This window comes from Gammaproteobacteria bacterium (assembly GCA_016712635.1).
Classification (GTDB): Bacteria; Pseudomonadota; Gammaproteobacteria; order SZUA-140; family SZUA-140; genus JADJWH01.
Genome location: JADJQS010000015.1, coordinates 113,208 through 228,550, shown reverse-complemented (window position 1 = coordinate 228,550; position 115,343 = coordinate 113,208). Strand labels below are relative to the sequence as shown.

Genomic DNA, 115,343 nt, shown 5'->3' with positions numbered 1-115,343 from the left:
GGAGTCCGTTGCTGTCGTACGTGAAGGCTGTCGTCCTACCCGACTGTGTGATCAGCGTCGGCAGCGCTAAAGTCGAGTGCCAAGTCGTCGTAATAATACGTGGCTGACTAGTACCGTAACCCTCAGTAGTGTTGGTTACTAAGCCTCGACTATCATAACTATTTCGGTGCTGGATTCCATTCCAATCATACCTCTTCCATAGGGTACCATTCGAATTATAGGTCATTGATTGACCATTACCACACCCGCAATTTACACAGGGACTCCCTGAGATCGATGTCAATAACTTGCGATGGCTTTGTGCGAGGTAGTTATAGGTATTTACGCCACCCAGAGCATTCGTGATCTGGACTGAGCCATTGGAATTGTATTGCAGGTCAAAGCGGTCAGCGTTATTCGCATGGGTCGTTACTGAGGGCCGACCTTCTGTATCATATTCCCAAGTGGCAAACCGGTCACCATTCTCGTCAATAATTCCGGTTAGCGGGCGTTGCTTATTTTCGCCCAGCAATGCGGTGTAATTGACCAATGGAATCGTGGTTATTTCCATGTCTGCTTCGTCGGCCACCCCATTAATATATCCCGCAAGGGCGTTGAGCTCTGCAGAACTCAGTCCCGGAGGCGGATTCTCTTCTACATAGTTGGCAAGGGGGCCAAGATTGTTTTCATACTTATACTGACGTGTCGTGCTGTCCGGATATTCCACGGATACCAGATAGTCCTCTGGGACTTCATCCCCATCACCGTAGCTATAAGAATAAGTTTGGCTGGCAGGGTCTTGCATCTCGATTAAACGGCCCTGAGCATTGTATGAAAGATGGATCTCGGCGCCGCTGCTTGCTTCAATCTCAATCAGTAGCCCAGGATAAGGAGCGATGCCACTGGGTGTATTGCTATCGCTGTATTGAAGGATATATTCGTCCCCATTTAGCTGTTGTACACGCAATAGGAGTCCATTCGAATCATAAAACTCATAGGCCTGACGTTCGGCATCGTAATAACGCCATGCGCTGCCATTGCCATCATTGAATACTACTAGGCTGTCCGGCGTTGGGCTGCGAGCCACCCAGTTTCCCGAAGACAAATCAAATGCCTTGGTATCCCCTACAGCACGAACCACAACGATAAAACTGGAATCGAGCATCAAATATCGCCCGAATACATGAATTGTCCACTGATTACCGATTGAACTGCTATAAGGTGTAAAGTGCCATGAGGCATATTGGCGCGCAAAAAACAACGGACTACGACCCGCTGTGCTTCGATAGTCGTATTCAATTTCAGACTTGACGCCACGCCCCGGATAAACAGGATTTCCTATCGAGCAACTGCTTTCCTGAACATGTCGGATTCGCCGACACTGGTCTGTTCGGAATTATAGTTAAAGCCTAGCGCACAGACTCGATACTTCGAAATCCAGTGCTGTTTATATGAAGGATCAATGATTTGAAGTATCTGCCCCGTTGACACATTGGAATCAACAACCCGATATGTGCATCCCAAACCGTAACTTGAGTCATATGCTGGATTCGGATCAGAATGAGTAATCAGGGTATTACCACCTGAGACATATGGCGCCGGCATACGCGCGACGCAAGCTCCATAGGCTGTAGGGTAGAACATAGATTGATTGCTGGGTTTATAGTAGTAAGTTGGTGGCTCTATCTCATACAGCCAATCCTCTGCCATAGTGGCATAAGAATTAAATGGTATGCAAAACAGAATTATGTAAAGAGAGTAGACAGAAAGAATCTTATTATTCTTACCCATGATTGATACTCTCCATAGTTTTTTATTACATGCTATAGCGTCGTTATACAAACCTAGATTTTTACACCAGTGGAACACCATACGACATATATCCAATTGAGATATGTCTCACCTTCTACTTGAATCGAGCGACTCAAGCAGCACTTAGCATTGCTCTATATCGTGAAGATTATGTGACCGCGGTTGAATGAATTTACCTCACTCAAATTACTGCAAACAGTAGTAACAAATAACCGATTATGCGCATAGTTCTCAACTGGACGAATTGTCTAGTTAGAATTAGCTACAAGACGGCTAAAATTATTTCCTATAAAAACTCATTAAGAATTAATCTAGCCAGACCACAAGCGCCCGTAAACTTTATCTTCAGTGGTTGAAATGCGTTCTCTAAAGATTCAGCTCAGCCAGTAGAGCCTCTACCTTCGCCCGATACCGCTTCCACATGATCGAACCCGTGTACTCCCAGGTTTGCCAAGTGCATGGATCTACTCCAAGGGCCTGAGCAGCCTCTTTCATGGTCCACCCTCTTATCCGCCGGGCGGCCAGCATCCGTTCAGACAGTGTGGTTGGGACAGGAAACAGGTTGTATCCTAGGAATGCCAGGATGGCCGGGATAACCTTGATGGGAGGCTCGGCAATCAGACCCTTTTCCCAGTTCAATATGGTATTCGGATCGACCCCGAGACGTTCCGCCAGCTCCCTTTGGTAGAGCTTCAAACTCAAGCGTCGTTTCTTGATATGCTCCCCGAGTGTCCGGGGCTCAAAATCGGTTTCTTTAGATTTCAATACCTTAAGAGAGAGCGGCACGAATTGCAAAAAGGCAACGCGGAGATGGACCTTTACCTCTTCCGTAAACTGGTCAGGTGCGGGAAATCACATGTCGCTAGCTCATCATGTACAACAAACAGAAGCCTCACGATTCCCTTGGCGGATAACTACCTACTGTTTATGCCAACATCATTGTCAGCAGAGTCAACACGCAGCACAGTTTACATTTATAAGAGTACATCTAAAGATTCTGAAGGGAAGATAATATTTTCTATTACCCTAACTCCTTAATCGACAACTAAAGTCGAGATGACAATACTATAGTCCGGTAAGTAATTAACAGCAGTTCCGCACTAAAAAGCACATATCCTATCTGACGAATCAGAAGTCTCTTTTTGTCTTGTTGGTTATTGATTTGAAATAATGATCCCTTTGACAACCATTTCTCTGGGCATGCAATCATATAAAGTGGAAACCACGCCATAAGCACTAATCCCCCTACCATTAACGGCCAAGTAAAATGTGCTTGGTACCTTGGTCCACCTTGTCCGGGGGGGAATTTACTTTCGATATACAATTCTATTAGCCCTAACAGCACCACACTACAAAATAGTAGTATCGCTGGATGCCTCCATGACATGCCGTAAATTAGCGGCATATCGCTCTATGGCTATACATTTGTTTTTCCAGCTCCTCTGCCTGAGCGGATGAAATTATCCCTGCTACATCGTACCCGTGGAAACCAATATTAATACCTAATTCACCAAACAATCCGAGGAACGATCTAAACCCGCCAACCACCAGCGATCTCGCCTTAACTCCACCAACCACACTAGTCAGACTTGCTGGTCCAGCCACTGCAACCGCTGTAGCACCCCCAAAACCTGCCACTAAAAAATCACCAAATGAAAATTCACCATCACCGATTATAGTTCCACCTAGATATGAAACTGCCCCCACACCGAAACCTGCAAGAAGGCATTGTGGGCATTTACCAGTAGAATCTACATTATTTATTGGATCGGCATTGATATATAGATAAAGATTTGAGTCTCCGCCATCAAATAATATTGGATCCTTCGCCGTCCACCTACCCGTATGAGGATTATAATCCCTTGCCCCGAATCGCACGAAATTGGTGTGCGGATCATAGATCCCCCCGGCAAAACCAAACGGCTGGAACCCTGGATTGGTGTCGTTGACTACCCTACCCCAGACGTCATAATCGATACGCTGAGCGATCGAGCCATCCTCCGTATTTACGACCAGTCGTGGGCTTCCTAGGTGGTCAGAAAGAACACGGTAGGTACTTCCGTCCTTGATCATATAGCCTGGTATGTTCGCCTTTTCGGCGTAGACAAATCGCGCCGTCACGTTACCGAATTCATCAAGTTCGGCAATAGGGTTGAGCTGGTCCTGATAGAGGAAGCCTTGTACCAGATCACCATTTACCTTCTTGCCGATGCGGCGATTCTGTCCGTCGATGAGATATTCGATCTCAGTGGTATCCGGCAATACCACCTGCCTAAGATTACCAAACACATCGTAGCTGTACGTAGTAATCCCAGATGCATTTGTTTTGGTTAGTAATTCGCCGTTAGCGGTGTAGGTGTAGGTATTCGTTCCATCGCTCAGCAAACGGTCCTGCGCATCGTAAGTTCCGCCGTTTCGGTTACCGTTAGTATCATACCCGTACGTTGCCACAACCTGGCCACTCTGACTCACTTGGCTCAGGCGACCCGCCAGATCGTAGGAATAGTCATAGACGGTGGTGGACCCCGCTACGGTTTCACTCTGTTGCGTGACCCGACCCAAGGCGTCACGGACATAGGCCACGTTAAAGAGAGCGCCACCCAGCGTACCTGTGATCTGTAATTCGCCTTCCGTGGATTCTGTAATGACATCGATTAGAGGCGTTATAACGCTTGCCAACCATTGGTTGATATTGCTACCAGCATCATCAAAGTAGATCGATCCGTCTCCACCCATTGTCAGTGTAAGTGCCGTGAACGACATGGCCTGGGTTGTGCCATTCGCCTGACGACAATTCACCGGAGAATTAATAACGCTCCAACAGATCGTTCCCGCGTCATCCACTCCTAAACCGGGCACCGGACGCCCGTTCAGACTGGCCTGGAATATGGTAGCCGATGACCCATCGGAGAATACGTGGTCGATGTAGCCGCGTCCTGTCCCCACGATCAGACCCCAGGCAGACCGGCTCAATATAGCGGCACTGGCTTCGGCGTCATTCTCGTCGGGCAGTGGTATTTCGGACAATGTCGTACTGCTAATCACCTTAAATAGGTCAGCCGGGCCCGGGCCTGTAAGACCTGCGACGTACACCTCACCGTCAGGTCCGACCTCTATATCGTTGACAGACTGCAATCCACCGGCATCAAGGTCGGCGAACGGTATCTCGCCCGTCCCGTCATAGACCGAAATTTCCATATCCTTAAGCAGGTAGAGTTGGCCACCACTGCCAACAGCCACATCGCTTGCATCTGCCAGCCAGGCCGGCTGCTGTACCACGCCACTACCCATCAAGGGGTCAGAGTTGTTGATATTATCACTTCTCATATATACCTTCTCGCTCTCGGAAGGCCTCGCTTTTGCGGTCTCCACCCTGCGGCTTCCGGTCGACCCGTCGATGCAACATTCGCTCGACCTGTCCACGAAAACGCTCATCGCCTAAAACAATACCGGTCTTGGTCGCGCCTCGGATAGCGTCAAGTATCCCATCATCCATGTGGCAGGAAAACAAGGCGCGGTAGGCCGCGCATCGCGACGCAGTGGTCGTGCCGAGTCTTTCGTAGAGGTGATGCGGCGTTACCAGAATATCGGTGAGACCGTCAGCATTGCAGCGGAAACTCGACCACTGATAGGCATCCGGACGCTCAACCATCCCTGCACGAACCGGGTTGAGTTCGATATAGCGGCTGCACGTGAGAAGATAGCGCTCGGAATCAATAAGGGTCGATTTGTAGCGCCCCTCCCACAATGTCCCGGTGCGGCGATACACCTTGTTGATGTAACGCACATAGCGCCGCCCGACCGATTGCAAGGTCAGCGATGGCGCCTCGATGCGATCGGGAGTCAGCAACAGATGGACATGGTTCGTCATCAGCACGTAGGCGTGGATGTGGCAGCCATTCTGCCTTGCCGCGTCCCGAAGACTGTCGAGATAGTGACGATAGTCGTCATCGGCGAAGAAGCACGCCTGGCGGTTGTTGCCGCGCTGGACCAGGTGCAATGCCTGCCCGGGCACGACGATCCTTGGCAATCGGGCCAAAACGCAACTCCGTTTGCGTTCGAGGAATGTAGTGGCAGATTAACGAGAGAGAATTATGTTTTCAAGTACTCTGACCCCTTGATGCCTTGATGAGTACTCTGACCTCCCGACGGACCATGCAGCGGGCGCCCCGGCGTTGACATGGCGGGGCGCGCACCGGGCGGCCCGGGGCCGTCGTCCTGTGGGGCTGACACAAACTTGCAGGAACTTTCCCGCATTTACGCCCTGATCACGGTGACGCTCGCCGGTGAAGGGGCCATAGGGACATTCGCCGTCCTGCCGCTGCTCGCCATCTATCCCGGCGTCACCGGGTTCCTCGGCTGGGATCCGCTCACATCGATGATAGGACGGTACGCCCGCCGCCGCCGTTCAATCCCGAGCTTCGCCGCGACCGCCGCGCGTACAAGCTGACCCCGCAGGAGAACTACCGGATCGTCTTCCGGTCTGATTGCCAGACCGGAAGCCTCCATCCCGCAGTCGTATACTCCTGAGCTCCGGGTCCGATGCGGCCCGTCACTCCCTTTTAATCAGGCGCCTAATCGCAACAGACTGACACATGCCCGAAGCCGTTCTGTTAGACGGATAGAGTATGGGCCCCGGGCGACTCCTGCTGCGAAGCACTTCGAAGGATTGGCGCCGGAATCCAGGCTGCCTCGGAGCGAGTCCAGTCTCCATCGTCATTCCGGCCAGCAATCGTGCCCGGCCCGAAGCAAACCCGCGTGGCCTGCGATGGTTCCGGTCGATCAAGTATCACGGCCTCGCCTGAACGAATGACACCACAAAGATCAAGGGCATAAAAACCCGCGCTGCTGTTGCGGAGTCGTGTGCTGGCGCGCGCAGGGAACATGGCTGATATACTGTCATTCCCGCGTCCGCGCGCATTTCCGTCCAGCGTCCGGTCACGGCCACAGATGGTCTGAATCAAGATTACTATCCCGGAGCAGCTCATGAGCACTTTCCTCCCGTCCAAGGAATTGCGGTCATTACTCGCACTCGTCTCCGCCGCCGTGATGCTCGCCGCCTGCGGCCAGGGCCAGCAGGCGCAGCAGCAGGCGGGCGGACCGCCGCCGCCCGCCGTCAGTGTCGCCAGGGTGGAGGTGCGCGACGTCGCGCAATGGGATGAATTCACCGGACGCATCGAGGCGACCGACATCGTGGAGATCCGCCCGCGCGTGAGCGGCATCATCGAGGCGGTGCGCTACCGGGAAGGCGGCGAGGTTCGCAAGGGTGACGTCATGTTCGTCATCGACCAGCGTCCGTTCCGCGCCGCGCTTGACCGCGCCGAGGCGGAGCTGGCGCAGGCACGCGCGCAGGCTGCGCTCGCCGGGTCGGAGGCCGCGCGCGCGCAGAAGCTGCTCGAGACGAACGTCTTCTCGCAGGAGGCGCATGACCAGCGCCGCGCAGCGGAGCAGCAGGCAAACGCCGCCGTGCAGGCGGCCCAGGCCGCCGTCGAGACGGCGCGCCTGAACCTCGATTTCACCGAGGTGCGCTCGCCCATCAACGGCCGCGCCGGGCAGGCGCTGGTCACGGCGGGCAACCTGGTACAGACCGACCCCAGCCCGAGCACGCTCACCACCGTGGTGTCGATCGACCCGGTCTACGTGTATTTCGAGGGCGATGAACAGACCTACCTGCGCTATGGCGAGATGGCGCGCAGCGGCGAGCGTCCCAGCGCGCGCGAGAAGCGTGTACCCGTCAAGGTGGGCCTGAGCGACGAGGCCGGTTTTCCGCACGATGGTTACGTCGACTTCGTCGACAACCAGCTGAACCCGGCGACCGGCACCATACTCGTGCGGGCCGTACTCGACAACAAGGACCGCATCTTCACCCCCGGGCTGTTTGCGCGCGTGCAGCTGCTCGGCAGCGGCGAGTTCCCCGCCGCGCTGGTGGATGACAAGGCAATCCTCACCGACCAGGACCGCAAATATGTTTACGTACTCGGCCCGGATAACGTCGCGCTGCGTCGCGACGTCAAGCTCGGGCGCAGCGCGGAGGGCCTGCGCATCGTGGCGGAGGGCCTCGGATCGGAGGATCAGGTCATCGTCCACGGCGTACAGAAGATCTTCTTCCCCGGCATGCCGGTCATGCCGCAGACCATCCGCATGGGCGATCCGCCGCCCGCGCCGGGTCCGGACATGGCGGGCGGTCATTAATCCACCGAGACAGCGAGCACAGCCGTGAAAGACTTTTCGCGCTTTTTCGTCGACCGTCCGATCTTCGCCGCGGTCATCTCCATCCTGATCCTGACCGCCGGCCTGATCGCCCTCCCGCTGCTGCCGATCACCGAATATCCTGACGTGGTACCCCCCACCGTGCAGGTGCGCGCGGTCTACCCCGGCGCCAATCCCAAGGTGATCGCCGAGACCGTCGCCACCCCGCTCGAGGAGGCGATCAATGGCGTCGAGAACATGATGTACATGAAATCGGTCGCCGGTTCCGACGGCGTCATGTACCTGACCGTTACCTTCAAGCCCGGCACCGATATCGATCTTGCCCAGGTACAGGTGCAGAACCGCGTCAACCAGGCCAGCGCACGCCTGCCGGAGGACGTGCGCCGCCTCGGCGTGACCACGGAGAAGCAGTCTCCGAACCTGACCATGGTCGTGCACCTGCTCTCGCCCGAGAAGACCTACGACGCGCTCTACCTGCGCAATTACGCGACGCTGCACGTGAAGGACGAGCTCGCGCGCATCCCCGGCGTCGGCATGGCGATGATCTTCGGCGGCGGCGACTACTCCATGCGCGTCTGGCTCGATCCGGACAAGGTCGCGGCGCGCGGCCTCACCGCCGGCGACGTGGTGAACGCGATCCGCGAGCAGAACGTGCAGGTGTCGGCCGGCCAGATCGGCGCGCCGCCGCAGCCGCGGACCAGCGACTTCACGCTCTCCATCAACGCCCAGGGCCGGCTCGTCACCGAGGAGGAATTCGCCGACATCGTCGTCAAGACCGGCGCCAGCGGCGAGCTCACCCGCCTGCGCGACGTGGCGCGGCTCGAACTCGGCGCCGCAGACTACGCCCTGCGCTCGCTGCTCAACAACGGACAGGCGGTGGCGGTCGTCATCTTCCAGGCCCCCGGCTCAAACGCGATCGAGCTGTCGGACCAGGTGCGCGCACGCATGACCGAGCTCGACGACCTGTTCCCCGCCGACATCAAATGGGATGTGGTGTACGACCCGACCGTGTTCGTGCGTGGTTCGATCGAGGCCGTGGTAACCACGCTGCTCGAGGCGGTGCTGCTGGTGGTGCTGGTGGTAATCCTGTTCCTGCAGACCTGGCGCGCCTCGATCATCCCCCTGATCGCCGTGCCGGTCTCCATCATCGGCACCTTCGCCGTGCTGCTCGCGCTCGGATTCTCGATCAACACGCTGACCTTGTTCGGGCTCGTGCTCGCCATCGGCATCGTGGTCGACGATGCCATCGTGGTGGTGGAAAACGTCGAGCGCAATATCGAGAACGGCCTCACGCCGCTCGCCGCCGCGCACCAGGCGATGCGCGAGGTGAGCGGACCGATCATCGCCATCGCGCTGGTTCTCGTCGCGGTGTTCGTGCCGATCTCCTTCCTGTCCGGCATCACCGGCCAGTTCTACCGCCAGTTCGCCGTCACCATCGCGATCTCCACCGTGATCTCGGCGATCAACTCGCTGACCCTGTCACCGGCGCTGGCCGCGGTGCTGCTGAAGCCGCACGGCGCGCCGCCCGACCTGCCGACGCGCATCATCGACCGTCTGTTCGGCTGGGTGTTCCGCCCGTTCAACCGCGCGTTCCGCGGCGCCGCCCATGTCTATGCCGAGAGCGGCCGGCCCGCACTGAAGCGCGCGCCGCTCATGCTGGTGGTGTATCTGATCCTGATCGGGGCGACGGTGGTGATGTTCCGCACCGTACCCGGCGGCTTCATCCCGACGCAGGACAAACTCTACCTGATCGGCGGCGTGAAGCTGCCCGAGGGCTCGTCCCTCGACCGCACCGAGGAAGTGGTGCGCAAGATGAGCGAACTGGCGCTGTCCACCGAGGGTGTGCGCGATGCCGTCGCCTTCCCCGGCCTGAACGCGCTGCAATTCAACAACACTCCGAACGCCGGCACGGTGTTCTTCGGCCTCGACGGCTTCGACGAGCGCGCGCGTCCGGCGCAGGACATCGTGGCTGAGCTGGGAGGCAAGTTCGCCACCATTCAGGAGGCCTTTGCCTTCGCCATCATGCCGCCGCCCATCCTCGGCATCGGCACCGGCTCCGGCTATTCGCTCTATGTGCAGGATCGCGCGGGCCTCGGCTACGGCGAGCTGCAGAATGCGGTCAACGGCTTCGCCGGCGCGCTGTCGCAGGTCCCCGGCATGGGCTTTCCGTTCAGCTCGTACCAGTCCAACGTGCCGCAGCTCACCGCAGAGATCGACCGCGTCAAGGCGAAGGCCCAGGGCGTGGCGCTGACCGACGTGTTCGAAACGCTGCAGATCTACCTCGGCTCGGTGTACGTGAACGACTTCAACCGCTTCGGCCGCACCTACCAGGTGTACGCGCAGGCGGACGCGCCCTTCCGCGACGCCGCGGAGGACATCACGGCGCTGCGCACGCGCAACCAGAACGGGGAGATGGTACCGATCGGCAGCGTGGTGACGGTCGGCCAGACCTACGGCCCGGACCCGGTGATCCGCTATAACGGCTACCCGGCGGCGGACCTGTTCGGCGAATCCGATCCGCGCGTGATGTCCTCGCAGCAGGCCATCGGCGTGATCTCCGCCATGGCGCCCCAGGCGCTGCCTCCCGGCATGAGCTTTGAATGGACCGACCTCAGCTTCCAGCAGGTGACCCAGGGCAACGCCGCGCTGGTGGTGTTCCCGCTCTCCGTGCTGCTGGTGTTCCTGGTGCTCGCCTCGTTGTACGAGAGCTGGACGTTGCCGCTCGCCGTGATCCTGATCGTGCCGATGTGCCTGCTGTTCGCGCTGTGCGGCATCTGGCTCACCGGCGGCGACAACAACATCTTCGTGCAGATCGGACTCGCCGTGCTGATGGGACTGGCGTGCAAGAACGCCATCCTGATCGTCGAGTTCGCGCGCGAGAAGGAGCTCGAGGGGATGGGTCCCGTCGAGGCGGCGATCGAGGCGTGCCGCCTGCGTATGCGTCCGATCGTGATGACCTCCATGGCCTTCATCGCCGGCGTCACCCCCATGGTGTTCTCCAGCGGCGCCGGCGCCGAGGTGCGCCAGGTGATGGGCGTCACCGTGTTCTCCGGCATGATCGGGGTGACGCTGTTCGGCCTGTTCCTGACGCCGGTGTTCTATGTCACCCTGCGGAAGCTGGTGCTGCGGAGGCAGATGAGAAGGGAGACAGGGGCTTAAGCGGGGACACTGCAGGCTGTCCTTGAATTCTGCCCCCGTTTTTCAGACACGCCCCGATGTACGCGGGTCAGCCCTCGCTCCGGCGCTTCTTTCCGGTGATCATGGCCTTCACGAGATTCTCGCGGTGCAATCTGCCGGAAACGATGACACCGGCGATGTGCAGGGCGATCAGCAGCAGCGTGACATTGGTCGATATCTCGTGCAATTCCTCCCAGAATTCTTCGCCCGGCTTCTCGCCGTCATCATGGCGGCCTTCGCCGCGTTCGCCGGCCCCCGAATCCTCATCCTCTTCGCCCTCATCGGCCTGCGCGTAGCTGATGAGTGAGGAATCCCCGGCCAGCGGACCCTTGCCTTCCTCGATGGCGTAGAGCTTGAGACCGCTGATCGAGATGACGAACAGGCCGGCCAGCAAGGCCATGATCATCCATCCGCCGGCGGGATTGTGGCCAAGGTAGTGCCTGGGATGTCTGCTTATCACACTGTTGAGATAGGCGTAGACCGTCGAGGGTGAATACAGGAAATCGCTGAAGCGCGCATGGCGGGTGCCGACGAAGCCCCAGATCACCCGAAACGCGATCAGCCCGAGAACCACATACCCGGAGTAGATATGCCAGGGATTTTCCTCCTCGCTGGTCAGGTAGGCCACGATAAATAAGGTCACCAATGACCAATGGAACACGCGGACGAGGATGTCCCAGACCTTCACTTTATTGTTATTGTTCACCTTGATGGATCTCCTGCGCCTAAGCGGCGTCCCTTATAAATGCCGACTCCGGCGGTGGCACGGTTGAATTGGTGCGTGCGTGTAATCTTAGCTGTCAGGGTAAGGCCCGGCAGCACGGCGCCGCCGGACCGCCGTGTTCCTACTTGCCGGCCCGCTCCAGCTGCACCGCATGGATTTTCATGGCGCCGCCCTCTTTGACGAACTTCGAACTGTAGAGCGTGACCGTCATATCGTGCAGATAGGCTTCGCGCAGCGTTTCCGCGATCTCCGTGTTGACGACCGGGTCTTCGTGCAGCGACAGGGTAAACACCTTGTCGCCCGTGGTATCCAGGGTGATGAATACCGTGTTGTTGGTGATGTCGTCGTTCTTGCCGAATTTGTAGTCCTTGATCTGGTTGCGATAGAGAGAGATCTTGCCCATGTTCTTGTCCGAATGCGTATCGGGCAAGTGCAGGGAACTCGGCGCATCGGCCTGCGCGGCTAGCGTAAAGGCGAGTCCGGCGGTCAGCAGGCTGCTTTTTACGATGACATTCATGACTGTGATCCTCCTTATCAGGGTTGTTCCTTATAGAAGGATTACAGGATGACAAATGAAGCTTAAAGACGCCTTAACGCCCGCAGAGGTTGATCGCGGCGCGCTCGCCATGCGCGCGGGGAGGAAATATCGAACGGGAGGGGGTATATCCGGCGTATACGCCGATACGTTGTGAAGATCAGTCGGCGTCGATCTGGTGGGATACGATGCTGAGCGAATCGTTGGCGCTGACCCAGGTCTTGAGCGTCAACAGCTCCGAGGCATGACCGCGTTCATAGCTGGTATCCACCGTGTAGATGTAGAACTTTCCGCTGTATACAGTGTTCTGCTCCTCGGCGCTGATCTGGAAGGATTGCAGCACACCCAGCTTTTCCAGATGCTGCCGCAGGGTGTCCTCCGCCAGGGCGCGATCCTTTTCCGGATGGAAGCGCGCCGCCTCGGCGAACTGCCCCTGCTGGATGAGCTGATAATAGCGCTCGGTCATGCCGCGCGCCTTCATGTCGCTTTCCGACGGGCCGCAGGCCGCGAGCACGAGCACGCATGCGATCACTGCTGTCGCGCCAATAGCCCTCATGGTATGCCTCCCTGTGTTCCGGACCGACGTGCGCATTATAGCGCGAAACGCTGCCGGTTCAGACGGTGAATCCGCGCGTGCGCAGGTACTGCCTAGCCTCGAGCGCGGTGAGCGCGAGATCAAGCTCCTGTTCCCAGTCGTAGGGATCGACAGCCTCCATCTCGTGCTCCACGTGGATGGCGCGGTATGGCTCGTCGGCGAAGATCCTGACGTGGCGCGTCTCCTCAATGCTCGGCGTGAGGTCCGGCCACACCTCGTGCAGCAGATCCTTCGGCCGCACGATCGTCCATTCAGCGATCTGCCGGTAGCGCGCCGGCAGCTGTGTGTAGGCCTCGGCGGTGCCGGTCTGGCGCCGGCCGCTGGAGGCGTCGGCGTGATCGGTGTGGATGAAGACGATCAACCGTGGCGCATGCGCCAGGATGGCGGGCGTGCGGTTGACGTCCGCGGGCATCCAGGCCGAGAACGCGACATCGATCGGACGCGTCAGCGTCTCAAGCGTGTCGCTGCTCGGCTCATAACAAGAGGAGTCATAGAATTCGGCGATCTGGTTCGGCTTGTCGGCCGGGTCGGTCAGGCCGAGCACGCGCACACCTTCGCGCGCGAGCAGGCTCCCGAGGAAGCCGTTGCGTCCGTGGACGTCGCATATCAGCGGGTCGTCCGCCACCTGGCGCGCGCACTGCGCGATCTGACGCAGCTCGGCGCGCAGCGGATAAAACGGCGCGACGGTATGGGCATGCTGCGCCGGATCGCGGTCCGGATTGCTGAATACCAGCGCATGCAGCGGCAGCTCCCGGATGCGCTCGGCGAAGGACAGCGCCGGATTCCAGGCCGGATGCAGCCGCTCCTGAAACGAGATGATGCGGTTGAACATCTCCTCGGAAAAACCCGCGAGCCGGCGCAGTTTCTCGAACTCGGGCGGAAGGTCCTGCGCTTGTTCTGGTCCGTTCATGGTGCGATCGCCGCCGGAGGTTACGCGTGGAAGCGCGCGCTGAGCTCGTGCACGGCCTCGATGAAGACGCGCACGCAGGTGGGATCCACATGCGGGTGGATGCCGTGGCCGAGGTTGAAGACATGGCCGTTGCCCGCGCCGTAGCTGGCGAGGATGCTGTCGACTTCGGCGCGGATGCGATCCCGCTGGGCGTAGAGTGCGCACGGGTCCATGTTGCCCTGCAGCGCGACGCGGCTGCCGACCCGGCGGCGCACCGTGCCGATGTCCACGGTCCAGTCGACGCCGAGAGCATCCGCGCCGCTTTCCGCCATCGCCTCGAACCACTGCGCGCCGCCCTTGCTGAACAGGATGACAGGCACGCGCCTGCCCTCATGCTCGCGCATCAGCCCCGTGATGATGCGCGTCATGTAGGCGAGGGAGAATTCGAGATAGTCGCGCGTGGTCAGTACGCCGCCCCAGGTGTCGAACAGCATCAGCGCCTGCGCGCCGGCGCGGACCTGGGCGTTGAGGTATGCGGTGACAGCCGCGGCGAGCTTGCCCAGCAGGCGGTGCATCAGCGCAGGCTGCGCATACATCATGCCTTTCACCCGGGCGAATTCCTTGCTGGTGCCGCCCTCCACCATGTAGGTGGCGAGCGTCCACGGGCTGCCCGAGAATCCGATCAGCGGTACGCGCCCCGCAAGCTCGCGCCGGATCAGGCGCACCGCATCCATGACGTAGCCCAATTCATCCTCCGGATCGGGCACGGGGAGCGCGTCGATGTCGGCCGCGCTTTGCACCGGGCGCTCGAAGCGCGGACCCTCACCCTGGGTGAAGTGCAGGCCGAGTCCCATCGCATCGGGCACGGTCAGGATGTCGGAAAACAGAATGGCGGCGTCGAGCGGGTAGCGCTCGAGCGGCTGCAGCGTCACCTCGCAGGCGAGCTCCGGCGTGCGGCACAGGGTCATGAAATCGCCGGCGCGCTCGCGCGTGGAACGGTACTCGGGCAGATAGCGCCCGGCCTGCCGCATCATCCACACCGGTGTGACGTCCACCGGCTCGCGCAGCAGGGCGCGTAGAAATCGGTCGTTCTTCAGTTCCTGCAAGACGTACATCCTCCCCGCGCGCATGCGGCAACGGTTGCTGCCGCGGTCTGTTTCCGTATGGAGCCGCGGCTCAGCGCGGCAGTTCGGTGCGCCCCATCAGGAACTTGTCGACGGCATGGGCGGCCTGACGCCCCTCGCGGATCGCCCATACCACGAGCGATTGTCCGCGCCGCATGTCGCCGGCGGCGAATACCCTGGGGATCGATGTCTGGTATTGTTCCGTGTCAGCCATCACGTTGCCGCGCGCATCACGCGTCACGCCGAGCTCCTCCAGCAGGCCGGCGTGCACGGGATGGACGAAACCCATCGCGAGCAGCACCAGATCCGCCTTCATCTCCAGCGTCTGCTCCGGCAATTCCTTCATCTGCCAGCGACCCTGCGCGTCCTGCTGCCAGTCGACGCGGATCGCGAGCAGTGTCTTCACCTTGCCGCCCACGCCACGCAGTTCCCTGGTCGCCACGCACCAGTCGCGCGCGACGCCCTCCGCCTGCGAGCTCGAGGTGCGCAGCCGGTTCGGCCAGTACGGCCAGATCGTGCCCTTGTCCGGCGTCTCCGGCGGCTTCGGCAGTATCTCGATCTGTGTCACCGAGCGTGCGCCCTGGCGGATCGAGGTGCCGATGCAGTCGGAGCCGGTATCGCCGCCGCCGATGACGATGACGTGCTTGTCCCTGGCGCTGATCGCCTGCCCGGCCGGGATCGCATCGCCCGCGTTGCGCCGGTTCTGCTGCTCGAGGAAGTGCATGGCGAAGTGCACGCCGTCGAGTTCGCGCCCCGGCACCGGCAGGTCGCGCGGCTGCTCGGCGCCGCCGGTCAGCATCACGGCATCGAACTCGTCGAGCAGGCGGGCAGCGGGCAGGTCACGCCCGACGTGGACGCCGGTGCGGAAGATCACGCCCTCCTGCCGCATCTGCTCGGCGCGGCGGTCGATCAGGTTCTTTTCCATCTTGAAATCCGGGATGCCATAGCGCAGCAGGCCGCCGACGCGGTCCTGTTTCTCGAATACGGTGACGGAATGGCCGGCGCGCGCCAGCTGCTGCGCGCCGGCGAGACCGGCGGGACCGGAGCCGACCACCGCCACCTTTTTGCCTGTCGGGCGCGCGGCAGGCTGCGGTCGGATCCAGCCCTGCTCCCAGCCCTTGTCGACGATGGCGCACTCGATGGTCTTGATCGTCACCGGGTTGTCGTTGATGTTGAGCGTGCACGCCTCTTCGCACGGCGCCGGGCAGATCCGCCCGGTGAATTCAGGGAAGTTGTTGGTCGAGTGCAGCACCTCGAGCGCCTCGCGCCACTCGGCGCGGTAGACGAGATCGTTCCAGTCCGGAATGATGTTGTTGACCGGGCAGCCCTGATGACAGAACGGGATGCCGCAATCCATGCAACGCGCGCCTTGCTGGGCAAGGTCCGGTTCGGTGAGCGGAACGAAGAACTCCGAATAGTGCTTGATGCGCTGCTCTACCGGCGCATACTTGCGATCCTTGCGCTCGTAATCGAGGAATCCGGTCGGCTTGCCCATGACTCAGCGACCTCCCCTGGCCATCGGGGCGGCCACACCGGCCGCGGCCAACTGTTCCGCCTTCATCTGCTCGAGCGCCTTGCGATAATCGACCGGCATAACCTTGACGAAACGCGGCAGGTAATCGCTCCAGCGCTCCAGGATGCGGCGCGCGCGTTCGCTTCCGGTGTAGTGCAGATGCTGCTCGATGAGGCCGCGCAGGCGCCTGGCGTCGAAACGCGACATGTCGTGGAAAATCTCGACCCGGCCGTGGGTCTCGAGGTCGCCGCCCTGATGTTCGGTCTGCTCCAGCGCATCGTCCTCTTCCTTGACGGGCTCGAGTTCCACCATCATCAGGTTGCAGCGGCTCTCGAAATCACCCGTCTCGTCGAACACATAGGCGATGCCCCCGCTCATGCCGGCGGCGAAATTGCGGCCGGTCTGACCCAGCACCGCCACGATGCCGCCGGTCATGTATTCGCAGCCGTGGTCGCCCACGCCCTCGACTACCGCCACGGCGCCGGAATTGCGCACCGCGAAGCGCTCGCCGGCGACGCCGCGGAAATAGCACTCGCCGCTGATCGCGCCATACAGCACCGTATTGCCGATGATGATGTTCTCCTCGGGTACGATCGGGCAGTCCGCGGCCGGCCGCACGACGATGCGTCCGCCCGACAACCCCTTGCCGACGTAGTCGTTCGCCTCGCCGATCAGGTCGATGCTGACGCCGCGCGCGAGCCAGGCGCCGAAGCTCTGTCCGGCCGTTCCGCGCGCGGTGATGCTGATGGTGTCGTCGGGCAGGCCCGTGTGGCCGTAGCGCTCGGCGACGCGGCCGGACAGCATGGCGCCGAAGGTGCGGTTGGTGTTCCCTATCGCCGTCTCGATGCGGACCGGCTTCCCATGCTCGAGCGCCGGTTTCGCCTGCGCGATCAGCATGTGGTCGAGCGCATTCTCGAGACCGTGCTGCTGGGTCTCGCAGTTGTAGATCGCCACGCCGGCCGGGGCCTCGGGCCGGTGGAGGACGCGCGAGAAATCCAGACCGCGCGCCTTCCAGTGCGTGACTGCCTTGCGCGTGTCGAGGCGGTCGGAGCGGCCGATCATCTCGTCTACGCGGCGGAAGCCGAGCTGCGCCATCAGCGTGCGCATCTCCTCGGCGACCATGAAGAAGTAATTCACCACATGCTCGGGCTTGCCGGTGAAACGCTTGCGCAGCACCGGATCCTGCGTCGCGACGCCGACCGGGCAGGTGTTGAGGTGGCATTTGCGCATCATGATGCAGCCTTCGACGATGAGCGGCGCGGTGGCGAAGCCGAATTCGTCGGCGCCGAGCAGCGCGCCGATCACCACGTCGCGGCCGGTGCGTATGCCGCCGTCGACCTGCACCGCGATGCGGCCGCGCAGGCGGTTCAACACCAGGGTCTGGTGCGTCTCGGCGAGCCCGATCTCCCACGGCAGGCCGGCGTGCTTGATCGAGGTGAGCGGGCTCGCACCGGTGCCGCCGTCGTGGCCGGCGATGGTGACGTGGTCGGCATGCGCCTTGGAGACGCCCGCCGCCACCGTGCCGACACCAACTTCGGACACCAGCTTGACGCTGATGCGCGCCCGCGGGTTGACGTTCTTGAGATCGTGGATCAGCTGCGCCAGGTCCTCGATCGAATAGATGTCGTGGTGCGGCGGAGGTGAGATGAGACCGACACCCGGCGTCGAGTGGCGCACGCGTGCGATCACCTTGTCCACCTTGTGGCCGGGCAGCTGGCCGCCCTCGCCGGGCTTGGCGCCCTGCGAGATCTTGATCTGCAGGTCATCGGCGTTGACCAGGTACTCGGTGGTGACGCCGAAACGGCCGGAGGCCACCTGCTTGATCGCCGAGCGCATGGAATCGCCGTTCGGCAGCGGCTTGAAGCGCTCGGACTCCTCGCCGCCCTCGCCGGTGTTCGACTTGCCGCCGATGCGGTTCATCGCGATGGCGAGCGTGGTGTGCGCTTCGCGCGAAATTGAGCCGAATGACATGGCGCCGGTGGCGAAGCGCTTGACGATCTCCTTCGCCGGCTCGACTTCCTCAATCGGAACGGGCTGGGCGTCGAACTTGAAGTCGAACAGGCCGCGCAGCGTCAGCAGGCGCTCTTCCTGCCTGTTGATCTGCTGGGCGAACTCCTGGTAGGTCTGGTAGCTGTTGGCGCGCGCCGCGTGCTGAAGCTTGGCGATCGAGTCGGGCGTCCAGGCATGATCCTCGCCGCGGATGCGGTAGGCGTAGTCCCCTCCGACATCGAGCGCGTTGCGGTAGACGGGGGCGTCGCCGTAGGCATCGCGGTGCCAGCGCACCGATTCCTCTGCCACTTCGCGCAACCCGATCCCCTCGATCATGGATGCGGTGCCGGTGAAATATTTGTCGACGAAACCGCTCGCGAGCCCCACCGCATCGAAGATCTGCGCGCCACAGTAGGACTGATACGTGGAGATGCCCATCTTCGACATCACCTTGAGCAGCCCTTTCCCGATCGCCTTGATGAAATGCGCGTGCGCGTCGTCCGGCGTCTCCCTGATCGAGGGATGCTCGCACATCGCGGTGAGCGTCTCGAAGGCGAGATAGGGGTTGATGGCCTCGGCACCGTAGCCGGCGAGCAGCGCGAAGTGATGCACCTCGCGCGCGGCACCGGTCTCGACCACCAGGCCGCATTCCGTGCGCAGCCCGGCCCGCACCAGGTGATGGTGCGCCGCCGAGACGGCGAGCAGGGCCGGGATGGCGATATGATCACAGTCAACCGCGCGGTCGGACAGGATCAGGATGTTGTGCCTGTCCTCCACAGCCTGCCTCGCCTCGTCGCACAGGCGCGCCAGAGCGGACTCCATGCCCTCCGCACCCTGCGCGGCGTCATAGCAGATATCCAGCGTGCGCGTACGGAACACGCCGTTCGTGTGCTCGTGGATGGCGCGGATGCGTTCGAGATCCTCATTGGTGAGCACCGGTTGATGCACCTCGAGCCGCATGTGCGTGCCGGCGGTGTCGAGTGCGAGCAGGTTGGGCCGCGGCCCGATCAGCGAGACCAGCGACATGACCAGCTCCTCGCGGATGGAGTCGATCGGCGGATTCGTCACCTGGGCGAAATTCTGCTTGAAGTAGTTGAACAGAGGTTTCGGCTTGCGCGACAGCACCGCGATCGGATTGTCCGCGCCCATCGATCCCACGGCCTCCTGTCCGGTCACCGCCATGGGCGCCATGAGGAACTTGACGTCCTCCTGCGTGTAGCCAAAAGCCTGCTGGCGGTCGAGCAGGGTATCGCGCTCCGGCGTGCGCATCGCATGCGCGTGCAGCGGGAGATTGTTGAGCATTACCTGGGTGCGGTCGAGCCACTGCTGGTAGGGATGCGCGTCGGCGAGCGCGGTCTTGAGCTCGGCGTCGTCGATGATGCGCCCCTGTTCCATGTCGATGAGGAACATCTTGCCTGGCTGCAGGCGCCACTTCTTCACGATCTTCGCCTGCGGTATATGCAGCACGCCCATCTCCGATGCCATGACCACCAGGTCGTCATCGGTGATCAGGTAACGCGCCGGACGCAGGCCGTTGCGGTCGAGCGTCGCGCCGATCTGGCGGCCGTCGGTGAACGCCAGTGCGGCGGGGCCGTCCCACGGCTCCATCAGGGCGGCGTGGTATTCATAGAAGGCGCGGCGCTTCTCCTCCATCAGCGGGTTGCCGACCCACGCCTCGGGCACCAGCATCATCATGGCGTGGGCGATGGGGTAGCCTCCGGCGACGAGAAGCTCCAGCGCGTTGTCGAAGCAGGCGGAATCGGATTGACCCTCGACGATCAGCGGCCACAGCTTCCTGAGATCATCTCCCAGGAGCTCCGATGACATCGAATGCCGGCGCGCCGCCATCCAGTTGATGTTTCCGCGCAGCGTGTTGATCTCGCCGTTGTGAGCGATCATGCGGAATGGATGCGCGAGGTCCCACGACGGAAAGGTGTTGGTGGAGAAGCGCTGATGCACCAGGGCCAGCGCCGAGACCAGGCGGTCATCGCCGAGATCCTTGTAATAGGCATCCACCTGGTTCGCCAGCAGCATGCCCTTGTAGACCAGGGTGCGGCAGGAAAGTGACGGGATATAGAAGCGGCCACAGTCGCTCCAGCCCGAGGTGCGTACGGCATTCTCCACCACCTTGCGGATGACGAACAGCTTGCGCTCGAACACCGTATTGTCGGAGGTGGCGTGGCCGCGTCCGACGAAGACCTGGCGCACATACGGCTCGACCGCGCGCACGCTGGCTCCGAAGCAGCTGTTGTCGGTGGGAACATCGCGCCAGCCGAGCACACGCTGCCCTTCCGCGGCGACCGTTTGTTCGATCAGCGCCTCGCAGGCGGCTCGCGTCTTCGCGTCGCGCGGCAGGAAGATCATGCCGACGCCGTAGTTGCCCGCCGGCGGAAGGGTGACGCCGCGCGCGGCGCACTCGGCGCGCAGGAATGCGTCCGGTATCTGGATCAGGATGCCGGCGCCGTCGCCAGCCAGAGGATCGGCGCCGACGGCGCCGCGGTGGGTCAGATTCTCCAGGATCTGCAGACCCTGACGCACGATGGCGTGGCTCTTGCGTCCCTTGATATGGGCGATGAAGCCGACGCCGCACGCGTCATGCTCGTTGCGCGGATCGTACAGGCCCTGCTTCTGCGGCCTACTGTGTTGCATACTCTCGTTGTGCATGTTCTTCCAGACTCGACTGTTGTGTGTCTCGCTCACCCGCCGACGCGCCTGCCGTGCGGTCGGCCCGCCCGGCATTGAACGGAACCACCACACCCCGAGCACCCAGTCACACCGAGGATCCCGACTCCGCCCGCGACCGGGCGGCAGAAACCGGCGCGGCCAAGGCCGCACCGCTCGCCGGCAAGGATTGACCGTGTCCCGTTCACCAGCGCATTTCCACTCACGAGACACATGAGCATGACGCAAGGGAGAAAATTATACTCGTCCACCCCCGGCCCTTCAATAAACCGATACCTCGGCGGACTGCCGCCGGGGCGGATAAGCCACTGATTATCTGAGGTGAAAGGCTTATGGTGCGGGTACGGCCGCGGGTCCGCTGCGGGAAATGACGGCGTGGACCTCACTCAGCGGCCGGATCCACGGCTTGAGATCGGGCAACCGGGTGGCGAGCTCCTCCGCCGCCTGCGTGGCCTCGGTACGGTTTGTATAAACCCCGTAGGTGACGGTGAGCCGGCCGGGACCGTCCGGCGGCTGATACAAGGCCACCTTGTCCTGCAATCCATGGCGCTTGATATATGCCATGACATTCGCCTCCTTGCCGGAGACAAGCTGCAGCGTATACAACCCGGGCGGCTGTCCCAGCAGCCAGTCCTCGCGCGGGATCTCGCCAGGGGCGGTCATTCCTTTAATAAGTGCGGGCGCCGCGGGGACGGGCGCAGGTGCCGTGGTGGCGTGAAAGGCGCGTATCCTGTCCTGTATCACCCCCAGCTTACGCACCCAAGGAGTAACTTTAACATCTTGTTCTGAAATGGCTTTTCCTGCATCAACCGCATCCACCTCGGTGGGGAAGACGCCATACACCAGGGATGACCAGACCTGACCTGATGAGCGTGCCGGGTATATGGCGGCGGCGTCGCTCAGGCCGAAGCGTTTCACATACGCGAGGCATTGTTCGCGAGTTGCGACCAGCAGCTGGAGGGTGTATGCGGCGGGGTCCTGCTCCAGAAGCCAGGCCTCGTCTCGGGGCCCCGCGACCTGGGACTCAGCGGCGGGGGAAGGTTCATCTGCCGCGCCTGAAGCCTCCACCGCAATCGTCTCCTCCACAGGCGACCGTTCCTCCACACCCGGCTCCTCAACAGGCGCTCCTGGCGCCGGTGTTGCGGCCGCATCGGAAACCGGTGCCTCGGCCGCCTCCCCTCCGGACACCTGCCCTGACACAGCCGCGGCGATCGAGGGTCCTTCTGTCGCCGGGGCAATGCCGCTGACTGTGGTCTCGGATGACGCCGGTGCAGACTCTCCGCCACCAGAATCCGGGAGTCCCGCTACGGCCGTCGGTGACCCGGCCGCGGGCGGCGGCGCCATCACATCCTGCGGACTCACGACCGGGGAGGATGCAACACCCGGCGCATCCCTGTGTTCAGGCGGCAGTGATTCCGTATCCTGGAATACTCGCGACAGCACCGCCAGGCGGTCCTGATACAACAGGCCGATCACGGCGAGTGATACCAGCACGGCTGCGGCCCCGTACTTCAGATAGATGCCGCGGCGCGAGCCCGAAGATGAGGGAAAATCCGCGCGCGTCATCTTCGCTTCGTTGTTCTGCAGCACCACGCGCGCGAATTCATTGATGCGCCCTGGAAGCCCGCGCGACGCCACATGGATGAACCTGACCACGGAATCCGTGAACGGCCCCTCCCCCTTGATCCCGGCGGCGCGCAGACGGTGGAGAATGTACCTGCCGGTGTCCTCCTCGCTCAGCGGCGGAATATCGAAGGAATGTCCGACGCGCGCGCGCAGCTCCTCGAGCCCTGGGGCGACCAGGCGCTTGCTGATCTCCGGTTCGCCGAACAACACCACGCTGAGCAGCCTGTCTGTCGACTGCCACGGTTCGGTCAGGGTGGCCAGCATGGTGAGCGCCGACTGGGTCAGCTGATGTGCGTCGTCGATGACGAGCACCGGGATCAGGGCGCTGTGGCGCAAGGAGTAGAGACTTTCCCGCAGCAAACGCAACCGCTGCCCGTCGTCACCGCTGCCGTCCGGACGGAGCGAAAATTCCTTGTGAAGGATACCGAGAAGGCGTGCCCCGTCGATCTCGGCGGAGGCCTGGAAATGGCAGATACGCCAGTTGTCGTTGGCGCCCAGGAGCAGGCGCTGCAGGATACTTGTTTTGCCGCTGCCCGGCTCCCCGGTAACGAGCAGAACATCGCTGTACGGAACGAGGTGGAACAGCAGGTTGAGGCGCTTCGCCCGCACCGCCTCGTCGAAATACGCGTGATCGTCGTATCGGGCCTCGAACGCATCGCGCTCCAGCCCCCCATCGTCCACGGCCTCAAGAGGATCGCCCAGGTCCGCGTGGACATTCATGTCCGCTGCCGTTCACCTTCAATGAACACCACGCGGTAGCCGCGCCGGAGCTGGTCGTCGCGCGCGGTCATCAACGCCGCCTCGGCCTGTTCACGCGTTGCGTGATGGTCGCGTTTCACCCGACCGGAGGATCCCTGATAGCCCCATTCCCTGATCAATGACCAGCCCCCCAGTAAATCCTGCTGCAAGAGAAGGTGATAGTAGCGCGGCGGTTTATCCTCTTCCTGAGGTTTCTGCAGGTATATATGCATGAATGCGCTGTACCATACCCTCGAGACTCGACCGCGGCCGGCGTGCCCCGCCGGACCCGACTAGGTCAAATGCGCGGGGTCGAACAGCCGCTCGTATTCCCCAATCGCGTACCGATCGGTCATGCCGGCGATGTAGTCTGCCACCACCCGCGCCCTGCCCGCAACACCCGCCGCCCGCTCGGATTCGCCCGCCTTCTGCTGATATTCAGGGGGTAGCACCTGGATATCGTCCATGAACGCGCCGAACAAGGCCTTCATTATACGGTCGGCCTTGCTGCTCATGCGCCTGACACGGTAGTGGCGGTAGAGCTGGAGGCGCAGGAACTGCTTCAACTCGAGATTCCATTCCGCCATCTGCGTGCTGAATCCGATCAGGGGTACGGCCTGGGCACGCACCTCGTCCAGCGAAGTGACGCCGGACTCCGCGATCCGCCGGCGGGTGGTCTCCACCAGGTCACTGACCTGACGGTTGATCATCCGGCGCACCACCTCATGGACCATGCGGCGGGGGCCTATGCCGGGATGGGCGGCGTTAACGCGGACATACTGTTCGCTGAAGAGACGGATTCCGGCCAGCTGTTCGACGGTGATCAGGCCGGCCCGCAGGCCGTCGTCCACATCATGATTGTTATAGGCAATCTCGTCGGCCAGGTTCGCGAGCTGTGCTTCCAGGCTGGGTTGCTGCTTGCTGAGGAAACGCTCGCCGAGCTCACCCATTGTGGCCGCGTTTTTGGGCGAACAGTGTTTCAGTATGCCCTCGCGGGTCTCGTAGGTCAGATTGAGTCCGTTGAACTCGGCGTACCTTTCCTCCAGCTCGTCGACGACGCGCAGCGTCTGCAGGTTATGCTCGAAACCGCCGAAGTCCTTCATGCAATGATTGAGCGCGTCCTGGCCGGCGTGGCCGAACGGCGTGTGACCCAGGTCGTGGGCCAGCGCGATGGCCTCGGTCAGATCCTCATTGAGCTGCAGGGCGCGGGCGACCGCGCGTCCGATCTGCGCCACCTCGATCGAATGGGTAAGGCGCGTGCGGAACATGTCGCCCTCATGGTTGACGAACACCTGGGTCTTGTATTCCAGGCGGCGGAACGCGGAGGAATGTACGATGCGATCGCGATCGCGCTGGTACTCCGAGCGGTATTCTGGCGCGGGTTCAGGTTGGCGGCGGCCGCGCGAATTCGCGGCGCGGGTGGCGTACGGGGCGAGACCGTCCTGCGCGTCAACGCCCATGGATTCGCCGCATCCCGCCCTGGAGCCCGCTCACGACATCACGCCCCTTCCCCGCTCGCTTCGATGGAATCCCTGAGTTTCGCAAGCTCAAACTGCCCCGTCACCACCGCCGCGCCGATCGACTTCAGCAGGATCAACCTCAATTTCCCGGCCTGCACCTTCTTGTCAACTGCCATCAGCTCCAGGAACCTGTCCGGATCGATCTCGCGGGGCAATCGCACCGGCAATCCGGCGCGCGCGATCAGTTCTGCGGCGCGCCGTGCGTCAGCCGGCGCGAGCAGACCTTCACGCGCGGACAGTTCGGCGGCGGCGCACATGCCTGCCGCGACCGCCTCGCCGTGCAGCCATGCGCCATACCCCATCCCGGTCTCGATCGCGTGGCCGAAGGTGTGACCGAAGTTGAGCAGCGCACGGATCCCGCTTTCCCTCTCGTCTGCGGCGACGACCGCGGCCTTGTCACGGCAGGAGCGCTCCACAGCGAAGGCCAGCGCCTCCGGTTCGCTGGCCGACAGCCTGTCGATGTTTGATTCCAGCCAGAGGAAAAACTCTGCGTCGCATATCAGTCCGTACTTGATGATCTCGGCGATGCCGGCGCGCAGCTCACGCTCGTTCAGAGTATTCAGCACGTCGGTGTCGGCGACAACGCACTGCGGCTGGTGGAATGCCCCAATCATGTTCTTGCCCAGCGGGTGATTGACCCCGGTCTTGCCCCCCACCGAGGAGTCCACCTGGGCCAGCAGTGTGGTCGGAATCTGGATAAAGGGCACGCCGCGCTGGTAGCAGGCGGCTGCGAAACCGGTGATATCGCCGATCACCCCGCCTCCGAGCGCGATCAGGGTCACGCCGCGGTCGAAACGGGCGCCGAGCAGGGCGTCGAATATTTGCATCAACGTCGCCATACACTTGTACTCTTCGCCGTCCGGCAACACGATCGTCTCGTGCCGGTATCCTTCGAGGGTGGCGCGCACCGTCTCAAGATAGAGCGGGGCCACGATCTGGTTCGTGACCACCAAAACCTGGCGCGATTTTATATGCCTGGTGAGCAGCTCCGCGCGACCAAGCAGGCCCGGTCCTATATAGATCGGATAACTCCTCTCACCGAGCTCTACGGTCAGCGTTTTCATCACGTCGGTATTTCTTGCCTGCGGTTTCGGGACCTGCCTGCCGGTGGAGACTTGCCCTTCACAGACTTGCCGGCATCACGGCGGATCTGCTGCAGGATAAGGTCAACCGTGCTTTTAACCCCCCGCTTATCCGTTTCGACGATTATATCCGCGATTTCGCGGTAGAGGGGGTCGCGTGCGGTCAGAAGTTCTTTTACACGGGAGCGAGGATCCTCGGTTTGCAGGAGTGGTCGGTTCTGCGACTTGGCCGTCCGGCTCAGGATCTTGTCCACCGATGCACTCAGGAACACCACGACGCCATGCGCCGCCAGGTCGGCGCGATTGAGCGGGTCGATCACCGCTCCCCCGCCGGTCGCCAGCACGATACCGTGCCGACGGGTCAGCTCTTCGATGACTGAGCGTTCTCTCCGGCGGAACCCCTGCTCACCCTCGATATCGAAGATCCACGGGATATCCGCTCCGGTGCGCTGCTCTATGGCATGGTCGCTGTCAACAAATTCAAGCTTGAGGGCCTTGGCCAGATGACGGCCGATGGTGGTTTTGCCTGAACCCATGGGGCCGATCAGGAAGACGTTATCCCGGGATTTCATCATGCTGCCTATGGTGGCGGAGAATTCCCATCAACACAATGGGACCGCAGATAAGTGGCGGAAACAAAATAAAAAAGGGACAGGCGTTTCGCCTGTCCCTGATCGTGCAGTGTATTGACTATGCGTGGATGAATTACAGGGCATCCAAGCACGAGGCGCTGGCGCCAAAGGGGCTGTCCGCAAATCCGCCTGGCGGTGCCTCAGTGGAGTCATCCATATCCGCGGCCGAGGCGGGCAGCCAGAACATCACGCTGTCGATGGACTCCGTGCCGGAGACCGAAGTGCTGGCGGTCAGTTGCACCCGCACCCAGTTGGCGTAAGTTTCAGCGTACCTAACGTCGAATTCAAACGTGCCGTCGGTCCCGGTCGAAACGTTTGAAGGAACAGCAACCACATTACCTGGCGTCAGCTGGCTGTTACCATTGGTGTCTTCGCCAGTATCGAGAATTCCGTTCTTATTCTTGTCCTCACCCGGATCAAGGCATTCTGGAAACCTCCGGGGCATGATAGTCCCATAATAGGGGTCATCGTCCCGCGTTGTCGACGTAAAATCCTTTGGCATATCCATCGGGATTGAGCGCAATGTCGATGCTGGCCCCTGCCACCGCGTTACCGCCGGCATCGGTGACCATCACGGTATATTTCTTGTCGTACTGGGTCTCTCCCAGCTGCTCAATGCTGTTACCGGTGCCGAGGCGCACGAAAAGGGCGCTCTGGGACACAGTCAACGATACCGTAGTATTGATCGCAGTGTTCTCATCCACGGTGGCTCGAATTATTACCCCGTTCTGGGCGGTGGTCGCGGCCGAGGAGACATAGGTCGTGGAAGCCCGGCCCAGGTCATCAGTGGTCGCGGTCGCCGTGGTCAAGGTGCCGCCGCTGTTGTCCTCGACGATTGAGAAGCGGATCACCTTGCCCTTGACCAGATTGTTGCTCGCGTCGCGTACGACGGCCGTGATGGTCGACTGCTGCTGGGTGGTCTGTGAGCCGTCATTGGGGCCGATCGAGGCGGGGCTGGCCTGCAACGCGATTGTCGCCGGCGTCGTCGCGACGAAATTGACCGAACGGCTTGTCGTCGGCCCTCCGGAGACGAAGGCGGTCAAAGTCGACGGACCCGCATTTGTCGACGAGATGAACAGGGTTGCCACACCGCTGCCGTTGGTATTGGAGGACGTGGCCGCGACAGTACAGCCCGCGTCAGAAAAGAGATTGCCACGCGTGGCGGAGAAGCTCACCGCACTGCCGCTGACCGGGCTGCCGTTCTGCTGCCAGCTGACCTGGATCGACTGGCAGGCGCCGAGATTGATATCGGCGTTCGCGGCAGGCGCTGTCATCTGGAACTGATCCCCGGAGATGGCGAGGGTATGAGTTGACGTCGCTCCCTGGGAAGATACGGTAATCACATCGGCACCCGCGTTGACCGCCGTGACATTGACCGTGGCCTGGCCGATTGAACTTGTAGTCAAACTGGCTGCACTCAGTGTATTACCCAGACTGGAGTCCACTGTTACGGTCTTTCCGGAGATCGGATCCCCGTCAGAATCGGTCAGGGTAATAATCAGGCTGGTGGTATCGCCCAGCGTCGCCGAGTTTTCCCCGCTGATCGCCATGCTGGTGCCAGTCACGTTCACATCCACAGCCTCGCTGAGGTTGCCGGTGGTGGCGGTAACGGTGATAGTCCGGTTGGTGAAATCGCCGCCCGGATCCAGCGTGGCTATGGCTTGACCGGAATCATCCGTGATGGACTGGATGACCGAAAGCGAGCCGCTGTCGGCGGTAAACACCACCGGGACAGCCGCCAGCAGATTGTTGAGACCGTCCTTGACGATGGCTGTGATGGTCACCGAGACACTGCCGCTTGAGCCCAGCTGGGGCGAACTGGCCAGCATCGTGATGCTCTCTGCGGATGTCTCCGTATCGGTACCCGTCCCGGTGGTATCGAAGAATGCATTGTCTTCATTACACCCCGCCAGAATCAGCATCATCAACACGATGACTGCCTTGCCCACACTGTTCCACATTGCTGCGCTTCCCGTAGAATTGGCCGTCATCGCTCCAACACGATGACCGCCGTTAACCAGCCTCATCCTTCCCCGTAATGATTCCATGTATCTCATGTCGGTTTTCCTGTCAGCGCACCGCAAGGCTGTCCTTGAGTATCTTCGGCGTCACGAAGATGAGCAGCTCACTGTTGTCATTGATATGGCGCGACTGGCGGAACAGGACGCCGACCAGGGGCAGATCACCAAAAAATGGCACCTTGTCCATCTCGTCGGCGCGGGTCTGCTCGTAGATGCCACCCAGCACTACGGTCTCGCCGTTGTCGACCAGGACCTGGGTTTCTACCGAGCGCGTGTCCACGCTGGGCACGTTCTGGAAAACCTGCCCAACGCTGTCCTTGGAGACCGTCAGATCCATGATGATGCGGTCGTCCGGAGTGATGTGCGGCTTCACCTTCAGTCCCAGTACGGCCTTCTTGAATTCCACCGTGGTCGCTCCACTGGAAGACGCTGTCGTGTAAGGAATCTCGGTGCCCTGCTCGATGCTCGCCTCATTCTGGTTGGAGGTGATGACGCGCGGGCTGGAGATCACCTCGCCGCGTCCCTCGGCCTGCATGGCAGACAGCTCGAGATCCACCAGGTAATTGGAATTCAGCACCGCGAGCGCGATCTGGCCGGTCGGATTGCTGACGGGCAGATTCACGTTGAGGCGGTCGCTCAGAACCGGTGTTGTAACCGGCAGCGGCGCGCTTCCCACCATGGTGTCAGTGCCGCTGAGGGAGCCGGAAACACCGATCAGACCGTTTCCGTCGTGCTCGCGCGCGCCGCTGAAACCGACCCGCATGCCGAGGTCACGGCTGAAATCGTCGTTGGCGATCACGATGCGCGACTCGATCAGCACCTGGCGCACCGGGATGTCGAGTTTGTTGACCAGCTTGCGGATATCCACCAGTTTGTCGGCCGTATCGCGGATCAGCAGGGAGTTGGTGCGATCGTCGACGGTGACATTGCCGCGCTCGGAAAGCATCGAATTTTCCTTTGCCTTGAGCAGCACGGCAATATCGGACGCCTTGGCATAGTTGACCTGGATCAGGTCGGAGTACAGCGGTGCCAGCTCGGAGACCTGCTTCTGCGACTCGAATTCCTGCTTTTCGCGAGCGGCAATCTCTTCCGCCGGAGCAACCAGGATCACATTGCCCATCTGGCGCATCGCAAGGCCCTTGCTCTTCAGGACGATATCCAGAGCCTGATCCCAGGGCACGTTCTGCAGGCGCAGGGTCACATTGCCCTTGACTGCGTCGCTGGTGACCATGTTCATGCCGGTGAAATCTGCGATGATCTGCAGCACTGCGCGGATTTCGATATCCTGGAAGTTCAGCGAGAGGTGCTCGCCGGTAAACTCCTTTTTCTCCGCCGCCTGCTGCTCAGCCTCAGTTACTGGCTTCACTTCGAGGGTGAACTGCTTGTCCGTCTGGTATGCCAGATGCTCAAACTTACCGTTAGCCTCGATCACCATGCGGATGTTGCTGCCGGAAGTAAAACTGTCGACGCGGAGCACCGGGGTCGCAAAATCGGTCACGTCCATGCGGCGTTCGAGCTCCTTCGGCAGGCGCGCCCCGAGGAAATCCACCACGATCTTTCCCGATGCCTCATCCACATTCACGGGGATGGAGGCGTCAGACAGGGAGATCACCAGCCGACCCTCGCCCAGCTTGCCACGGTTGAAGTCCACCCTTGTGATAGCATGGTCCGCCTCTTGCGCCTGACTACTTCCCGCCATCGCGACGCTCTCGGCGACCGAGGAGTTCAATGTGATAAAGATCGCACTGCCCTCCGTGCGAGTTTCATATTGCACAAGCCTGTCGAGGTTCAGCACCAGGCGGGTCCGGCCGCGTGACTCAACCGTATTGATGCTGCGCACGACTCCGACACCTACGCTCTTCTGCTTTGGCACGATGCTCCCGGTATCCTGGAGATCAAAGGCGATGCGCGCCGGGTTATCTATGGTGAAGCTGAGCAGCTCGGGCGGAGGCGTCACGCCGGAGAGGGACAGCTTGATCTGCACCCGGTTGCCGGGCAGCGCCGAAAAGTCGACCGCCTCGAGCCGGTGAGCCGGCGCATTCTCCGCGGCAGCAGCAAATGACGACATCAAGGCGCTCAACACCAGCGCCAAGGCCGTGGGCAGTATCGTTATCCGAAATGCAGATCTAGGCATCATCGCTCTTATCCATTCCCGTTCACAAACCAAACCCCTGGCAACCATAACCGCGACCCTCCATTGCGGGATCATTCCGTACTGATACCCAGGGAAGCCTCTCGCTCCTCCCACCCCCCCAGTCCGTCCGGCACAACCTCGGTCAGCATGATATTCTTTTCCTGCACACTGATGACCTTGCCGTAATTCTGTCCGAGATGGTGCCCTTCTCTTACTTTATAGATGATCCCATCGGGAGCCTTCACCAACCCCCACTTTCCGTCCCGATAGTCGAATGTTCCCATCATGCGAAGCGTATCCAAGGGGAAATTTTCCAAAATCTCCTTGCGCCGGGTGATGTCAGGACGGATGCTCTGCAAGGCGCCGCTGTCCTGCGCGGCGAGCTTGGCGTCCGATTTCCAGGTGGCGAAAGGATCTTTCATCTTCTCGCCGCTGTAGGCAAAGGTCTCCACCGGCTTGAACTCCGGCAAGGATTCTACCCGCCCCTTCTTCATCTTTGCATCATCCACGAACTGGCGCAGATCAGACATCCCGCTGTCGCTGCAGGCCGCAAGCATACAGCAGAGCAGCGCTGCCGTCGTTCCATTCAGCAGGCGTCGACGCTTGCTTTCACGCATACGCGGGCAAGTCATGACGCCCCGCCCTCCTCGTCCAGCAGTTCTTCCTCTTCCAGGTAACGGAAGGTCTTAGCGGTCACTTCCATCATCAGCATGTCCTGGCTGGCGTTCTCTGCCTTCTTGTCCTGGGCGTTCTTGCCGCCCTGGCTCTTGCTACCCGACTTCTGGCTCATCGGTCCGATGGAAAAATCCTGCAACGTGACGATGCGAGGCAACGTGGCGATATCGCTGACGAATTGCCCGAATTCGTGATAACTGCCGGCCACCTTGATGGTTATCGGCAGTTCGGCATAAAAATCCGCTGGCCGCTCGCCTTCGGGCTTGAACAGCTCGAATTCGAGCCCCGTCTGCAGCCCGGTCTGGGAGATGTCTACCAGCAGTTCGGCGACCTCGGTCTTGCTGGGCAGTTGGCGCAGCATGGCACCGAAAGAGCGCCTCATTTCCTCCATCTGAGCCTTGTAGGCATCCAGGTTGGCGGCTTTTTCCTGTTTTCCCAGGAAATCGGCCTTAAGCGTCTTCTCCTTCTGACGGATTGACTCAAGGGTATCCAGCTGGCGCCGGGTGTCCAGCCACAGGCCCGCTCCGAGCACGGCCACGCTGATGAATGCGACCGCAACCGCCTTCATGGACATCGGCCAGCGGCTCACATCGTTGAAATCGATGTTGCGCAGCTGGGCAAGATCAATCTTGAGATTCATGACTTATTTCTTCGCCTTGTTGGGTTTTGCGGCTTTTTTCGGAGCTGACTGCTTCGGATCCTTCTTGGTTTCCGTATTGGCGGTCTCCGCTGCCTCCGCATCGCCTTCGGACGCGACCTGGCTGACTGCAAGCTTGAAGTGGCTGGTCCGGGCCAGATCTTTACTGTCCGCCTCGATCACCTCGAGCCGGGGGCTGGTGAACCAGTCCGAGGCATCGAGGTTGCGCATGAACGCCGACACCCTGGCGTTGGATTGCGCGACCCCTTCGATCACCAGCAGTTTTCCCTGCTGGGATATGTTGGTCAGGTACATGCCGCTGGGTACCGCCTTGGCCAGCTCGTCGAATACGTGGACGATGGCGGGGCGGCGCGTCTGGAGCTGCTGAATGATATTCATGCGCGCGAGCAGCTGTTCCTTCTTGGCCTCGATAGTCTTGATCTCGACGATCTTTGCCTCTACCTTGACGATCTCATCCTCGAGGAATTTGTTGCGCGTGGACTGCAGCTCGATCATGCCGCCGACGTGGATGTGGATATAGAACACGATCAGGCCCATCAGCACAGCTGCGCCGGCAGCGACGGAGAAGAACTGCCGCTGCTGCTCTTTGCGCCGAATTTCGCGCCACGGTAAAAGATTGATGCAGGTCATCGCTCGGAAAACCTCCTCATGGCCAGGCCGCACGCTATCATCAGCGAGGAGGCGTCGGACCGGATCGCCTCAGGGTTGATGCGTGAGGTCAACGACATGTCGGCAAAGGGGTTTGCTACCGATGCGGTTATCCCGATCTTGTCCTCAATCAGCGCATCCACGCCGGGAATTGCTGCGCAGCCGCCCGCCAGGACGATATGATCGACCGAATTGTGCTGGCTGGACGAAAAGAAAAACTGCAGTGAACGGCTCACCTGCTGTGCCATCGCTTCCTTGAACGGCTGCAGAACTTCGGGTTCGTAGTTGTCGGGCAGGCCGCCCTGCTTCTTGGCCAGACCCGCCTCCTCATAAGACAGGCCATAGCGGCGCATGATCTCGTCGGTCAGTTGCTTGCCGCCGAACACCTGCTCGCGGGTGTATATAACCTTGAAGTCGTGAGACACGCTCAGCGTCGTCATGGTTGCTCCCACGTCGATGACGGCGATGGTCTTGCCAACGCCGTTATCGGGCAATTGGCTGGCGAGAAGGGAGAATGCCGACTCCATGGCAAATGCCTCAACATCCACGATCCTGGCGTTGAGCCCTCCCAGTTCCAGGGCAGCCACACGTACGTCCACGTTTTCGCTGCGGGAGGCGGCAAGCAGGACGTCGACCGTGCCCTCCTGCTTATCGGATGGGCCCATCACCTCGAAATCGAGGTTCACCTCTTCCCTCGGATAAGGGATGTACTGGTCAGCCTCAAGCTGGATCTGGTCGGCCAGCTCATCGTCGGACAAGTTGGCCGGCATGTTAATCACCTTGGTGATCACCGCCGAACCGGCCACGGCAACGGCCGCGTTTTTGGTACGCGTGCCGGCGCGGCTCACCGCACGCTTGATCGCGGCGCCCACGGCTTCGACATCGGAGATGTTCTTCTCTTCGACAGCATTCTGGGGGAGAGGCACCACCGCGTAGCTTTCCACCCGATAGCGATTGCCGCTTTGTCCCAGCTCGAGCAGTTTCACCGAAGTGGAACTGATGTCGAGCCCGATGAGGGGCGACGCCGTCCTATTGAAAAGCTGAAACATGGTGGCTTCCCTCAACCCGTCCTCGGGTACGCAGATCCCTGTTCATTGGTTTCGTCCCAACGTGCAACTATAGGTTTTAAGGTAATAATTGACAACAAGCACAGGTCTTACAACGCATGTTATCGTCCGCGACGGTAAAAAGTTTTATACTCTAGCCCGTATTTTTGTTAACTGGTCGCCATTCTCATTTCCCGACGCGATTATGACTTACCCGCGCAAACTACTCCTCGCCGGCCTGCTTGGCATTGGCGGAACGGCACTGCTTGGCGCCCTCGGCCTGGCCGTCAGTTACCTGGTTATTGCACCCAATCTGCCGCCCATAGAGGCGCTGCAAGACATCCGGCTACAGGTGCCCATGCGAGTTTATACCCGAGACGGCCGACTTATAGCCGAATTCGGCGAACAGAAACGTACGCCGATCCGGTACGAGGAGACGCCGCAACTCATGATCAAGGCGATCCTCGCGGCCGAGGACGACCGCTTCTTCGAGCATCCAGGCGTCGACTACCAGGGCATTCTGCGCGCTGCGTTGAACCTGGCGCGTACGGGGGAAAAATCCCAGGGGGGAAGCACAATCACCATGCAGGTGGCGCGCAACTTCTTCCTGACCAGCGAGAAGACCTATCTGCGCAAGCTCAGCGAGATCTTCCTGGCTCTGAAAATAGACAAGGAGCTTCCCAAGGAGGAAATCCTGGAGCTCTATCTCAACAAGATATATCTCGGCAACCGCGCCTACGGCGTCGCGGCGGCCGCCCACACCTACTATGGAGCGAGCGTTGCGAACCTGTCACTCGCCCAGATCGCAATGATCGCCGGCCTTCCGAAGGCACCTTCGCGTTACAATCCGCTGGCGGATCCGGAACATGCCATAGCGCGCCGCAACTATGTACTGCGGCGCATGCGCGAACTCGGCTATATCGACGCCGCCGGGTACGCACAGGCCGCGCAGGCCCCCGACGATGCGAAGCTCCACGGCGCGTCGATGGAGGTCGAGGCCGATTATCTCGCCGAGGTGGTTCGTGCAGCCATGATCGAGCGCTACGGAGAACAAGCCGCCTACACTTCCGGGTTTAAGATCTATACGACGCTGGATTCGCGCCTGCAGCAGGCCGCTACCGACTCGCTGCGCGCCGCCCTGCTAGCCTACGATCGTCGCCACGGTTTCCGCGGGGCCGAGGGCCGCATCAACCTCGCCCAGCTCTCTGACGAACCTGCATGGACCGCGGCACTGCGCAGTCATGAAGAGGTCGGCGGACTGATACCCGCGCTCGTCGCGCGGGTGGTGGAACAGGGGATCACCGTGAAACTGGCCGATGGAAAGAATGTCGACATCGCCTGGGAAGGCCTGTCGTGGGCACAGCCTTACATCAGCGAAAACCGGCGCGGCGCGATCCCGCAGTCTGCCGCCGATGTGGTCCGCATCGGAGACATCGTGCGCATCGCATCTACCCCCGACGGCTGGCATTTGGCGCAGATTCCCGCGGCACAGGGCGCATTGGTCTCACTGGATCCAGAAGACGGTGCCGTCACCACGCTCGTGGGCGGATTCGATTTCCAGCGCAGCAAGTTCAATCGCGTCACGCAGGCCCTGCGCCAGCCGGGCTCCAGTTTCAAGCCGTTCCTCTATTCCGCTGCGCTGGAAAAAGGTTTTACGCCAGCGACGCTGATTAACGACGCACCAGTAGTCTTCGATGATCCGGCCCTGGAAAGCGCCTGGCGACCGGAAAACTATACCGGAGAATTCTTCGGCCCCACCAGGCTGCGGGTAGCGCTGGTGAATTCACGCAATCTCGTTTCGATTCGCCTGCTGCGCTCAATAGGCATCGACTACTGCCTCGATTACCTGACCCGCTTCGGCTTTCAGGCCAGTGATATCCCGCGTAATCTCTCGCTCGCACTCGGCAGCGCCTCGGTCACACCATTGCAGCTGGCCGCTGGATACGCGGTTTTCGCCAACGGCGGCCATCGAGTCCAGCCTTATTTCATCGATCGCATTGTCGGGGCGAACGAGGAGGTTATATCCCGGACGGTTCCCGACCGTGTCTGCCTGGAGTGCGAAGATACGCCAGAGGACGAAGCAGAACCCGCTGAGCTCGTGATTGCACCTGCCCATGACACGACATCCTTGCCGGAATTCAACCATGCCAAACGGACGATCTCAGCGCAGAACGCCTATCTGATGACTTCAATGATGCGCGACGTGGTCCAGATCGGCACCGGCGTGCGCGCGAAACAGCTCGGGCGCGGAGATATTGCAGGAAAAACCGGCACGACAAACGACCAGCGCGACGCATGGTTCGTCGGCTTCACTTCTGACATAGTGGCCGTCAGCTGGGTCGGCTTCGACAAGCCACAGGCGCTCGGCAATGGTGAAACCGGGGGGCGCGCCGCGTTGCCGATGTGGATCGCCTTCATGCGCGAGGCTCTGCGCGGGACTCCGGAACATCCGCTGGACCGGCCGCCGGGTCTAGTGACGGTACGTATCGATCCGGCCAGCGGCCTGCTCGCCAGGAGCAGTCAGTCGAACGGGATTTTCGAAACCTTCTTCACCGACAATGCGCCACGACAATACGCCGGCTCGATACCCACCGCAGCCGGTGGCGACACCCAAGGGACTACGGCACCGCTGGCGCCGGAACAGTTGTTCTGATACCACCGCCGATACATATGCCTGTCTGCCCGCTTGACAGAAACGGACTCATGGCACGGGTGAATCACGTCAAACAGCCCAGCCCTTCGCCTCAGGATAAGGACACGAGATCCCTGCGCACCATTTCCACGGAATGAATGAACTGCCGGCGCTCTTCGTCGCTGAGCGGTAACTCCACGACTCGCTCCACTCCCCGCCGTCCCAGAACCACCGGCACACCGATGGAGATATCATGCATCCCATATTCCCCGTCGAGCACCGCCACGCAGGGCAGTATCCGCATGCGGTCATTGCACACGGCATCGAGCATGACGGCGACTGCGGCGGCCGGAGAGTCGTTGGCGCTGCTGGTCTTCTTGAGGGCCAGGATCTCCGCCCCGCCATTACGCGTGCGCTCCACAATGGCATTGATCCTGCCTTGGTCGAGGAAATGATCAAGCGGGATACCGTTGATGGTGGTGTAGCGCGGCATCGGCACCATCGCGTCGCCGTGTCCACCCAGCACCAGCGCTGTGACGTCCTTGATAGACAAGCCGGTCTCCATGGCGATAAAGCTCGCCATGCGTGCGGAATCCAGCACACCGGAGAGACCGAACACACGGGCGCGATCCCATCCGCTGCGGCTCCAGGCGATGTGGGTGAGAACATCGACCGGGTTGGTTACCATTATGACGATTGCGTCGGGCGCGTGGCGGGCAATATCGGCGATGATGCCCTCGACCACCTTGACGTTCGTCATCAGCACGTCCGAGCGCGACATGCCAGGTTTGCGCGGCATTCCGGCGGTGACCACCACCAGATCCGAACCGGCCATCGCTTCAGGACTCTCGTCGCCGGTGACTCGCGTATCAAAACCGAACAGTAGTGCGGATTCCTGGATATCGAGAGCGGTACCGCGTGCGACGCCATCGCGGATGTCCATCAATACGATCTCATGGACCAGCTCGCTCTGGGACAGTATCTGCGCCGTGGATTCACCCACCCGACCGGCACCGATGATAGTGATCTTGCTCATGGCGACTCCAGAGTTTCGCCTTGCGCTGCAGGATCACCGTGCGCTGCTGGCCGCCCGTACCCGCGGTGGCCGCACGGTAGCAAATTTACTGCTCCGGCGCTGTCGCCGGCAGGTTTAAGATCGGCATGCAAGCCTGTTTATTGAGTCAGCACTCACTCACCGTGACACGTTCCTCGACCACCTCCTGGGCGATGCGCGGGTAAAACTCGGGGTATCCCCGGCGGGCGACACCCGAGAGTACGGCGGCCTGCGCCACGGCCGGCGGTATGCGATCGATGAGGCGCGGATCGAGGGGTTTGGGAATGATGTACTGCGGTCCAAACGACAGGGCGTCGAGTCGATATGCGGTCAGCACTTCCTGCGGCACCGGCTCGTGGGTCAGCTCGGCCAGGGCATGGACCGTCGCAATGAGCATCTCGCGGCTGATCGCCGTCGCGCGTACGTCGAGGGCACCGCGGAAGATGAAGGGAAAGCCCAGCACATTATTGACCTGGTTGGGATAGTCCGAGCGCCCGGTTGCCATGATCAGGTCGTCCCGTACCGCGAGCGCGGTAGCCGGATCGATCTCGGGATCTGGATTTGACAAGGCGAAGATGACGGGACGATCCGCCATGATTGAGACCTGCTCCGGACTGACCAGCCGGGGACCAGACAGGCCGATAAACACGTCCGCGCCGCGCATGGCGTCGGACAGCGTGCGCTCCGGCGTGACGAGCGCGAACTCGCGCTTGTATTCGTTGATGTCGTCGCGGCCGCTGTGCACCACTCCGGCGCGGTCAACTAGGCGGATGTTCTCCTTGCGCACGCCGAGCGCCGTTAACAGGCGCATCGAGGCAATACCCGCCGCACCGGCGCCGAGGCAGACGATCTTCACCTGCTGCAGTGATTTTCCCTGCAGCTCCAGCGCGTTGATCAGGCCTGCCGCAGTGATGACGGCGGTACCGTGCTGGTCGTCGTGGAACACGGGGATATCCAGCCGCTCGCGCAGCGCCTGCTCGATGACGAAGCACTTGGGCGCCGTGATGTCCTCGAGGTTGATGCCGCCGAAGGTGGGTGCAATGCGTGTCACCGTGTCAATAAAATCCTCCGCGCGTTCAGCGTCGACCTCTATGTCGAACACATCGATGTCGGCGAACTTCTTGAACAGGACCGCCTTGCCCTCCATCACCGGCTTGCCCGCCAGTGCGCCGACGTTGCCGAGGCCGAGCACCGCGCTGCCGTCGGTGATCACGGCGACCAGATTGCCCTTGGCGGTGTAACGGTAGGCGTCCTCCGGATTGCGCGCGATCGCACGCACCGGCTCGGCCACGCCCGGGGTGTAGGCCAGGCCGAGCTCATACTGGGTGGAACAGGGCTTTGTGATCGAGATGGCGATCTTGCCGGGCGCGGGATCGGAGTGATAGGCGAGCGCGGCCTGCTTGCGGTCTTCTGTCATCGGTCGGAAGTCATATGTTGCGGTAGAACCGACAATTATCCGTGATTGGATCCGCCACTGCAAATACAGGACGGCGTTACCGAATGGTCTTTAGTGTGGCTCCTGGCGCCGGAACCCCTTCAGGGTACAACTGGTTCAACAGCCTGAGCTGTTCTTCGGCGTGCAGTGTCAGCGGCGATTGCCGCGCCAGTTCCTCAAAGCCGGCTTCTGCCTCCGCGCGCACCAACCTGATCCGGAGCGCACCGGCAAGTTCCTGTTCCGAGCCGGAAAGTGGATGGAAACTGTGCGTCACAGCAATAAAATACGCATCGTATCGGTCAAATCCATCCCGATCCTTGCACGTCCCGGTAAACAGATACACCCGTTCCTGGTGATAGACAACGCTGATGCGCTCCAGGCGCGGGGCGGACGAGGTGCCGGACTCGACCAGAACGCTATACCCATCAAGGCCGGCCGGCCGGATGTCCTCCTCCTGGTGCACGGTTTTCGACTTGATGCGGCTAAGGATAAATTCGCGCGGGGAAACCCGCCGGTTGAGATCCTCCACCGCCACATGTAATACCGCATCGCGAGCGGGCGATTGCAGCACCAGGCGTTCCGGAAGGTTCTCGGTCGACCAACCCGCCGGCAGTGTGAAGCCTATGCCGAGTTCCGCGTGATAAAACACCCCGGCACGCACCACGCCGGCCCTTTCACCGTCGCCGTAGACCATGCCGTCGAGAAAGCGCAGAAAATCCTCCTCCTCGCGCATGTCCGCCCCCGCGGATACAGGTTCCGCAAAGGCAACGACCTCCTGCAGGCGCTTGTCGCTGGATGGATGCGAGGCAAATACGCCGTGGTAAATCCTCGGCTGGCGGCCTTCCTCCTCCGCCAGCTGACGCTCGTAAAGTTCCTGATCCTTAAGTACTGCCAGCACCTTGAGCATGGCGTGCGGATCGTAGCCGCTGCGCGCCAGATATTCCGCTCCGAGCCGATCCGCCTCCAGTTCGTGCTCGCGCCCGTAACCGCTGGTGATCGCTCCGCCCAGCACGTTGAAAAGTCCCTGGCCGACCTGATTGCGCAGTTCAGGAACCAGCAATGAGCCGATGCTATAGCCGATCTGGGCGGCGCGGGTTCCGCTGATCTGGCGCACGGAATGGCGCGCGGTGACATGGCCGATTTCATGGCCGAGCACGGCCGCCATCTCGGCCTCGGAATTGAGATAGGCGAGCAGGCCGCGGGTGATATAGACATATCCGCCGGGCAGCGCGAAGGCGTTGACCTCGGGAGAATCCAGCACGGTGAAGCGGTAAACCAGCTCACCGCGATGGCTGTTGACCGCAAGTCGTGCCCCCACGCGCTGGACATAGGCCTGCAGTTCGGGATCCTCATAGGCGTCGCCGAAGCGTCGTACGATCTGCGCATGGGCATCGCGTCCAAGCCGGATCTCATCCTGCTCGGACATCAGGACGAAGTCGTTTCTGCCGGTGGCAGGATTCACCGCGCAGGCACCCAGAAACTGACACGCCGCCAGGATGGAAAGCAAACCTGTGCGGAGTGATATCATCGGCGTGTTACCCCGCACTTCATCCGTCATCCGCGACGACCTGCAGCGACGCGGGATGGCGTATCTGCATCAGAGGAGCCGCGCCGCCCGGGTTAAGCCACCCGCGCGCAATCACTGTGCGCCCGACAAGATCGTGCGGGCGGAAATCCGGGAAATAGCGCAGATCCGGCCGCGCAATGCGCAGTGCAAGCCCTCCTTCAAGATTTAACCATACTGCGCCCGCACCATAGCCGGCGCGCACCACCTTACCGCGCACGAAGCGGAATCCCGCTTCCGGCGCAGCGGCTTTGAGGCCTGCCGAGGCCAGCGGCTGATAATATGGCAACCCCCACAATCCGATGCCGGCGCGGCTCGCCCGCTCCTCGGCACGGCGATAACAATCCTGGTTACCAAGGTTGGGAGGCACCGCGATGGCTACTGCATAGCCCCGCTGCAACAACCAGGCCTGGATGCTCGCGCCGTCCCCTCGATAGAGGTGGGCGAGCGAACGGCCGTAACGGTCGACGCGTTCATCGTCATAACGCAAACCGAGTTCGTCGCCCGACTCAAGCAGGGCTGCCAGGGCATCGCGCGCCTCGTGCGCGTATGGCTGGCCTGCGGCGCCATCGCGCGGAAGCTCGGGCGTATTAATGCCGATCAGGCGTACCTTGCGCCTGTCGCTGAGCACGAGCGTGTCGCCGTCATGCACGTGTGCGACCCTGGCCCGCTCATCGATGCGATCAGACCGGCACTCAGCTCCCGCGCGAGGGACGATGAGCACTCCCGCAAGGGCGAGCATGAACCACGGCTTCCAGGCTCCGCCACGCGGTCCAAAACGAAAAAGGGCACGCCCGCGGGGTGCCCTTTCAACTGCACGCGCCAACGGCATCGCGCTATTTTTTCATGCCATACTTCTGTCTGAACTTGTCGACACGGCCGGCGGTATCGACCAGCTTCTGTTTGCCGGTGTAGAACGGATGGCATTGCGAACATACATCGAGATGCAGATCCTTGCCCGCAGTCGAGCGGGTCTTGAACGTGTTACCGCAACCGCAGGTAACCGTGATCTCGTTGTAGGCAGGGTGAATCTCCGACTTCATGACCGTATCCTCATAACCCAACTGTATCCGCCCCACCCCGGCACCGGGATGGCAGGCAGGCCAAAAGACCGGCTATTGTATGCAAATATCCCTGTTCCGGCAAGTCGAGCCAGGCAGCGGGAGACTATTGATTAATGTTCATAATGAGCGATTGCGGCACACCGCCGCGCTCGATCTCCAGCCGGACCTCCTCGGCGCTCGTCAGGCCGCGTAACAAGCTCAATGCCTTGGCGGGGGAGTCCAGCTTTACCCCGTTGACGCTGGTCACGATATCACCCGGGGAAAGCCCTGCGCGCGCGAACAGGGCTGCATCCTGGCCGGGCTGGAGTTCATAACCGACGAAGCGACCGTCGGCGCTCTTGGGATTGATTTGGACCAGACTTCCTGCGCTCTGGGGATCGGATAACACCATGTCGCGAAACTCACGCAGATTGGCAGGCACCGCCGCGGGCCCGGCACCCCCTCTGTTCGCCGCGCGGGATTGCGTCGCCTGACCGCCAGACGCTTCGGGCTGCTCCCCGCTGACGTTCCCAAGCCCCTCCTTGGGCAGGCGCAAGGTCTCCAGGCGCCCGTTCCGTTCCAGCACCACGCGGTCGGGATGGACTTCCTTCAGCACTGCCCCACCGGGCAGCTGGGAATTGACGGGATAAAATGCCTCCACCCCGCCGGGAGCAGCGATGATCGCGCCACCGCCCGTCATGCTCCCGGAAGCCACTACCCCGCTCAGCGTCAAATTGAGCTGGGTCTCAGGCAGCGATTCGACTGAAGGGATCTCGCTCGCGACGGGCTTTTCACCGAAAAGATGCCATTTGGCGAGATCCCACATGATCCCGGGCCCGGCGTCGTTGCGCCGGGCAGCCGCGCCGCCAAACGCTTCAGGTGGGGGGGCAAGGTTCGGTGCCGGGGCTGGTATCAGCCTCCAGGTCAGCCCGGCGAGCGTGGCGGCCAGCAACAGGACCAGCGCCACCTGTACCAGGATGATGATGCGGCGCTGCACCGTATCGAGGAAGAACATATCCCACGCCTTTTTCCAGTCCAATGCGGGTTTCATCATCATACCGACTCCCGGAAATCGACCACCGTTGCAACCCCTGCCCTATAAACCGAAGTATAAATATAGCAGACCGATCAATACCGGCTGATGAACCATATAGATCAGCAGGCTGTATCGTCCGCCGAGGCTCAACAGGCGGAATGCCGGTGCCGGGCTGGACCAGGCCCTCAGCAGCGCACCGGCAGGCACACGGAACATGGCCTGGCCGAGGTACTGGCCGATCTGCACGACCCCAAACCACGGCAGCAGGGGGACATAATCCTCAGTGAACGGTTTATGCGTCATCAGTCCGATCCACTGCAAGGCCGGATGATCGAACCACTCATGGGCAAACTGGGTGCCAAGCAGGATCAGTAAGCCGCCTGAAACCAGATTTAAACTGTAAAACCGCACAGTCAGCAGGCCGAGGACACCTGCCACCGCAATGAAGTGCAGGATGCCGAAAAATATGTAGGTGGCGGGGAACATGATCCAGCTGCCGAGGGTTACCAGCGCCGCGCAGGCGGCGAGCTGGGCGAGGCGCCTCAGGAAGCGCGTCCGGCTGAAACCATGCTGATGTCCAAGCGACTGACTGACCCCGACCAGGAGCAGAAAAAGGCTCACGATCAGGGTGCGGAAGGCCAGCCAGCGCGGATCGTGGTCGAAGTCGATCCCCAGCCGGGCGAATAGATTAACGTCGAAGGTGAAATGGTAGGCAATCATCAAGACGATGGCAAAGCCCCGCGCCACGTCTATCAACATATGGCGCGACCCGGGTCTCTCAGTCATCGTGGCCACAGTCATGCCGGAATCGCGGTTGCAGTACGGCGGATCTTATGCACACAGCGCAGCTGTGGCGCACACCGGGATTCCCCGGGGACCCTACCCGGTGAAGACCTTGTTGTCAACATGCTGATATAAAAGAAATAAATAATACTCCCGGGAATAATTCCGCGGGAAATACGCCAGCGATCAGGATAACGGTGCGATACTCGAGGAGAGTTTTCCACAGGCTTATCCACATCTGCGAGGGTGAATCTCGAATGCGTACAGCCCGTTAACGGTGAATCATTTCCATTCCATCAACGTCCAGCTCGGTATCAGCAGATCCTCATTCAGCTCTCCGCTGCGCGACTCGAGGTTCCCGTCGCCGTCGGTGTCCACCATGTAGTAAGGCGGTCCCTTCCGGGGGGTTACCTTGATCATGTAAAGCCGGCCGTGGATGCGGTACTCCGCGATGGTCCTGTCCTCACCCTGGATGATGGTGACATCGGGGGTCGGCGCCGAGCTGTCGGCCTCCTCACGGGGCTCGATGGGACCGGTCTCATCCTGCGCCGCCGCAGCCCAAGGCAGGACCAGCAACATTGCTATGCACACTGTCAGTCTCATGGCATTGTCGCTCACAGATCGAGCAGAATCTCCTTTTCCTCCGCGGACGGCTCGAAGCCGCGGTGCTCATAATACCGGAAGATGGCCTCGACCACCTCTTCGGGCTCATCCATCACCTGGAAGAGCTCGAGATCCGCCTCGTCGATCGCACCCTCCCGCACCAGCGTACCCTTGAACCACTCGATCAGACCTGACCAGTAGGCGCTACCGACCAAGATGATCGGTATCCGACGCGTACGCTCAGTCTGCACCAGGGTCAGGATCTCCGCCAGTTCGTCCAGCGTACCGAAACCGCCGGGCAGCACGACGTAGGCGGAGGCGTATTTCACGAACATCACCTTGCGTGAAAAGAAATGGCGGAAACGCAGGGAGATGTTCTGGTAGTCGTTGGAAACCTGTTCCTTGGGCAGCTGGATATTGAGGCCGACGCTGGGGGACTTACCGTCATAGGCCCCCTTGTTGGCTGCCTCCATGATACCTGGTCCGCCGCCGCTGACCACGCTGAATCCGGAATCGGATAGGGCACGTGCAATCCGCTCGGCGCGCCGGTAGTAATCGGAATCGGGCCGCGTGCGCGCGGAACCGAATACGCTCACCGACGGCTTGATGCGCGCCAGCCGCTCGAAGCCTTCGACAAACTCCGCCATGATCTGGAAGATCTTCCAGGACTCGCGGTTCAGCAGTGCCTCGTCGACCATGCTGAAACTGGGATGCCCCGATTTATGCTGTTCATCCATGCGCGGATCTCTTTATGACGCTCTTGCCGGAATTCGGTGACTCGAAACCAAATACGCCACGTGCCGCCCGGATGCCCCATAGTATAATGGATGTCATCCGTTCGTGGCCGAACCCGTCCTTTACTTTCTCATCATGCAAAATGTCGCCTGAAAATAACGCGGTACCACGCCTGGTCCTGGTGGACGGCTCATCCTACCTGTATCGCGCCTATCATGCCCTGCCGCCGCTGACGAATTCGAAAGGCCAGGCGACCGGCGCCGTCTTCGGCGTCGTCAACATGCTGCGTACGCTGCTCAAGGACTACGCGCCCGACTATATCGCCGTCGTGTTCGACGCCAAGGGCAGGACCTTCCGTGATGACCTGTATGAACACTACAAGGCCAACCGCCCGCCCATGCCGGACGACCTGCGCAGCCAGATCGAGCCGCTGCATGCGGTCGTGCGCGCGCTCGGCCTGCCCTGCCTGGTGGTGGACGGCGTAGAGGCGGATGATGTCATCGGCACACTCGCCGTACAGGCGCGTACGGCGGGCATGGACGTCGTGATCTCCACCGGCGACAAGGACATCGCCCAGCTCGTCGACGAACACGTCACACTGATCAACACGATGACGCGCCAGAGTCTCGACGCCGCGGGCGTGGTGGAAAAATTCAGCGTCCCGCCCGCGCGCATCGTCGACTACCTCGCCCTCATCGGCGACACCTCGGACAACATCCCCGGCGTGCCGGGCGTCGGGCCCAAGACCGCGGTCGCCCTGCTCAAGGAACACGACTCGCTCGCCGGCATCATCGCGCACGCCGACAGCATCAAGGGCAAGACCGGCGAGCGCATCCGCGCCCATCTCGACCAGCTGCCGCTGTCACAGCGGCTGGCCACCATCAAATGCGATGTAAAGCTCGACGGCGACGTGCGCGACCTGCGCCGCGCCGCGCCGGATACGGCGGTGCTCAGCGATCTCTACCGGCACCTGGAGTTCAAACGCCTGCTGGAGGAGCTGCCCCCCGCCGACGGCGCGCTGGCGCCCGCACCCACCGCCGTCGCGGCGCCTGCATCGGATCCGCCGGCGCAGTACGACTGCGTGCTGACCGCCGAGGCATTCGCCGGATGGCTCGACAGGTTGCGGCGCGCGGAACTGATCGCCTTCGATACCGAGACCACCAGCCTCGACACGCTGGAGGCCGAAATTGTCGGCGTCTCGTTCGCCGTCAATGCGGGGGAGGCTGCCTACGTGCCGCTGGCACACGAATATCCGGACGTTCCGGTCCAGCTCGCGCGCGATGAGGTGCTCGCGCAACTGAAACCGCTGCTGGAGGATCCGCGCCGGCCCAAGGTCGGCCAGAACCTCAAATATGACCTCGCTGTGCTCGCGCGCTACGGGATCCGGTGTGCCGGGCTGCGGTTCGATACCATGCTCGAGTCCTATGTCCTGAACAGCACACTTGCGCGCCACGACATGGATTCGCTCGCCCTCGCCTACCTCGGTTACAAAACGCTGCTGTACGAAGAGGTGGCCGGCAAGGGCGCCGCCCAGATCCCCTTCGGTGCCGTCGACACCGCCCTCGCCACGCGCTATGCCGCCGAGGACGCGGACATCACGCTGCGCCTGCACCAGGCCCTGTGGCCGCAGCTCGCCTCGACCGGGCGGCTGCGGCAGGTGTTTGAAACCATCGAGATGCCGCTGGTCCCGGTGCTGGCGCGCATGGAACGCCACGGCGTGCTGATCGACGCCGGCATGCTGCACCGGCAGAGCGAGGAGCTCGGCGGGCGCATGCAGGAACTCGAACAGCAGATCTACACGCTCGCCGGCAGCGAATTCAACCTGGGGTCACCGAAACAGATCCAGGAGATCCTGTTCGACAGGATGGGCCTGCCCGTCATCGAAAAAACCCCGAAGGGCCAGCCATCAACCGCCGAATCGACGCTGCAGGAACTGGCTGTGGATTACCCGCTGCCCGGCCTGATCCTCGAACACCGCGCGCTCAGCAAGCTCAAATCGACGTATACCGACCGCCTGCCGGAACAGATCAGTCCGCACACCGGGCGCCTGCACACGTCCTATCATCAGGCGGTGGCGGCGACGGGCCGGCTCTCGTCGAGCAACCCGAACCTGCAGAACATCCCGATCCGCACCGAGTTCGGCCGCCGTATCCGCCAGGCTTTCGTCGCGCCGCCCGGCCACCGCCTGCTCGCCGCCGACTATTCGCAAATCGAGCTGCGCATCCTGGCGCATCTGTCCCAGGATGCCGGGCTGCTCGCCGCGTTCACCAAAGGGGTGGACATCCACCGCGCCACCGCTGCCGAGATCTTCGGCCTCGACCTGCATGACGTGACGACGGACCAGCGGCGCAGCGCCAAGGCGATCAACTTCGGCCTCATCTATGGCATGTCGTCCTTCGGACTGGCGCGCCAGCTTGGCATCGATCGCAACGCCGCCCAGGAGTACATGGACCTCTATTTCTCGCGCTATCCGGGCGTCAAACGCCTGATGGACGAAACGCGCCGGTCAGCCGGGGAACTGGGTTACGTGGAAACCCTGTTCGGGAGGCGGCTCTATCTGCCGGAGATCCAGTCGCGCAACCGCCAGCGGCGGGAGTATGCGGAGCGCGCCGCGATCAATGCACCGATGCAGGGCACCGCAGCCGACATCATCAAACGCGCGATGCTGAAGGTGGACGGGTGGCTCGAACAGGACGGTGGCGCAATCAAAATGATCATGCAAGTGCATGACGAACTGGTATTCGAGGTACCCACGAGTCGCGTCGACGAGGCCCTCACCCGGATATCCGCGGCCATGTCCTCCGCGGCCGAGCTCGCCGTGCCACTTGAGGTCGGCATCGGTGTAGGCCTCAACTGGGACGAGGCGCACTGAGCCTGGCTGCTGGTCTCCCGTGCGGCGCGGCATGGCGACAAATATCTGGCGCATGGGTTCGGGTGGTGGTCGCGCAGGGGCTGGTCCCGGCCTGATTATTTCTTAATCATATGCATGAACGGCCTCCTTGCCTGCTGCAAGGTCCGCGGCGAGGCATCGCCCCCTGCCGCATCAAATGCTATGCCTATGTTAGGCAAGAATTTTCATTGTTTCGTCAATGAATTCACGCGATGCGGGTAAGTTTTCCTCACGGCACGGTGAACTTTTCCGCCTCGGTCCGGTCAGATTATTTGATTAGCGTTAGTTTACGCTCCCCGCGAACCTCCCACTTGCGGGGATTCCATACCCGGTAACCCCAAGCCGGGCTTGTTCGCCCCAGGTATCCCTCCCTCTCTCATACTGGGGCTTTTTTTTGCCCAAAATTCAGCCATGCAAGTACTTTCTCCCGCGCCTCTTCGACACCAGCCTTGTCGAGCGCCGAAAACAGTTGCGCACTCAGGTGCACGTCATCCGGTGGCAGACCCCGCCGCCATGACTGCAAGGCATTGAGGCCAGCGCCGCGGCTGAGCTTGTCGGACTTGGTCAGCAGGATATGCACCGGCATGCTGCGGGGGCGGCACCAGGCGAGAATCATGAGTTCGAGATCGTCGAGGGAACGACGGCAGTCGGCCGTGAGTATGAGGCCGCGCAGCGAACGGCGCTGCTCGAGATACCCCTCGATCAGCGGCCGCCATTCCCGCCGCATCCGTTCGGGCACCTCCGCATAGCCATAACCGGGCAGATCAACCAGCCGGCGTTCGTCACCCAGATCGAAAAAATTGATCTGCTGCGTGCGCCCCGGGGTCTTGCTCGTGCGCGCCAGCGCGCGCCGGCCGACGATGGCGTTAATGCTGCTCGACTTGCCCGAGTTCGAGCGCCCGACGAAGGCCACCTCGCAACCGTCATCCGGTGGCATGGAAGTTTCGTGCTGCACCCCGGTCAGGAAGCAGGCACGCTGAAAATACGCCAGTGAATTCTTCATGGACGGCTCCGCTGGTCGGCTCTCAGCCCGCAGACCCGGGTCAACCGACAATGGCGGTTCAGCGCTTCCCCTTGCCGAACACGTAGCGGGCCAGGTTCACCTCCTCGGTGCTCACATGGCGCAGCAGGTGGTCCAGGCTGATGATCGCGTGTTCCAGAAGATTGACGGCGATATAGGGATGCTCGACGCGCAGGCGCTCGTACATCGGGCGCGACAGCTTCAGCAATTGTGTCTCGGCCCGCCCCGCGCGCATACGCAGCAGGCGCGGCTTGCGGTCGAAGAAGGACATTTCCCCCATCATCTCACCGGAGGAAACGCGCCCGACTTCTGTTTCCTGCCCGCCCTCCTCGAGCGACAGGACCGCTTCCCCGCTGACCACGAAGTAGAGCGCGTCACCCACCTCGCCGATATCCGCGATAACCTGGCTCCTCTTGTACTTGACCACCTCCGTGTACTCGAGCAGCTTCTGCACCTCCACGATGGTCAGCGATTCGCACAGGTACTGCTGGTTGAGGAACTGGGTCAGATCGATTTGTTGTTTTGCCATCGGATTCTCCTGGAATGCCCGTGACTGCCCGGCCTGATTACGCCCGGACCACAAGCGCCTGATTGTACACTATGGGGGAGAAGATCCGGCGTTTTCAGCCGCGCGCGGCCGGCGCTGGGGATTGCCGCGACATTACAGTATAATTTTCTCATCGGATGCGGGCGCCCGGGGTGGGTGCCGTCCGGATCTCGGGCTATTCATTTCAGAGGTACCCATGCGCTTATACAAAGTTCTCATTGGATCCCTGGTCCTGCTGGCCGCCGCCGTGGCTCAGGCGGCGCTGCCGCTTCGCTTTCAGGAGGGCGTTGATTACGAACTTGTGACACCCGCGCAGCCCACCGCCGACCCCGCCAAGGTCGAGGTGGTCGAGGCGTTCTGGTACGGCTGTCCGCATTGCTATCGTTTCCAGCCCTTCCTCGACCGCTGGCTGCAAACCAAGCCGGAGAACGTGGACTATGTGCGCCTCCCGGCGATCCTGAATGAAAGCTGGGTCCTTCACACCCGTGCCTATTACACCGAGGAGGCCTTGGGCGTGACGGACAAGATTCATGCCGGTCTGTTCGACGCGATCCACCGCGACAAGCGCCGCTTCGACACCGAGAAGGCGCTGATGGACTTCTTCATCTCGCACGGCGTCAGCGAGGATCAGTTCCACAGCACCTTTGATTCATTCGCGGTCGAAAGCAAGGTTCAACGTGCGCGCCAGCTGACCCAGCGCTATGGCATCGACGGCACGCCGTCAGTCATCATCAATGGTAAATACCGCACCGGACCGGGCATGACACGCTCTTACGATCGCCTGATCGATGTCATGAACTTCCTCATCGCCCAGGAAAGTCGCTCCCTGGCCAAATGACAGGCACATCCATGACCTGGCGACTTCAGTGACGACAGCAGATAATCGCGGGAAACACCGGGGGCGGTGGCCGGGCGGGCGCGCAGCACAGCGATGAAAGCCGCGGAACTCCTGGTCAAATGCCTGGAAAACGAGGGAGTCGGCTACATCTTCGGGATACCCGGCGAGGAAAACCTCGAATTGATGGATGCCCTGCGCGACTCCTCGATCCGCTTCGTTACCACACGCCACGAGCAAGGCGCGGCATTCATGGCCGACGTCTATGGGCGTCTCACCGGGCGCGCGGGCGTCTGTCTCTCGACGCTCGGCCCCGGCGCAACCAACCTGATCACAGCGGTCGCCGACGCCAACATGGATCATGCGCCACTGGTCGCGATCTCCGGTCAGGCGAGCACCAACCGCCTGCACAAGGAGTCACATCAGGTGCTGGACCTGGAGCTGATCTTCCAGCACATCACGAAATACTCTTCGCGCCTGCTCACGCCGAACATCATTCCCGAGGTGATACGCAAGGCCTTCAAGCAGGCGCAGCTCGAAAAGACCGGCGCCGCCTTCATCGAGTTTCCGGAGAACGTCGCCACGATGGAAGTCGACGCCGCGCCCCTGCCGGTGCGCCATCCGACCATGCCGGAGCCGGCCGCCGCCAGCATATTGCGCGCGGCCGAACTGATCTCGGCAGCGCACTCGCCCATGATCCTGGCCGGTAACGGCATCATCCGCGCGCGCGCCTGGCGCGAACTCGAGACCTTCGCTGAACGGCTCAACATACCGGTCGCCAACACGTTTATGGCGAAAGGCGTGATACCCTTCCGCCACCCGATGGCGCTGGGCACGGTCGGCCTGCAGGCCAAGGATTACATCAACTGCGGCTTCGACCATGCCGACGTCATCATCTGCGTCGGTTACGACCTGGTCGAATACCATCCCTATCTGTGGCATCGCACGCGCGACCGCAAACTCATTCACGTCGACTCCTCCCCGGCGGAAATTGACGCGAGTTACTGCGTCGAGACCGGCGTCGTCGGCGACCTCAAGCACAGCCTGCTGCGCCTGGCTGAGGCGGCGCGTCCGCATCAGGGTCATCGCATGCGTCCGCTGCGCCAGGCCCTGATCGAGGAGATGAACCTGCACCGGGACGATCACAGCGTGCCGCTCAAACCGCAGAAGATCATCTGGGACCTGCGCACCGCGCTCGGCCTTGAGGACATCGTGATCTGCGACGTCGGCGCGCACAAGCTGTGGATGGCGCGCATGTTCCGCTGTGAGTATCCCAATACCTGCATCATTTCCAACGGCTTCGCCAGCATGGGTATCGCCGTCCCCGGAGCCGTCGCAGCAAAGCTCGCCTTTCCCGAGCGAGCGGTGGTAGCCGTCACCGGAGACGCCGGGTTCATGATGAACTCGCAGGAAATCGAGACCGCAATGCGGATCAAGGTTCCGTTCGTAATCCTGATCTGGAACGATAACGGCTATGGGCTGATAGAATGGAAGCAGCTTCAGGCCTATGGCCGCTGCAGCAACGTCCGCTTCACCAATCCGGACTTCGTCAAGTACGCGGAGGCATTCGGTGCGCGAGGCTACCGCGTTGAAAATGCCGCAGATTTGCTCCCTATACTCCGCCGCGCCCTGGCCGATAACACTGTCAGCATCATCGATTGCCCGGTAGACTACAGCGAGAATCTCAAACTCACGGCCAAGCTGGGAGAGATGGTGTGCCCGATATGATCGAGCTGAACTACCTCCAATCCGCCGGAGCCGCGCGCCCCCTGCGAGCGCCCGACGCCACCGCCGGCGACCTCCGGCTCCGTCTCATCACCTATAACATACAGGTCGGCATCGCATCACGGCGCTTCCACCACTACCTGACCCACAGCTGGAAACACGTGCTGCCGCACGCGGAAAGCCTCAGCAACCTCGAGCGCATCGCCCAGGTCGTGCACGGCTACGACATCGTGGCTCTGCAGGAGGCAGACGCCGGAAGCTTCCGCAGCCTGTACATCAACCAGATCGAGTTTCTGGCGCGCCGCGGATCTTTCCCCCACTGGTACTCACAGACCAACCGCAACTTCGGCAAGTTTGCGCAACACAGCAACGGCCTGCTGAGCCGGCGAAAACCGCTCGGCGTCTTCGAACACAGGCTCCCCGGCTTCATCCCCGGACGCGGCCTGCTTGAGGTTCATTACGGGCGCGCCGGAGAAGTACCCTTGGTCCTGCTCCTGGTGCACCTTGCGCTGAGCAAGCGCGCGCGGCTGCGCCAGATCGCGTACATAACCCATCTGGTTAACCGATACGATCATGTGATGGTCATGGGTGACTTCAACTGCCGGGCGCAGAGCGATGAGATGGCTCTACTGCACGCACATACCGACCTGTGCAAACCTGTTGATGAATTGCTGACCTTCCCGAGCTGGCGCCCGCATCGCAACATCGATCATATCCTGGCAACTTCCGGCATCAAGATCAATGAGGCGCAGGTGCTCCCCCATACCGTATCCGATCACCTGCCCATCGCCGTCGACATCACCCTGCCGAGCCACCTCGTATTCGACGCACACGATACACAGCCGCTGAAAAGCTGAGCGCGGCGCGTTCAGTCGCCGGCAACGACACTGCACGCTAGCCCGGGAAAAAGTCGATCGGATAGGTGATGGTGGTTGCCACCGCGCTCTTCTGGCCAAACTCGAAAAGCTGCACGCGGGCGACCAGCTTGCGCTCCAGTTCGGGATCACCCAGCTCGCTCGATACCAGCTCACACTGCGTGACCAAACCGGAGGGCGCGATAGTCAACTTCAGCACCACCTTTCCTGCCAGTGCCGGATTCTGACGCAGGGCACGATTGTAAATCGCATTCAGCGTACCCTTGTTGCGATCGAAGACCATCTGGATCTCCTCGCTGGAACGCGACGGCAAGGGCCCCGATTTCCCCGTACCCGATGTGCTCCGCGCCTGGACTTCCGCCTCGACTGGCGCGGTCACCCGCGTCGTCTCGCGCCCGGCGAGCTGCGTCCCGCCGGTGTCCCGGCTCAATCGGCTCGTGTTGATGCCGCCGCTGCCGGTGGCGACCTGAGAGGTGATGATTGAACGCGTGGCATCGACGCCGGCGGATTCCGCCGCCGCCTTGCGCAAGGGCTGCTTTTCCAGCGTCTCGACCACTGTGTTGGTGCGCAGGTCCGCCAGTTCGTCGCGCAGGGCGAGCAGGCCGCTGCGCGCCGCCTTTTCGCGTGCGCTCGGCTGAGGCGGCGGAGTCGGTGCTTCAACCTTTTCCTCGCGCGGCGCGGGTTTTGGCGCCTCCGGCTCAGGGGGTTTCTCTGCCGGCTTCTCGGGTTCAGGCTTGGGTTCGGCCTTTTCGACCACCGGCGGCGGGGGCGGCGGTTTTGGCCGCTCCTGCATGATCAGCTTCGCGAAACGTGGCGGTACTTCGACCGCTGCCAGTTCTGACGGCGCCGGGACAGGCACCAGAGGGATGATCGCGCTGGCCAGCAGCACCGCCCCGAGCACCAGCAGCAGTATGCGGCGGAAACGGCCTTCCTCCTGTGGTGATACTGTCCAAGGCAGCACCGCGCTGTGATAGAACGCCATCGTGGTCATGTCATGTACCGTCTGTTTCGACCTTCTGCACCACGGCGAAGGAGACCTGCCCGTACTTGGCCTGCGTACAGGCGAGCATCACCTTCTTCAACAACCGGTAGGGAATTGTCTTTTCGCCCATGATGGTGACTTCGGGGCCGGCTTCATCCTGATCCGAGCGCAGTCGGCGCGCGGCCAGCTCCTCCAGCGATTGCTGCAGTGCAGGAATCCCGGAGTCGGGGTCCGCCAGCACGTCACCGACGTCGGCGACCTTTTCGCCGCGCACCAGGATTTCGCGTTCGGTGACCATTACGATGACATTTTCGCGCGGCCTTTCCTCGGCGATGGATTCCGGCAGCTGGATGGTCTTCGCGTTCGGCAGGACCTCGACCTCGGAGGAATTAACCAGCAGAAAAAAAACCAGGATCGTGAAGATATCCATCAGCGAAACCAGGTTCAGGGCCACCACAGCCTTGTGTCTCTTGTGGCTGCGCTCCATGCGCAACGCGCGCCGCGACATCTTCATTCCGCGTTCCTCCTAAGCGCCGTTGCCGGCTTCCCCGGGCGCGTCCCCGATGGAGATGTCGGGAAAGAGTTCCGTCTTGACCACTGATCCCGCCTCCACTCCGCGCGCGATTCGCACGGTGTCCATCACCTGTACAAGCAGGTCATAACTGATGTCCTGCTCCATCAGCAGAGTCGCAGCGGTATGTTCCGGAAACCTCGCCTTCACGCGCTGGAGCGTGGCGGAAAGAGATTTGAGATCGTGACCCGCTGCCGTATTGGCGATGAGGATCGACGAACCGCCATAGTCAGCCACCTCGATGCGGTCTCCGCGCACCGTGATCTCGAGCTGGAGCTCCTGCTCCGCGGTCTGCTCCGCGACCGCGTCCGAGGGCAGCGCGAGCTCCAGTATAGCCACGCGTGAAAACACCGCCGTGATCAGCAGAAACGGCACCAGAATCACCATCAGATTCATGAAGGCGGTGATGTTCATTTCCTCCGGCGGATGCACGTGCCGCCGGCGACGGCGGTGACCGATCATTGTGCGGGGCTCTTCGGGGCGGTGGATTCAGCGATGATGTTGATGAACTTGACCGTGGCCATCTCCAGGCTGTCGACCAGTTCAGTGGTCTTGGTCTGCAGCACCGTATGTATCAGCAACAGCGGGATGGCCGCCATCAGTCCGAATGCCGTGGTGTTCATCGCAACCGAAATACTGGCCGAGAGCATATCGGCCTTCTCGGCCGGATTGGCGGCGCCGACCGCGGTAAAGGCCTGGATCAGACCGATGATGGTGCCGAGCAGACCGAGCAGGGTTGCGATATTTGCGAAAATAGCCAGGTAGTGCGTCCGCTTCTCGAGACGAGGAATGATCTCCATCAAGCCCTCCTCCATGGCGGTCTCAATGTCGTCGCGCCGGCGCGCCGACTTCGTGCGCTCCAGTCCGTACAACAGGATCTTCCCGATGGCGGCCTTCGACTTCTGGCTGATGCCCAGGGCGCGCTGGAAATCGTGGCGCGAGAGCACGTCCATCAATTCCTTCCACTGGCGCTGATTCGCGCTGCGCATCGCCGTGAGATAGATGTAGCGTTCAATCGCAATCGCTATGCCCACGGCCAGCACCAGGACGATCGGATACATGAACAGGCCGCCCTCCTGGAAAAACGAAATGATGGTACTGATTGACTCCATGATCACTCTCCTTCATCGAAAGTCATAAACCCCGCAACTCCCCGCATCACGGGGTGTTGACGAATCTTTGATATCGCAGCAGCCGGAGGAACTCGTCACGGTTCACCGCCGTGAACGCAGCCTCGCCGGGGACGGGCAGCGGCGACGCCATGGCTCCGGGTACCGCCGCGCCCTTCCACGGCACGATATACAGCACCTTGGGCACCTCCTGATCGCCGATCACCGAGATACCGGGCAGGGCGATCCGGGCCTCCTCCTGCGCGGCGACCGTGCAGGCCCACAGGCATCCCGCCAGCAACAGCATCCGTGCGGCGCTCACGAGCCTCCCCCTTCATCCGCAGGTGCGGCAGCCGGCAGGCGCTGTTTCAAGTCGGTAATCCACAGCTTCACCTGCTTGTCCTCCCCGCCGACGATTTCCTGGTAGCGCTCATAGTGTTGCAGTGCGGCCTGCGGCAATCCGAGATAGAGGTCAAGCAAGATGGCAAGATTCAGGTGTACATCGGCAAAAAGCGGGTCCAACTTCAGCGCCTGTTCGTAGTCCGCGCGCGCCTCGGCGAAACGTCCACCCGCCCGGTGAATCAGGCCGAGGATATTATAAGTCTCTGCATTTTCTGGATTTATTTCCAGCGCTCGGCGCACAGGTGGCTCTGCCTCGGCGGTGCGGTCAAGGCGCAGATACACGATACCGAGATTCAGGTTGGGTCCGGCGAGATCGGGATAAGTTTGTGTCATCGCCTGCAGCACTGGCTCTGCTTCGGCGTAGTGCTTTTCCCGCATCAGCTCCAGCGCCTGCTCGAACTGGACATGCGCCTCGCGCGGCACCGCGGCGATACCGGGTGGCGGCGCGGTCGGCTCCTTGGAGGCATCCCGCCGCAGGCGGCCAGCAGCAGGCAGGCCAGCGCGATGAACGGGGCGCGTAGGCTATTGGAGTGCTTCAAAGAAGTCCACCTGTCTTTCATGTTTGCCGTAACGCACCGGCAGCAACTCGGCAAGCTGCTCCAGGCTGGCCTTGATCCAGCGGTCATACACCCCCTCGCTGATGCGGCGGTAATTCACCTCATGCAGCTTGATCGCCTCTTCCTCGAACGGATAGGCCTGCTCCTCGAGCAGGATGTCGTACTGTTCGCGCTCCTCGGCAGAGAGTCCCCTGGGGCGCTCGGAGTCGAGCAGGGCGCGGCTGAATTCGCGATAGATCCTGCCGATCTCGAAGGTGGCCGAGGTTGTCACCTCGGCGATGCCGTAATCACCCGCCATGCCATAGGCGTCCACTGCCTTCTGCATCGCCTCCTTCTTGGCACGCAGACTCTTCTCCAGCGGCGCCGCCAGGGCGATGCGCTGATAGGCGTCGCGCAACGGTTCTGCCAGTTCGAGCGATGCCCGCGCCGCCAGCGTATGGCTGAAATCGGAACGCGCGGCGCCCGCGCGCCGATCGGCGTCGATGATCTCGCGCAGCCAGTAGTGGTAGCGCGGCGTATTCTTCTGCGCACGCGTGGCATCGGCAAGTCGGCGCCTCGCCTCCATTGCCCGTTCGAACGAATGCGGTGACCCGGCCAGGTAGCTCTGGTACGCAAGCACGGCCTGGTCGTGCCGGCCCACCTTGGAATACAGTTCCGCTGACTGCCATAAGGCCTCGCCGGCAGCGGCCGGATCGCCGGCGTCCTGCCCGATGCGCTTGAATTCATCCGCAGCCTGCCCCAGCCGCCCGCTTTCCAGGTAGGCAACAGCGAGTTTCTGCGTCACCTCCGGCTGCCAGCGGCTGTCGGGGAAATCGCGCCGGAAGCGCTCCAACACGCCGATGGCGCCATCCCAGTCCTGCATGCCGATCATGACGGCGGCGGCATCGTATTGCGCATCGGCGACGATCGATGCCCCGGTGGCAACCTGTGAGACCCGAAGGAAATGTTGCGCCGCGGCGGCCTGATCCTCGCCCGCGCGGGCCGTTTCGCCCTGCTTGTAGATCGCGGCCGCGAGGCGCTCGGTAAGTTTGGAACGCCCCGGTGCGTCCGCGGGCGATGCCAGGTTCAAGGCCTGCAGGTAGGCCTTTTCAGCTTCGGGATACGCGGCGCGGTCGAAGTGAACATGGCCCTGGATAGTCCACGCGGTGCGCCGCTGCTCCGTGCTTGCCGGGGGAATATGTTGCAGAACGCGCGTTGCCACTGCGAGCGCACGCGACGCGTCGCCCATGGAGAACAGTTCCTCCGCGGAACGGGTCAGTGCGGAAGTGGCCTGCGGGTGGGTTGGGAAACGCTCATCGAAGCGCTGTGCGCTGTCGACCCAGCGCAGGCGCCAGGCGTTCCTGGCCTCCGCATCGTTCAACGCGGCGATCTGTCTCTCGTATGTCAGCAGTGCCGCATAACCGGCTTCGGGGGACTTGGCGTGCATCGGATAGCCGTAGGCGCTCTGCTCATAACGTTCAACCGCTTCACTGTACTCTCCTTGCTCGAACAATAGCTCAGCAAGCAGGAAACTGAGCGTCGGGGCGCGCGCGTCATCGGGGAAGAACGTCAGGTAATCGCGGTACCACTGCGCCGCCTGGCGATAATCTCCCGGCTGCCGGGTCTTCTGCGCCGCGGCGTGATAGCGCTGTGCAACGCTGAACATCTCCTCCTTGAGATGCTGTGCAACAACGGGCATGCGCGCGATGTCATGCTCGTTCCAGAACGGGCTGCGCGGCCCATAGCGCCTGATGAAATCCTGCTTCGCCTCAAGAGCCAGACTGGAAAAACCGGCCTGTTCATAAATCTCGTAGACACGGATCTGGTACAGCGGCGCCTGGGCATGGTTCGGGTTGTACTCCACGAAGGCGTGGAAGGTCTGCCCGGCGTCTGTGTAGCGCTCCTTGTCGAGGTAGAGCTGCCCCAGGCTGTTATAGACCAGATGCTCGTAGGGACTGTGTCCGCGCCGGGCGAAGTAATCGTTGACAGCGCGCACACCCTCCATCTCGGAAAAAGTCAGGCTGATGACGCGCAGGGTGTCATCCACCAGCTCCCGATCCGCGCGACTCAATGCATCGGGGGTCAGGTATTCGCCGAACTGGCTGCCGGAGGCCAGCTTCGCGTCCAGCACCGCCACGAAAGCATCCAGCGCCGGTTCCTGCCGCCGCAGCTTGAACAGGGACCAGCCGCTTTTATACAGCGCCTGCTCGTAAAACGCCGATGCCTTGCTGCCGGCGGTGATCACGTTGCGGTACGCGCGTTCGGCATCGGCGTAGGATTTCTCGACGAACAGTATTTCACCGCGGCGGAACTGGGCTTCCAGGTAGAGCGGGGACGCCGGATGTTCAACAACGAGGCGATCAAGGGCCTCCAGGGCGCGCTCGGGCTCACCGGCATTGTCATACGCTCGCGCCATCTGGTAAAGCACCCCGTCCCGGTCCGGAGAATCAGGGTACTCGCGCAGGAATTCCCGGTAGAGCCCCGCGGCTGTGGCGAATCCATTTCCATCGGTCCGCGCACGTCCGGCTTCCGGGGCCTCTTCTTCGCTTATCATCAGCTGAAGATCAGCGAGGCGCCGCATCGCCTGCATGCGCCGTGCGTCATCACCGGCAATCTCCAGGAAGGCACGGTAGGCGTCCATCGCCTGTTGCTTGTCGCTGCGCGCTGCCTCATGCACTACCACGATAGCCTGTTCCTCCAGGCTCTTGATCGTGCGGGTGTTGTCACGCGGCGGCGGCGATGCGCAGCCGGCTGCGAGCAGGCAGGCGAGGGTGACGGAATGACGGATCCGGTGCATCAATTACCCTCCGCACCTGTCGCGATCTCGTCTAGCAATCTTGCCAGGGCGTAACGCGCCTCGATCCGGTAGGTATGCAGCTCGCGCTTGTGGCGTTCAAGTTCCGTATACACCAGCGTTTGCAGGTATCGTTCATGACGGAGCAATGCCCCGGCAATGCGTTGCTGCAATCCGGTGACCCGGACGCGCAGGTCGTCGATGCGAGCGTCATACCCCTCAAACCGCTTGGGCGCCTCAACCTGCGCCACCGCCAGCAAAGAGCGTTGCGCCATTGCCTCGCCCAGATCTTCCTTGAGCGCATTGACGCCTTTGCGCGCCTCCCACAGACGAGGCACGTAACGTCCTTCGATATCCCAGTACATCATTCCTTTTAAGACACGCAGACGCATGCGCTGCGCATCCATCTGGTGTGTCTGTGGCTGCCGCGCGAGAAGGGTTTCGAGTCGCTCGATCTGCCGCATTTGGCGTTGCTCGTCCGCCGTCGCCAGGGCCATCGCGTCGTGGCCTACCGCGATCCCTTCGACGCGCGCAACATATTCCTGCACCTCCGCGTCGAGTGCGCGCCAGTCCAGGCCCTGCAGGCGGGCCTGCACCCGGGGCAGCCGCGATTCGTAGGCGTAGCGTCGCGTCTCCAGCATGTCGGTGAAGGCGGTCATGTCCTCCGTCCAGGACTGCAGTCGCTGCTGCTGGGAACGCAGATTGCGATAAGTGGTGAAGGCGTCGCGGAAACGATCGCTTGCCAGCAGAGACAGGAGATAGGGTCGAGTCTGCGCGTCTGCGATACGCGCCGGCAGGAGATCCAGGTCCGGGCCCGCCTCCTCCATCCGCCGCCAGGTCTGCAACGAGCGTGCCCTGTCCGGTCTGTGCAATCATTCCGTCCAGGCGCGCAAGCTCGCCATCATAGGAGTCGATCACAGCCCGGTATTTCTGCACCGCCTCACGGTAGGCGTGCAGCTGCCACTGCGCGAACGGGATCATCACCGAGGCCTCGTGCACTGCGGCGTCCGCGACGCCGCGCGCTTCGAGCTCGGTCCAGGACTTCAGCGCTTGGGAAACGTTGCCCAGGCCATAATCGGCCCAACCGAGGCCGAGCAGGGCACGGGTGGAAAACGGACTGTCGAGGCGTACACGTCCGAGCGTGGCCTTGGCTGCCTCCGGCTGCTGTCCACTGAGATAGGAGAAGCCGAGGGCGATATTGGCCTTGTCGCGCAGGGCGAGCAGATCCTGGTCTGCGCTCTTCATCTGTCCGAGTTCGTCTAACAGGGCGGCGCCGGCGTCCGGTTGTCCGGATTGCTGCAATGCGACGGCCTGGTTATAGCGAAGATATGGCGTCCACTCCGGCACCACCTGAACCGCGGAAAGAGACGCCGCAGCTTCGGTATATCGCTGCTTCACCATCAGGATCCGTGCCTGCAGCAGCGCGTGTTCGGCTTTGCCCTCCTTGCCAAGACCGGCGCCGATATTCCCCAGAGCGTCCTCCGCCTGGTCGAGATAACCCCGGCGCAGCCAGGTTTTAGCAAGCGACAGCCAGATGCGGTCACGCGCAGTCGCGTCCATCGTGCCGGAAAGGTTGCGCTTAAAGATCTTCAGCGCATTCGCGTGCAGGCCGTAGGAAAGCTCGATACCTACGCGCAGCAGCTCCGTATCAGTGCGGTCGCGCTCGATGCGCCCCTGCTCCTGGGCCGCGAGGAGATGGGTGATGGCGGAGAAGTAGTCCTGCTGGAAATACTGGAAGAGTACCTCGCGGTAGTAGAGGTCGCGCACCACCGCTGGACCAGCCGGTGCGCCGTGAACCGGGCCAGCGACCAAAACAAGCAGGCCGATGGCGCCGAGATATCGACGCAATTTCGACGGACGCCGGGCGTCCGTCACCCGCGACTGCCTTGTCACTCCCATTCGCTGATTGAAAACTCTGGCTGCTGCTTCTTTTCCAGATCGACAATTTTGAGCTCGATGTACTTCGGGCCAATACCTTTCTTGAAGTTCAGATTGGCGCCGCGGCGATAATCGCGATCATGGGGACCCTCTCCGGTGAAAAAGGCAACCAGCTCGTGGTCGCCCAGCTTGAGATTTCCGACATACAGGCGCTGCACCCCGCCGCGCTTGAGCGCGTCGATCTCACGCTGGGTGTAGAGATAGTTCGCCACCTCCTTGCCACCAATCTGAAGCTGTACCGAATCGAGCCGGAAGAATTCGCCCACGTCCATCGAAAGGAAGATCGAGACCTGCGTGGTCGCGGGAAACAGTAGTTCCTCCTCCAGCATGAACAGGTCACGGCTGACCTCGAGGATCTCCTGTTGCAGCGACTGGACTTCCTCATCGAGCGCCTTGTAATTCTCGGCGGGCGCCGCTGGAGCGGCAGCACGGGCTTCGTTGCCGGCGCCGGGATGGATTCCGCTCAAAACCACCAGTGTCAGCAATACAAACAACAGTCTTTTCATCATGATGCACCATCAACGAAAATTCGATCCTGCAAGTACGGGCGGGCGACCCGCCCTCCACATGCTGCCGACACCGTCAATCAATACCAGACCGAAAGATAGAACTGGATGACATCGGCGCTGAAATCATAAAATGGCTCGTCGCCGGACACGCCCCCCCGGCTGATATCGCGAAAGTCATCGTACGTGAAGTTGATGCGGTCATAGGACAGGGTCAGCGTACCCTTGTCGATGCAGCTGCACGTACCCGGGGCCAGTTCATAGCTCGCGCCGAGCCCGATTGCCGTGCTGCTGAACGTGCTCAATTCCTTGTCTCGCGCCAGGAAGTTCTGCGCCTGCTGCCTGGGAAAAAGATCGCTGTAGAAATCAGCATGATTCTGGCTGTACAGGCGGTACTTGATATCGAAGATCCATCTCCTTTCAGTGGGATGAGTATACCCGATTTCATAGGTATCGGCCTGGATGCCCCAGGAATCGGAGAAATAGCGGAAACCTGCGCTGACCGTAGCCCGGTAGGGCAGGTAGTAGATCGCCTTGAGGGAGAATGCGTTGCTGTCGCGGGTGCGGGGATAGTCCTCGGGCTCGAAGCTGTAGCCGACCGCGCTGCCGGCATCGAGATAGCGTACCGAACGATAGGGGTTGTTGAGAAAACCCTCGTCCGTCACCGTCTCCAGCCCGATGTCGAGCAGTGTATTCTTGCTTATCACCTGGGACACGCCGATACGGTAATTCTGTCGCGCCACATCCTCTGCGAAATCCTCCTGTCCGCGCTTTCCGACCGTATCCCAGCCGCGCGAATAACCCATTGATACCGTGGTCAAATCACCGAACATCTCCTGGCTTATGGAAAAGCTCGCGGTGTTGGCCAGGTAGTCGTTTTCCTCGCTGCGTGTATAACCTAGGTTCATCATTACATTGTCGTGCAGATAGTCGACGCCGAGCCTGCGCTCGGTCCGCTCTTCGTCATAGCGGCTGGCGGAAGTGACCACGTCGATCGAGGCGCTGGTGATTGAGTCGACATAGTAATTCGCTGACACCGAACTGCTCTCGCCAATGCTTTTACGCGCCAGAACAGACGGTCCGTTGATCTTCACCCCTCCGCCGTCATACGAGTGATACAGGGCGTCGAAACGGTCCTCCGGCAGCACGGCGGCGAATAAGGAAAGCGAGCAACCGGCAGCGGATAGCGCCAGAAACTTAACGCCGCCCGCAGCCAGGGATCTAATTGCAGCCACAGCCCCCCCCTTGACCACCCTCCGCACCGCGCGCTGCCTCACGCGCCTGGAAAACATGGTGGCGATATGAACTCGAGACCGGGTCGCGCTCGAAACTCATAATCGGATCCGCCAGGTTGGCACGTTCATAGGGCTTTACCCACGGCTCGATGCCGCAGCCTGCGATGGGCAGGGCCGCGGCCAGCAGCACTATCGTCATCCGGAATCGCTTCACATGCGCTCCGTCAGGAGGGCGCGCACCTGCTGCTGATAGGTATCTTCGTAACCCGGCATGTAGCCCTTGTGCAGGTAGCGCATGTTGCCGTTACGGTCGACGATCACCGTTGTCGGCATGGCGATCACGTTATACAGCTTGCTCACCGAGTTCGCGCCGTCGAATACGACCGGGAAACTCACCGGCACCTTGCTCAACAGCGTACGCGCCTGAGCGGGATCCTCTTCCACATTGACACCGAGCACGGTGAATCCGAGCGGCTTGTACTGCTGATAGAGCTGATCGAGCAGCGGCATTTCCTTCCGGCAGGGGCCACACCACGACGCCCAGAAATTGATCAGTACTACCTGGCCGCGCAGCTCGCTCAGCTTGAGGTTCTCTCCGCCGCTGCTCTTAAGCGTGAAATCCGGCGCAGCCGCCGGCGGCTGCTCTGCGGCCGTTACCGACCCCGCCGCATACAGACCAAACAGCAGAACTGCCAAACGATATATATAAGAATAGGAACGCAGTGTGTACATAATCACCTCACATCAGAAGAATACGGTCGCGCCGGTATTGATCTCAATGTTGTGCGCAGTTTTATCTTCGCCAAGTACGTCGATGTCGAACATGTGGTCACGTACGTCCGCATGCAGCGTCAACCAGTCATTCAGGAGGAGACGATAGCCCGCGCCGATGCTCCAGGTAAATCGGTTGTCGCCAGCAAATTCCGTCGCACCGATACCGGCGATGAGATACATGTCCGAGCTGAATGCGCGATCACGCCCGATGAACGATTCGCCCGGCAGCAGATTGTAGCCGAGAGAGAAATTGTAATAGCTGTACTCCCTTTCATCATCCGTCAGAACCGTGACAGCGCCGCTGAGGCGTTCGTAACTGGTGAGGCCGGCCTCGGTCATACCGTAGGCAGCCTCTACAAAGATGTCTTCTGTCACGTGATAGGCAAGACGGACTCCTAACACACCATCAGCACCGAAATCCTCCACGCTCATCACTCCGGCAAAGATACCAACCTCGAAATCTTCCGTGTCGATCCTGTCCTCCTTGACCTCGCGCAGTTCAATCTGCGGTTGCACCACCGGCTCTGCTCCGACTATATCTCCATCGGGCGCCTGCGCCAGCGCGCCGCCTGCCGCAAGGATTCCGAGTAATACAAACGCACAGCAATGCGGTCCGGTACGCGCCACGATTGCCGGCGTGCGGTTCAGAAAAACACGCCAAATCCGATTTTCCATTCGTCGATTTCCTCGTTGTCGTCCCGGCTGGTGAATACCACGTGGCTGCGGTACTCCATGCGCAACATGAAGCGTCGGGACAGGTGTGTGCGCAGGCCAACACCGACATGGCTCATACGGTCGTTTCGATCCTGCGCCTGTACCAGCACCGTGCGCGGCCTGGTGTCTATGACACCGGTCCCGAGCGCGAAAAACGGGGAAAATTTCCAGGTCGGAAAGGGTTGCGCCAGCAGGTCCGTACCAATCAACAGGCTCTCTGAAAAATCTCCCAGGACTTGCGTCAGCGACAGCTCCACATGAAGGCCGTCCGTCAAGGCGTAGGCGCCGTACATGGATATCTCGTTCGCACCGTCGAAACCGCCTCCCATCACCCCCGCCTCCCAGCGCCGGCGCGCATAATCTTCGGCCGTAGCCTCCTGCACATGCACCGTCTCTCCCGACGAATCTAGCGTGCGCTCAAGCTGGGCGCGGTCGACCCACCCCTCGATCGCCCTGTCGGTCCGAACCTTAAACCAGGTGGTCTTGCGTTTCAGAAGCGTGATTGATGCGCCGCGTTCCTCCACGTGAAATACCGGATATCCCCGGCCGGGGCCCGTGTGCAACTCGATGTACGGATCAGCCACCTCGACCCTCTGCGGTGTTTCCTCCGCTGCTGCCGGGCGCCATAGCAGGGCGGCCAGAACCAGCAGGCATCCGGCCCAGATACATCGCACGGCGCCCCTCCCAGTTTCACCGTAGCTGTCCCTGATAAAATCCATGTTTCATCCCGGCTTAACGCAAACGGCAAGGGTGTCCCCTTGCCTCCACCGAGGTTATCGACCGGGATGCGGCCGTCCTGACTCTCAAGCGGGAAATTTTGCCCTATGCCGCCCTGCGTTCAGGGCGGCGGTACATCGAAAGGATTGTTATAGTACTGCGCCCCTATGTCCAGCCATTCTGCAATCAATTTCAGCTCTGCCGGATCGAGGAACGCGACATGGCTGCCGCCGTCAAACAGATCGAAGAAGCCGCTGCTCGCACGCGCGCCCGCGGTCGACATCACGGGACCCACCCCGACTGTCACCAGCACTAGAATCGGATTACCGTCACCATCCAGAATCAAATCACCGTTGGCATCGGTCTCGAACAGCGGGTTGCCCTGGCCGTCTGTTGCCTGCACCTGACGGTCCACGAGTACGCCGCCGACGATCTCCTGCTCACTATCCGGGAACAGCAGTTCGCGATATGACTTGAAATGATCCGGTTCCGCGTCGGACGGTCCATCGCCCAGATCAAGCTGCGCAGCCGGCACCTGCAGGTTGGCCATCGCATCGAGCGTACCATGGCAGGTGGTGCATGTATTCGCGCCGCGGTCTCTGGACCACAGTGGATGAATGTGGCCCTCGTAATTGATGACTATGCGGCACAGACTGCTCCAGGCGGCCTGGCATTCCGGGCTCACCGGCGCGGGCGTGGCGAGATCGGCGTACCGCCAGGCGAAGCTCGTATCCTTTGCGCGTCCGGCAGCGGACTCGTCCGTCCACACGTCGTCATACACGATGTCGACACTCGGCTGCAATGCGCTGGCGTCGACACGTGTGCGCGTACGTGCCATGGTCTCTGCGAAATCCGTGAAGAACGCGGCTTCGGTATTCGGAAACGGCACGCCGGTCGCGGTGGCTCCGGCATAGATCGTCGCCGGCCCCTGTGCGTGACCGTGCCCGGCTTCGCTGGTCGAACTATGGCATCCGTTACACATAACCGTCTCGCCCGGGCGAACCTGGACCCAGTACTGATGGCGCGACCCGATGCGGCGTCCGTCGCCGTCGAGTACACTGAGGGCAAGCGGAACATTCCCCGGGACTTTGATCCTGACCGAACCATCCGGCTCGATCGGCGCGTAAGCGACGATCTCCCGCATCTTTTGCTGGGCGCTGCGGCCGAAAGCTGTATTGGGTATCTCCCTTACATCCTCGTCAGGAATCCCTACGGACTTGACCACGCGCAGAAACCGCGCCGGACGCTCTGCGGCAAGGGTCTGTGTCGGATCAGCCAGCGCTGCAATACTCACGGCACCCGAGTTGAGATTGTTGAAGACACCATCGAAATCGTACACCGTGCGGATGTCGAGGATGCCGGCACCCTCGTCAGCCAGTTCGGCGTCCAGTTCTACCCCGCTCTGCTTGTCGAGCAGGATATCCGGGAGGGAACGCGGCTGCATCGCGACAACATCGGTGTACATAATCCCTTCTTGCGGTTGCACCAGGGGACGCTGGGTATTGTCATCCATATCCAGCACGTAGATACCGTAGAGGGGAGGCGCCTCTTCCGCCTCGGGATCTGCGAGCCGCTCGTCGGTGCATGGCACGATCACGTCGTCCTCAAGCAGACGGCACAGGGTCCAGCTCACCAGGGCGCGGTTGGTCCCGTCCCACAGCGGATAGACCGCGCTGAAATACCCGCCCGGCGATGGTTCGCCATCGGTGCGCACCTGGCTCGCGGTGACCGATACCTGACCCGGACCGTTCAGTATGCCCTGACTTGCGATTACCGGCTGCTCATTGTCGATATAGTTATCGATATCCATCAGCACGATATCGCCGCCACCGCGCGTGCCGGTGAACGGCAGCAGCAGACTCATAATCTGCCCGCCCCGTGTCGGGCGCGGCTGCAGAAACTGTACCGTCGAGCCGTTCGTCCCAGTATCGTGACTATTAACGCCGTACAAAGGCTGCAGTTCGGTTCCATCCGGCCTGATCATATACAGACTGACGGCGTTACGATCGCCCATATGATCCCATCGGCTGAATACGATCTCCCCGCTGTCCAACACGGCCGGGTCGAGATCGTGGCTCTGGTTGAAGGAGATCTGGTGGATATCACTGCCGTCGGCATTCATCACGTGCAGCACCATGGCCGGATCGTCCAGATCCTCGTCCAGGGCCGCAAACTGGGGTTTGCCTTCGTCGAGCAGGATGGCACTGGCTTGGCGCTGGCGCGTGGAAGAAAACACGATGCGTCCATCAGGCAGATAATGCGGGGCCATATCCTGCCCTGCCTCGGCGACGGTGTCAGAGCTGATGACGCGGCTCAGGGTGTCGGTGGCAAACTCGTACTCCCAGATATTCCAGGTCGGCTGATCCTCGGGGTCGGCGCCTTCGATTTCGGGAAGCCGCAAGGCGAATATCAGCTTAGAGCCATCGAAGGCGGCCTCGACATCCTTGACGTCGCCCTCGCCACCGGTCACACGGAGGGTCACGTTACGATCCGAGGCCCCGGGTGCCGCAAGATCACGCACATAAAGATCTGAACCAGCGTTGAATTCCAGTGGATTGCGCACATCGACCTGATCCATTGCCTCCACATCTACGCTGCGCTTGACATAGGCTATAGGAAAATTTTCCACTGCCGCCCCGCTGCCGCTTTGACTGCCGCCGCCGCAGGCACTGAGCACCAGTGCCACAAGGCCGATCAGAACTGGATACCGCTGTCTCATAAGATCACGCAAGAGAGTCACTCCGATTCGCCACTCGCCTTCACCGAAGGCAAGCAAGTTATGTATCACCCATAGAACCTATTGTTGATACAACTGTTTTTCAAAGCCGCACACTTATATCGGCGTATCAAACCTGCCAATCGAGGTTCTGACGACACGAAAGGGCATATGTGTGACATAGTTCAACCTGACCAGCCTCTTGCCAAGACTGCGTCATTATCACCCTGTACCTCTTCATGATTTGCGATAGTGCTCCCAAATCTAGCCGGGTATTTCCGCTACATTGGCGGCGTGAGAGCAGTAGCCGGCGGGAACGTCTCCACCGTGTTGGACGTGTAACCTTAATATGCGGTTCCAGTTAATGCCCCGGCACGGTTGGGATGACAAGTGGGCGGCACATCAGACAGATGTGACAAGACGTTAAGAGTTGGCGTCGCGAGAACTACTACCTCCTCCCTCAGCGTGACCGGCTCCGCAACCCGGATTCAATACAGTACGGCGTGGATTATCCGTGCCGATAAACAATCGATATGAGAACTGGCGGGAACATTTTATGAATCGTTTCAATCGGGTAACGACCAGAATAACCCTAGGCGCCTTACTGACCTGCGGTCTGATTGCGGTCACCGCCACCAACGCCTATGCCGGACCGCGCGAACAGGCCAAGCGCATGCACGATCGCATCGCTGGCGTTCCACCCAGCGCGGCCGTGCTGGACGCGATGGAAACAAGCATCGCAGGCGGCGATGCGCTTGATGCTGCTGAACTGGCGATGGAAAACAGCGCATTCTATACCGTGACGCTGAAGAACTTCGCCACGCCTTGGACCAACGAAGACCAGACTGTCTTCGCGTCCCTCAACGATTACACGGCTACTGTTATTGGCATGATCCGCGACAATGTGCCTTTCAATACAGCGCTGTCCGCCGACCTGCTCTACGTGGGAGCTTCGGGCCTCGGGCTCCCTGCCTACTCCATGACCAACAATAATCACTACGAAGCCATGGAAAGTCAGGGCATCGACCTCAAAGAGGAACTGACCGCGACTACCCAGTCAGCACAAACAAACCTGCCTGCCTCCGCCACTGCGGGCATCATGACCACGCGCGCGGCGGCGCAGGCCTTTTTCAGCGCAGGAACCAACCGGGCGATGTTCCGCTTTACGCTGATGAATCACCTTTGCACCGACCTCGAACCCATCAAGGACACTACGCGGTCGCCGGACCGCATCCGCCAAGATGTCTCTCGAAGTCCAGGCGGCGACAGCCGCATCTTCCTGAACGCCTGCGTCGGCTGCCACGCAGGCATGGATCCAATGGCTCAGGCCTTCGCCTACTACGACTACAATGATGCGTCGAGCAGCATCGAGTACAACGGCACCGATACTATCGATCCAGAAACCGGTACGCGTGTGCAGGGCAAATACCTGATCAACAGCGATAACTTCAAGTACGGTTACGTTACTACTGACGATCACTGGGATAACTACTGGCGCAGCGGACCGAATGCCGCACTTGGCTGGAGCGGCAGTTTGCCCGGCAGCGGCAGTGGGGCGAAATCCCTCGGTATGGAACTGGCCAACAGCGATGCCTTTGCCCGATGCCAGGCAAAGAAGGTGTTCAAGACAATGTGCCTGCGCACCCCGGTCGATGCCGCCGACCGCAGCCAGATCGATTCCCTGACGACCTCATTCAAGGCGAACAACTACAGCATGAAACGGATTTTCGCCGAGGCCGCCGTCTACTGCATGGGGGACTGATCGTGAATAGCCATATTGCATATCAATATCTGCGGTCGAACTCCGAGAAGAGATTCGTCATGAGCGCGCTACCCTGCAAAGCCTGCAGGCTTACTGGATTCATGCGCAACCATGCCGGTTTGCTCAACACTATCGCCATGATCACCCTTGCATTCATCCTGACGGCGTGCGGCGGCGGCGCTTCCACGGAAAGCAATCCAGTGACGAGTAACACCGTAACCGGTGCATATAGCGGACCGGCACCTGCGACGACCGATGTACAGGCATTCAAGCTTAATGTCTGGGACAACCTAAGTGCTAACAACCGTTGCGGCAGTTGCCATGGCACGGATGGACAGACGCCTATGTTCGTACGCCAGGACGACGTCAACCTCGCGTATGCAGAGGTTAATACAGTAGTCAACCTGACCTCACCGGCCGATTCCCGCCTTGTCACAAAAGTCGCGGGGGGGCACAACTGCTGGCTGGCGAGCGACAGCGCCTGCGGTGAAATTATCACCGCATATATCGAGGCGTGGGCAGGCGACTCCGTATCCAGTACGCGCCAGATCGCACTTACCGCGCCACCGCTAATGGATCCGGGCGCGAGCAAGAGCTTTCCGGAGGACTCCGCCCTGTTCGCGGCCACCGTCCATCCGCTACTGACCGCGCACTGCGCTGGCTGCCATACCGATTCCTCACCCACCGCGCAGTCGCCGTACTTCGCCGTAAGCGACGCCGCGGCCGCGTACGAGGCGGTCAAGACCAAGATCAATCTCGATACGCCCGCAGATTCGCGTCTGGTAGTGCGTCTGCGCGACGAGTTCCATAACTGCTGGACTGTATGCGACAGCGACGCCACCGCGATGGAGAACGCCATCACCGCATTCGCCAACCAGATCTCTGTCACCGCGGTCGACCCGCAGCTCATCCTGAGTAAGGCCTTGAAAATCACCGACGGCATCGTCGCCAGCGGTGGCAGCCGGCACGAGGCGAATGTGATCGCGCTGTATGAATTCAAAACAGGCGAGAGCAACATCGCCTACGATACCAGCGGTGTCGAACCGGCACTCAACCTGACCATGAGCGGAGGCTACAGCTGGGTCGGCGGCTGGGGCGTCGAGTTCACCAACGGCAAGGCGCAGGGTTCGACCACCGCCAGCAAGAAACTGCACGACATGATCCAGCAGACGGGCGAATACTCGATTGAGGCCTGGGCAGTCCCCGCCAACGTCACCCAGGAAGGCCCGGCGCGCGTCATCAGCTATTCGGCCGGCACCCAGGCGCGGAATTTCACGCTCGGCCAGACCCAGTACAACTACGACTTCATGCACCGCAGCAGCACCACCGACGGTGACGGCGAGCCCGCGTTGTCGACGGCGGACGCCGACGAGGATCTGCAAGCGACGCAGCAGCACGTGGTGATCACCTTCGATCCCGCCAACGGACGTCGCATCTACGTCAACGGGGTATTCACCGACGATGTCGATTCCGCAGCCGGCGGCAACCTGTCCGACTGGGATGACAGTTTCGCCTTCGTGCTAGGCAACGAGGCGAGCGGCGATCGCCCTTGGGCCGGCAAGCTGCGCCTGGTCGCGATCCACAACCGCGCGCTCAGCGCAGAGCAGATCCAGCAGAATTTCGCGGTCGGCGTCGGCGAGAAGTTCTACCTGCTGTTCAGCGTGAGCGGTCTGGTCGATGTGCCCGACAGCTACATCATGTTCGAGGTCGCCCAGTTCGACAGCTACAGCTATCTGTTCAATCGCCCGGCTTTCATCAGCCTGGACGAGGACGCCCAGCCGGACGGCATCACGATCGCCGGCATGCGCATCGGCATCAATGGCAAGGAGGCAGCGGTCGGCCAGGCTTACCGCAACATGGCCGAGGTTGTCTCGAGCAACCAGTACAGCGCAGCATCAGGCCAGGCGCTGTCCGATCTCGGCACGGTAATCGCGCTGGAGAAGGGGCCGGAGGAGGATGAATTCTTCCTCAGCTTCGAGGTACTCGGCAGCCATACCAATGTCGTCACCGAAGCGGCGCCGCTGCAGTTGCCCGATCCGGCGGATTCCGATCCGGTCTCCGATATCGGGCTGCGTACCTTTGAGGAGATCAGTCACACCATGGCGGCCGTGACCCATGTCAGCCCGACGCAAAGCGACGTCGCCGACACCTTCGAAACGGTCAAGCAGCAGTTGCCGACGGTGGAAAACATCGAGGGCTTCCTGTCGGCGCACCAGATGGCGGTATCTCAGCTTGCAATCCAGTATTGCGGCGCCCTGGTCGACAATCAGGGGACGGTTAACCGCACGGTTTACTTCCCGGGCTTCAACTTCGGTACCTCCGCCGCCACGGCATTCGACAACTCCACCAAGCGCGATCAGATCCTGGATCCTCTGCTGGACGAGATGATGGGCACCGGGCTCGCGAGCCAGCCAGACACGGCCGACATCAAGGGCGAGTTGAACAATCTGATGACACAACTCACCGCCTGCGCCACCGGCGGCAGCCCGACCTGCAACACCACCGGTCGCACCGCCGATATCGTCAAGGCGAGCTGCGCAGCCGTGCTGGGCAGCGCAGTCATGCTGGTGCAATAAGGTCAACGGGGCGCTTCATGATTCAACAGATTTTGACCACGAACGGGCACACGGCGGGACACACCGAACCGTCGCGGAACGTGCCGCATTATTTATCGAGGATGTAACCATGGCCAGAAAACACAAACACTTCGGTCTGGATGAGCCGCTACGCCACCCCGATCACAAGCGTCCGATGACACGGCGTGACTTCATTGCGCAGGGATTCCGCGCCGGACTCGGTGTGGCTCTCGGCGGATCGATCTTCAGCCTGTTTGCCAACCCGCGGGCCGCCTATGCCGCGCTGTCGTCCGACCTCGAGACACTGAAAACATCGTGTGGAATCGCTACCCAGGGCGCGGGCAAGATCCCGTTCATCTGCTTCGATCTCGCCGGCGGCGCCAACATTGCCGGCTCAAACGTTCTGGTCGGCAAGCAGAACGGGCAGCTCGACTTTTTGAGCACACAGAGTTACAGCAAGCTCGGCATCCCGGGCGACATGACCCCGCCGCTCGTTAATCCAGGCACCGGTACAAATGATTTCATCAATAGCGACATGGGTCTGGCCTTCCATACCGACAGCGCCTTCCTGCGCGGTATCCTCGAGAAGGCGGGCACGCGCGTTGCAAACATCAACGGTGCAGTAATTCCGGCGTTGTCTGACAACGATACCGGCAACAACCCGCATAATCCCATGTACGGCATCTACAAGTCCGGGGCTGATGGCAGCCTAGTGACACTGATCGGATCACAGAATTCCGACTCCGGCGGCAACTCCATGGCGCCGGCGATGCTGATCGATCCCACAGTGCGGCCCACCAAAGTAGACCGCACCTCGGACGTCACCGGACTGGTCGATACCGGAGACCTGACCAGCATCCTCAGTCAGTCCGATGCCGTCGCGGTGATGGAATCGATCGAACGTATCAGCGAGATGAAGCTGGCCAAGGTCGACACACAACTGACCACCGATGTCACGGTCAAGGATTTCGTCACCTGCGGTTATGTCAAAACCGCAGACCTGGCCGACCGCTTTGGTAACCCCGCATCGCTCAACCCGGAGCTCGATCCAGACATCGTGGGACCGGCTGGCATCTTCAGCCAGGCTGAGTTCAACAGCGACGGCGAGTTTCGCAAGACTGCTGCAGTGATGAAGATGGTCATCAACGGCTACTCCGGCGCCGGCACCATCACCATGGGCGGATACGACTATCACACCGGAGACCGCTCCACTGGCGAGTTACGTGATCTGCGTGCCGGACGCTGCATGGGCGCCTGCCTCGAGTATGCCGCGCGCGTGGGTGTCCCGCTAATGATGTATGTCTTCAGCGACGGTTCGGTCGCGAGCAACGGCACTCTTGACAATTCCGTCGACGGCCGAGGAAAAGGTGTATGGACCGGAGACAACTCATCTACGGCGGCATCGTTCTTCCTGGTTTACAATCCAGCGGGACGAGCGACCTTGATGGGTGGTACAGCGGACGAACAGGCGCGCCACCAGCAGATCGGCTACTTCCGTCCGGATGCATCGGTGGAAAGCGCATCTAGCCCCGCAGCGAATAACGTGAATCTTCTGGTTAACACCGTGATTCTCAATTACATGGCGCTGCACGGTGAGCAAGGAACTTTCACTACCCTTTTCCCCAACCATGGGCTCGGCAGCTCCGCCTCCATCGACCGCATTACGGCGTTCGAGCCCATTGTCAGCGGAACAATCTAAAATTTATTGCTCCGTCCTTCCTCAGATCCGAACTGCGGAAGGACGGAATCCATCTCACGCATATTCCTGCTTAGCCCGCCTCCGGATATACAACTGGCGCATAAAGCCTTGCGTTTTGTTGATCGTTGATCCCTTGATCTCCCTCTGACTCAACAGTCGACGCTCGAGTAAAGATAATTCAGAGAATCTGAATTATGTAATTGCCTGAATAATTAGATGGCGCGCCCTAGAGGATTCGAACCTCTGACCTTTGGAATCGGAATCCAACGCTCTATCCAACTGAGCTAAGGGCGCGTAGGGTGTCTGCTGGGCCGGCAGTATGGCAATGCGTGAAGTACAACGGGGACTAATGTGGGGCACAGGATATGACAGGCTGGACGGCAAATCAACCTGAGTGCGACACGCCGGCCAATCTGGCACCCGGAATTCAAGGACTTAAGTGCCTGGACTGAGGGTCGTGTACAAAACCTGCTCACCAACCAGGCTTGTGACAGCCTGAAAGCAGAATCCTACTTAAGCGCCGAGAGTCTCGCTGTACCGCCGGTTGAGGTCAAATCATGGCCGTGGTGCTCGGCCAGCCAAGCGATCATCTGCTGAGCAGGCAGTGGGCGGCTAATGTAATAGCCCTGAGCAATGTCACAGCCGAGCTCGCGCAACGCGAGCAGGATAGGCCCCGATTCAACCCCCTCTGCTACGACCTTGAGGCCGAGGTTGTGCGCAAGCTCGACGGTGGAGCGCACGATCTGTGCGTCACCCGAATCCTTCATCATGTCCATAACGAAGGATTTGTCGATCTTCAACTCGCAGGCCGGTAACATCTTCAGATACGACAGCGAGGAGTAGCCGGTGCCGAAGTCGTCTATCGAGAGCGGGATGCCGGCTGATTGCAGTGCGCGCGCGTTCTTCAATGCCGTCTCCGGGTCGTCCATGATGGCGCTTTCGGTGATCTCGAGCGTTACCCACTTCGCGTCGATGGCAAGACAACGGGTGACTTTTTCGACCAGCATCATGTCCTGCAGCAGACGCGCGGATAGGTTTACCGCGACCCGAATCTTATAACCGCGCCGATGCCAGTCGCGTGCGTTAGCAACGGCTGACTTCAGCGTCCACTCGGTGAGCGGCCAGATCAGACCGGTGTTCTCAGCCACCTCGATGATCTCCTCCGGGTTGATGAATCCCTTCTCCGGATGATCCCAGCGCAGCAGCGCCTCGGCCCCAACGACGGCACCGGATGCGACATCAATCTTCGGTTGGTAGAATACTGCGAGGCGGTCCTGGTCGATCGCCGGACGCAACCCGGTGGAGATCAGCATACGCAAAGAGTTTTTCACAGCGAACTCAGGCTGATACAGGGTCACACCAGTGTGCATGCGCTTGGCGGCGTACATTGCCGTATCCGCGTTCTGCAGCAGCGCCTCGGCCGTGTCGCCGTGATCAGGATAGCGCGCTATCCCGATGCTGGCTCTGATCTCGAGCGCAATATCGCGCACCGGAAATGGAGCCTGCAGGGCCCGCAGCAGACTCTCGGACAGAGCGATGCCGTTCTCATCGCCGCCGCGCAGCACAATCGCGAACTCATCGCCGCCGATGCGGGCGAGCACTGCATCTTCGTCTTCATTCATGCATTCTGTGAAGCGTTGCGCGATCTGCCTGAGCATTTGGTCGCCGACGCTGTGGCCGAGAGCGTCGTTGATCTCCTTGAACTTGTCCAGGTCGATCAGCAATAGCGCGATAGAGCCGTCCCCAGCCCCACCGTCCAGCATGTGTGCGAGCTGGCGCCCAAGATAATATCGGTTTCCCAAGCCGGTCAGGGCATCATGCATCGCCTGATATTCGAGCAAGTTGCGCTGTTCAACGCGCTCGGTGATGTCGCGCACGAACACTGTATATAGACTCTCGCCCTCCATATCCATGCGACTCAAGGCGAGCTCGACCGGAAAGCGGACGCCGTACGCCCGGCGCGCGCGGCCTTCAAAGACACCGATCGGCGCAGCCATGGGCGTCGCTTCCAGGTCCATCGCACCCGGCGGCAGCGATTCTATCCATTCTCCGACCGGCCGGCCGATCAGTCCAGTTGCCGGCGCGCCGAACAGGCGTTGCGCCGCCGGATTGACCGAGGCGATGCTTCCGTGCTCGGTACAGGTAAGAATCGCATCGATGCTGTTATCCACTACGGCTGACATCATTGCGTCCTTGCGTCGCAGGTCGAAGGCCTGAAGCAGCAGGCGCAGATGCTGTTGTTCCAGGCGCGTGACAAGGGTAAAGGCATAACCAAGTACGAGCAGGCTGAACAGTGGCGCAACTGCGACGAGAAGATTCCATTCCTGGTACAGTAACAGCGAAGTGCCCAACACCGCGAGCAGGCTCGAGACTGTAAAGACGAGTCCGCCACGCCAGCTGTCACGGTGCAGCATCCTGCCCATCGCTAGCGCCAGCAGAACCACGGCAAGCAGGTTCACCGCACCGGGTGCTGCTCGCAATCCGCCGTTTCGCAGAGTCTGATAGGCCATCGCCTGTACGACCGCGCCTGGCAAAGCGCGATATACCGGCACGGGCAGGATGTCGCCGAGCTCAATCGCGGTCGCGCCGACGATCACGTGCCTGCCGCTCAATTCTCTGGTATCTACCTTCCCATCCAGCAAATCCACGAAGGAATAGCGCGCGAAACTGGCAGGGTCGATGCCGAAGTCGATGCGGACCTCGCGACCGAGATAATCTTCTCTCCCGCTCATCAGCACACCGGCAAGCGCTGCTGTACCCTCGCCCATACGCCATGATCCCTGGATGCGTCGCACGAGACCGTCGCCATCGGGCTGCAGATTAACCGACACTTGCGTACTGCGAGTAAGAAATTCCGGCAGTGGTATCACGGCGATGAGTCGATGTTGTTCCAGACTGCGGTCCGGCTGGACAAATGTCGGCATCATCACGCGCTCACGGGTGAAGAATGACAAAGCCTGCGCCAGCAACGCGTCTCCAACGGGATCCGAGGTCGCACTGAAGTCCACGTCGTAGAACACGTCGGCGACACCCGCTTCACGGAGGCGGTCCAGCAGTTGTGCGTGGTAGCGTCTCGGCCACGGCCAGCTGTCCAGGCGCCGCAGGCTGTGGGCGTCGATTTCGACGATCACGAGATCGCTCTCCTCGACATCTCGGTCGAGCGCGGCGATCAAATCCTGCAGGCGCAGATCTAGCGGCCACAGCCACCCGAGTGTGGTGGCGCACAGTGTAAAGGCCAGCGCCAGGACGATAGGAGTACGCAAAATCCTCGCCAGGTGACTGACAGCGGCATTCGTACGCGGTGTGCTCATGCTCGCATGCCAGTCCCCGCCGGGACGCGGGATCGGAGATTACAGACCGGGCAGGTTTCTGATGATATTGACGGCTGTGTTCGTAGTATCGGACACGGCATCGTTAACCGTGGTCACGACTGCTTCTGGTGCTACGTCAACGGTGACGTCAGTGACCATCACGTCCAGACTCACCACCGGGGTATCGCCCAGATCGAGATCCACCGTTGCCGCCGCACCGGTCGAGGGGTCGAGGCTGAGTGAGGCGCCCATTACAGCGGCGGGTGTGGAGATGTCTCCCAGAGTGACCTCGCCGATCTCGACCGATGTTTCGCTGACATCAATCACCGGCGCGGCGTCACCGCTGATGAATATCTCGCCCAAATCGACGGACGTCGCGCCGAGGCCGAGGTCGCCCACGGAGGTCGCACCAAGGCCGACGGAGATCTCTCCGACCTCGATCTGCGGCGCGCCGCCCAGATCGATTGAAGTTTCCCCCATGCTGATCGAGGCCGCACCCACGTCGATGCCCGGAACGTCGGCATCCAGGCTGATGGCCGTCTCGCTCACACTGACAGCGCCGTCGCCTACGTCGATCATCGGTGTAGCGCCAACGTGAAGCGCGGCATCGACGCCCACCGTCGTGGCGCCGGTCTCGAGCTCTGCGGCTGCGCTACCAGACGTATCCAGGGAAGTGTCGAGGTTCATAGAACCGACACCGATATCGATCTCGCCACGGGTAGCTCCCGCAGGCCCTGTGCTGTCCACAACGCGGATCGGCCCTGTCATCGGCGTCGTCAGCGACTGTTGATCTTTCAGAAGGATGCGCTCGTCATTCCTGGACTTGACCGCAGCCTGGCCCGGTTCGAGGGTCAAACGCGATTTCCCGTCCGGCGTATGCACCGCGAGGCGTCCCTCCATCAGCGCCACCGTGCTCGCGTCCGCCGTGACCAGTATATTGAAGGTCGTACCCTTGACCACCGAGACGAGGTACGGGGTCTCCACCTCAAAGCCGCCCTGCATACGCTGCTCTATCTGATATAGCATCGAACCCAATGACTGAAATACACGATCGATGAGACCACCATTCGAGGACCGCGGCTCGGATACCTCGAATCGTGTCCCGGAGACCACCGTCACACGATCACGGCCGTGCCCGAGCACCAACCGTCCGTCGTCGCCGGTCTGCGCCATGAACGGCGGTGACAGCGCCAAGCCCGACACACCTGCCACCACCTGCCCGGTGGCGTCCTGTATATGTACCTCTCCTGAGATTTCGTGGATCGACCAGGTTAAGGCAGTCGCTGCCGCCCCGGCGGGAGACAGCATCAGACTGACACAGAAAAGGAGGGAGAGCAGGAGTAGCCGAGTGTACGATATGGGCATGTCAACCTCATGATTGATATGTTTTTTAATCGATACCCCCCCAGGCTTGGCCCAGTCTTACGGCGTGGCTCAAGTGAACGGTCGCCAAAGTGTAGCGGCGGGCTCAAGATATTCTTGAGTGAAACGATAAGGAATTGCCATGCCTATCCAATATGAGTGAGCGGCCGACGCAATCCAATGATTTTTATATTGATAGTACTGTTTCTCCTCTCGCCGGCCGCCGCACATGCCGCCAGTACCCCGCTGGAAAGGCTGAAACCCGACCAGATCGAGCGCCAGATCGAGAATCGCCCGGCGCCAGACCCCGTTGCGCCTTCCGTGGCGGGGACAGCGACAGCGGCGGACTCCGAACTGGCGGAGCAATCCCTCGTGCTGGCCGGCGTGCTGATTGAGGGCGCCACCGTCTATCCGGCACTGGATTTCCTGCCGTACTACCAGGTAGACCTCGGCACACGGGTCACTGTATCCACCCTGCGTGGCATCGCCGAGGCGATCACTCGCCATTATCAGAACGACGGCTACTTTCTCTCCAGCGCCTTCCTGCCGGCGCAGGATATTCAATACGGCATCGTGCGCATCCGTGTGCTCGAGGGTTATTTTGCCGGCTGGAGCAGTCCCGGTTTGGTCAGCCCGCCCGACCCACTGATTACGCAATGGCTGGAGCCGGTCATGCGGCAACGACCGGTGCGCAAAGAGCTGCTCACCGCGGCGGTAATCAAGATCGGCACCCTGCCCGGGCTCAGCGTGCGCCCTCAGGTGCGCGCGGTCACCGGGCAGGCGGGCGCCTACGAACTCCTGCTCCCGCTCGAGCGGCGGCATCTCGACGGGAGCCTCAACATCGACAACCGCGGCAGCGAATTCATCGGACCGATACAGGGCATCCTAGCGCTGCGCGCCTACAACCTGACGCGGCACCATGAATCGTATCAGCTGAGGCTGGCCACGGCGGCGCAGACCAGCGAACTGACCTACATCGACGCCGCGACCGAATGGCTGCTGCCGTACGACGGACTGCGCCTGCAGGCGAGCGTGACCCGGGTCGGCTCTGATCCGGGCGGAAGCCTTGAACTGCGCGACGCGCACATCGAGAACAGCCGTTATCGCTTAGGCCTGAGTTATCGCCTGCTGCGCACGAGCATTGCGGAGAGGACCCTGGGCGTTTATCTCAACCGCTATCATTCACGGACGGATCTCGATGGCGCCAAACGGCTGGAAGACAAGCTGACCGGCTTGAATCTAAATTACCGCCATGGATGGATTGACGAACGGGGCGCGACCCATTCACTGACCGCGTCGATCAGCCGCGGACTGGCCCTCGGCGACACCAGCGTGATCGATACAGTCCTCGGCATGGGCGTCGGGACGCCTGGTTACACGAAGTTGAACCTCGGTTACGGTGGAAGATATCGGCTCGGCAGACAGTGGGATCTCAGCGCCCAGCTTGACGGGCAGTACGCGCGCGATGAACTGCCATCGTCCGAGCGCTACAGCATCGGCGGGCCTCTGTTCGGACGCGCCTACGATCCCTCTGAGTTGACCGGTGATCACGCCCTCGCCGGCCGAATGGAGCTGGCCGAACGCGACGGCCCGGCGTGGCGTAGCTGGCGCTTCGCGCCGTACGCGTTCTACGACCTCGGCGCGGTGTGGCAACACGGGCGTGAGAATATAGACGCACGCGCCTCCGCCGCATCGGCCGGCCTCGGCGCACGCGCGCACATCGCAGCACTTTCCCTTACAGCAGAACTGGCCAAGCCGTTGACACGTCCTGTGTCGGCGGAAGGCGCGGAGGGAGACGAGGCGCGCATCTTCGGCAGCCTGAATTATCGCTTCTGAAGGCGGCGCGACCGGTTCAGCCCGGCGGTCGCACCTGTTCGGCGAGGTGCCGGTATTGCAAACCGTAGAACATCTCGAGATAACGCCGCGTCTCGCCCCGCTCCAGGTTGGTAACGTATTTCCAGAATCCATAGGTGCGCGAAAGCGTCATCATGCGTTCGGCATAAAGCGCCCAAGTGTAGTGCTTGCGCACGCGCTCCAGCGCTTGAGCCGAAATGCGCTCCCAGTAGCCAGCCTCCCCTTTGGCGCGGGCGAAGAATTCCGCGATGATCGCCGCCGCCTGCACGCCGTGGTTGGGATCGATGTGGAAGCCGGAAATGTGGTCCTGGATGATCTCCAGAGGGCCGCCGTAGCGTGTGGCGAAGGTTGGCAGACCCGCACTCATCGCTTCAATCACGGTGAGGCCGAAGGCCTCGAACAGCGCCGGCTGTACGAATGCGCCGCGGCTGTCGGCCACGCGGCGGTACAGTTCTCCGGCAAGGTTCTTTTCGAGCTGAAGACCGAGCCAGCGCACCTCGCCGTCGAGCTGATAGCGGTCGAACAGTTCATGCATGCGCTCGATCTGCGACTGTTCCTCCCGATCTGCCGAGCGTCCGGCGTCGACATGACCGGCAACAATGAGTAGATTGGTCGTCGCACGCAGCTCGGGATTAGTTCCGAACCATTCCACCAGTCCGGTAATATTCTTGATGCGGTCGAGACGGGCCATCGAGAACAGCAGCGGTCTGCCATGATCGCGAATAACGCCGCGCGCGTCGGGACGCGGGTCTCCGCCATAGATGAGCGCATCTATCTCCTCGTGCAGCATGCGCAGGCGCCGCGTGTCTTCGCTGTATGGGAAGTAAACCTCGGAGTCCACGCCCGGTGAGACGATGTTGAACTTGGGATCGAACATCTCTATGCCCTTCACGACGCGGTAAAGACCGGGCAGTGTGTACGCACCGTAGCTTTCGTACTGGCCCACGCTGTCTTCGTTGCCAGCGATTTCCTGATAGGTGCTGGTAATGATGAAATCTGCGGCGTTCATCGCAATCAGGTCGGCGGTGAACTGGCAGGCGAAATGATACTGCTCGTCATTCGCACGCCAGTAAAGATCAGACATGATGTACTTCGGTTTCTCGAGTGCATGCGCGATATTGCACTGCGTCACGCGCAGGCGGTGTGCGAGCAGGGTCGCAACCAGGTTGCCGTCCGAATAATTCCCGATGATCAGGTCGGGACGTCCGGCGAGAACGCCCAGAATCTCCTTCTCGACATCGATGGCGAACTGCTCCAGGTACGGCCAAACCTCGAAACGCGAGATCCAGTGTGGCACGACGCCTCCTTCCGGATTTCGAAACGGTACGCGTAAAATGCGTGCATGCTCGGTACCGATCACCGGCTCGATGCGCTGGTCGCAGGTGGTTCCGCGCGCCTCCGGGATCAGCCGCGTCACTACCAGTATCTGCGGGTCGATATCGAGTCCCTGCTCGGTGAGACGGCGCCTCATCTCCTTCTCAAGCGCCCGCACCTGGTCCAGGATATAGACGACCTGGCCGCCGGTGTCCGGCAGGCCGAGCACATTAGCCTGCGCGAAATACCCGTGCGGGGTCAGGATAACCAGATTGAAGATCATCGGGATACCACTGAGGAATCGCTCGAGATTGCCGGGATCCGGCGCCTCGAGGATGTCGGTCAGCAAGGACAGCATGACGCGCATGCGCACCACAGTACGCCCCCAGCCTGGCTCGAAGCCGAGTCCCTGCATGGAGTGCGCCACATCGCCCCACTCCGCGTCCTGCGGCTGCCCCGCCAGATACGTCTCGGCATGGCGCAAGTTGCGGCGCAGATCTGCCACGGTGCGAACACGGTCGTTAAGCATGAGCTGGCGGCCCTGGATCTGATGCACGGAGAGGAAATCATGGAGATGCTGATTTCCTTCACCGCCCTCCTGAAAGAGCTCGCTCGACAGGCGGCGGTTGAGAAATTCCACACCACGTCCGATCGAGCGCGATTCCCGCAAGCGGGGAAACTCACGACTGAACGGCTCGATATCGAACTCGATCGTCCACGGATCCCCCGCTTTTGCGCCGTTCACCAGCCGCTCCTTGAACGCGAGGAAGTCCTCAACGCCAACCGCGGCGGCGTCGAGCGACTCGGCGTGGATGCGATAGTACTGCCAACAGGCGATGTAAGGACGTAACGCGAGATAGATCCACGCCCCGTCAACGGCCGCCTCCTGCGCTGAGCGCATGGCGCCATAGAGCGGTGTCCGATCCAGTCCCAGCCCAGGGTGCTCCACGCACAGCGCCCGGCATTCATCGAGAATCTCGGAGCGCAGCAGGAACGGCTTGCCGTATCCGAGCAGGCGGCGCAGCAACAGAAGCGCGGCCTCGCGCTGCTCCTTCACATAGGTATCGAGCATGGTCGCCATGTCTCAGGCATCCCGACCAGGGGCCGCATCACTCATCCGCGACACCCTCCTTTACCTTATCCCGGGTGCGCCCGCGCAGGCTGCCGAGGAAATCGTAATGTTCTATGCCTTCGAGAATACCCCAGGCATGCCGTCCATCCGCGAAATAGACCCGATCGTGACCGCGCAGCCGTTCGAGCTCCGCACTGTGATTGCCGACTACCACGCCAAGCGTCGCACCGGACAGCATTTCTTCGTCGTTTCCGGAATCCCCGGCCGCCAGGATGTTGTTGAATGGTATGCCCCACTTGTCCGCGAAATAGCGCACTGCAGCGCCTTTCGATGCACGCACAGGCAGCAGATCGAGAAACGCGTGGTGCGAGTAGATGACGTTGACATGTACGTCGAGCCGGCGGAGATGGCGAACCAGATCGCGCGGCCCGGGTGCACGCTGCGGATCGAGGTAATAGCTGATCTTGTACTGGCGCTGCTCATCTTTCGGCTGCATCCTGAGCCCGGGTATATCGCGCAGGACCCTGCGCACGAGCTCCGGCTCCCACAGGTAGTCGATGTGGCGGAACCAGCTGTCGTCATCTATCCGCTTTGGCCCGTAATGGATCTCGCTGCCGGCGGCAGTGATAAAGAAATCGGGGTCTGGCACACCCCATTCGCGCAGCACCTTCACTGCGCTGTCGAGGCGGCGGCCAGTGGCAATGCCGAATCCAATGCGCCCCGGCGCTGCATCAATCTGCTGCAGCAGCACTTTCAGTGCCGCGCGGTCACCGATCAATGTGTTGTCGATGTCACACACCAGGATGCGGTCACATACGGGCAGTTTGCTCTTTAGTGTGGAGGAGATACGATGCCTGCTGGCCCGCTCGGGCCCCAGGACCCGCTCGATTTCCTTTAGATAGGTGATCACATGGCCCTGCCAGGAAAAATGACGCTTGGTCCCGGCGATCCCGGCACGTGACCAGCGGCGCCAGCGGCGTCGATTGCGCAGCGCGTCGAGCAGGGCCTCGCCGAGCTGCGCGGTGTCAAGCGAATCGACCAGAAGGCCGTTGCGGCAGTACTTGACGATGTCGCGCGGCCCCCCGTCGCGGGTCGCGACGATCGGGAGACCGCTGGCTGCAGCTTCGAGCAGCGTCAGGCCGAACGGCTCGGTCAGTGCCGGATTGACGAACACGCCCCGGCTCTTCGCCGCCCAGCGATAGAGTTCAGGCACATCCTCGGGCTGATGCTGCTTGGGATAGGCGATGTGGCCGTAGAGATCATAGCGATCGATCAGAAACATGATTTCGCTCAACACACGCCGCGGTCCCTTTTCCATCGCCAGCACGTCGGCACGGGTGCCGGCGATCAGTACCAGATTGGCGAGATCGCGCAGGCCGGGGGTCTCCGCGTAGGCACGTATCAATCCGGCCAGGTTCTTGCGCGGATCCGGACGCGCCAGGGCGAGGATGACCGGCCTGAACGGCTCGCTCAGGAACCGCGCGACCTGGCGCCGGATCGCAGGGTCATTCGCGCCAGGCGCTGGCGGATGGAAGCGCTCCAGATCTATGCCGGGGGGGATGACCACCATGCGCCCGGGCTGGTAATTGTCGTAGCGGCTGTACTGGACCTCCACTTCCTGCTGCGTGCTCGCCACCACGAATGCGGCATTGTCGAGCGCGATGTTTTCGGCCTCGATGCGCTGGCTTATGTGATACTGACCCTCGATCGTCTCAGACCGCAGGCCCTTTTCCAGCAGGCGCTCGCGCTTGACATGTCCGAGCGAGTGGCCTGTGAAGACCAGCGGCGCCTCGAGCAGGCCGGAGAGCTGCACGCCGACATAGCCGGCATCGGCATAGTGGGCGTGGATCACGTCGGGCACTCGCCGCACGCGCCGGATGTGTTTGAGCGCCTGATCGGCGAACGTATCGAGGTGTGGCCATAGCACCTCCTTGCGTAGATAACGGCGCGGTCCGCAGGCCAGGCGCACGATAAACGCATCGGGGCCGACCTGTTCCAGCGGAACGGAGTAATCAGAATCGATCTTTGCATCATGGATCTGGCGTGTGAACAGATCGACGCGACCGACAGCGGGATGCTGCGCCAGCGAGCGCATCAGCTCCAGGACGTACTTGATCTGCCCCCCCGTATCGGCATCGCGCCCGAGTTCGAGATTGTGTCCGCGGATCAGGCCGTGGATGCTGAGCAGAACGATGTAGAGACTGCCGTCGCCGTTAGGCATGGTGCTCAGCCTCACATCGCTCCAGGCTTTCGCGATACGTGCGATCTGGCAGGATGTCGAAGACCGGCTGTCCGCGTCTCAGCGCGACTACAACGAGACGGGTTGGACGATCTTCATTACGATTGAGCGCGGCGAGGTCCATCCCCCAGTCCCGCATGGTGGGGCGCATGCTCGCTGGGCAGGCGCGTGAACTCCGGGTTCGTCATCAGCTGGTGCCCTGCGTATATCTGCTGCAGCGACTTCGAGGCCGTGAGGTCGATATACCAGCGGAGATCAGTCGCTGTCTTCATGAGCCACCATGTGTCCGGATCGACTTGCGACAAAAACCCGCCGGACTCAAGCACCCGGATCGGAATCCAGGCCTGATTCCGACAGGGGCTGCAGCGCCGCGGATGTATCCTTGATCCTCATCGCCGCGAGCAGATCGGCGAGGCCATCCCCGATCTGCATCAGCGACTGATCGGGCAGTCGGCGCAGGGCATCGATGAGCGCACCTTGCGCGGGACGGGGTGCCAGCGCCAGCAGTTCGGACCCGGCAGGGGTGATATAGAGGCGCACCACGCGCTGGTCGGGGCCGCTGCGCTGTTTCCTGACCAGCCTCTTTTTTCTCAGCTTGTCGACCAGATTGGAGGCCGTCGAAGGATGGATGGAAAGCGCGGCGCCGAGCTGGGCCAGGCTCCGGCCTGGTTCGGCGAACAGCTCCCATAAGGCCCATAACTGGGTCGCACTGACCCCGCACTGCTTTTCGACCCAGCGCGAATGCGCCTGCACGGAACGAACGACGATGCGCAACGTCTGCAGGATCATCCGCGCCCGCTCCTCCCGGCTATCGGCGGCTGGCGCCTCGGCCTGTGTGGGCACCGGTTGGGTGTGCTCATTTGCGTCGCTCATGCGGCTATTATATTTGAACAAAACTATTTTAGCCAAAACAATTAAATATAAATATTAAATACAGTCGATTAACATCATTCTATCCGGGTATTCAGGCGGCACGGGCGCTGGTTATGTAGGGGCTCGTTTCATATAAATAAGTATTGGTCGACTTACTCGTCACCCCGGCCCTGACAATATCAGCTGTGGTGCGACAGAACCATCGGGGGATTGAGTCAAGATCCGGCATGGATAGCGCGCAAAAAAAACCGGCCCCGTATCAACGGGGCCGGTTCCTGATGCCAAACGACGTATCTCGGCCGTTACTCGGATACCTCCTGCCTCAGGTCCCGATCACGCCGCCGTTGTTCTTGCTGATCACGACCACCGAGGAACGCGGTTTGAACACCACCTGCGTACTCGCCGTGGTGGAACCGTTGATGCCGCTGTCAGGCCAGGTGGAATTGTCGGTGAAGGTGGTCACCCAGTCCTCGCCCGGATGCTGGATGCCGACGAACATCGTCTTGCCGTCCGGCGTGCCGGTCACACCGGTGACCTCGCAGTTCTTGGGGCTGGTGAGGAAGCGGCGCGTCTCGCCGGTGACCGGGTCGGCGCACATCATGACGTTGCCGCCGATATTCACCCAGTCGCCAGTAGCGTTGCCGACCTGGTCGGTCTGGATCCACAGACGGCCGTTGCGATCGAACCACAGGCCGTCCGGCGCACCGTAATCGTCGCCGTTGATATTGCCATGGTAGCCGATGCTCTGGCCGCCAAATTCTCCGGGGGTATAGCTGCCGCCCAGCGTCTTGCTGGTGGACTTGTCGCCGCACTGCACGAACAGATCCCACGCGAAGGTAGTAGCATCGGCCCGGCCATTGGCATCCCGCCAGCGGATGATGTGGCCAAAGTCGTTGTCGGGCCGCGGGTTGGCGGCGTCCACCGGCGGGTTAGCGCTGGCAGCGTTGCTGGTACCGTCCGGATTGTTGCTGGAAACCGGTGTGTTGCCGCGGCGGCTGTTGTTGGTCAGCGTCATGTATATCTCGCGCGTCACCGGGTGTGCCGCGCCCCACTCGGGCCGGTCCATCATGGTGGCACCGAGGCGGTCGGCCGCCTGGCGGCACTTGATCAACACCTCACCCTGGTCGGCGAAACCGTTCTCCGGCGTCAGGCCGTTCTGGCCCCATGCCAGCGGCAGCCACTCGCCGCTGCCGTCCGCATTGAACCGGGCAACGTACAGAATGCCGTCGTCGAGCAGATCGCGGTTCGCCTTCTGATTACGGGAGTTGTACTTCCTGGCGCAGACGAACTTGTAGACGTATTCATTGCGCTCGTCGTCGCCCATGTACACCGCCACGCGATTCCTGTCATCCACCATGACTTCGGCGCCTTCGTGCTTGAAGCGGCCAAGCGCGGTGCGCTTGACCGGAGTGCTGTCTGGGTCGAAGGGATCGATCTCCACCACCCAGCCAAAACGGTTGACCTCGTTGGGGTGCAGATCGGCGCGGAAGCGCTCATCCACCTCGTGCCAACGGTAGCCGAATCCGCCCTTGACCACCCCGTAACGGGTCTGGCCCTTGACGATGGTCTGCTTCTGGTCCAGATCGTCTACGCCCTCGACATCACCGGTCTCGTTGGAGAAATAGCCGTTCCAGTTCTCCTCACAGGTCAGATAGGTACCCCATGGCGTGTAGCCATGCGCACAATTGTTCAGTGTGCCAAGCACACGGCGGCCGGAGGGATCGGCGGACGTCTTCATCAGTGTGTGGCCGGCGGCCGGGCCGCTGATCCTGCACGGAGTGTTGCCGGTGATGCGACGGTTGAAGGGCGAATAGCGAACGACCTTCCACTCACCGCGGTCGCGTCCGATCAGATCCTTGCCGACGGCAACGACATTGACTCCATGGGCCGCCTGCTGGGCACGCACCATGTCCAGGGTGAGGGCCGCCGTGGCATAGTCCGCTGCGGGCGTGATGTTGTTGACCAGCGGGGGGTCGCAGTATTCACTGTTGGTCACGAGCAGACCGCGGATATTGCCCAGCGCGCCCGGAAACGGGAAGTAGTGCATGCCGTCGGTATGGGCGCCGTAGCTGTGCAGCTGGGTCTCCTCGTCCATGGCGCCGGCGGGATCCCAGTGCGGGGCCAGGGTCAGGGAATCGCCCCAGGACACCAGCACGCCGGCACTGTAGCCGTTCGGCACGGTGACGCCATCGGTCATCGGTATGATGTTGGCCGGAACGGAGGAAAACCCGATGCTGCCCATCGGTACGTGGCCAGCCTCGGCATAATTGATGACGCTGTCCACGAGATTTCCGCCCAGTACCGCAGCTGCGCCCGCACCGGCGGTCGCGCCGAGGGACGTCTTGAGGAAACTGCGGCGATTGAGCTTGTACTGATCGATAAGATCGTGGATGGATTCGTTACCGGATGCATTGCTGGACTTGATCTCGGCTGTGACAACCTTGCTGTCGGGGTGCAGCTTGCTGCTCATGTGAGTCTCCTCATTTTGAATTTTGGCGAGGATATGGGATGCCTGTACCTGAGCGATCCGGGCATCCCCTCGCTCCTTAATAATGTTCCGGTAAATACTGACGGATTCAGGCCGTCTAAAGCCTGCGCAGCCTGTGTTCCTGCCGCATCACAATGCCGCCGTCCGCATCGATGCCGGCTCTCCGGCGATGGGCCATTACGCCTTCACCGGTCCTGCCGACCAACACCACACTAGCAAAGCCCGATGACAATCCGATGAAGATTGGATGACGTCCGGATGAATGGACCGGAAGACGCGCAAACGCCTCCAGTCTGTACACGGCGATGGACGCGCAGAAGAGATAGTGGCACTAGCGCCGAATCACGCGGCACGGCAGATCGTATCGAGAGGATGAATGATAAAACTGGAAATACTGTTCGAATTACGTACTAGGGATATCCGATAGCACTACTAGTAGTAAAGATCTAATTCCAATATCAGACAATGGTATCAGGCCATGGTGACCTGGTACGCAGCAGCGGTGGACCTGTTTCCCTCTATTGGATCATAGCCATATTTTTCGAACCACCAGCGATATTTATCCATGATGGCGGCGGACAATTCCGGATCAAGAGAACCTTTCCAGGAACCGGCGCGCCCATCCGTGATGTGGTCGGGATGAAACAGATTGACCTCGTGATAATACGGATTCCTGGGGCCGGGCGAGTCATAGCTCATCCCCTCGATCTCATGAATGATCTCTGCGGCACTCGACGCCGGAGCCCCGGTTTGCGGCGACAACATAAACTTTATTCGTATCGTCTCCATCAAATCCGCGATAATGCCGCCCTTGTCATGCAACATGTGTTCGTACTTCATGGTGTAATCGGCGCAACGCATCCACATCTCGTGGCTCCGGACATACTCGTCCACCCATGCCATTTCCGCCGGTCCGCCGAATCTGCGCTGCTGGCTGGCCACCGCGTCGCGGATATCCCGATAGGAATAGAAGATTGCGCGGGCGCAATCGGCGATAGGAGTCACGTGGAAGTGCAGCTTCAACAGGATGAACGGATTGTCGCTCAATCTGGACAGATCCTGGATCCATCCCGACCCGACCCGCGAGAAGACCATGGGATAGCCCTGCAGCAGCAGGCGCAGGGCATTGAACATCCAGGTGCTTCCGGATCGCGGCATACCGGCGGACAGGAGCACGGCCGGCCTCTTCTGCATGCGAATCCCTCCTGTATCTCGACGCCGATTCGCAAACTGCCCGGACCACAAGGGGAAACCCGGACCAGGCATGCGGAGGGCGGCTGGCATCCCTATCCCGCTTCTTCCTTGCGCCGGCGCTGTCCCCAGGTGGTGGGTCAGACACCGGGTATTACTGTGTCGATGCTGATACTGGAATTGGCTACATTCCTGTAGACGGGACTTGGCGGGGGATAGTTCCCTGAAGCGACGAGATTATTGTCCAGGCCGGACGTCTCGTTCTGCAAGGGATCGCGTAATATTGAGGAAAGAGATGTGAAGAAGACTTATGCAGCAGCGCCGGCGATTGTATGCGGCCATCCGTTTATCCATTCGAGATTTCGTTTTTCAATCGCATTATGGCGATGCACACCGCTGTGGAGGCCGCAGAGTACGGCGTGCCTGCATTCAACATGGCTTCGGCATCAGCGTACTTTTCTGCGTTGATCGTCTGCGCCACCTTGCCTGCCTCGACATGAAAAGCAGCATGATTATCCACGCATGTCGTATAGGATTTGAAGGTGGCATACTTATCGTTCGCGGCACCATGTAGCCAGTGCCCAAGATCACAGCAATCATCTCGGGCGATCACCGAAACATCCAGTGTTTCCCGTTCGGCGATAGCGCTCCCGAACCTCCCCTTCCAGTCCATATGCACTTCGATAGCCTTATTAAGATCCATAATATCCTTCGCGTAAGTGATGGCTTGACCTGTTTATCGGCACAGTCTACAACTGGTGCCACAGCCGTTCTACCGTAACCTGGTCACATCAGCCAACGCCGTTCGGATAAGCGGACCCATGCCATGCAAGGCCATGGAACCTGTCAGGTGGTGACTTACTCCACGGTCACCGATTTCGCGAGGTTGCGCGGCTTGTCGACGTCGGTGCCCTTCTGCAGCGCCGTGTGATACGCGAGCATCTGCACCGGAATGACATGCACGATCGGTGAGAGGATCCCGACGTGGCGCGGGGTGCGGATGACGTGCACGCCTTCGCTCTCGGCAAAATGGCTGTCCAGGTCGGCGAACACGAACAGCTCACCGCCGCGCGCGCGCACCTCCTGCATGTTCGATTTCACCTTTTCCAGCAGCGCGTCATTCGGCGCGATCACGACCACCGGCATGTCACTGTCTACCAGGGCCAGCGGGCCGTGCTTCAATTCACCGGCGGGATAGGCCTCGGCGTGGATGTAGGAAATCTCCTTCAGCTTGAGCGCGCCCTCAAGGGCGATCGGATAGTGGATGCCGCGCCCGAGGAACAGTGCATGATGGCGCGGCGCGAAACCGCGGGCCCACTCGGCGACCTGCGGCTCAAGGTTGAGCGCGTGCTGCACACTGCCGGGCAGGTGGCGCAGCGCATCGATGTAGCCGGCCTCCTGCTCCGGCGCGAGCCGCCCGCGCACCCGCGCAAGCGTGACCGCCAGCGTGAACAACGCGGCGAGCTGGGTCGTGAAGGCCTTGGTTGAGGCCACGCCGATCTCTGCCCCGGCGCGGGTGTAGAATACCAGCCTTGATGCGCGCGGGATGGCGCTCTCCTGCACGTTGCAGATCGACAGCGTCTGGCGCTGACCGAGCGACTTGGCGTGTTTGAGCGCCTCCATCGTGTCCAGCGTCTCGCCCGACTGGGAGATGGTGACGACAAGCTGCCTCGGGTCCGGGACCGACACGCGGTAACGGAACTCGCTCGCGATCTCCACCGTGACCGGCACTCCGGCGATGGCCTCGATCCAGTATTTCGCGGTCAGCCCCGCGTAATAGCTCGTGCCCGCCGCCAGGATGAGGACGCCGTGAATGTCCCGGAAGACATCCACGGCCTCGGCTCCGAACAGCGCCGGATCAAAACCCTGCCCCGTGACGACAGGCTCGATCGTGTCGGTGAGCGCGCGCGGCTGTTCGTGGATCTCTTTCTGCATGAAGTGGCTGTAGGGCCCCAGTTCCATTGAGGCGAGCGAGACGTTGCTCACGTGCACCGGTCGCTCGACCTTCACCCCGCTACTGTCGACGATGGTGACGCGGTCGCGGGTGATCTCCGCCACGTCACCCTCTTCGAGGTAGACCACACGGCGCGTACAGGACAGGACGGCGGAGACGTCCGAGGCGATGAAGTTCTCGCCCTCGCCCATACCGATGAGCAGCGGACAACCCACGCGAGCGCAGGTCATGGTATCGGGGGAATCGAGCGCCACCACGCCGATCGCGAAGGCGCCGACAAGCTCGCCGACCGCGCGCTGTGTCGCGGTGAACAGATTTTTGCATTCCTTGTAATGAAAGTAGACGAGATGCGCGATCACCTCGGTGTCGGTCTGCGACTCGAAGCTGTAACCAAGGGACTGCAGGCGCCGGCGATGTTCGTCGTGGTTCTCGATAATGCCGTTGTGGACTACGGCGATGACGCCGTGTGAAATATGCGGATGCGCGTTGGGCTCCGTGACGCCGCCGTGGGTCGCCCAGCGCGTGTGGCCGATGCCGACCATGCCCTGCAGTCCCTCGGCAACCGCCTTGCTCTGCATGTCGGCGACGCGGCCGACGGCGCGCACGCGCCGGATGCCGCCGTTGATCACGGCCACGCCCGCGGAATCATAGCCACGATATTCGAGGCGGCTCAGCCCCTCGATCAGGATGGGAACGACGTTGCGCCCCGCCACGGCGCCGACGATGCCGCACATGCTAGAGCCACCTCTGCAGGAGTAAGGCGTGAGGCGTGAGGCGTAAAGCGTCAAACCCGATGGGTCGCCTCATGGTCATCAGAGTATGCGCTGGCTGGGCTGAGAATGGCGAAATCCAGCGCGGACTGTAGACCGTTGGGTTTCGTACCTCAGCCCAACCTGCATTTATTGAATGTTCAGAAGACATCAGTCGATTCTTACTCCTTGGTCGTTTACCTTTACGCCTCACGCCTGACACCTCACTCCCTGCCTTTCTTCACCGGCCGTTTCCATCCCTTGCGCGTTTCCTGCCGTGTGCGGCTGAGAGTCAGCTCCCCTGGCGGTGCGTCGCGCACGATCGTGGAACCGGCGCCGATGGTGGCCCCGGCGCCGACTTTCACCGGCGCCACCAGCTGGGTGTCGGAGCCGATGAAGGCGCGGTCGCCGATCTCGGTGCGATGCTTGTTGGCGCCGTCGTAGTTGCAGGTGATTGTGCCGGCGCCGACGTTCACCTCGCGCCCGATCGTGGTATCCCCGATGTAGCTCAGGTGATTGATCTTGGAGCCGGCGCCGATGCTGGATTTCTTCACCTCGACAAAATTGCCGATATGCGCACCGCCGTCGATTTCCGTTTCCGGGCGCAGGCGCGCAAAGGGGCCGATGCGGCAACCCGGTCCGATATCGGCATCTTCGATCACGCAATGGGACTCCACACGTGTATCGGTGCCGATACTCGCATCGCGGATCACGCTGTACGGCCCGATGTAGACCCTGTCGCCGAGCGCAACGCGCCCCGTCAGCACCACGCCGGCGTCGATGACCACGTCGCGGCCGGCGGACAGCTCGCCGCGCAGATCGAAGCGATCGGGATCGATCAGCGTCACGCCCTGCAGCATCAGGCGGTCAGCCTGACTACGCTGATACCAGCGTTCGAGCGCCGCGAGCTGGAGCCGGTTGTTCACGCCGAGGATCTCCTCGTTAACGCGCGGACTCACCGTATGCACGGCACTGCCTTCGCCGACCGCGCGCGCGATCACGTCGGTCAGGTAGAACTCACCCTGGGCATTGCAGTTCTTCAGCCCGGCCAGCCAGCGCCGCAGCGCGCCGCCCCTGGCCGCGAGAAAGCCGGTGTTGATCTCGCGGATTGCGCGCTCTTCATCACTCGCATCCTTATCCTCCACGATGCGCAGGACATTGCCCGCCTGATCGCGCACGATGCGCCCGTAGCCGGCCGGATCCTCCAGTTGCGCTGTGATGAGCGCGAGGTCGCCGCGCCCGGTGGCGGCAAGCAGCCGCTGCAGCGTCCGCGCCTCGATCAGCGGTACATCACCGTACAGCACGAGAGCGGTATCCTCGCCGGACAGCGCCGGCAACACCTGCTGCACCGCGTGACCCGTGCCGAGTTGCTCGGACTGCTCCACCCAGTCGACATGTATCTCATCGAGCCGCGCGCGCACCTGCCCGCCGCCGTGCCCGTAGACGACGAGAACACGCTCCGGGTTGAGGGAGAACGCCGTCGTCACCACATGCTCGAGCAATGGGACGCCCCCGAGCGGATGCAGGACCTTGGGCAGGTCGGAGCGCATCCGGGTCCCGCCGCCCGCCGCCAGTATGATTACCTTGAGTCCCATGCAGACTTAATCAGGATGACAGATTGAAGCCGCGCGGAACGGCATGGCGCATACCGCCGCGTTGAAACCGGTGGTCGCCCGCCGGCGTTCCCGTGAAAATCGCCCACATGCGGCTATTCTACGCAAGATCGCGCCCCAAACCCAGCAGACGGCCCAGACGCGCGGCCGGCATTGAGGTGTTCATGCCGTACAGTCGGGCCACGCCGCCCGGGCGCGGGTCCGGCCGCGGAAAACATCCAGGCTTCAATCTGGATCGGAGAGGCGGGAACGGGCGGTCTATCGCCCGGCTTTATCGCGCAGTTTCTTGATGGCCTGCAGCTGGGCGACCGCCTCGGCGAGTTCCGACTGGGCGCGGGCATACTCGAATTCCGAGCTCTTGTCGCGCAGGGCCTGCTCGGCGCGTTCCTTGGCCTGCAGGGCCGCGGCCTCGTCGAGGTCCTTCGCGCGCAGGGCGGTGTCGGCCAGCACGGTGACAACGTGGGGCTGGATCTCCAGCATGCCGCCGGAGACATAGAAGAACTGTTCCTCGCCGCCGCCGGTGCGGATGCGCACCTCGCCGGGCTTGAGCTGGGTCAGCAGCGGGGCATGACGCGGCAGTATGCCGACCTCGCCCATCACTGCCGGGGCGAACACCATCTCGGCCGGACCGGAAAAGATCTCTTCCTCCGCGCTCACGATGTCGACGTGCATGGTCATGGCCATAATGCCCCCTTCCCCTTCTGATGCAATCCGTTACTGCAGTTTCTTCGCCTTTTCGACCGCCTCGTCGATGGTGCCGACCATGTAGAAGGCCTGCTCGGGCAGGTGGTCGTATTCACCGGCGACGATCGCCTTGAACGCACTGATGGTGTCCTTCAGCGCGACGTACTTGCCGGGCGAGCCGGTGAACACTTCCGCGACGGTGAACGGCTGCGACAGGAAGCGCTGGATCTTGCGCGCGCGGGCCACGATACGGCGGTCGGTTTCCGACAGCTCGTCCATGCCGAGGATCGCGATGATGTCCTTCAGTTCCTTGTAGCGCTGCAGCGTGCTCTGCACGCTGCGCGCGGTGTCGTAGTGCTCCTGGCCCACGACCAGCGGATCGAGCTGGCGGCTGGTGGAGTCGAGCGGGTCCACCGCGGGGTAGATGCCGAGCTCGGCGATCTGGCGCGACAGCACGACAGTGGCGTCGAGGTGCGCGAAGGTGGTCGCCGGCGACGGATCGGTGAGGTCGTCCGCGGGCACGTACACGGCCTGGATCGAGGTGATCGAGCCGGTCTTGGTCGAGGTGATGCGTTCCTGCAGGGCGCCCATCTCCTCGGCCAGCGTCGGCTGGTAGCCCACCGCCGACGGCATGCGCCCGAGCAGCGCCGACACCTCGGTGCCGGCGAGGGTGTAGCGGTAGATGTTGTCGATGAAGAGCAGCACGTCGCGGCCTTCGTCGCGGAAGTACTCGGCCATCGTCAGGCCGGTCAGCGCCACGCGCAGGCGGTTGCCCGGGGGCTCGTTCATCTGGCCGTAGACCATCGCCACCTTGGATTTCTGGAAGTCTTCGACGTTGACCACGCCCGACTCCTGCATTTCATGGTAGAAGTCGTTGCCTTCGCGGGTGCGCTCGCCGACGCCGGCGAACACCGACAGGCCGGAGTGCTCGGTGGCGATGTTGTTGATCAGCTCCATCATGTTGACGGTCTTGCCGACGCCGGCGCCGCCGAACAGGCCGACCTTGCCGCCCTTGGCGAACGGGCACAGCAGGTCGATGACCTTGATGCCGGTCTCGAGCAGTTCGGTCGAACCCGACTGGTCCTCGTAGCTGGGCGCCTTGCGGTGGATCGCCCAGCGCTCCTTCTCGCCGATCGGGCCGCGCTCGTCGATCGGTCTCCCGAGCACGTCCATGATGCGACCCAGGGTTTCGATGCCGACCGGCACCGAGATCGGGGCCTTGGTGTTGGATACCGACTTGCCGCGCGTCAGACCATCCGAGGTGCCCATGGCGATGGTGCGCACCACGCCGTCGCCCAGCTGCTGCTGCACTTCCAGCGTCAGCTTGGTGTCGTCGACGAACAGCGCATCGTAAACCTTGGGCATCCCATCGCGCGGGAACTGCACGTCGATGACCGCACCGATGATCTGAACAATTTTCCCTGCACTCATTGCCTGATTCCCCTTAAAGTTACGGTGAGGAGTGAGGGGTAAGGTGTGAGGCGAAAAACCTCGATACACACCTTGCTCCTCACGCCTCACCCCTCACATATTTAAACCGCCGCGGCTCCGCCGACGATCTCGGCGATCTCCTGCGTGATCGCCGCCTGGCGCGCCTTGTTGTAGATCAGCTGCAGCTCGTTGATGAGCGTACCCGCGTTGTCCGAGGCGGACTTCATAGCCACCATGCGCGCGGCCTGCTCGCAGGCGAGGTTCTCCACCACGCCCTGGTATACCAGCGACTCGACGTACCGCGTCAGCAGCTGGGTCAGCACGTCCTTCGCCTCAGGCTCGTACAGATAATCCCAGTGGTGCTTGAGCTGCTCGTCCTCGCTCGGCACGATCGGCAGCAGCTGCTCGACGCTGGCGCGCTGGCTCATGGTGTTGACGAACTGGTTATAAACCAGATAGAGCCGGTCGATGCGACCCTCGTCGTAGGCGTCCAGCATCACCTTGACCGTGCCGATCAGGTCGGAGATCTGCGGCGCATCGCCCAGATGGCTGGCCTGCGCCACCACCTTGCCGCCCATGCGCGAGAAGAAGCCCGCCGCCTTGGCGCCGATGGTGCACAGTTCGATCGCGTTGCCGGCGTCGTGCCAGCGCTTCATCTCGCCGACCACGGTGCGGAACATGTTCGTGTTCAGACCGCCGCACAGGCCGCGATCCGTCGAGATGACGATCAGGCCGACGCGCTTGCCGCTGCGATCCTGCATGTACGGATGCTTGTACTCGGGATGGGCGTGGGCGAGATGCGCGATCACATTGCGGATCTTCTGCGCGTAGGGGCGCGCGGCGTTCATGCGGCCCTGGGCCTTGCGCATCTTGCTCGCGGCGACCATCTCCATCGCCCGGGTGATCTTCCGCGTGTTCTTGATGCTGTTGATCTTGACGCGGATTTCCTTGCCGACGGCCATCGGATTCTCCGTTTACCAGACGTTGCTCTTCTTGAACGACTCGATCGCTGCGCGCAGCCCCTTTTCGATCTCGTCGTTGTAGTCGCCGGTGTTGTTGATCTTGTCGAGCAGTGCGCCGTGCTGGGACTTCATGTAGCTGTGCAGCGCGGCCTCGAAGGCGCCGATCTTGACCAGCTCGACGTCGTCGAGGAACCCCTGGTTGGCGGCGAACAGCGAGACAGCCTGCTCGGCGACGCTGAGCGGCGAATACTGCTTCTGCTTCATCAGTTCGGTGACGCGCTGGCCGCGCTCGAGCTGCTTGCGGGTCGTCTCGTCGAGGTCGGAGGCGAACTGGGCGAATGCCGCGAGTTCGCGGTACTGCGCAAGGTCGAGGCGGACGCCGCCGCCGAGCTTCTTGATGATCTTGGTCTGGGCGGCGCCGCCGACGCGCGACACGGACAGACCGGCGTTGATGGCGGGCCGGATGCCGGAGTTGAACAGGCTGCTCTCCAGGTAGATCTGCCCGTCGGTGATCGAGATCACGTTGGTCGGCACGAAGGCGGACACGTCGCCGGCCTGCGTCTCGATGATCGGCAGCGCGGTGAGCGAGCCGGTCTTGCCCTTGACCTTGCCGCCGGTGATCTTCTCGACGTACTCGGCATTGATGCGCGAAGCGCGTTCGAGCAGGCGCGAGTGCAGGTAGAACACGTCGCCCGGATAGGCCTCGCGGCCGGGCGGACGCTTCAGCAGCAGCGAGATCTGGCGGTAGGCCCAGGCCTGCTTGGTCAGATCGTCATAGACGATCAGTGCGTCTTCGCCGATGTCGCGGAAGTACTCGCCCATGGCGCAGCCGGAGTACGGCGCGATGAACTGCATGGCAGCCGGATCGGAGGCGCTCGCCGCGACGATGATGGTGTGTCCCATCGCGCCGTGCTCCTCCAGCTTGCGCACCACGTTGGCGATGGAGGAGGCCTTCTGGCCGATCGCGACGTAGATGCACTTAACGCCGGTGCCCTTCTGGTTGATGATGGCGTCGATCGCGACCGCGGTCTTGCCGGTCTGGCGGTCACCGATGATGAGCTCGCGCTGGCCGCGGCCGATCGGGACCATCGCGTCGATCGCCTTGAGGCCGGTCTGCACCGGCTGGCTGACCGATTTGCGCGCGATCACGCCCGGAGCCACCTTCTCGATCGGAGAAGTGGCAGTGGCCTGGATCGGACCCTTGCCGTCGATCGGATTGCCGAGAGAATCGACCACGCGGCCGATCAGGCCCTCGCCGACCGGCACCTCTAGGATGCGCCCGGTGCACTTGACGGTGTCACCCTCACTGATGTGGGTGTAGGGCCCCAGCACCACGGAGCCGACGGAGTCGCGCTCGAGGTTGAGCGCCATGCCGTAGGTGTTGCCGGGGAACTCGAGCATTTCGCCGTACATCACCTCGGCCAGGCCGTGGATGCGCACGATGCCGTCGGTCACGCTGACCACGGTGCCCTCGGTGCGAGCCTCGGTGACGGCCTCGAACTTCTCGATCCGCTGCCGGATGAGCTCACTGATCTCTGCTGCGTTCAACTGCATAATCCTATCCCCTCAAAGAGTTCAAACTAGTGGGACAGCGCGTTCGCGAGCCTGTCCAGATGTCCCGTCACCGAACCGTCGATGACCATGTCCCCGGCGCGGATCACCGCGCCGCCGACCATCGTCTCGTCGGTCGAGCTTTTCAAACTGACTTCGCGCCCAAGGCGCTTCTTCAAGGCGGCGATGATGCCCGCCTGCTGCTCCGCGCTCAGGGGGAATGCCGATACGACCTCGGCCTGCACGACCTTTTCCGCGTCGGCGCGGTAGTGCGCGAACAGCACGCTGATCTCCGGCAGCAGGTCGAGACGGCGGTTCTCCACCAGCAGCTTGACCAGCGCCTTGCCGTGACCATCGAGGCGTTCGCCGCAGATGTCCACGACCAGCTTGGCCAGCTCGGGGCGCGCGATGCGCGGGTTGCCGATCAGGCGCTGCATGCGGGGATCGGCCGTGACCGCGGTCAGCAACTGCAGGCGGTCCGACCACGCCCCGAGCTGCTTCTGCGCAGCGGCCAGCTCGAAAACGGCCTGCGCATACGGACGGGCGATGGTGCTCTTCTCGGCCATGGTGTTTCTCCGGCCTTAAATCTGCGATACCAGGTCTTTCAGCAGATCGTCATGCGCCCTGCGGTCGATTTCGCGCTTGATGATCTTGCTGGCACCGGCTGCCGCGAGCGTCGAGACCTGCGTGCGCAGCTGCTCCTTCGCGCGATTGACCTCCTGCGCGATCTCGGCGTGGGCGCCGGTGACGAGGCGCTCGGCCTCGGTGCGCGCGTCCGCCTTCGCCTCCTCGACGATCTCGCTCGCGCGCTTCTCGGACTGCGCCAGGATCTCGGCGGCCTTGACGCGCGCCTCCTGGATCAGATCCTTGGCGCGCTTCTCCGAAAGTTCGAGCTCGTGCTTGCCCTTGTCCGCGGCGGCCAGGCCATCGGCGATGCGCTTCTGCCGGTCGGCGAGCATCCTGTTGAGCGGCCCCCACAGCAGCTTGTTGACGAATATGATCAGCAGCACGAAGGCTATGATCTGTCCGATCAGCGTAGCGTTGATGTTCATCTAACTTGGTCCTCTTGCGTCTGGCCCGGCGTCACGGTCAGCGGCGCCGGCGCGGATCGTATCTCAGAGCGTGCCGATCGCGCTGCTCAGCGCCCCGACGAAGGGGTTGGCGAACAGGAACCACATCGCGAAGGCGAGGATGATGAAGGGGAACGATTCCATCAGACCCGCGAAGATGAACATGTTGGTCATCAGGGCCGGGCGCATTTCGGGCTGGCGCGCGATACCTTCCAGGGTCTTGGCGCAAATCAGGCCCCAGCCGATGGCCGAGCCCAGACCGGCGGCGGCCAGGATGACGCCGACGCCGACGGCGGTGTAGGCGTAGATTTGTGCGAGCATCTCGGGTGTCATTGCTTTCTCTCCTTTAATAAATCAAATATCAACAATTCCGGAACAGCGTGTTCGGGCCCTGCCGCGCCTCGCAGCCTAGTGATCCTCGACATGGGCCATGCCCAGGTAGACCAGGGTCAGCACCATGAAGATAAAGGCCTGCAGCGTGATCACCAGCAGGTGGAAGATCAGCCAGCCGAGGTCGAGCACCACCTGCAGCGGGAACCAGAACAGGTATCCCACCAGACCGACCGCCAGCGTACCGCCGATCAGCGCGATGAGCAGGAACACCAGCTCGCCGGCGAACAGGTTGCCGAACAGTCGCAGCCCCAGGCTGAGCGGCTTGGCCAGCTCCTCGATCAGCGTCATCACGATATTGACCGGGATGAAGAACTTGCCGAAGGGATGGAACAGGAACACCTTGAAGTAGCCGATCGGCCCCTTGACCTTGAAGTTGTAGAACAGGATCAGGCCGAATACGGTGAGTGACATCGCCATCGTGGTGTTGAGGTCGGTGGTGGGCACGACCTTCAGATACGGTATGCCGACGGCGGCGGCGATCATGGGCAGCAGGTCCACCGGGATGAGGTCCATGAAGTTCATCAGCCACACCCACACGAAGATGGTGAGTGCGAGCGGGGCAATCAGCGGATTGTGCCCGGGGAAGGTGTCCCGCACCTGGCCCTGCACGAATTCAATGATTGTTTCGACGAAATTCTGGAAGCCGGACGGCGCCTCCACGTTCAGGCGCCTGCCGAGGCGCCAGCTCACCAGGATGATGACGAGGGCGAGCAGGATGCTGAAAAACAGCGTGTCCACGTGCCAGGCCCAGAAGCCGGCCGCCTTGTGCGTGACCGGGTCGCAGTCGCCGGCGCACAGATTGGTCAGGTGATGCTGGATGTAGGCAACGGTACCGCCGCCATCGGAGGAATGTTCTTCTGCGCTCAACTTCGCATGCTCCGTCTTTATATATTTGTTACTAGTCCTTCTGCGCCCGGCCCGCGGCCATCATGAAGGCCAGTTGCACCGCGATAAACCCGACCACGACGGCGAGCGGCGCCAGTTTCAGCACGGCCAGCCCGACGGTCAGGAGCACCAGTACCAGCACGAAGCGCGCCGCGGCACCGGCGTACAGCACCGCCTGACTCGCTTTCGCGCTCCGCATGCGGCCGGCGAGCAGCACGCCGCGGCTCAGCAGCAGGCTCATGCCCAGGCTCACCGCCCCGCCATACGCTGCCGACCACGCGGCTGCGGGACCTTCGACCGTAAAAAAACCCGCAGCTGCGGCCAATCCGATCCCCATCTGCAGACCGATCACCCGGCGGGTTTTTGCACGCAACTCGTGGCCGGCGGAATCCAAACTAAACGTTCCTGCTCAGCAACTTGTAGACCTTCAGGAAGCCTCCCACAGCCCCCAAGCCGGCAAATACTAGCATAAAGATCGGTCGACTATCCAGCCACGTGTCAACAGCATAACCCAGCAGGAATCCCGCGACGATCATCGATGTCAGGATCGTACCGACCCCGATCAGGACAAGACCGGCGCCCTTCGGTGGAGGCATGGGTTGGCCGTCCGGGCAAAATCGAGCGGGTGAGTATAGCGCGCGGAAAAAGGAACATGCAAGGACTGAAAATGCAGGGAAATCACGCAGCGGAAACTGCGGCGCGGCGTTGGGAAACCGCCGCGCGGCGGGCCTACTTGATGTGCTCGAGGATCCCCTCGAGTTCATCCAGACTGTTGTAATGCACCACGAGCTTGCCCCTGCCCTTGGCGTTGTACTGTATGTCGACGCTCGCGCCGAGCCGTCCCGCGAGGTCTTCCTGCAGGCGGCGCACGTCGGGATCCATGGCGCGCTGTTCCGCCGGAACCGGCGCATGCGCGCCGACCCGTTGCAGGTGCCGCACCAGCTGTTCGGTCTCGCGCACCGACAATCCCTTGGCCGCGACTCGACGTGCGGCCTCGCTCTGCAGCGGTCCCTGCAGGGCGAGCAGCGCGCGCGCGTGGCCCATGTCGATCTCGCGCAGCTCGATGCGCTGCTTCACATCATCGTTGAGCTCGAACAGGCGCAGCAGGTTGGAGACGGCGGCACGCGAACGGCCCACCGCCTCCGCGGCGAGCTGGTGTGTCAGGCCGAATTCCTCGATCAGGCGCTTGAGTGCGAGGGCCTCTTCGAGTGGGTTGAGATTTTCGCGCTGGATGTTTTCGATCAAGGACATCGCCATGGCGGCCTGGTCCGGCACGTCGTGCACGACGACCGGCACCTCGTGCAGGCCGGCCATCTGCGCCGCGCGCCAGCGCCGCTCGCCGGCGATGATCTCGTAGGCGCCGGCGCCGATCGGCCGCACCACGATGGGCTGCACCACGCCCTGGGCGCGGATCGAGTCGGCCAGATCCTGCAGGGTTTCCGGCCGCATGTCCGAACGCGGCTGGTAACGGCCGCGGCGCAGCAGGTCCACCGGCAGCTTCAGCTGGCGGTCGCCCTTGTCGGCCGCCGCGGCGGCCGGAGCCGGCGGGGCGGCGGTCGCGACCGCCGCCTGACCCAGCAGGGCGTCCAGACCCCGGCCCAGTCCTCTCTTTTTAACGCTCATGTGCGTGACCCTGTTCGTCCTGTACCCTACAGCGCGGGCGCGGCCTCGCCCTTCATGCCCTTGCGCAGCATCTCCCCCGCCAGCGCCAGATAGGCGCGCGCGCCCTGCGAGGCCCTATCATACAGCATGACCGGGAGGCCGTGGCTGGGCGCCTCGGCCAGTCGCACGTTGCGCGGGATGATGGTGTTGAACACCTGTTCGCCGAAGTGATCGAGCAGCTGGGCGGAAACATCGTTGGCGAGCCTGTTGCGCGGATCGAACATGGTGCGCAGCAGACCCTCCACGCGCAGCTCGAAATTCAGGGTGGTGCGGATCTTCTCGATGGTGTCGAGCAGCGCGGTCAGACCCTCAAGCGCGTAGTACTCGCACTGCATCGGGATGATGACGCCCTGCGCGGCGACCAGGGCGTTGACAGTCAGCATGTTGAGCGAGGGCGGGCAGTCGATGATGATGTAGTCGTATTCCGCGAGCACCGGCTGCAGCGCCCGGCGCAGGCGCTGTTCGCTCTCCGCGTGCGTCATCAACTCGACCTCGGCGGCGGTCAGATCGCCGTTGGACGGCACCAGTGCATAACCCGCCTGCGCGGTCGGCACTGCGGCCTCCGCCAGCGTACACTCCCCGAGCAGGACCTCGCAGCTTCCCGCCGCGAGGCGATTCTTGTCGACACCGCTGCCCATGGTGGCGTTGCCCTGCGGATCGAGGTCGACCAGCAGGACGCGGCGCCTGGTCGCGGCCAGGGATGCCGAGAGATTGACGCTGGTGGTGGTCTTGCCGACCCCGCCCTTCTGATTCGCGACCGCGATGATCCTGGCCATAGCTTCCCGATGCTGCGCCGCCCACGATGACGGCGCGTCTTTCCCGCGTTCATTGCCGGGGCCGTACATGGTAACCCGGATGCGCCGAGTTTAGCGCGGATTCCGCCCCGCGCCATCCGCCCGGATCAGCCGGACGGCGGGGAACAGCAGGCCAAGCGTACCAGATAGCGCTCCGCGTCCAGGCCCGGCACGCACAGAGGCTCCACAGAAAGCAGAGGGAAGGACGGCGGGAGGCCCGCCAGTTCCTCCGCCGGATAGCGGCCCTTCATGGCGAGCAGGCAGCCATCGCGGCGGCACAGGTGGCCGGCCGTCCGCACAGTCTCCGCCAGGATCGCGAAAGCGCGCGTGACGACGGTATCGAACCCCTCTGCCGGCCGGAAGTCCTCCGCGCGCCGGCACTCCACTGCAACGTTGTCGAGCTTCAGCTCGGCGACGGCCTGGCCCAGGAATCGGGTCTTCTTGCGGTTGCTGTCCAGCAGGACGACCTGACACCGGGGCAACGCCAGGGCGAGCGGAATACCGGGCAGCCCGGCGCCCGAACCGACGTCGATGATGCGCGGGGCCTTAATGTACGGGACGACGGCGAGGCTGTCGAGCAGGTGGCGCGTGATCATTTCGCCACGGTCGCGCACCGCGGTCAGGTTGTAGGCGCGGTTCCATTTCTCGAGCAGGTCGAGGTACGCGAGCAACCGGTCCCGCGCCGCTGCCGGCAGCGCCAGACCCAGCCCGGTCAGGCCCGCATCCAGCAGCGTCTCATCCGCCACGCCCGCGTCCCGCTACGAGGCTGGACCGCGCCATGCGCGTCATCCATGGTTGTTCAAGTTGATGCGGACCGGGCTGGTGTGCCAGATTTCCTCGGCGTACTCGCGGATGGTGCGATCGCTGGAGAACTTGCCCATGGCGGCCACGTTCAGGACCGCCTTGCGTGTCCAGGCGTCGGCATCACGGTACAGGGTGGAGATGCGGTCCTGGCATTCGACATACGCAGCGTAGTCCGCCAGCAGCAGGTAGCGGTCCCCGCCGGCGGTCAGGGCATGCACCACAGGCCGGAACAGGTCCTCCTGGTCGGGCGAGAAAAAGCCTCCGCCGATCATGTCGAGCACGCGCCTCAGTTCCTCGTTTCCATGGAGGTAGTCCCATGGGTTGTAGCCGTCACGCTTCAGGCGGGCAACCTCCTCGGTGGTATGGCCGAAGATGAAGATATTGTCGTGGCCGACCTCATTGCGGATCTCGACGTTGGCGCCGTCGAGGGTGCCGATGGTAAGCGCCCCGTTCAGCGCCAGTTTCATGTTGCCGGTGCCCGAGGCCTCGGTGCCGGCCATGGAGATCTGCTCCGACAGCTCTGCGGCGGGAATGATGTCACTCGCGGTAGAAACGTCATAGTTCGGAATGAACACCACCTTGAGCCGGTCCGCCACTGCGGGATCGTTATTGATGATGTCGCCGACGTCGTTGGTCAGCTTGATGATCAGCTTGGCCATGGCGTAACCGGGCGCGGCCTTGCCCGAGAAGATGCAGACACGCGGCACGATGTCCGCCCCCCCGCGAACGCGGTTGTACAGCGTGATGACGTACAGCAGGTTGAGCAGCTGGCGCTTGTATTCGTGCATGCGCTTGATCTGCACGTCGAACATCGCGTCGGTACGCAGCTCCAGTCCCATGTGACGCCGGATCAGGGCGACCAGGCGCTCCTTGTTCTGCAGCTTCACGGCGCGAAACTCGGCGCGGAAACCCGCATCCTCCGCCAGCGGCGCCAGCCGGCTGAGCTGGTCAAGGTCGGTCACCCAGCCGTCGCCGATGCGCGCGCTGATCAGCCGCGACAGCGGCTGGTTGACATGGTGCAGCCAGCGGCGTGGCGTCACGCCATTCGTCTTGTTGACGAACTTGTCGGGGTAGAAGCGGTCAAAATCGGCGAAGATGGTGTCCTTCATCAGCTGCGAGTGCAGCTGCGCCACCCCGTTCACGCGATGACTGCCGATGATCGCGAGATGCGCCATCCGGATGCGGCGTTCGCCGTCCTCGTGAATGATCGACATGCGCCGCAGCAGGTCCACGTCGCCGGGATGCCGGTGTATCACGTCTTTCAGGAAGTTGTGATTGATCTCATAGATAATCTGCAGGTGGCGCGGCAGAATCCTGGCGAACAGACTCACCGGCCAGGTCTCCAGCGCCTCGGGCATCAACGTGTGATTGGTGTAGGCAAAGCTGCCCGTGACGATCTTCCAGGCACGCTTCCATTCCATCTTGTGCTCATCGACCAGGATGCGCATCAGCTCGGCGATGGCAATCGCCGGGTGGGTGTCGTTCAGCTGTATCGCCACCTGCTCGGGCAATAAATCGAGAGAATCATGATATTTATCAAAGCGATAAAGAATGTCTCGCAGGGTGGCGCTGACGAAGAAATACTGCTGCTTGAGGCGCAGCTCCTTGCCCATGGAGGTGGTATCGTCGGGGTAGAGCACGCGCGATATGTTTTCCGACTCCGCCTCCGCCTCCACCGCCTTGATGTAGTTGCCCTCGTTGAAATAGCCAAGATCGAAGTCGCGCGAGGACTTCGCCGACCACACGCGCATGTTGTTCACGGTGCTGGTACCGTAACCCGGGATGGGGGTGTCGTAGGCCATCGCGATGACCTCCTCGGTGTCCACCCAGTGGTGGCGCGCCACACCGTGCTCGTCGGTGTAGTCGACCACGCGCCCGTTGAAACGCACCGGGTAGAGGACCTCGGCGCGCGGGAACTCCCACGGGTTGCCGTAGCGCAGCCAGTTGTCCGGATGTTCGATCTGGCGGCCGTTCTCGATCTTCTGTTTGAACATCCCGTACTCGTAGCGGATCCCGTAGCCGTAGCCCGGAATGCCCAGGGTGGCCATGGAATCGAGAAAACAGGCCGCCAGCCGGCCCAGGCCGCCGTTGCCGAGCGCCGCCTCGGGCTCGACCTCGATGATCGTCTCGATGTCGATGCCGAACTCCCGCAGCGCCTCCCCGACGGCGTCGTAGATGCCCATGTTGCGCAGGTTGTTGGCCAGGCTGCGCCCGATCAGGAACTCCATAGACAGGTAATACACCCGCTTGGCGTTCTCCCGGTAATAGGTGCGCATGGTCTCCATCCAGCGCTCCATCATGCGGTCACGCACCGTATAGGAAACGACATGGAACCAGTCGCGCGGTGTCGCCGTATACATATCTTTGCCCACGCGGTATTCCAGCGTGTTTGCCATGGAACGCTGGATGGCCTTCACGTCCATACCGAGGTAGTCGTACTTGAGCGTGCGTACTGTAGTGGTTTTAGGCGCCATGGTTTCCTTTCTCTTATATACTGTGCTGACTGCGGGGTCCGTCCGGTAGAAACAGCCGGGCTATGTTAGCATGCCGGCCCTTTTCGACACTCTACCGGTCCTGTGTTTTGCCTTTAACTTTATGTGTTTGTCATACTGAACAGGTATAATGCACCTATGATCAGAACGAATCGCGCGAAGCTCCGCGCGTTTATATATGCGCTAGCCGGTCACCCTCCCGTCCGCTTACGGGCGATCACCCCGGCTTGGCTGCTGGCGGCGGCGTTGCTGCTGCCGGCGGCGACGCGCGCCGAGCCCGTCACGCTCAACCTCAAGGATGCCGACATCAGCGCGGTCATCGGCACCATCTCCGAGATCACCGGCAAGAATTTCATCGTCGACCCGCGCGTCAAGGGCAAGATCACCATCATCTCCTCGCGCCCGATGGAGTCAGACGAGGTCTACCAGGTCTTCCTCTCGGTGCTGGACGTGTACGGGTTTTCCGCCGTACCGAGCGGCAAGGTGGTGAAGATCATCCCCGATGCCAACGCCAAGCAGATCGCCGTACCGACCACCGACGACGACTCCCCCGGGCGCGGCGACGAGTTCGTCACGCGGGTCATCGAATTGCGCAACGTTTCCGCTGCACAATTAGTGCCAATTCTGCGCCCTCTGGTGCCACAGCAGGGCCATCTGGCGGCCTACGTACCGAGCAACATGCTGATCATCGCGGACCGCGCCTCCAACATCACCCGCCTGGTGAACCTGATCAACCGCATCGACCTGCCGAGCAGCGAAGAGATCGAGATCGTGCCGCTGCAGCACGCCTCCGCCGCCGAAATCGTGCGCATCATGACCGCGCTGGCGCAGCAGGACAAGGCGCGCGGCGGCGGCGCCCCCACCGACCCCGAAGCCAGCCCGGTGCTGATCGCCGACGAGCGAACCAACAGCGTGCTGATCGGGGGCGGCAAGTCCGGCCGCCTGCGCCTGCGGGCCCTCATCTCCCATCTCGACACGCCGCTGCAGACCCAGGGCAATACCCGCGTCATCTACCTGCGCTATGCCCAGGCCAAGGATCTGGTGCCGGTGCTGACCGGCGTCAGCAGCAGCGTGGAACAGCAGGGCAAGGTCGCCGGACAGGCCGCCGCCGCGCCCGCCAACAACCTGCCGATCAACATCCAGGCGGACGAGAGCAGCAACTCCCTGGTAATCACGGCGCCGCCCGACATCTTCAACGCGCTGGAGGGCGTCATCAAGCAGCTCGATATCCGCCGCGCCCAGGTCATGGTCGAGGGCATCATCGCCGAGGTCTCCACCGACCGCAACAACGAGCTCGGCGTGCAGTGGATCGCCGACGGGACCCCGGGCGGCAACGGCCCGGTCGGGGTGACCAACTTCAGCAACAGCGGCAGCATCAGCGACATCGCCACCGCGATCGCGACGTCCGGCATTCCCAGCTTCGGCAACGGCCTGACGCTGGGCGTGGGCCGGTTCAACTCCGATGACGTCAACTTCGCCGCCATCCTGCAGGCGCTGAAGAGCGACGGCTCGACCAACATCCTGTCCACCCCATCGCTGGTCACACTCGACAACGAGGAGGCCGAGATCGTGGTCGGCCAGGAGGTGCCGTTCGTCACCGGCTCCTTCACCAGCACCGGGACCGGGACCGGCAACGTGACCAATCCGTTCCAGACCATCTCGCGCGAGAACGTCGGCATCACGCTGAAGGTCAAGCCGCAGATCAACGAGGGCGACGCCGTCAAACTGGACATCGAACAGACCATCGACAGCCTGAGCACCGCCGCCGGCGCGGTCGACCTGATCACCAACACACGTTCGATCAAGACCAGCATCATCGTCGATGACCGCCAGGTGGTGGTGCTCGGCGGCCTGATCCGCGACGACGTGCAGGAGAGCTTACAGAAGGTGCCTCTGCTCGGCGACATCCCGCTGCTCGGCATGCTGTTCCGTTCCAAGACTGCGACCAAAAACAAGACCAACCTGATGGTGTTCCTGCAAACCACCATCCTGCGCGACGTGGCCATGATGAACCGGCTGACCGGCAGCAAGTACAACTACATCCGCAACATCCAGCTCGATACGCGCGACAAGGGCCTGCTGATGATGCCGGATAGCGAGGCACCGGTCATGCCGGCGCTGGATGATCTGCTCGCGCTGCCGCCGGCACCGGGCGGCACTGCGGGACGCGGCGCGGAGCAGGCCGCCCCGAAATAATCATGAGGGAATCGCTCGAATCCCTGCTGCCCGACGCGCTGCTCGACGATATCGCCCCCGCAGCGCGCGAACGGCGGCGGCGCCTGCCGTTCGCCTATGCCAAGCGCAACGGCGTCCTGGTCACCGACATCGCGGACGGCCGCGCCGTCACCGTGTGCCGGGCGGGGGTCACCGCCCAGGTGCTGTCCGAGGTGCGCCGCTACATGGACCTCCCGCTTGCGCCGCGCCTGATCGCGCCGGAAGAATTCGATCGCATGCTGCAGGAGACCTACGAATCGGACAGCGCCGAGACCATGCAGATGATGGGCGATATGGGCGAGGATCTCGACCTGTCGCAGATCGCGCAGCAGATGCCGGAACCCGAGGATCTGCTCGAGAGCCAGGACGACGCCCCCATCATACGGCTCATCAACGCCCTGCTCACCGAGGCGGTCAAGATCAACGCCTCCGACATCCACATCGAACCGTACGAATACCGACTGGTGGTGCGCTTCCGCGTCGACGGCATCCTGCGCGAGGTGCTTGAGCCTGCGCGCGTGCTCGCGCCCGTGCTGGTTTCGCGCGTCAAGGTGATGGCCAGGCTCGACATCGCCGAGAAGCGCCTGCCGCAGGATGGCCGCATCTCGTTGCGCATCGCCGGCCGTGCCGTCGATGTGCGCGTCTCCACCCTGCCAAGCGGACACGGCGAGCGCGTGGTGATGCGCCTGCTCGACAAGCAGGCCGGGCGCCTCGACCTCGAACACCTGGGGATGGCGCCCGACGGACTCGTGCGTGTGGAACACATCATCCGCCGCCCGCACGGCATCATCCTGGTCACCGGACCCACGGGATCCGGCAAAACCACCTCGCTCTACGCCATGCTGTCGCGCGTGAACGACAAGCGCCGCAACATCATGACAGTGGAGGATCCTATCGAGTACTACATCGACGGCATCAGCCAGACCCAGGTGCAGATGAAGGTCGAGATGACCTTCGCGCGCGGACTGCGCGCCATTCTGCGCCAGGACCCGGACATCGTCATGGTCGGCGAGATCCGCGACCTCGAGACGGCGGAGATCGCGGTGCAGGCGAGCCTGACCGGACACCTCGTGCTGTCGACCCTGCACACCAACAGCGCCATAGGTGCGGTGATGCGCCTGCGCGACATGGGCGTGGAGCCGTTCCTGCTGTCCTCCAGCCTGATCGGCGTGCTGGCCCAGCGCCTGGTGCGCCTGCTGTGTCCCGAGTGCAAGTATCCGCACACCGCAACCGCCGCCGAGTGCGAGGATCTCGGCGTGGCCGCCGCCACGCTGTACACCGCACAGGGCTGCAGCAGCTGCAACTTCACCGGCTATCATGGCCGCACCGCGATCTTCGAGGTGATCGAGATCAACGACCGCATGCGCACCATGATCCACGACCAGATCTCGGAGCAGGAACTCGAGGCGTATGCCCACAGCCGCGGCGCGAGCATCTACCAGGACGGTATCCGCCGCGTCCTCGCCGGCGACACCACCCACGAGGAAGTCCTGCGCGTCACCCACCAGGACGACTGACCGGGACCAGCCATGGGCGCCTACGAATACACCGCGCTGGACGACGGCGGACGCGAACGCAAGGGCGTACTCGAAGGCGACACGCCGCGCCAGATCCGCCAGCTGCTGCGCGACAAGGGCTGGGCGCCGCTCAAGGTGGCCGAGGTGGCGCAGCGCGAGCGGGAGCGCAACCGCGGGATCTCGCCGTTCCGGGGCGGGGCGAGCCCGGCCGACATCGCGCTGATCACACGCCAGTTCGCGACCCTGGTGCGCTCCGGGCTCCCGATCGAGGAGGCGCTGCGCACCATCGCCGAACAGTCCGAGAAGGCGCGCCTCAAGAGCATGCTGGTCGCGGTGCGCGCGCGCATCATGGAGGGCCAGCCGCTGGCGGCCGCCCTGTCCGGCTACCCGCGCGCCTTTTCCGATCTCTACCGGGCGACCGTCGCGGCGGGCGAGCAGTCCGGGCATCTCGACACCGTGCTCGACCGCCTCGCCGATTACACCGAGGGTCGCCAGGCGATCCGCCAGAAGGTGACGCTGTCGCTGATCTATCCGGTGCTGGTGATCGTCGTCGCGATCCTGGTCGTGCTGCTGCTGCTCGCCTATGTGGTGCCGCAGGTAGTCTCCGTGTTCGACAATATGGGGCAGGAGCTGCCGCTGCTGACGCGCGGCCTGATCGCGGTCAGCGACTTCATCCGTTCCTCAGGGGTGCTGCTCGGCGTCCTCCTGCTCGGAGTGGCCATCGGCCTGCGCCTGATTCTGCGCCGTCCCGGCGTGCGCAAACGCTTTCACCGCGCGCAGCTGTCGCTGCCACTGGTGTCGCGCCTGGTGCGGGGCATGAACGCCGCACGCTTCGCGCGCACCCTGAGCATCCTGGCGGAGAGCGGGGTCCCGGTGCTGGAGAGCCTCCACATCTCGGCCGAGGTGGTCACCAACCTGTCGATGCGCGAAGCCGTCAACATCGCGGCGCGCCAGGTACGGGAAGGCGCCAGCCTGCACAAATCGCTCGAGCGCAGCGGGTATTTCCCGCCCATGACCATCCACCTGATCGCGAGCGGCGAAGCCAGCGGTAACCTTGAGGTGATGCTGGAACGGGCTGCGAACAGCCAGGAACGCGAACTGGAGGCGGTGGCACAGACCATCACCGGCCTGCTCGGCCCGTTCCTGATCCTGATCATGGGCGGTATAGTACTGCTCATCGTACTGGCGATTCTGCTGCCGATCTTCAACATGAACCAACTGGTCGTTTAAACCGAGAGACAGACACACATGACACACACACGCATGAATTCACATCCGTCATCCGGGGCGCGCCGGCAGGCCGCGGGATTCACCCTGATCGAGGTGCTCGTCGTGGTGGTGATCCTCGGCATCCTGGCCGCGATCATAGTGCCCAACCTGATGGAGAAGCCCGGACAGGCCCGCGTTACCAAGGCCAAGGCGGACATCCGCGCGGTCGAAAGCGCACTCAACATGTACCGGCTCGACCGCCATGTCTACCCGACGACCGACGAAGGGCTGGACTCCCTCGTGCCGACGTATCTGCCGCGCGCGCCCACGGACCCATGGAGCCGGCCCTACCAGTATCTGAACCCGGGAACACAAGGCGGCGCCTTCGACCTCTATACCCTAGGCCGCGACGGCCAGCAGGGCGATGAGGACGAAGACTCCGACATCGGCAACTGGAACCTGGATCAATGAATGACCATGATCCGGCGCCTGTCCGAGGCGGTTCGTCCGCGACGCGCCCCCGGACGCGGGCACGGTTTCACCCTGCTGGAGATCCTGGTCGTCGTCCTGATCATCGGCATCGTGCTCACCCTGGCAACACTGGCGCTGCACGACGACATCAATGAACGCCTGAAGACCGAGGCACGACGCCTGGCCGCCCTGCTCACGCTTGCGAGCCAGGAAACGGTGCTGCAGGGCAGCGAAATGGCGGTGGTCTTCACGCCGCAAGGCTACCGCTTCCAGGTACTGGAGGAAGACAAGTGGGTTGACGCCGGGGACTCGGTGTTGCGCGCGCGCCAGCTCGCCGAGGACCTCACGCTCTTCATCGAGGTCGAAGGGGAGACCCAGTCCGCACGCGAAAAGGACGCCGAGGAACCGCGCATATATCTATTGTCGAGTGGCGAGATGACGCCCTTCACGCTCACCCTGAAAGACAGGAACAGCACCGCGACCTACCAGCTGCGCGGGGATTTCAGCGGCGAATTCACCTTCGAACCATGATCACGGCAACTCCGCACCCGCCAGCGATACACCCCGGACGGCGCCTTGTCGACAGGACCCGGCCGCGCGGTTTCACCCTGCTCGAGATCCTGGTCGCACTCGCCGTGATCGCCATCGCGCTTGCCGCGATCGTCGGCGAGACCGTGCAACGCCTGGGCAACGCCGCGCGTCTCACCGACCGGACCCTCGCGCACTGGGTGGCGATGAACCGGATCACCGAACAGCAGTTGAGCACCTCCTGGCCGGCGGTCGGCGTCACCACGGGAACGTCCGACATGGCCGGGAGGGAGTGGTTCTGGTCCCTCAAGGTATCCAGCACCGAGGACGACGGGGTGCGCCGCCTCGACGTCGAGGTCCGCGCCGAGAAAGGCGAGGAACGGCCGAGCTCCACCGCGATCGCCTACCTGGAGCGTCCCATATGAGTGCGCCGGCGCGCGGTTTCACCCTGCTCGAGCTGCTGGTCGCGCTGGCGATTTTCGCGGTGCTCGGGGTGGCCGCCTATGCCGGCCTCGACGTCGTGCTCGATGCCAAGAACCGCATCGAGGCCAGGGCGGATCAGCTGGGTCGATTGCAGATGTTGTTCGTGCTTATCGGACGCGACATAGAACAGGCGTCCGGCCGGGGTGTACGCGACAACTTCGGCGATGCGTTGCCGCCCATGTTCGGCAACGATACGGCGCTTGAATTCACTCGCGCCGGCTGGCGCAACCCCGCCGGTCTCAAACGCAGCCAGCTCCAGCGCGTGGGCTACGCTCTCAGGGACGAAACCCTCACGCGCGCGAGCTGGGACGTGCTCGACCGCGCGCAGGACAGCGAACCGCGTTCTGCCGATCTGCTCGGCGAGGTCGGCGCCTTCGAGATCCGCTATCTGGACCGTTCCGGCGAATGGCGCGGAGAATGGCCCGCGGCGGGCGGAGCGGCAGGGGGCGGGGGTATGCAGTTGCCGCGCGCGATCGAAATCACTCTGGACGTAAAGAACTGGGGCCGTATCACCCGGTTGTTCCGCGTGGCGGACGCCCCGGTCCAGGCGCTTCCCTCATGATACGACTCCGCGCTGCGCGCCAGACCGGCGTTGCCCTCCTCACCGCGCTGCTCATCACCTCGGTGGCGGCCGTGGCGGCGGTGTCGATGGCGGCCCGGCAGCAGCTGGACATTCGCCGCACCGGCAACGTCCTTGATGCAGACCAGGCCTACCTGTTCACACTGGGGGTGGAGTCCTGGGCCAAGGAGATCCTCGCGCGCGACCGCCGCGACGGGGAGGTGGACCAGCCGGGGGAGGACTGGGCGACCATCCTGCCCCCGATCGCGGTCGAGGGCGCGGTAGTGGCGGGCCGCATCGAAGACCTGCAGGGGCGCTTCAATCTCAATAATCTGGTCGATGCCGATGGCAAGGCGAGCGAGGACGACGTCCGGCGCTTCCGCCGCCTGCTCGCCGCGCTGGAACTGGACGAGAACCTCGCCGACGCGGTGGTCGACTGGATCGACACCGATCTCGACCCGCGCTTTCCGAACGGGGCGGAGGATCCGGCCTACCTCGGGATGGCTCCCCCCTATCGGACCGCAAACGCTCTCATGCAAAGCCCCAGTGAGTTATTATTGGTCAACGGCGTCACCCGGGAGATTTATGACGCGCTTGCCCCATATGTGGCGACCCTGCCGGCCAGGACCCCGCTCAACGTCAACACCGCGTCCGCCCCCGTGTTGATGGCGTTGAATGAGGGGATCACCGAGTCCGACGCGTCGCAGCTGATCGACGAGCGTGGCGAGAAGGGATATCAGACGACGGAGGAGTTTCTCGCGCATCCCCTCCTGAAGGAGCGCGGGCAGGGCATCACCAACATCAGCGTGTCAACTTCCTATTTTATGATCTATGCAAATGCCCGATTCGAACGCAGCAGGGTGGATCTCAACAGCCTGGTTGCACGCGGCGCCGATGCCCGCGTTTCCGTGATACGTCGTTCCCAGGGCACGGTCTGACATGCGCGACACGCTTTTCATACATCTCGGCACCTGTCTGTCCGACGGCACGGCGGAATGGGTGCGTGTGTCCGACGGTGCGACCGAGTCCGCTGTCGAACGCAGCGCGCTGGAGGATCTGTCGCGGCAATGCGCCGGCTGCCGCGTCGTGGTGCTGGTGCCCGGCGAAGACGTCACTCTGGCGCGCGCCGTGGTCCCGGCGCGCAACCGGCAGCGGATACTGGCCGCGCTCCCCTACGTGCTGGAAGACCGCCTGATACCGGATGTCGAGACGCTTCACTTCGCCCCCGGCATGCGCGAGTCCGGTGGCGCCCTGTGTGCCGCGGTGGTCGAGCGGGCGCGCATGGACCAGTGGCTGGAGCAGTTGCATGCAGCGGGTATCGTGCCGGAAATGTTGGTGGCCGATACCCTCACCCTGCCCTTCGAGGCCGGTTCGTGGACCGCACTCGACAAGGGCGACATCAGCCTGGTGCGCACCGCCGCACAGGGCGGGTTTGCCCTCGACAGCGCGAATTTCGCGCTCCTGCTGCCGCTCAGCGTCGACGAAGCCGGCGATCAGCGTCCGGATCGCGTCGTGCTGTACGACGACGCGCACAAGCTGGATGTCGAGTTCCCCAAGGATTCCGGGGTGCATGTCGAATGGCGCGCCGTCAGCGGCAGCAAGCTGGCCTTGATGGTGCGTCACTTCAGCGAGCAGGCGGCGATCAACCTGCTGCAGGGCGACTACAGCAGGCGCGAACAGCTGGGCCGGGTGTGGCGGCCGTGGATCCCGGCCGCATTGCTGCTGGCGGTCCTGCTGCTGGTCAACGCCGGCATGACCGTCGCCGACTACATCACGCTGTCGCGCGAAAACGCGGC

97 protein-coding genes and 1 tRNA gene (2 of these 98 cut by a window edge) are annotated in these 115,343 nt (G+C 61.9%); 22 read left to right on the top strand and 76 right to left on the bottom strand.

The genetic code is table 11. The features are described 5' to 3' along the window. The 5 genes from IPK65_13970 to IPK65_13950 form a co-directional block, all read right to left on the bottom strand. Positions 1-1,144, bottom strand: the start of a protein-coding gene (locus IPK65_13970) for a hypothetical protein (protein ID MBK8164193.1). 2,552 nt of this gene lie to the left of the window's left edge; 1,144 of the gene's 3,696 nt are visible here — the first part of the coding sequence; it begins with the start codon at positions 1,142-1,144; its stop codon lies beyond the left edge, outside the window. Positions 1,145-1,317: 173 nt separating this feature from the next. Then, on the bottom strand, positions 1,318-1,770 hold the full coding sequence (locus IPK65_13965) for a hypothetical protein (protein ID MBK8164192.1): 453 nt from the start codon (positions 1,768-1,770) through the stop codon (positions 1,318-1,320). 387 nt (positions 1,771-2,157) lie between these two features. Further along, positions 2,158-2,586 carry a helix-turn-helix transcriptional regulator gene (locus IPK65_13960; GenBank protein MBK8164191.1) on the bottom strand — a complete coding sequence of 143 codons (429 nt, stop codon included), beginning with the start codon at positions 2,584-2,586 and terminating at the stop codon, positions 2,158-2,160. Positions 2,587-3,186: 600 nt separating this feature from the next. After that, a complete protein-coding gene (locus tag IPK65_13955) occupies positions 3,187-5,226 on the bottom strand; it encodes a hypothetical protein (protein ID MBK8164190.1) in 2,040 nt (679 codons plus the stop codon). Next, positions 5,108-5,830: a transposase gene (locus IPK65_13950; GenBank protein ID MBK8164189.1), complete on the bottom strand. Its 723-nt coding sequence runs from the start codon at positions 5,828-5,830 to the stop codon at positions 5,108-5,110. The genes IPK65_13955 and IPK65_13950 overlap by 119 nt, the downstream gene beginning before the upstream one ends. Before the next feature lie 198 nt (positions 5,831-6,028). Between IPK65_13950 and IPK65_13945 the strand changes: the two genes are divergently transcribed. From IPK65_13945 to IPK65_13935, 3 genes are all read left to right on the top strand, one after another. Continuing rightward, the gene (locus tag IPK65_13945; GenBank protein MBK8164188.1) at positions 6,029-6,241 is read left to right on the top strand and encodes a hypothetical protein; all 213 of its coding nucleotides are present in this window, start codon (positions 6,029-6,031) and stop codon (positions 6,239-6,241) included. 536 nt (positions 6,242-6,777) lie between these two features. Continuing rightward, a complete protein-coding gene (locus IPK65_13940) occupies positions 6,778-7,983 on the top strand; it encodes an efflux RND transporter periplasmic adaptor subunit (GenBank protein ID MBK8164187.1) in 1,206 nt (401 codons plus the stop codon). A gap of 24 nt (positions 7,984-8,007) precedes the next feature. After that, positions 8,008-11,160 carry an efflux RND transporter permease subunit gene (locus tag IPK65_13935; GenBank protein ID MBK8164186.1) on the top strand — a complete coding sequence of 1,051 codons (3,153 nt, stop codon included), beginning with the start codon at positions 8,008-8,010 and terminating at the stop codon, positions 11,158-11,160. Positions 11,161-11,227: 67 nt separating this feature from the next. On the opposite strand, the gene IPK65_13930 is transcribed toward IPK65_13935, so the two are convergent. The 19 genes from IPK65_13930 to IPK65_13840 form a co-directional block, all read right to left on the bottom strand. Next, on the bottom strand, positions 11,228-11,884 hold the full coding sequence (locus IPK65_13930) for a cytochrome b/b6 domain-containing protein (GenBank protein ID MBK8164185.1): 657 nt from the start codon (positions 11,882-11,884) through the stop codon (positions 11,228-11,230). A gap of 139 nt (positions 11,885-12,023) precedes the next feature. Then, positions 12,024-12,419, bottom strand: a complete 396-nt coding sequence (locus tag IPK65_13925) for a hypothetical protein (GenBank protein MBK8164184.1) — start codon at positions 12,417-12,419, stop codon at positions 12,024-12,026. A 178-nt stretch (positions 12,420-12,597) separates the two neighbouring features. Then, entirely contained in the window at positions 12,598-12,993 is a 396-nt protein-coding gene (locus IPK65_13920) for a hypothetical protein (GenBank protein ID MBK8164183.1), read from the bottom strand. Between the two features lie 58 nt (positions 12,994-13,051). Next, on the bottom strand, positions 13,052-13,942 hold the full coding sequence (locus IPK65_13915; GenBank protein ID MBK8164182.1) for a hypothetical protein: 891 nt from the start codon (positions 13,940-13,942) through the stop codon (positions 13,052-13,054). 20 nt (positions 13,943-13,962) lie between these two features. After that, a complete protein-coding gene (gene hemE / locus IPK65_13910; GenBank protein ID MBK8164181.1) occupies positions 13,963-15,027 on the bottom strand; it encodes a uroporphyrinogen decarboxylase in 1,065 nt (354 codons plus the stop codon). Positions 15,028-15,097: 70 nt separating this feature from the next. Continuing rightward, complete coding sequence (locus IPK65_13905; protein MBK8164180.1) at positions 15,098-16,540, bottom strand: glutamate synthase subunit beta; 1,443 nt, start codon at positions 16,538-16,540, stop codon at positions 15,098-15,100. Between the two features lie 3 nt (positions 16,541-16,543). Next, positions 16,544-21,211, bottom strand: a complete 4,668-nt coding sequence (gene gltB / locus IPK65_13900) for a glutamate synthase large subunit (protein MBK8164179.1) — start codon at positions 21,209-21,211, stop codon at positions 16,544-16,546. A gap of 348 nt (positions 21,212-21,559) precedes the next feature. After that, positions 21,560-23,575, bottom strand: a complete 2,016-nt coding sequence (locus IPK65_13895; protein MBK8164178.1) for an AAA family ATPase — start codon at positions 23,573-23,575, stop codon at positions 21,560-21,562. Continuing rightward, positions 23,572-23,826 carry a WGR domain-containing protein gene (locus tag IPK65_13890; GenBank protein MBK8164177.1) on the bottom strand — a complete coding sequence of 85 codons (255 nt, stop codon included), beginning with the start codon at positions 23,824-23,826 and terminating at the stop codon, positions 23,572-23,574. The genes IPK65_13895 and IPK65_13890 overlap by 4 nt, the downstream gene beginning before the upstream one ends. A 60-nt stretch (positions 23,827-23,886) precedes the next feature. Beyond that, a complete protein-coding gene (locus IPK65_13885) occupies positions 23,887-25,053 on the bottom strand; it encodes a deoxyguanosinetriphosphate triphosphohydrolase (GenBank protein MBK8164176.1) in 1,167 nt (388 codons plus the stop codon). Between the two features lie 38 nt (positions 25,054-25,091). Further along, positions 25,092-26,177: a 3-dehydroquinate synthase gene (gene aroB, locus IPK65_13880; protein ID MBK8164175.1), complete on the bottom strand. Its 1,086-nt coding sequence runs from the start codon at positions 26,175-26,177 to the stop codon at positions 25,092-25,094. Then, positions 26,177-26,767, bottom strand: coding sequence for a shikimate kinase AroK (gene aroK / locus IPK65_13875; protein ID MBK8164174.1), 591 nt, complete (start codon positions 26,765-26,767; stop codon positions 26,177-26,179). The genes aroB and aroK overlap by 1 nt, the downstream gene beginning before the upstream one ends. Positions 26,768-26,900: 133 nt before the next feature. Next, positions 26,901-27,272 (bottom strand): hypothetical protein, encoded by a 372-nt coding sequence (locus IPK65_13870; GenBank protein ID MBK8164173.1) that lies wholly within the window; start codon positions 27,270-27,272, stop codon positions 26,901-26,903. Positions 27,273-27,291: 19 nt separating this feature from the next. Then, positions 27,292-28,884: an Ig-like domain-containing protein gene (locus tag IPK65_13865; protein ID MBK8164172.1), complete on the bottom strand. Its 1,593-nt coding sequence runs from the start codon at positions 28,882-28,884 to the stop codon at positions 27,292-27,294. A 13-nt stretch (positions 28,885-28,897) separates the two neighbouring features. Then, positions 28,898-31,030, bottom strand: a complete 2,133-nt coding sequence (pilQ, locus tag IPK65_13860; GenBank protein ID MBK8164171.1) for a type IV pilus secretin PilQ — start codon at positions 31,028-31,030, stop codon at positions 28,898-28,900. A gap of 23 nt (positions 31,031-31,053) precedes the next feature. After that, positions 31,054-31,599, bottom strand: coding sequence for a pilus assembly protein PilP (locus IPK65_13855; protein MBK8164170.1), 546 nt, complete (start codon positions 31,597-31,599; stop codon positions 31,054-31,056). Positions 31,600-31,610: 11 nt separating this feature from the next. Beyond that, positions 31,611-32,297 (bottom strand): type 4a pilus biogenesis protein PilO, encoded by a 687-nt coding sequence (locus tag IPK65_13850; protein MBK8164169.1) that lies wholly within the window; start codon positions 32,295-32,297, stop codon positions 31,611-31,613. Positions 32,298-32,300: 3 nt separating this feature from the next. Beyond that, the gene (locus IPK65_13845; GenBank protein ID MBK8164168.1) at positions 32,301-32,945 is read right to left on the bottom strand and encodes a PilN domain-containing protein; all 645 of its coding nucleotides are present in this window, start codon (positions 32,943-32,945) and stop codon (positions 32,301-32,303) included. Continuing rightward, a complete protein-coding gene (locus IPK65_13840) occupies positions 32,942-34,012 on the bottom strand; it encodes a pilus assembly protein PilM (protein MBK8164167.1) in 1,071 nt (356 codons plus the stop codon). Before IPK65_13840 ends, IPK65_13845 begins: the two co-directional genes overlap by 4 nt. Before the next feature lie 202 nt (positions 34,013-34,214). Between IPK65_13840 and IPK65_13835 the strand changes: the two genes are divergently transcribed. Next, complete coding sequence (locus IPK65_13835) at positions 34,215-36,662, top strand: penicillin-binding protein 1A (GenBank protein MBK8164166.1); 2,448 nt, start codon at positions 34,215-34,217, stop codon at positions 36,660-36,662. A 91-nt stretch (positions 36,663-36,753) separates the two neighbouring features. Here IPK65_13835 and mdh read toward each other — a convergent pair whose 3' ends face one another. The 9 genes from mdh to IPK65_13790 form a co-directional block, all read right to left on the bottom strand. Continuing rightward, the gene (mdh, locus tag IPK65_13830) at positions 36,754-37,677 is read right to left on the bottom strand and encodes a malate dehydrogenase (protein ID MBK8164165.1); all 924 of its coding nucleotides are present in this window, start codon (positions 37,675-37,677) and stop codon (positions 36,754-36,756) included. Positions 37,678-37,822: 145 nt separating this feature from the next. Then, a complete protein-coding gene (locus IPK65_13825) occupies positions 37,823-39,112 on the bottom strand; it encodes a malate dehydrogenase (protein MBK8164164.1) in 1,290 nt (429 codons plus the stop codon). A 76-nt stretch (positions 39,113-39,188) separates the two neighbouring features. Next, positions 39,189-40,592, bottom strand: a complete 1,404-nt coding sequence (locus IPK65_13820; protein MBK8164163.1) for a M48 family metalloprotease — start codon at positions 40,590-40,592, stop codon at positions 39,189-39,191. Between the two features lie 85 nt (positions 40,593-40,677). Continuing rightward, positions 40,678-41,346, bottom strand: coding sequence for a thermonuclease family protein (locus IPK65_13815; GenBank protein ID MBK8164162.1), 669 nt, complete (start codon positions 41,344-41,346; stop codon positions 40,678-40,680). A gap of 184 nt (positions 41,347-41,530) precedes the next feature. Beyond that, positions 41,531-41,737: a 50S ribosomal protein L31 gene (gene rpmE, locus IPK65_13810; GenBank protein MBK8164161.1), complete on the bottom strand. Its 207-nt coding sequence runs from the start codon at positions 41,735-41,737 to the stop codon at positions 41,531-41,533. Between the two features lie 124 nt (positions 41,738-41,861). After that, entirely contained in the window at positions 41,862-42,794 is a 933-nt protein-coding gene (gene gspC, locus IPK65_13805; protein ID MBK8164160.1) for a type II secretion system protein GspC, read from the bottom strand. A gap of 39 nt (positions 42,795-42,833) precedes the next feature. Continuing rightward, on the bottom strand, positions 42,834-43,532 hold the full coding sequence (locus IPK65_13800) for a DUF1624 domain-containing protein (protein ID MBK8164159.1): 699 nt from the start codon (positions 43,530-43,532) through the stop codon (positions 42,834-42,836). Between the two features lie 306 nt (positions 43,533-43,838). Next, positions 43,839-44,135 (bottom strand): DUF2782 domain-containing protein, encoded by a 297-nt coding sequence (locus tag IPK65_13795; protein MBK8164158.1) that lies wholly within the window; start codon positions 44,133-44,135, stop codon positions 43,839-43,841. 35 nt (positions 44,136-44,170) lie between these two features. Then, on the bottom strand, positions 44,171-44,896 hold the full coding sequence (locus IPK65_13790; GenBank protein ID MBK8164157.1) for a TIGR00730 family Rossman fold protein: 726 nt from the start codon (positions 44,894-44,896) through the stop codon (positions 44,171-44,173). Positions 44,897-45,036: 140 nt separating this feature from the next. On the opposite strand from IPK65_13790, the gene polA reads away from it, so the two are divergent. Beyond that, a complete protein-coding gene (gene polA, locus IPK65_13785; protein MBK8164156.1) occupies positions 45,037-47,766 on the top strand; it encodes a DNA polymerase I in 2,730 nt (909 codons plus the stop codon). 394 nt (positions 47,767-48,160) lie between these two features. On the opposite strand, the gene IPK65_13780 is transcribed toward polA, so the two are convergent. Then, positions 48,161-48,787: a YihA family ribosome biogenesis GTP-binding protein gene (locus IPK65_13780; protein ID MBK8164155.1), complete on the bottom strand. Its 627-nt coding sequence runs from the start codon at positions 48,785-48,787 to the stop codon at positions 48,161-48,163. Between the two features lie 58 nt (positions 48,788-48,845). Further along, positions 48,846-49,334 (bottom strand): cyclic nucleotide-binding domain-containing protein, encoded by a 489-nt coding sequence (locus tag IPK65_13775; protein ID MBK8164154.1) that lies wholly within the window; start codon positions 49,332-49,334, stop codon positions 48,846-48,848. Positions 49,335-49,548: 214 nt separating this feature from the next. Between IPK65_13775 and IPK65_13770 the strand changes: the two genes are divergently transcribed. The 3 genes from IPK65_13770 (at position 49,549) to IPK65_13760 (ending at position 52,769) form a co-directional block, all read left to right on the top strand. Continuing rightward, positions 49,549-50,190: a thiol:disulfide interchange protein DsbA/DsbL gene (locus IPK65_13770; GenBank protein MBK8164153.1), complete on the top strand. Its 642-nt coding sequence runs from the start codon at positions 49,549-49,551 to the stop codon at positions 50,188-50,190. 93 nt (positions 50,191-50,283) lie between these two features. Continuing rightward, positions 50,284-51,915, top strand: a complete 1,632-nt coding sequence (locus tag IPK65_13765; protein ID MBK8164152.1) for an acetolactate synthase large subunit — start codon at positions 50,284-50,286, stop codon at positions 51,913-51,915. Continuing rightward, positions 51,912-52,769 carry an endonuclease/exonuclease/phosphatase family protein gene (locus IPK65_13760; GenBank protein MBK8164151.1) on the top strand — a complete coding sequence of 286 codons (858 nt, stop codon included), beginning with the start codon at positions 51,912-51,914 and terminating at the stop codon, positions 52,767-52,769. Before IPK65_13765 ends, IPK65_13760 begins: the two co-directional genes overlap by 4 nt. A 37-nt stretch (positions 52,770-52,806) precedes the next feature. Here the strand turns inward: IPK65_13760 and IPK65_13755 are convergent, their stop codons facing one another. The 8 genes from IPK65_13755 to IPK65_13720 all read right to left on the bottom strand — a co-directional run bounded on the left by IPK65_13755 (position 52,807) and on the right by IPK65_13720 (position 60,026). Beyond that, the gene (locus IPK65_13755) at positions 52,807-53,778 is read right to left on the bottom strand and encodes a TonB family protein (GenBank protein MBK8164150.1); all 972 of its coding nucleotides are present in this window, start codon (positions 53,776-53,778) and stop codon (positions 52,807-52,809) included. A 1-nt stretch (position 53,779) separates the two neighbouring features. After that, positions 53,780-54,283 carry a biopolymer transporter ExbD gene (locus IPK65_13750; protein ID MBK8164149.1) on the bottom strand — a complete coding sequence of 168 codons (504 nt, stop codon included), beginning with the start codon at positions 54,281-54,283 and terminating at the stop codon, positions 53,780-53,782. 12 nt (positions 54,284-54,295) lie between these two features. Then, positions 54,296-54,802, bottom strand: coding sequence for a biopolymer transporter ExbD (locus IPK65_13745; GenBank protein ID MBK8164148.1), 507 nt, complete (start codon positions 54,800-54,802; stop codon positions 54,296-54,298). Beyond that, positions 54,799-55,452 carry a MotA/TolQ/ExbB proton channel family protein gene (locus IPK65_13740; GenBank protein MBK8164147.1) on the bottom strand — a complete coding sequence of 218 codons (654 nt, stop codon included), beginning with the start codon at positions 55,450-55,452 and terminating at the stop codon, positions 54,799-54,801. The genes IPK65_13745 and IPK65_13740 overlap by 4 nt, the downstream gene beginning before the upstream one ends. A 46-nt stretch (positions 55,453-55,498) precedes the next feature. Next, positions 55,499-55,771, bottom strand: a complete 273-nt coding sequence (locus IPK65_13735; GenBank protein MBK8164146.1) for a hypothetical protein — start codon at positions 55,769-55,771, stop codon at positions 55,499-55,501. Beyond that, positions 55,768-56,274 carry a tetratricopeptide repeat protein gene (locus tag IPK65_13730; protein ID MBK8164145.1) on the bottom strand — a complete coding sequence of 169 codons (507 nt, stop codon included), beginning with the start codon at positions 56,272-56,274 and terminating at the stop codon, positions 55,768-55,770. Before IPK65_13730 ends, IPK65_13735 begins: the two co-directional genes overlap by 4 nt. Before the next feature lie 99 nt (positions 56,275-56,373). Next, positions 56,374-59,184 (bottom strand): tetratricopeptide repeat protein, encoded by a 2,811-nt coding sequence (locus IPK65_13725; GenBank protein MBK8164144.1) that lies wholly within the window; start codon positions 59,182-59,184, stop codon positions 56,374-56,376. After that, positions 59,184-60,026, bottom strand: a complete 843-nt coding sequence (locus IPK65_13720; GenBank protein ID MBK8164143.1) for a hypothetical protein — start codon at positions 60,024-60,026, stop codon at positions 59,184-59,186. Before IPK65_13720 ends, IPK65_13725 begins: the two co-directional genes overlap by 1 nt. 106 nt (positions 60,027-60,132) lie before the next feature. Between IPK65_13720 and IPK65_13715 the strand changes: the two genes are divergently transcribed. Continuing rightward, a complete protein-coding gene (locus tag IPK65_13715) occupies positions 60,133-60,444 on the top strand; it encodes a hypothetical protein (protein MBK8164142.1) in 312 nt (103 codons plus the stop codon). Positions 60,445-61,070: 626 nt separating this feature from the next. Here IPK65_13715 and IPK65_13710 read toward each other — a convergent pair. The 7 genes from IPK65_13710 to IPK65_13680 form a co-directional block, all read right to left on the bottom strand. Next, the gene (locus IPK65_13710; protein ID MBK8164141.1) at positions 61,071-61,628 is read right to left on the bottom strand and encodes an AraC family transcriptional regulator; all 558 of its coding nucleotides are present in this window, start codon (positions 61,626-61,628) and stop codon (positions 61,071-61,073) included. Positions 61,629-61,705: 77 nt separating this feature from the next. Continuing rightward, positions 61,706-62,917 carry a DUF3570 domain-containing protein gene (locus tag IPK65_13705; GenBank protein MBK8164140.1) on the bottom strand — a complete coding sequence of 404 codons (1,212 nt, stop codon included), beginning with the start codon at positions 62,915-62,917 and terminating at the stop codon, positions 61,706-61,708. Beyond that, the gene (locus IPK65_13700; protein ID MBK8164139.1) at positions 62,847-63,059 is read right to left on the bottom strand and encodes a DUF4266 domain-containing protein; all 213 of its coding nucleotides are present in this window, start codon (positions 63,057-63,059) and stop codon (positions 62,847-62,849) included. Before IPK65_13700 ends, IPK65_13705 begins: the two co-directional genes overlap by 71 nt. Before the next feature lie 11 nt (positions 63,060-63,070). Next, entirely contained in the window at positions 63,071-63,592 is a 522-nt protein-coding gene (locus tag IPK65_13695) for a TlpA family protein disulfide reductase (GenBank protein ID MBK8164138.1), read from the bottom strand. Between the two features lie 12 nt (positions 63,593-63,604). Further along, positions 63,605-64,309 (bottom strand): outer membrane beta-barrel domain-containing protein, encoded by a 705-nt coding sequence (locus IPK65_13690; protein MBK8164137.1) that lies wholly within the window; start codon positions 64,307-64,309, stop codon positions 63,605-63,607. Then, entirely contained in the window at positions 64,279-65,022 is a 744-nt protein-coding gene (locus tag IPK65_13685; protein MBK8164136.1) for a hypothetical protein, read from the bottom strand. The genes IPK65_13690 and IPK65_13685 overlap by 31 nt, the downstream gene beginning before the upstream one ends. A 164-nt stretch (positions 65,023-65,186) precedes the next feature. Continuing rightward, positions 65,187-67,784 (bottom strand): hypothetical protein, encoded by a 2,598-nt coding sequence (locus tag IPK65_13680; GenBank protein ID MBK8164135.1) that lies wholly within the window; start codon positions 67,782-67,784, stop codon positions 65,187-65,189. Between the two features lie 553 nt (positions 67,785-68,337). Here IPK65_13680 and IPK65_13675 point away from each other — a divergent pair. The 3 genes from IPK65_13675 to IPK65_13665 all read left to right on the top strand — a co-directional run bounded on the left by IPK65_13675 (position 68,338) and on the right by IPK65_13665 (position 73,818). Beyond that, the gene (locus IPK65_13675; protein MBK8164134.1) at positions 68,338-69,543 is read left to right on the top strand and encodes a DUF1585 domain-containing protein; all 1,206 of its coding nucleotides are present in this window, start codon (positions 68,338-68,340) and stop codon (positions 69,541-69,543) included. A gap of 101 nt (positions 69,544-69,644) precedes the next feature. Further along, complete coding sequence (locus IPK65_13670) at positions 69,645-72,119, top strand: LamG domain-containing protein (GenBank protein MBK8164133.1); 2,475 nt, start codon at positions 69,645-69,647, stop codon at positions 72,117-72,119. A gap of 109 nt (positions 72,120-72,228) precedes the next feature. Further along, entirely contained in the window at positions 72,229-73,818 is a 1,590-nt protein-coding gene (locus IPK65_13665) for a general secretion pathway protein GspF (GenBank protein MBK8164132.1), read from the top strand. Positions 73,819-74,035: 217 nt separating this feature from the next. Here IPK65_13665 and IPK65_13660 read toward each other — a convergent pair. The 3 genes from IPK65_13660 to IPK65_13650 all read right to left on the bottom strand — a co-directional run bounded on the left by IPK65_13660 (position 74,036) and on the right by IPK65_13650 (position 78,437). Continuing rightward, a tRNA-Arg gene (locus tag IPK65_13660) sits at positions 74,036-74,112 on the bottom strand. Between the two features lie 215 nt (positions 74,113-74,327). Continuing rightward, positions 74,328-77,129, bottom strand: a complete 2,802-nt coding sequence (locus IPK65_13655) for an EAL domain-containing protein (GenBank protein ID MBK8164131.1) — start codon at positions 77,127-77,129, stop codon at positions 74,328-74,330. 39 nt (positions 77,130-77,168) lie between these two features. Then, complete coding sequence (locus IPK65_13650) at positions 77,169-78,437, bottom strand: hypothetical protein (GenBank protein MBK8164130.1); 1,269 nt, start codon at positions 78,435-78,437, stop codon at positions 77,169-77,171. A 246-nt stretch (positions 78,438-78,683) separates the two neighbouring features. Between IPK65_13650 and IPK65_13645 the strand changes: the two genes are divergently transcribed. Then, on the top strand, positions 78,684-80,327 hold the full coding sequence (locus tag IPK65_13645) for a ShlB/FhaC/HecB family hemolysin secretion/activation protein (GenBank protein ID MBK8164129.1): 1,644 nt from the start codon (positions 78,684-78,686) through the stop codon (positions 80,325-80,327). A 16-nt stretch (positions 80,328-80,343) separates the two neighbouring features. On the opposite strand, the gene IPK65_13640 is transcribed toward IPK65_13645, so the two are convergent. The 23 genes from IPK65_13640 to IPK65_13530 form a co-directional block, all read right to left on the bottom strand. Continuing rightward, positions 80,344-82,731 carry a sucrose synthase gene (locus IPK65_13640; GenBank protein ID MBK8164128.1) on the bottom strand — a complete coding sequence of 796 codons (2,388 nt, stop codon included), beginning with the start codon at positions 82,729-82,731 and terminating at the stop codon, positions 80,344-80,346. 37 nt (positions 82,732-82,768) lie between these two features. Then, positions 82,769-84,952 carry an HAD-IIB family hydrolase gene (locus IPK65_13635; protein ID MBK8164127.1) on the bottom strand — a complete coding sequence of 728 codons (2,184 nt, stop codon included), beginning with the start codon at positions 84,950-84,952 and terminating at the stop codon, positions 82,769-82,771. 116 nt (positions 84,953-85,068) lie between these two features. Next, positions 85,069-85,242 (bottom strand): hypothetical protein, encoded by a 174-nt coding sequence (locus IPK65_13630; GenBank protein MBK8164126.1) that lies wholly within the window; start codon positions 85,240-85,242, stop codon positions 85,069-85,071. Between the two features lie 46 nt (positions 85,243-85,288). Beyond that, entirely contained in the window at positions 85,289-85,843 is a 555-nt protein-coding gene (locus IPK65_13625; GenBank protein MBK8164125.1) for a winged helix-turn-helix transcriptional regulator, read from the bottom strand. A gap of 322 nt (positions 85,844-86,165) precedes the next feature. Then, positions 86,166-88,313, bottom strand: a complete 2,148-nt coding sequence (locus IPK65_13620; GenBank protein ID MBK8164124.1) for a PhoX family phosphatase — start codon at positions 88,311-88,313, stop codon at positions 86,166-86,168. 489 nt (positions 88,314-88,802) lie between these two features. Further along, entirely contained in the window at positions 88,803-89,465 is a 663-nt protein-coding gene (locus tag IPK65_13615; GenBank protein MBK8164123.1) for a hypothetical protein, read from the bottom strand. Between the two features lie 403 nt (positions 89,466-89,868). Further along, positions 89,869-90,225, bottom strand: coding sequence for a CZB domain-containing protein (locus IPK65_13610; protein MBK8164122.1), 357 nt, complete (start codon positions 90,223-90,225; stop codon positions 89,869-89,871). Positions 90,226-90,380: 155 nt separating this feature from the next. Beyond that, entirely contained in the window at positions 90,381-92,210 is a 1,830-nt protein-coding gene (glmS, locus tag IPK65_13605; protein MBK8164121.1) for a glutamine--fructose-6-phosphate transaminase (isomerizing), read from the bottom strand. Between the two features lie 239 nt (positions 92,211-92,449). Then, on the bottom strand, positions 92,450-93,820 hold the full coding sequence (gene glmU, locus IPK65_13600) for a bifunctional UDP-N-acetylglucosamine diphosphorylase/glucosamine-1-phosphate N-acetyltransferase GlmU (GenBank protein ID MBK8164120.1): 1,371 nt from the start codon (positions 93,818-93,820) through the stop codon (positions 92,450-92,452). 276 nt (positions 93,821-94,096) lie between these two features. Further along, on the bottom strand, positions 94,097-94,522 hold the full coding sequence (locus IPK65_13595; protein MBK8164119.1) for a F0F1 ATP synthase subunit epsilon: 426 nt from the start codon (positions 94,520-94,522) through the stop codon (positions 94,097-94,099). A 30-nt stretch (positions 94,523-94,552) separates the two neighbouring features. Next, positions 94,553-95,953 (bottom strand): F0F1 ATP synthase subunit beta, encoded by a 1,401-nt coding sequence (atpD, locus tag IPK65_13590; GenBank protein ID MBK8164118.1) that lies wholly within the window; start codon positions 95,951-95,953, stop codon positions 94,553-94,555. Between the two features lie 101 nt (positions 95,954-96,054). Continuing rightward, the gene (gene atpG, locus IPK65_13585) at positions 96,055-96,915 is read right to left on the bottom strand and encodes a F0F1 ATP synthase subunit gamma (protein ID MBK8164117.1); all 861 of its coding nucleotides are present in this window, start codon (positions 96,913-96,915) and stop codon (positions 96,055-96,057) included. A 12-nt stretch (positions 96,916-96,927) separates the two neighbouring features. After that, complete coding sequence (locus IPK65_13580) at positions 96,928-98,469, bottom strand: F0F1 ATP synthase subunit alpha (GenBank protein ID MBK8164116.1); 1,542 nt, start codon at positions 98,467-98,469, stop codon at positions 96,928-96,930. Positions 98,470-98,495: 26 nt separating this feature from the next. Then, complete coding sequence (locus tag IPK65_13575; protein ID MBK8164115.1) at positions 98,496-99,032, bottom strand: F0F1 ATP synthase subunit delta; 537 nt, start codon at positions 99,030-99,032, stop codon at positions 98,496-98,498. Positions 99,033-99,047: 15 nt separating this feature from the next. Beyond that, positions 99,048-99,518 carry a F0F1 ATP synthase subunit B gene (locus tag IPK65_13570; GenBank protein ID MBK8164114.1) on the bottom strand — a complete coding sequence of 157 codons (471 nt, stop codon included), beginning with the start codon at positions 99,516-99,518 and terminating at the stop codon, positions 99,048-99,050. A 63-nt stretch (positions 99,519-99,581) separates the two neighbouring features. After that, positions 99,582-99,869 carry a F0F1 ATP synthase subunit C gene (gene atpE, locus IPK65_13565; GenBank protein MBK8164113.1) on the bottom strand — a complete coding sequence of 96 codons (288 nt, stop codon included), beginning with the start codon at positions 99,867-99,869 and terminating at the stop codon, positions 99,582-99,584. Positions 99,870-99,944: 75 nt separating this feature from the next. Beyond that, entirely contained in the window at positions 99,945-100,796 is an 852-nt protein-coding gene (gene atpB, locus IPK65_13560; GenBank protein ID MBK8164112.1) for a F0F1 ATP synthase subunit A, read from the bottom strand. Positions 100,797-100,827: 31 nt separating this feature from the next. Beyond that, positions 100,828-101,187, bottom strand: coding sequence for an ATP synthase subunit I (locus IPK65_13555; protein MBK8164111.1), 360 nt, complete (start codon positions 101,185-101,187; stop codon positions 100,828-100,830). A gap of 22 nt (positions 101,188-101,209) precedes the next feature. Further along, positions 101,210-101,410, bottom strand: coding sequence for an AtpZ/AtpI family protein (locus IPK65_13550; GenBank protein ID MBK8164110.1), 201 nt, complete (start codon positions 101,408-101,410; stop codon positions 101,210-101,212). 133 nt (positions 101,411-101,543) lie between these two features. Beyond that, positions 101,544-102,437, bottom strand: coding sequence for a ParB/RepB/Spo0J family partition protein (locus tag IPK65_13545; protein MBK8164109.1), 894 nt, complete (start codon positions 102,435-102,437; stop codon positions 101,544-101,546). Positions 102,438-102,463: 26 nt separating this feature from the next. Next, positions 102,464-103,252 (bottom strand): ParA family protein, encoded by a 789-nt coding sequence (locus IPK65_13540; protein MBK8164108.1) that lies wholly within the window; start codon positions 103,250-103,252, stop codon positions 102,464-102,466. A 125-nt stretch (positions 103,253-103,377) separates the two neighbouring features. Next, complete coding sequence (gene rsmG / locus IPK65_13535) at positions 103,378-104,016, bottom strand: 16S rRNA (guanine(527)-N(7))-methyltransferase RsmG (protein ID MBK8164107.1); 639 nt, start codon at positions 104,014-104,016, stop codon at positions 103,378-103,380. Between the two features lie 39 nt (positions 104,017-104,055). Next, positions 104,056-106,497 (bottom strand): glycogen/starch/alpha-glucan phosphorylase, encoded by a 2,442-nt coding sequence (locus tag IPK65_13530; protein ID MBK8164106.1) that lies wholly within the window; start codon positions 106,495-106,497, stop codon positions 104,056-104,058. Positions 106,498-106,704: 207 nt separating this feature from the next. Here IPK65_13530 and gspD point away from each other — a divergent pair, with 207 nt between their 5' ends. The 9 genes in view from gspD to gspL are tightly spaced (at most 33 nt apart) and all read left to right on the top strand, a layout consistent with a single transcriptional unit that may run on beyond the window. After that, positions 106,705-108,762, top strand: coding sequence for a type II secretion system secretin GspD (gene gspD / locus IPK65_13525; GenBank protein MBK8164105.1), 2,058 nt, complete (start codon positions 106,705-106,707; stop codon positions 108,760-108,762). Between the two features lie 2 nt (positions 108,763-108,764). Beyond that, positions 108,765-110,297, top strand: coding sequence for a type II secretion system ATPase GspE (gspE, locus tag IPK65_13520; GenBank protein ID MBK8164104.1), 1,533 nt, complete (start codon positions 108,765-108,767; stop codon positions 110,295-110,297). A gap of 12 nt (positions 110,298-110,309) precedes the next feature. Then, positions 110,310-111,527 (top strand): type II secretion system inner membrane protein GspF, encoded by a 1,218-nt coding sequence (gene gspF, locus IPK65_13515; protein MBK8164103.1) that lies wholly within the window; start codon positions 110,310-110,312, stop codon positions 111,525-111,527. Positions 111,528-111,560: 33 nt separating this feature from the next. Beyond that, entirely contained in the window at positions 111,561-111,977 is a 417-nt protein-coding gene (gene gspG, locus IPK65_13510) for a type II secretion system major pseudopilin GspG (GenBank protein MBK8164102.1), read from the top strand. Beyond that, entirely contained in the window at positions 111,978-112,508 is a 531-nt protein-coding gene (gene gspH / locus IPK65_13505) for a type II secretion system minor pseudopilin GspH (GenBank protein ID MBK8164101.1), read from the top strand. Then, positions 112,505-112,930, top strand: coding sequence for a type II secretion system minor pseudopilin GspI (gene gspI / locus IPK65_13500; GenBank protein ID MBK8164100.1), 426 nt, complete (start codon positions 112,505-112,507; stop codon positions 112,928-112,930). Before gspH ends, gspI begins: the two co-directional genes overlap by 4 nt. Continuing rightward, positions 112,927-113,550: a type II secretion system minor pseudopilin GspJ gene (gene gspJ, locus IPK65_13495; GenBank protein ID MBK8164099.1), complete on the top strand. Its 624-nt coding sequence runs from the start codon at positions 112,927-112,929 to the stop codon at positions 113,548-113,550. The genes gspI and gspJ overlap by 4 nt, the downstream gene beginning before the upstream one ends. Beyond that, positions 113,547-114,485: a type II secretion system minor pseudopilin GspK gene (gene gspK, locus IPK65_13490; protein ID MBK8164098.1), complete on the top strand. Its 939-nt coding sequence runs from the start codon at positions 113,547-113,549 to the stop codon at positions 114,483-114,485. Before gspJ ends, gspK begins: the two co-directional genes overlap by 4 nt. A 1-nt stretch (position 114,486) precedes the next feature. After that, positions 114,487-115,343, top strand: the 5' portion of a protein-coding gene (gene gspL / locus IPK65_13485) for a type II secretion system protein GspL (protein ID MBK8164097.1). Its footprint extends 373 nt past the window's final position; 857 of the gene's 1,230 nt are visible here — the first part of the coding sequence; it begins with the start codon at positions 114,487-114,489; the stop codon falls past the right edge of the window.

Bases quoted from the DNA above. Each gene is read 5' to 3' on its own strand.
- IPK65_13540 (MBK8164108.1), bottom strand. From the start codon at position 103,252: ATGGCCAGGATCATCGCGGTCGCGAATCAGAAGGGCGGGGTCGGCAAG.
- aroK (MBK8164174.1), bottom strand. From the start codon at position 26,767: ATGAAATCCCGGGATAACGTCTTCCTGATCGGCCCCATGGGTTCAGGC.
- atpD (MBK8164118.1), bottom strand. From the start codon at position 95,953: ATGAGTGCAGGGAAAATTGTTCAGATCATCGGTGCGGTCATCGACGTG.
- IPK65_13865 (MBK8164172.1), bottom strand. From the start codon at position 28,884: ATGAGATACATGGAATCATTACGGGGAAGGATGAGGCTGGTTAACGGC.
- gspG (MBK8164102.1), top strand. From the start codon at position 111,561: ATGAATTCACATCCGTCATCCGGGGCGCGCCGGCAGGCCGCGGGATTC.
- IPK65_13700 (MBK8164139.1), bottom strand. From the start codon at position 63,059: ATGACGATAGTGCTGCTGGCCGCGGCCCTGCCCATCGCAGGCTGCGGC.
- IPK65_13905 (MBK8164180.1), bottom strand. From the start codon at position 16,540: ATGGGCAAGCCGACCGGATTCCTCGATTACGAGCGCAAGGATCGCAAG.
- gspJ (MBK8164099.1), top strand. From the start codon at position 112,927: ATGAGTGCGCCGGCGCGCGGTTTCACCCTGCTCGAGCTGCTGGTCGCG.
- IPK65_13890 (MBK8164177.1), bottom strand. From the start codon at position 23,826: ATGCATATATACCTGCAGAAACCTCAGGAAGAGGATAAACCGCCGCGC.
- IPK65_13840 (MBK8164167.1), bottom strand. From the start codon at position 34,012: ATGTTTCAGCTTTTCAATAGGACGGCGTCGCCCCTCATCGGGCTCGAC.
- gspH (MBK8164101.1), top strand. From the start codon at position 111,978: ATGACCATGATCCGGCGCCTGTCCGAGGCGGTTCGTCCGCGACGCGCC.
- IPK65_13595 (MBK8164119.1), bottom strand. From the start codon at position 94,522: ATGGCCATGACCATGCACGTCGACATCGTGAGCGCGGAGGAAGAGATC.
- IPK65_13615 (MBK8164123.1), bottom strand. From the start codon at position 89,465: ATGTTCAATGCCCTGCGCCTGCTGCTGCAGGGCTATCCCATGGTCTTC.
- IPK65_13545 (MBK8164109.1), bottom strand. From the start codon at position 102,437: ATGAGCGTTAAAAAGAGAGGACTGGGCCGGGGTCTGGACGCCCTGCTG.
- IPK65_13575 (MBK8164115.1), bottom strand. From the start codon at position 99,032: ATGGCCGAGAAGAGCACCATCGCCCGTCCGTATGCGCAGGCCGTTTTC.
- gspF (MBK8164103.1), top strand. From the start codon at position 110,310: ATGGGCGCCTACGAATACACCGCGCTGGACGACGGCGGACGCGAACGC.
- IPK65_13760 (MBK8164151.1), top strand. From the start codon at position 51,912: ATGATCGAGCTGAACTACCTCCAATCCGCCGGAGCCGCGCGCCCCCTG.
- IPK65_13695 (MBK8164138.1), bottom strand. From the start codon at position 63,592: ATGTACACACTGCGTTCCTATTCTTATATATATCGTTTGGCAGTTCTG.
- IPK65_13895 (MBK8164178.1), bottom strand. From the start codon at position 23,575: ATGAATGTCCACGCGGACCTGGGCGATCCTCTTGAGGCCGTGGACGAT.
- IPK65_13770 (MBK8164153.1), top strand. From the start codon at position 49,549: ATGCGCTTATACAAAGTTCTCATTGGATCCCTGGTCCTGCTGGCCGCC.
- IPK65_13675 (MBK8164134.1), top strand. From the start codon at position 68,338: ATGAATCGTTTCAATCGGGTAACGACCAGAATAACCCTAGGCGCCTTA.
- IPK65_13620 (MBK8164124.1), bottom strand. From the start codon at position 88,313: ATGAGCAGCAAGCTGCACCCCGACAGCAAGGTTGTCACAGCCGAGATC.
- IPK65_13650 (MBK8164130.1), bottom strand. From the start codon at position 78,437: ATGCTGTCTCCCGCCGGGGCGGCAGCGACTGCCTTAACCTGGTCGATC.
- IPK65_13800 (MBK8164159.1), bottom strand. From the start codon at position 43,532: ATGTTGATAGACGTGGCGCGGGGCTTTGCCATCGTCTTGATGATTGCC.
- IPK65_13630 (MBK8164126.1), bottom strand. From the start codon at position 85,242: ATGAAGACAGCGACTGATCTCCGCTGGTATATCGACCTCACGGCCTCG.
- pilQ (MBK8164171.1), bottom strand. From the start codon at position 31,030: ATGGTTGCCAGGGGTTTGGTTTGTGAACGGGAATGGATAAGAGCGATG.
- IPK65_13665 (MBK8164132.1), top strand. From the start codon at position 72,229: ATGGCCAGAAAACACAAACACTTCGGTCTGGATGAGCCGCTACGCCAC.
- IPK65_13775 (MBK8164154.1), bottom strand. From the start codon at position 49,334: ATGGCAAAACAACAAATCGATCTGACCCAGTTCCTCAACCAGCAGTAC.
- IPK65_13690 (MBK8164137.1), bottom strand. From the start codon at position 64,309: ATGGAAAATCGGATTTGGCGTGTTTTTCTGAACCGCACGCCGGCAATC.
- aroB (MBK8164175.1), bottom strand. From the start codon at position 26,177: ATGAAAACGCTGACCGTAGAGCTCGGTGAGAGGAGTTATCCGATCTAT.
- mdh (MBK8164165.1), bottom strand. From the start codon at position 37,677: ATGAGCAAGATCACTATCATCGGTGCCGGTCGGGTGGGTGAATCCACG.
- IPK65_13920 (MBK8164183.1), bottom strand. From the start codon at position 12,993: ATGAGGGCTATTGGCGCGACAGCAGTGATCGCATGCGTGCTCGTGCTC.
- IPK65_13835 (MBK8164166.1), top strand. From the start codon at position 34,215: ATGACTTACCCGCGCAAACTACTCCTCGCCGGCCTGCTTGGCATTGGC.
- IPK65_13955 (MBK8164190.1), bottom strand. From the start codon at position 5,226: ATGAGCGTTTTCGTGGACAGGTCGAGCGAATGTTGCATCGACGGGTCG.
- rpmE (MBK8164161.1), bottom strand. From the start codon at position 41,737: ATGAAGTCGGAGATTCACCCTGCCTACAACGAGATCACGGTTACCTGC.
- IPK65_13755 (MBK8164150.1), bottom strand. From the start codon at position 53,778: ATGACCACGATGGCGTTCTATCACAGCGCGGTGCTGCCTTGGACAGTA.
- IPK65_13915 (MBK8164182.1), bottom strand. From the start codon at position 13,942: ATGAACGGACCAGAACAAGCGCAGGACCTTCCGCCCGAGTTCGAGAAA.
- IPK65_13625 (MBK8164125.1), bottom strand. From the start codon at position 85,843: ATGAGCGACGCAAATGAGCACACCCAACCGGTGCCCACACAGGCCGAG.
- IPK65_13725 (MBK8164144.1), bottom strand. From the start codon at position 59,184: ATGCACCGGATCCGTCATTCCGTCACCCTCGCCTGCCTGCTCGCAGCC.
- gspK (MBK8164098.1), top strand. From the start codon at position 113,547: ATGATACGACTCCGCGCTGCGCGCCAGACCGGCGTTGCCCTCCTCACC.
- IPK65_13745 (MBK8164148.1), bottom strand. From the start codon at position 54,802: ATGATCGGTCACCGCCGTCGCCGGCGGCACGTGCATCCGCCGGAGGAA.
- IPK65_13640 (MBK8164128.1), bottom strand. From the start codon at position 82,731: ATGCTCGATACCTATGTGAAGGAGCAGCGCGAGGCCGCGCTTCTGTTG.
- IPK65_13705 (MBK8164140.1), bottom strand. From the start codon at position 62,917: ATGTTTTCCAGGCGCGTGAGGCAGCGCGCGGTGCGGAGGGTGGTCAAG.
- IPK65_13795 (MBK8164158.1), bottom strand. From the start codon at position 44,135: ATGTTGCTGGTCCTGCCTTGGGCTGCGGCGGCGCAGGATGAGACCGGT.
- IPK65_13610 (MBK8164122.1), bottom strand. From the start codon at position 90,225: ATGGATCTTAATAAGGCTATCGAAGTGCATATGGACTGGAAGGGGAGG.
- IPK65_13885 (MBK8164176.1), bottom strand. From the start codon at position 25,053: ATGGGCGTTGACGCGCAGGACGGTCTCGCCCCGTACGCCACCCGCGCC.
- polA (MBK8164156.1), top strand. From the start codon at position 45,037: ATGTCGCCTGAAAATAACGCGGTACCACGCCTGGTCCTGGTGGACGGC.
- glmU (MBK8164120.1), bottom strand. From the start codon at position 93,820: ATGGGACTCAAGGTAATCATACTGGCGGCGGGCGGCGGGACCCGGATG.
- IPK65_13530 (MBK8164106.1), bottom strand. From the start codon at position 106,497: ATGGACGTGAAGGCCATCCAGCGTTCCATGGCAAACACGCTGGAATAC.
- IPK65_13780 (MBK8164155.1), bottom strand. From the start codon at position 48,787: ATGAAGAATTCACTGGCGTATTTTCAGCGTGCCTGCTTCCTGACCGGG.
- gspI (MBK8164100.1), top strand. From the start codon at position 112,505: ATGATCACGGCAACTCCGCACCCGCCAGCGATACACCCCGGACGGCGC.
- IPK65_13925 (MBK8164184.1), bottom strand. From the start codon at position 12,419: ATGAATGTCATCGTAAAAAGCAGCCTGCTGACCGCCGGACTCGCCTTT.
- atpG (MBK8164117.1), bottom strand. From the start codon at position 96,915: ATGGCCGTCGGCAAGGAAATCCGCGTCAAGATCAACAGCATCAAGAAC.
- gspE (MBK8164104.1), top strand. From the start codon at position 108,765: ATGAGGGAATCGCTCGAATCCCTGCTGCCCGACGCGCTGCTCGACGAT.
- IPK65_13655 (MBK8164131.1), bottom strand. From the start codon at position 77,129: ATGAGCACACCGCGTACGAATGCCGCTGTCAGTCACCTGGCGAGGATT.
- IPK65_13750 (MBK8164149.1), bottom strand. From the start codon at position 54,283: ATGAAGATGTCGCGGCGCGCGTTGCGCATGGAGCGCAGCCACAAGAGA.
- gspD (MBK8164105.1), top strand. From the start codon at position 106,705: ATGATCAGAACGAATCGCGCGAAGCTCCGCGCGTTTATATATGCGCTA.
- IPK65_13580 (MBK8164116.1), bottom strand. From the start codon at position 98,469: ATGCAGTTGAACGCAGCAGAGATCAGTGAGCTCATCCGGCAGCGGATC.
- IPK65_13570 (MBK8164114.1), bottom strand. From the start codon at position 99,518: ATGAACATCAACGCTACGCTGATCGGACAGATCATAGCCTTCGTGCTG.
- IPK65_13850 (MBK8164169.1), bottom strand. From the start codon at position 32,297: ATGAATCTCAAGATTGATCTTGCCCAGCTGCGCAACATCGATTTCAAC.
- atpE (MBK8164113.1), bottom strand. From the start codon at position 99,869: ATGACACCCGAGATGCTCGCACAAATCTACGCCTACACCGCCGTCGGC.
- glmS (MBK8164121.1), bottom strand. From the start codon at position 92,210: ATGTGCGGCATCGTCGGCGCCGTGGCGGGGCGCAACGTCGTTCCCATC.
- gltB (MBK8164179.1), bottom strand. From the start codon at position 21,211: ATGCACAACGAGAGTATGCAACACAGTAGGCCGCAGAAGCAGGGCCTG.
- IPK65_13635 (MBK8164127.1), bottom strand. From the start codon at position 84,952: ATGCCTAACGGCGACGGCAGTCTCTACATCGTTCTGCTCAGCATCCAC.
- IPK65_13550 (MBK8164110.1), bottom strand. From the start codon at position 101,410: ATGCCTCCACCGAAGGGCGCCGGTCTTGTCCTGATCGGGGTCGGTACG.
- IPK65_13855 (MBK8164170.1), bottom strand. From the start codon at position 31,599: ATGCGTGAAAGCAAGCGTCGACGCCTGCTGAATGGAACGACGGCAGCG.
- IPK65_13670 (MBK8164133.1), top strand. From the start codon at position 69,645: ATGCGCAACCATGCCGGTTTGCTCAACACTATCGCCATGATCACCCTT.
- gspC (MBK8164160.1), bottom strand. From the start codon at position 42,794: ATGATGATGAAACCCGCATTGGACTGGAAAAAGGCGTGGGATATGTTC.
- IPK65_13940 (MBK8164187.1), top strand. From the start codon at position 6,778: ATGAGCACTTTCCTCCCGTCCAAGGAATTGCGGTCATTACTCGCACTC.
- IPK65_13710 (MBK8164141.1), bottom strand. From the start codon at position 61,628: ATGATGAAAAGACTGTTGTTTGTATTGCTGACACTGGTGGTTTTGAGC.
- IPK65_13965 (MBK8164192.1), bottom strand. From the start codon at position 1,770: ATGGGTAAGAATAATAAGATTCTTTCTGTCTACTCTCTTTACATAATT.
- IPK65_13740 (MBK8164147.1), bottom strand. From the start codon at position 55,452: ATGGAGTCAATCAGTACCATCATTTCGTTTTTCCAGGAGGGCGGCCTG.
- IPK65_13845 (MBK8164168.1), bottom strand. From the start codon at position 32,945: ATGACCTGCATCAATCTTTTACCGTGGCGCGAAATTCGGCGCAAAGAG.
- IPK65_13825 (MBK8164164.1), bottom strand. From the start codon at position 39,112: ATGACAGAAGACCGCAAGCAGGCCGCGCTCGCCTATCACTCCGATCCC.
- IPK65_13765 (MBK8164152.1), top strand. From the start codon at position 50,284: ATGAAAGCCGCGGAACTCCTGGTCAAATGCCTGGAAAACGAGGGAGTC.
- IPK65_13680 (MBK8164135.1), bottom strand. From the start codon at position 67,784: ATGAGACAGCGGTATCCAGTTCTGATCGGCCTTGTGGCACTGGTGCTC.
- IPK65_13870 (MBK8164173.1), bottom strand. From the start codon at position 27,272: ATGCCCCGGAGGTTTCCAGAATGCCTTGATCCGGGTGAGGACAAGAAT.
- IPK65_13790 (MBK8164157.1), bottom strand. From the start codon at position 44,896: ATGGATGAACAGCATAAATCGGGGCATCCCAGTTTCAGCATGGTCGAC.